Genomic DNA, 115343 nt, shown 5'->3' on the forward strand with positions numbered 1-115343 from the left:
ATCTTTTTATAAATGGTATTGGAGATTTTTATACAGAAAACTTTCATTATGGTATGCAAACTAATATAAATAACGGGCAACCACTTCCTGGAGGTGGAATCATTGAAGATTAAACAATTATGAAACTACTTAAGGTCTTAATTTTTATTACGCTACTATGCATAGTATGTATGAGCTGTAAAGTGATTAACTATAATAATCATAGCATTAAAAGAGCAGTTGCCTTAGATAATATTAAAGGAAATTTAGATTTAAATCCATTAGAAATTAATCTGCTAAAACCTAAGGACACCATTGTAGCAGAATTGTATCTAGCACTAAAAGATTCGGTGAAGGTTAACAACTTAAAACAGCACTTAGATTCTTTTTATTCTAAAAAATACAATGCAAAAAAGCTAAAAGTTTCTATACAAATGGAAAGATATGTAAAGAAAAGTGGCGGCAGTTTCAGATTATCTGACACCTTAGACCCTAACAATGCTTTTCATGTTAAAAACATGAAAGAATTCGACTCTATTGTTAAGTTAATGAGAAAAAGATTCGGAAAATCTAAGTTAAAAGTAACTACTAGTACTCGCAAAAAAGACTCATTAAAAAATTGACAATGGAAACAAATAGTTATTTTGAAAAACCCGGAATCGAAGTATTTATATTACAAATAATATTGTTTTTAATATTTCTGGCAATAATATTTTTTGCAGGAAAACACTTATATAAAGTCATTAGAAAAAAAAAGTAATATAAAGTTAATAGAGAAAATTTAATGAAATAGAAAAAACAATCAAATCTCTATGGATAAACAACATAATACAGCTTCTTATAGTATGATAAAGTTTTCAGTTGCAAGTATATTATTTCTATTCTTTTTGAATATCAATGCACAAGAAAAGTATACAAAGTTACCAGAAACGCATGGTATTTGCCCTACAATAATTGTTAATGACAATATTATTTCTAACTACGATATTATCAAAAATAATAAACAGTTTGTTGCTAAAATCAGCGTAATGAAAGACAAACCCAACCGTAAAGATCATAGGTTCTATAATCTAAGTGAAAATGGAATCATCTTAGTAGATTTAGATCAAAAAGTAAAAAGCAAATCTCAATGTGATTTAAATCGCTTTTTTGGATTAGATAAAAAAAATGAAGTTTATGTAAATGGATATTTAGTTGAAGATACTAAGTATAAAATTGCAACCGAGAGTATTATTGAAATTGAGTTAATTATACCAAACTCAATAAACAAATTAAAAAGCAAATCTATTAACGTGTGGACGTTAACCAAACAAGAACGTATAGAGGGTTGTAAACAATAACAATCATAATATTCTTTATAATCCTAATTATAAAACTTTATAGAAAAAATCATCAAATATATTGACTTAAAATATGAGTATTACAAAAACAAAATATGAGTAAAATAACGTTCAGCATCAAAAAATAGATGCTATCCTAAACAATTATGAAACTACTTAAGGTCTTAATTTTTATGACGCTACTATGCATAGTATGTATGAGCTGTAAAGTGATTAACTATAATACTCATAGTATTAAAAGAGCAGTTGCCTTAGATAATATTAAAGGAAATTTAGATTTAAATCCATTAGAAATTAATCTGCTAAAACCTAAAGACACCATTGTAGCAGAATTGTATCTAGCACTAAAAGATTCGGTGAAGGCTAACAACTTAAAACAGCACTTAGATTCTTTTTATTCTAAAAAATACAATGCAAAAAAGCTAAAAGTTTCTATACAAATGGAAAGATATGTAAAGAAAAGTGGCGGCAGTTTTAGATTATCTGACACCTTAGACCCTAACAATGCTTTTCATGTTAAAAACATGAAAGAGTTCGACTCTATTGTTAAGTTAATGAGAAAAAGATTCGGAAAATCTAAATTAAAAGTAACTACCAGTACTCGCAAAAAAGACTCATTAAAAAATTGACAATGGAAACAAAAATCAAAGAATTATATAGTTTCGAACCTTTATTAGTTTTATGGACCATTCTCGTATTAATGCTATTATGCCTTATCATTAAGTTTTTATATCGTCTTTTTAAAAAGTAATAAACAAAATATGAGTGAAATAACGTTTAACATCAAAAAATAGATGCTATCCTAAATATTTATAAATAACAAAAAATGCTTCAATCTATATTGAAGCATTTTTTATACAATCAAATTCATAATTCCTCGTTACATTTGTAAAAAATATAATGCTTTGAAGAGTTTAAAGAATCTATTTGTTTTATTGGTACTTTGTAGCTCCGTATTTGGCTTTTCGCAAGGAAAAGAAAGAATAACGGTGCAGTACTCTGGCAATACCTCATCGAATCCCGATATTGAGGAAGGTGCATTAGTATTTTTAAGAGACGAATCGCAACAGGTACACTTTGTACACAATGGCGTTAACCTATTCTGTGATAAAGCCATTTACTATCAGGATCAGGAGTTTATTGAAGCCTTTAGTAATGTGGTAATGAAGCAGGGAGATTCCATTAATATGGTCGCTAAATATGTGGAATACAGTGGTAAAACAGAATTGGCTTTTGCACAAGGAGATGTGGTTTTAACCGAACCACAATCCACACTAACCACAGATAAGCTTTATTTAGACCGAACACGTCAGCTCGCCTACTACAATACCAAAGGTAAAGTGGTGCGCGACTCTTCGGGTACAATTACAAGCCAAATCGGTAGGTATTATATGAATGCCAGAAAGTATCAATTTACAAAAGATGTGGTTTTGGTCAATCCAGATTACACTTTAAATACTGAGCGACTTGACTTCTTTCCAGATAATGGTCATGCTTACCTGTTTGGACCTTCTACTATTGTAGGCGAAACCAGTGAAGTCTATTGCGAACGTGGTTTTTATGATACCAATAACGATACGGGCTATTTTCAGCGCAATGCAAAAATTAATTATGAAAACAGAGTCGTAGAAGGTGACAGTCTCTTTTTTGACAGAAACCGAAGTTTTGCTTCAGCCACTAACAATATTACCGTTACAGACACCATTAATAATAGTATTGTTAAAGGGCATTATGCCGAAGTTTGGCGCGATAAAGACTCCTTATTTATCACCAAACGTGCTTTAGCCATTACGGTACAAGAAAAAGATTCGGTCTATTTACATGCAGATACCTTAATGGTTACAGGTAAAGCAGATAATCGTATTACAAGAGCGTTTTACAATGCACGGCTTTACAAGAGTGATTTAGCAGGTAAATCAGACTCTATTCATGTTAATCACCAAACAGGAGTAACACAATTTATTAACTTAGATCGTTTTAGTTCTACAGATGCCTTTGCCATTGCCCGAAAACCTGTGCTATGGAATTTAGGTAATCAAATGACAGGAGATACTATTCATTTAATTTCTAATGTTGAGACCGAAAAACTAGATTCACTAAAAGTATTTAACAATGCATTTTTAGTGAGCAAAGATACCATTAGCGAGGATGCTTTTAACCAAGTTAAGGGGCAACGGCTCATTGGCTTATTTAAAGACAATGAGTTGTACAATGTCGATATTATAAAAAATGCTGAAACGATTCGCTATATGCGAAACGATAAAAACGAACTCATCGGTATACAAAAATCTAAATCGGGAAGTATCAATATTCAAATTGTTGAAAAAGCCATTGACGAAGTGCGATTTATTAACCAAATTGATGGAAATATTTTCCCTGAGTCCGATTTCCCAAAAAGCGGAAGAAAACTTAGGGGCTTTGATTGGCGAGGTGAAGAACGACCAAACTCTGTAGACGATTTATTTAAAGACGATCCTCCTTTAGTATTACCAGTTATTAAAGGCTTAGAAGAATACGTACCTCCAGAAGAATTTACTAATGAAGATGTAGAAAAACGTATTGAAGAAGCGGGAAAAGCAACACCCAAAAAGACCAATAAAGCGGCTAGAAATGTACCCAAAAAGCGTGCTGCTACGCCCAAAAAAGGGAAACCTAAACCTTTTGATCCTTCACAAACCAAACAACAGTAATACTTGCGGCACGACTTTATAAGATATCAGGCGCAGACGACACCTCATCCTTTAGCGATGGAGGTTAGCCATGCTAAAGGTTCTTATATCTATGATAAAAATGGCAAAGCTTATCTCGATTTTGTTGCTGGTGTGTCTGCATGCAGTTTAGGACATTCGCACCCTAAAGTGGTCAATGCCATTAAAACGCAATTAGATAAATATCTCCATGTAATGGTCTATGGAGAATACATACAAGAACCTGCGCTTGAGTTATCTAAACTTTTAGCAAAACATTTACCCGCACCTTTAGAAAGTACCTATTTGGTAAATTCGGGTACCGAAGCTATTGAAGGGAGCCTTAAATTAGCCAGACGATATACAGGTAGAAGCGAAATTATTGCTGCTAAAAATGCGTATCACGGTAACACCATGGGTTCATTAAGCTTAATGGATTTTGAAGAACGTAAAACACCTTTTTTTCCGCTAATTCCAGATATAAAACATATAACGTTTAATTCTGAAGCTGATTTAAATCAGATTACAGAACATACAGCAGCAGTCATTTTAGAAACCATACAAGGAGGTGCCGGTTTTATTGAACCCAACCAAAATTATTTAAAGAACGTACAAGAACGTTGCCGTGAAGTTGGAGCTGTTTTTATATTAGATGAGATACAACCTGGAATGGGCAGAACCGGAAAACTTTTTGGTTTTGAACATTACAATTGCCAACCCGATATTCTCGTAACTGGTAAAGGGTTAGGTGGAGGCTTACCCATAGGTGCATTTACAGCCTCAAAAGAAATGATGCATGTGCTAAGCGAAAATCCAAAATTAGGACACATTACGACTTTTGGTGGCAACCCAGTTATAGCAGCAGCAGCTCTAACTACTTTAAAAGAAATCACTGAAACTGACCTTATGCTAAAAGCGCTGGAAAAAGAGCAGTTAATACGTCAACACCTGCAACATAAGCATATTAAGACTATAAGAGGTCGTGGTTTAATGCTCGCAGCAATTCTCGAAAATTCAGAGTTGGTAAATGATGTTATCCTTAAAGCACAAGAGCAAGGCTTGATTTTATTTTGGTTGCTTTTTGAACCCAAAGCCATCAGAATTACTCCTCCACTAACCATTTCTAACGAAGACATCATTAAAGGTTGTAAGCTGATCACTTCAATTTTAGATTCTCAGTAACCTAATGCTTTTAATTTCAATTAATTGGCTTTTAATTTAAAACAATCTTTAAGTTAAGTTTTATTTCAATGTTAATTAATTTGTTAAAAACATTAGCTCTATAATCGACGAAGAGCAAATGATAACTGTACTTTTATTCTAGTGAATCATTAAACCGCTATATGAATTACAGTCACAACGACGAAAATTTTCCGCTTACCCGATTTGAATCCATGTTAAAAACAAATGATATTTTGTTTTTTGATTCAAGTGAATTCGAAAACATTATCCACCACTACCTCGAAAACGGTAAAATTGCATTAGCAAAACGTGCCATTAAGCTTGGTCTTGAACAACATCCAACATCTATTAACTTAAGATTATTTCAGGTAGAAATTTTAGTCATAGAAAATAAATTTCATGAAGCCAATGATATTTTGGATTTGCTTCACAATTTAGAACCTAATAATGAAGAAATTTTTATTCAAAAAGCGAATGTACTATCTAAACAAGATCAACATCAAAAAGCTATAGATACTTTATTGATTGCTATAGAGATGTCGAGTACCCCAAGTGATGATGCCGATTTATATGCTTTAGTTGGAATGGAATATCTGTTTTTAGATCAGTTTGAAAATGCTATAATCTACTTTAAAAAATGTTTGGAAACTGACACTTCCGATTATTCTGCCTTACATAACGTGGTCTATTGCTATGACTTTTTAGACCAAAATGAAGAAGCCATAACATATTTAAACGCATTTTTAGATAACCATCCCTATTGTGAAGTTGCATGGCATCAATTAGGACGTCAATATTTTACTATAAAAGACTATGCAAAAGCCAATGCTGCTTTTGATTTTGCTATTATTTCTGATGACACCTTTGTTGGCGCTTATATAGAAAAAGGAAAAGTACTGGAGAAATTAAAGCATTACAAAGATGCTATAGAAAACTATAAAATTACTTTAGCACTAGATGAACCTACATCTTTTGCGCTCTTAAGAATTGGGCATTGCTATGAAAAACTTGGGCAAGAAGATATGGCTTTACAATTTTTCAAAAAAACAGTAGAAGAAGATGCTTTACTAGATAAAGGATGGATTGCTATCACCAAGTTTTATATGAAGCGCCTTAACTATCCTAAAGCATTACATTACATTAACAAAGCCGTAAATATTGATGGTGAAAACGTTTTATACTGGAAACTTTTCGCTACTATTAACAAACGCTTAAATTTCCTTGAAGAAGCAGAAATTGGTTATAAGCGTACTTTAGAACTAGGCAATTACGAACTAGAAACATGGTTAGACAGAAGTGATATCTTAACAACCTTAGGTGAGTATGAAGCGGCTATATATAATTTAATTCAGGCTGCAGAATTTTATCCAGAAAATGCAGAAATAGAATATAGACTTGGCGGTTTGCACTTTACGATTCACCAAACCGAAGAAGGACGTTTTCATCTAAAAAATGCAATTTCACTGAATTCTGATTATAGCTTTATCATCTCGGAGCTATTTCCAAAACTTAATGAAAACCTTATGGTAAAAGCCATAATTTCAGAAGCTAAAAAGACTTCCAATTAATACAACTTCTGTTTTTATTAGAATAAATTTAAAGCAGAACTCGTATAAAAAAATCATACCTTAGCAGTTCTTATTTATTTTAGGAATGCAAAGACGATTTTTTGATTACTTAATTATATCCTTCAAAGGTATTGCCATGGGAGCGGCTGATGTTGTCCCTGGTGTTTCTGGAGGAACTATTGCCTTTATTTCTGGTATCTACGAAGAACTCATAGAAAGTATTGACAAAGTTAATCTTGGCGTTTTTAAGGTGTGGAAACGCGAAGGGTTTAAAACGGCTTGGAAATCTATAAACGGTACATTTTTATTGGTATTATTCTCCGGAATTGCCATTAGTATTTTGTCGCTTGCCAAACTCATAAAATGGTTATTACACAACGAGCCTGTTTTATTGTGGTCCTTCTTTTTTGGCTTGGTTTTAGCTAGTATTATTTATATTGCGAAACAAATAAAAGCTTGGTCTGTAAAGATCATCGTTGCTATTATAGTGACTTCTATCCTATCCTACTACATCACACTAGCAGAACCTTTTGCATCACCAGACAGTCCATTTTATTTGTTATTCTGTGGTTTTATTGCCATTATCGCTATGATTTTACCAGGTGTTTCCGGTGCATTTATACTATTAATTCTAGGAGCTTATCAAACCGCCATAGATACTATAAATAATCTCAGAGATGGCTTATTTAATGGCGATATGGAACTTTTTAAGGATGCACTTTTAAAATTTGTATTACTTGCAATTGGAGCTGTAATTGGTCTCAAAGTTTTTTCTAAAGCCTTAAACTGGATGTTTAAGCACCAAAAACATCTCACCTTAGCCATTTTAACTGGTTTTATGATTGGGTCTCTCAATAAAATATGGCCTTGGAAAGAAATTATAAAAACCCGGATTAATTCTGAAGGCGAAGAAGTAACGCTACTCGACAAAAGTATTTTACCTTCATCATATAATGGAGACAATCAAATGGTATTGGCTATAGTATTTATTATTATAGGTTTTGGCACGATCTTAATATTAGAACGTTTAGGAAATCAAAAAAACAAGGCTTAATGCAAAGTACCAGAACCCTTAAGGATCGTATTTTCTTGGTCATTAAAGGTCTGGCTATGGGAGCTGCTAATAAGGTACCTGGTGTTTCTGGTGGTGTAGTAGCTTTTGTTGCAGGTTTTTATGAAGAGTTTATTTATTCGCTTCAACGTGTTAATAGAACTGCATTCAAACTACTTTTTAATGGCCGCTTTAAGAGTTTTTATCGCTATATAAATGGTAAATTTTTAGGACTGCTATTCTTAGGAATGATTGTCAGTTATTTTAGTGTTTCTAAAATCCTCGATTACCTTATTGTTAATTACGAGCTCTATGTATGGAGCACATTCTTCGGAATGATCTTAGGCTCTATCTATTATATCAGTAAAGATTTTAATGCCTGGAATATAAAAACAATTACTGCCCTCATTTTGGGTGCCATAGTAGGTATTAGTATAAGTTTTCTAGACCCTGCGATGGAGAATGATAACCTATGGTTTGTTTTTTTCTGTGGTATCATTAGTGTCTCTGGCATGACACTTCCAGGTTTTTCGGGCTCATTCATTCTTATTTTATTAGGCAATTATGTTTTGCTCCTTGTGGATTCTGTTAATGCTTTGTATGATACAATAGCAGATCTATTAACTGGTAATTTTGAATTTATAAAAAATGAAGCCAGAGTACGTATGTTAAAAGTTCTTGGCGTATTTACTTTAGGTTCTGTTACCGGTTTGGTAACCTTTTCTCATATCTTAAATTACATCTTAAAACACTACAAAAATATTACCCTATCTACTATTGCAGGTTTTATAATTGGGTCGCTTGGAGTCGTTTGGCCTTGGAAAGAAACAATATATAAAACTCATGCTAACGGCAATTTTATTTTGGATTCTACTGGAAAACAAATCATTGCAAATTATAAGCGGTATTTACCAGAATTCAACAATGAAACTTATACTGCAATTGCTTATATTGCTTTGGGAATCCTCATTGTATTAGGATTAGAATGGTATGGACAACACACAAGAAAACTCAAAACTTAAGTTTGGATTAGTAGGTAGAAATATCTCCTATTCATTTTCGAAAGATTATTTTTTAAAAAAATTTAAGCACGAAGATTTGCCTCACAATTATGTGAATTTTGACATAAAATCTATAGACGAACTCGATGATATTATCAGAAACACACCAAATCTTAAAGGCCTTAACGTTACCATTCCTTATAAAGAAGACGTCATCCCAATGTTGGATGATTTAAATAAACGTGCAAAAAAAATTGGTGCTGTTAATACAATAAGAATTACACGCTATCAAAAATTAATAGGATACAATACCGATTACTACGGTTTTAAAAAGTCGCTCAAACCCTATCTTAAAAAGCATCATAAACGTGCTTTAATTTTAGGTACAGGAGGCGCTTCAAAAGCTGTAGCATATGCCCTTAAAAAACTGAAAATCCAATACGATTACGTATCGCGATCAGAAAAGGAAGGTGTAAAATTTTTGTATTCAGATTTAACAGAAGATATTATTTCTACCTATACTATTATAATCAACTGTACACCAATTGGCACTTATCCAAACGTAAATAACTGTCCCAATATTCCGTACGAAGCCATAACTGAAAATCATATTCTTTACGATCTTATCTACAATCCTGAACAAACTAAATTTTTGAGTTGTGGAGACATTAAAGGAGCCACAACTATTAATGGGTTAGAAATGTTAAAACTACAGGCTGAAAAAGCTTGGAGTATCTGGATGAAGTCTTAACACACAGCAAACCCTCTATTTCCTTTGTAGTTCAAGGAGTTGTTAGTATCTTTAACCTCCTATAATAAATTTATGACTTATGTCTGAGACTGATAACCTGCAAGAAGCAGATGGAAAAAAAGAAGTAGAGGCACACAATTCTACTCCTAAACAAGATGCGACCAATACGGTTGAGATTGAAGCTAAAACTGATATTGAGGCTAAAACTGAAACTAGCGTTGAGACGGCATCTAATGAGACAATAACCGATACAGAAACTACTACTTTAGATTCTAATGAAGAGCATGTAGACGAAATTGAAGCATCCAATGCCGAAGATGCTGAGGACGAATCCAATTCTGAGCGTCATGAAGTTGAAGAAAAAGACTACCACGCCATGTCTATGCAAGACTTGGCCACAGAGCTCAATCGACTTTTAAAGCACCATAAAATTCAAACAATTTCTAAACACGTTAATCAAATTAAGGCAGAATTTAATGCCAAATATAACGAGTTGCTTGAACAGAAAAAGGAAGAGTTTGTAGAAGATGGAGGCAATGAAATTGACTTTTACTATACCAACGATACCAAAAGACTTTTCAATCAACTTTATAAAGATTATAAGCAATCTATAAGTAGTTACTACAAAGAACGCGAACAAAATCTTAAGCAAAATCTAGAAAACAGATTAGCTATTATTGAAGAGATAAAGGGGTTGCTTACTGTTGAAGAAAATATGGGTACAACCTACAAAACCTTCAAGGAATTGCAAGAAAAATGGCGTAATGCCGGTCCGATCCCAAGAGATAAGTACAATAATGCCTGGAATACTTATCATCATCATGTGGAGCGCTTTTATGACTTTTTGCATCTCAATAACGATTTGCGAGACATGGATTTTAAGCATAACTACGATCAAAAAATTAAAATCATAGAACGCGCCGAAGAACTCGCCAAAGACAACAATATAAATAGAGTTTTTAGAGAGTTACAAGTACTTCATAAACTATGGAAAGAAGAACTAGGTCCAGTTGCCAAAGCCCATAGAGAGGAAATTTGGGAGCGTTTTAGTAATGCTACAAAAGCCATCCATGAAAAACGCCAAGAGTATTATGCAGATCTAGATAAAGCCTACGAAAAGAATCTTGAAAAAAAGGAAGAACTTATTGCTAAAATTCAAAATATAGCAGACGATAAGGCTAGTTCCCATAGTGCATGGCAGAAAAAAATAAAAGCGGTTGAATCTTTAAGAGAAGATTTCTTTAACGCAGGTAAAGTACCACAAAAGGTAAACGAGGCCACTTGGGCTAAATTTAAAGGTGCTGTTAGAACATTTAATCGTGGGAAAAATAAATTCTATAAAGAATTAAAGAAAGACCAATACGAAAATCTTCAGAAGAAAAAAGAACTCATTAAGATTGCTGAAGATAATAAGGACAGTGATGATTTTAAAACGGTTACTCCTTTGATGAAGAAGATACAGAGCGATTGGAAAAAAATTGGTCATGTACCACGACGCGACAGCGATAAAATCTGGAAACAATTTAAAGCAGCATGCAACCATTATTTTGATAGAATGCACGCTGAGCGCAAAGCAGAAAATCAGCACCTCTATGATGCTTTTGATAAAAAGGTAAAACTATTAGAAGAAATTAAAACCATAGAGCTCGGCGGTGATAATAAGGCTAACATTGAGGCTTTAAAAGCAAAAATCGCTGATTGGAAAGCTATAGGTCATGTGCCACAAAATAAACGCTATATTGATGGCAAATTCTACAAAGCTATTGACGAGGCCTTTGATAAACTAAAAATGGATAAGGCCAAATTAGACATGGTAAAGTTTGAAAGTAAGCTCGAAAATTTTGCCACTAATGATAATGACACCAGGCTGCTTGATAATGAACAAAACTTTATTCGTAAAAAAATTGGTGAAGTACAGTCAGAAATTACTCAACTAGAAAATAACCTACAGTTTTTCTCTAATGTAGATTCTGACAACCCATTGGTAAAAGATGTACATAAAAATATTGCCAACCATAAAAAAGAATTAGATACATGGAAAGCGAAATTAGCTAAGATTCGCGGAATGTATTCTTAAAAATCAAAACCCATCTGTGTTCTACAGATGGGTTTTGTCCTAACTAAACTAAATTAACCTTAATTATAACCGCTTAAAAATAATTAAGATCTCCTACTAAGATTATAAAAACGTTTTGCTTCTATATACTGTAATTACGTACAGAAATTAATATTAGATGTTTCATTTTAAAATTTTTGAGAATTTTAACAAATAAGCCTCTGTTTCATTTGTGATGACATTTTTAACATATTTCGATTTATAGTTATAACTATAAATCTAAAAACAATGAAATTCTTAAAATACTTACCACTATTACTATTTGTATTTATGTATTCGTGCTCTAACAGTGACGATTCGGAAGAGGGACAGCAGCAAGAAAATGGTTCTGTTAGTATAACTTTCTCTGATGGTAGAAGTTATATTTTAGATCAGATAAACGCCACCTATAATGATTATTACGAACTTGGTGGCCAACAGCAACTCAAAATAACTGCAACTTCTTCTGACCCTTCAGTTACAGGAACACTTAATATTGAACTATATGACAATACATCTGATAACCAAAATTTTGTAGATGGAGCTTCTGTGCCTTTTCAGATTACTCCCGCTGACACTTTTGGAACCTTAAATTTTATAGATAACAACTCTACTTTCATTGCAAGTACAGGAGCCCTTGAGATTACCCATTTGGTTTTTAATACTGGTGTAAATCCTGAAAATATAATTTTTTCAGCAAGTATAGACACCTCTAATGGAAGTGGACTTATACTTCTTGGAAATATCTTGAACATAAAAATGTTTTGCGCTGCAGATGCAGAATGTGGAGGCTAAAGTGATTTCGCCTCTTCCCAAAAGATATCCATTTCAGATAATGTCATATCTTCCAGAGATTTATTTAATTCTTTAGCCTTAGCTTCTAGATACTGAAAACGTTTTATGAATTTTTTATTGGTACGCTCTAAAGCGTTTTCAGGATTTACCTTTAGAAAACGTGCATAATTAATCATAGAAAATAGTACATCACCAAACTCACTTTCTATAGTATCTTTGTTTCCTTTGTCAATCTCAGATTTTAATTCTGTAAGCTCCTCTTCTACCTTTTCAAATACCTGCTTTGGTTCTTCCCAATCAAAACCTACCCCAGCGACTTTATCTTGTATTCGATTGGCCTTTACCATGGCTGGTAAACTCTTTGGCACTCCTTCTAAAACACTTTTTTTACCTTCTTTAAGCTTTAATTGCTCCCAATTACGCTTTACATCGTCCTCATTCTCAACCTTTACATCTCCGTAAATGTGCGGATGGCGTTCCACTAGTTTATCACAAATGCTATGACAAACATCTGCTATATCAAAAGCATTGGTTTCACTACCTATTTTAGAATAAAACACAATATGCAGTAAAATATCACCTAACTCCTTCTTTATTTCGTCTAAATCTTTATCTAAAATAGCATCACCTAATTCGTAAACTTCTTCAATGGTTAAATGACGTAACGATTCCATGGTTTGCTTTTTATCCCATGGACATTGCTCGCGCAATTCGTCCATAATAACTAACAAGCGCTCAAAAGCTTTTAATTGGTTTGCTTTATTAGACATTATTTACTCTTCTTCTGAAATGTCTTTATCTTCATCAGATGTTTCAAGTGCATCTAATAAGCTGTTCTTTTGAAGTAAGTTGTACCATTGTACTACTTTTTTAATGTCCGAAGCATAAACACGATCTTCATCATAATCTGGCAGTACCTCAAAAAAGTATTCTTCTAAAGTATCTTTTCCATCCTTATGACTGATAGACGTCGGAGCACCATTTTCTTTGTCTTTAACTTTTTTAAGAACATCTTTTAAAGGCACTTCTTCAGTTAATGTATAAATAGCGATTTCGCTCAAAATACTAATGTTGCTATGTGCGCCAACTGTAATGCGTTTTTTGTCTATTAAAGATTGAACAACAGCACCTGTTCTAGTCTGTGTTACAATTTCGTATAATCCTGGTTTTCCGGAAATAGCTAAAATTTTATCTAAGCTCATATTGGTGTCTTTTTCTAAGACTAAGTTCATCGAAGTTTTCTTTTCTTATTCTAAGGTTTCGATAAGCTCAGTACAATAATCAATTTATCGTTTATTTAGTTTAACGCTTTCTGCTCATGGCAGGAAAACGCATTTTATAATCTATTCTAATTTTTCCTTTAGAAATGTTTGTCAACTTTCCTTTTATCAAACGTTTTTTAAACGATGATAGTTTGTCCGTAAATAAAATGCCTTCGATATGGTCGTACTCATGCTGAATAACCCTGGCTATTAAACCGTCGTATTCTTCAATATGTGTTTCAAAATTTTCATCTTGATACTGAATCTTAATCTTAGGTTGTCTAAAAACATCTTCTCTAACATCAGGAATGCTTAAACACCCTTCATTAAAAGCCCATTCATCACCTTCTTCTTCTAAAATTTTAGCATTGATAAATGTTTTCTTAAAATTCTTCATCTGCTCTCTATTGTTTTCAGACAGATTTTCATCTTCAGAAAATGGCTCTGTATCTACCAAAAACAAACGAATAGGTACGCCAATCTGTGGTGCTGCCAGACCAACGCCATAAGCACCATACATGGTTTCATACATGTTTTCAATTAGCGCATCTAATTTAGGATAATCCTTATCAATTTCCTTAGCTTTTTTTCTAAGTACAGCGTCACCATAAGCAACTATTGGTAATATCATAATTTGTTTATTTTCGGATGCAAAAGTACAATACTTATTTAAGAATTTGAAGAAAGGTAACTCTGTAATATCAACGTGGCACTAATTTCATCAATCAATGCTTTATTTTGTCTTTGTTTTTTCTTTAATCCACTATCTATCATAGTCTGAAATGCCATCTTAGAAGTAAAACGCTCATCAATACGCTCAATAGGAATCTCAGGAATGGCAACAGCCAATTGCCTTAAAAACTTTTGAATATGCACTTCACTTTCTGAAGCCGTATTGTCCATCTGTTTTGGTTCACCAACCACAAACATTTTTACCTTTTCAGAGGCTACATAATCCTTTAAAAACACAAGTAAATCTTTAGTCTCAACTGTTGTTAAACCAGAAGCTATAATTTGCATCTCGTCTGTTACAGCTAATCCTGTACGCTTTATCCCGTAGTCTATGGCTAAAATTCGTCCCATGTTTTGCAAAGATACGTATTAAGAATTCTTTTTTAAGTATTGTGGTTCATATAGATTTTTAAGCACTTATTAATATCTTAATAAAAAATAAAATTATAAAGATGTTTTACAGACCCATTAATTATGGGTGTACTAATAAAAAACGCTTCTTAGCAAAAAGAAGCGTTTTAATTAGCTATTAATTAAGTTATGATTTTATTCCCTCTAAAAATAAATCATGTTAATTATTCTTTAGACACAATAGATTAAAATTGGTCACATATTTCTCACAAAAGAGAAAACTCCTCAAAATTTACGGGGAGAGGAGTTTTCATAATTAGCTATTAATTAAATTCTCAGATAAACTTATTTAATAATAGATTATCATCGCACTTAACACTATTTAGACACCTCTTTTTTTTATAAGTCACTTTTTTTTACAAAAAGAATTTTAGCCTATGTTATTATAAAAGTATCTTTGAAAAATTAATTACATTTTTTGCATGCAACAATTACAATCTATTATAGAAAACGCCTGGAAAGATCGTTCCCAATTAACTAATAGTGGGACCATAGAAGCCATTAGAAGTGTTATTAACCTAATTGACGAAGGTAAATTGCGTGTTGCCGAGCCTATAGATAATGGCTGGCAAGTAAACGAATGGGTAAAAAAAGCAGTAGTTCTATATTTCCCAATTCAAAAAATGGAAACTTTTGAAGTGGGCATTTTTGAATATCATGATAAGATTCCATTAAAACGTAACTATAAAGAAAAAGGAATTAGAGTTGTTCCACATGCTGTAGCCAGACATGGAGCTTATATTTCTAAAGGTGTTATTATGATGCCTAGTTACGTCAATATAGGTGCCTATGTAGATGAAGGTACTATGGTAGATACCTGGGCAACTGTTGGTAGTTGTGCTCAAATTGGTAAAAATGTGCACCTGTCTGGTGGTGTTGGTATTGGAGGAGTACTAGAGCCTTTACAAGCAGCACCTGTAATTATTGAAGATGGTGCCTTTATTGGTAGCCGTTGTATTGTCGTTGAGGGTGTAAAAGTAGAAAAAGAAGCTGTGCTTGGGGCTAATGTAGTTTTAACTATGAGTACAAAAATCATTGATGTTACTGGAGATAAACCTATTGAAATGAAAGGTATTGTACCAGCACGATCGGTTGTAATACCAGGTAGTTATACTAAAAAATTTAAAGCTGGTGAATTTCAAGTTCCTTGTGCATTAATTATTGGAAAACGAAAAGAAAGCACAGATAAAAAAACATCGCTAAATGATGCTTTACGTGAATATGATGTGGCTGTATAATTATGAAAAAAGTTATGTATTTTCTATGGACTGGAGGTTGGGATTCTACATTTAGAGTTATTCAACTTTATAAACGCGGTATTACCATACAACCCATTTATGTTATAGATCATAACAGACCTGCAGCCCAAAAGGAGATTGAAACTATTACTTTACTGACTAAGCAAATAGAACAAAAATTCGAAAACTCTAACGGCAAGATTCTTCCTGTTAAGCTTATAAAAAGAAAGGACATAGAATCTAGTGTTTATCTAAAAACTATCTTTAAGTTAATTAAACGTCGTCGTCCCATTGGTAAACAATACTATTGGTTATCTTGTTTAGCACAAAAATATGATTCATTAGAACAGTGTTTTCATAAGGAAGATAGAGATCAACTAATTAGCATAGATGAACTCATTGAAATTAAAGACGAGACTGGTGGGAGAAACTGGGTTGTAAACCCCAAAAAAATAGGCTTTTTAAGAAGTCAATTATTTAAGAACATAAGATTTCCATTAATTTACTTATCCAAATTAGAAATGAAGCATTATGCTGAAGATCATGACTTTATTGATATAATGGACAATACCTGGTTTTGTCATAGGTCTGGTGAAAAGCCTTGTGGTAAATGTGCTCCTTGCAAACAATATGTTATTGATGGCTTTGGCTATAGGCTTTCTCAACTGTCATAACCACGTACTAGTAATATTAAACTTAATCAATTATCTTTACTAACAAACATTCTTTTGCATGCTAAAAAAAATTAGACGTTTTTTTCTAAGACATCTTCGCAAAATGCGTTTTTTACCGCCAAAATTTTATGCTAAGATTCATTACGAATATTTTTCGGGAAAAAAATTAGACCTGGATAACCCAGAAGATTTCAATGCAAAAATAGAATGGTATAAGGTTTTTTTTAGACCAAAAATATTAACCACTCTAGTTGACAAACATAAAGTTAGATCTTATGTAAAGGATAAAATTGGTGAGCAATACCTCAATGAAATTTATGCCGTTTATGATAATCCTGAAGATATTGACTTTGAGAACTTACCAAATAAATTTATTATAAAAGCAAACCATACCAACGGTCATAATTTTATTGTAAAAAACAAGGAGGATCTAAATAAGGAAAAAGTTATTAAACTATTTAAAAAATGGTTAGGTAAAAACCAGTACTATAGAAGAGGCCAAGAATGGGCTTATAAAGATGTTGACCCAAAAATAATCATCGAAAAATTCTTAAAGGAAGATGATAAAAACACCTTGGTAGATTATAAATTCTATTGTTTTAACGGAAATCCTAAGTTTATTGATGTTCATTTAGATAGAGAGGAAGATCATAAACAAGGGTGCTTTGATTTAGAGTTTAATCTTCTCCCCTTTGGAAAAAGCAAAAGTTATAAAAGTATTTCTTCTGAATTAGAAAAACCATCAAACCTCAAAGAAATGGTAAATTTATCTAAAACCTTAGCTGAAAAATTACCTTTTGTTAGAGTGGATTTCTATTCTGTAAATGGAAAAACCATTTTTGGCGAAATGACATTTTATCCTTCAGATGCCAGAAAGAAATTTTATCCTGAAGCATACAATAAAATTATTGGTGATTATTTTAAACTACCAAAACTTAACGCTAACCAAGATGTGATTGAACACATAGAAGATATAACTTACTAAACTTGTTGTTTTATAATGATTACTAAAACTCTTGACACCATAAAAATAGATGCTGTGATATCTTGGGTAGATGGTAATGGGGAAATCTACAAAGCTAAAATAGCTCCTTATCTAAAGGAACAAGCCAATGCTGAAAGAAGTTTTAACTCCAGATACGCTCAGGTCGATGAAATTGAGTATACTGTAAATTCAATTCTAAAATATGCAGCTTTTGTCGATACTATATATATTGTTACAGATAACCAAATACCAAAATTTCTTAATAAGTCTAAGTCTGAGTGTAAATACGATAAGGTGAAAATTATTGACCATAATAGTATTTTCAAAGGCTTAGAACATAACTTACCAACTTTTAATAGTAGAACTATAGAAACATGCATACATAGAATCCCTGAGTTATCAGAGTATTTTATATATCTTAATGACGATTTTTTTATTATAAACCCAACAACTAAGTCAGACTTTTTTACTGAAAACGGTTTCCCAATTCTAAGAGGGTTTTGGCAGAAATATGAATCTGATAAACTTTTTAAGAAAGACAAAAAAGAGAAGGCAGGTCATAAAAAAGCACAGGAAAAGGCTGCACAACTTCTAGGCTTTAAAAAGTTATACCGATTTAAGCATACACCACATCCTATACGCAAATCCACATTAGCGAATTATTTTAATGATAACCCTGGGGTTTTCACTAAAAACATAAAGTATAAGTTTAGAAATAAAGAACAATTTTTACCTGTGGCGCTAGCCAATCATTTAGAAATAAAGAATGGATCTTGTAAAATTCAAAACAACTTGCAGTTACTATATTTTAGATCCTACAAAAAGGCTTTAATATGGTATAAGTTGAAACTAAACATAAGCTCAAAAAACAAGTTGTTCTTAGGTTTGCAAAGCTTAAATAAAAGCCCAGATAATATATTAGAGTACATATTAGGTTGGCTCGAAAAACGTACAACATAACAACTCTTAGTGCTATTAAATATAGAAGTCACCTCATAAATGAACAAAACTATATTTGAAATTACCAAAATGGACTGTCCGTCTGAGGAAAATCTCATCCGAATGAAATTAGATGGTATTTCAAGTATTGTGAATTTAGAATTTGATATTCCAAACCGACAACTAGCTATTTTTCATACAGGAGAACCAGAACAAATTAAAGCATCAATCCTAGATCTCAATCTTGGCGGAAAATGGATTTCAACCGAACAAACTAACAAAATAAATTTTGAAGAAAATACAAACCAAAAGAAACTACTTTGGGCTGTACTTGCCATAAACTTTGCTTTTTTCATTATCGAAATGACCACAGGTATTATTTCTAAATCTATGGGACTTGTAGCAGATAGTATAGATATGCTTGCAGATAGTTTTGTTTATGGTATTAGTTTATTTGCGGTTGGAGGAACATTAATTAGAAAAAAGCGGATTGCCAAACTAGCAGGTTATTTTCAAATCGTACTTGCAATTATTGGATTTACAGAAATCTTGAGACGTTTTTTTGGATTAGAGAAGCTACCCAGCTTTTCAACAATGATTATTGTTTCGGTTTTTGCCCTTATTGCTAATGGGATTTGTCTTTATATTTTACAACAATCAAAGAGTAAAGAAGAGGCTCATATGAAAGCCAGTATGATCTTTACCTCCAATGATGTGATTATCAATTTGGGAGTTATCATAGCTGGTGTTTTTGTCAATTGGTTAAATTCTGGCACACCCGATTTAATCATAGGCACTATTGTTTTCGTATTGGTTATTCAAGGTGCGTTTAGAATATTAAAATTGAGTAAGTGAAAAAGTGTTATAAAGGATTTAATAAAGTTTTATTTCTTCGCATCTTTTATTAAAAACTGCCGCTGGTCTTCTAAACTATCAAAATGCCATTTGGTAAAGGTTCTATCGACTTTCTTTTTAGAAAAATAATGAAACCAATCCGCAAAAGGAAAAAAGTCTCTATGACCAATTCCATCGATAATGATAAGTTCAATAGAATCGTCTTTATTTAGCTTACAACAGATATTCCTGGCTCGTAAATCTCTTGTAAATACTTTATGCTTGGCCATTTGTTGTTTTAAAACGTCTAGAGCTTGTTTTAATCTTTTATCTTCAATAATATTATTCTCAGTGAGATAATATTCTAAAGTTTTTGAAATTTCACCTGTTGTTTCATCGCGTACCAAATCAAAAATTTGCCCTAGACCTAAATTAGTAGCTTCCTCATGATGAAAATCAGAATAAAATGGATAGCTATATTTAGATTTGTTACGTTTAGATAGCTTCTTAAAATACAATAATTCTTTATTGGTATACTCTCGCGTTGTTTCTGGGCGCGGAATTTTTATACATAATTGCTTATTATGAGGATGCTCATAACAAAATCGTATTTCGCCTTCACCTATATAAAATTCATCATTTAATTGAATCATAAAGCGAATTTAATGGTAATTATTAATTGAGCAAAGCTATGACAATTCATATTAATGGAAGAAGCTATTTTGTTACTTCATTATTAGCTTTATCTTTGGATGCACTTAAGATTTAATCCATATGAAAATTATAATACTTGCCGCTGGTATAGGTTCTCGACTGGGAAACCCATTTCCAAAACCTTTAACTCCATTAAAAAACGGTAAGAGCATTATGAAAATGCAAACAGATAATATTGCTTCACGTTACGATATAGATGACATCAATGTTGTTGTTGGTTTTAAAAAGAATTTAATCATGGAACGCTTCCCAGAGTTGACCTATGTATACAATCCTTTTTTCGATAGAACTAATACTTCAAAGAGCTTATTGCAAGCATTAAAAAAACATAAAGATAAATCTGTAATGTGGTTTAATGGCGATGTGGTTTTTGATGTTAACTTACTAGACATTTTAGACCCTTATGTACAAGCTAATGAGTCTTTCGTTGCTGTTAATACGAGTAAAGTAGCTGAAGAAGAAGTAAAATACACATTAAAGGATGGTTACATCAACGAACTATCTAAAACAGTGAAAAATGGTCTTGGAGAAGCTGTTGGCATTAATTTTATTTCTTCAAATGATATTAAAACTTTTATTTCTCGTTTAGAAGAATGTGATGATAATGACTATTTTGAACGCGGTATGGAAATAGCTATAGAAAAAGATAACCTTAAAGTACAAGCGGTTGATATTTCTCAATACAATTGCATGGAAATAGATTTTGTTGAAGATCTAAATGAAGTAAACAAGACCTTGTAATGAAGTTTGTGCTTTTCTGTCTAAATAATTATGCATTCGCTATCTTAAACCCAATTAAAGAAGTTTTAGTAGAAAAGAATCATGATTTTATTTGGTATGTAGCACCAAAAATCATTACTAGTTTTCCTTACCAATCAGACCCCAATACATCGTCTGTCAAAGCTATAAAAGCTTTTAAAAGCGATGTTATTTTTGCGCCAGGAAATGAAGTTCCATACTTTCTAAGAGGCTTAAAAACACAAATATTTCATGGTTTAGCTGGTGAAAAAAAAGGGCACTTTAGAATCCGACAATATTTTGACCTCTACCTAACTCAAGGCCCATATTTTACCAATCGGTTTAATGAATTAAAGGAAGAACACAAAGATTTTGATGTTATTGAAACAGGTTGGCCAAAGCTTGATGTATATTATAAAAATGATAACGAATTAACAAAAGAAAAGAAGAGCCTACTTAAAAAGTACAATACAAAAACTATAATTCTTTATGCTCCAACCTTTTCACCCAAGTTAACTTCTGCTCCTCACCTACTGGAAGAAATTAAATCACTCGCTGAGAATAAAGACTACCTTATTTTGTTTAAGTTCCATCCGCTAATGGCAGAAGAATGGATTACTAAATACAAAGAACTCGCTGAAGTTACAGACAACATTGTGTATCAGAATGAGAAGGACATTACAAAATTCTTGATTATCTCAGACATTATTTTAAGTGATACCTCTTCTGTAGTTTACGAATTTTTATTGCTAGATAAACCTGCGATAACGTTTAATAGTATTTCGAGCAACATTGTTTGGAAAGATTTAAAAACCTATGAGAATTTAAGCAACGAAGTTTCTGAAACTCTAAATAGTGATAGTAATGCTGAGTTACGAAAAAGCATTATAAAAAATTATCATCCCTACAATGATGGTATGTCTGCAAAGCGCATGGTTGAAGCTGTAGAGAGTTACCTAACAACACACCAAGTCCCTGAAAAACGAAAAATATCTACGTTTAGGAAGTTGAAAACACATTATAAACTTTTATCAAATAAAACCTATTAGTTACCTATAATTGTAAAATGATAAAATTTTCTGGAGTCATCATCACATATAACGAGGAACGCTACATTGAAGAGTGCCTAAAATCTCTTATCAATGTCGCTGACGAAATCATTGTTGTTGATTCCTACTCAACAGACAATACAAAAGCAATTTGCGAAAAATTTAATGTCGTCTTTATAGAGCAGGAATTTCTTGGTTATATCGAACAGAAAAACTTTGCACTGAGCAAAGCTTCAAACAATTATATTGTTTCATTAGATGGAGATGAGTCGCTATCAGAAACACTTCAACAGTCCATAATTGCTTTAAAAAACAATTGGCAACACGATGGTTATTATTGTAACCGCTTTAATAATTTTTGTGGTCAATGGATAAAACATTCTGACTGGTATCCTAATAAAAAACTGCGTGTATTTGACAGACGTAAAGCAACATGGAAAGGTATTAATCCACACGACCATATTGTAGTTGATTCTTCTAAAAAAGTAGGGCAATTAAAAGGAGATATTTTACACCTTACGTATCAAACTTATTCTGAATTTAATTTAAAAATGGAACGTTTTTCTTCTATCTCAGCCGAAGCCTATCATAAGCTTGGCAAAACTGCACCTTTATGGAAACTTATATGGAATCCCACTTGGGCATTCTTTAAAGCTTATGTTTTAAGACTCGGGTTTTTAGATGGGTTTAATGGTTTTATGATTTGCTACCAAACTGGTCATCTTACCTTTTTAAAGTATGCTAAACTTAGAGAATTATATAGAAAATCGAAGCGCTCTTAACTTATTTCTTTAGGCGTTTTTTCAGTTTCTTCTTTCTATCAACTACTGCTCTAAAAGCTTTTACGTCTTTCCACATTACTTCAAATACTTCGTTATAAGGTTTATTAATACATTTTGCATACTCATCACTCATTATTTCAACCATATGTTTATACTTTGATAGTCTTGCAAAATTCTTCATACGCTTATCAAAATCCATTACACCAAATTTCATACGGTTTAGGTCCACTAATGCAAAACTATAACCTTTGTCCGTTTTTGTAATCAGTGTATTACCAGGAGAATGATCTAAAAACTCGATACCTTTTTCGTGCAACCTAAAAGTAAACCTCGTAAACTGACGCAGAATGTTTTCATAATCTTCATAGTTAAAATCATTTATTAACTCTCGATAGGTTAAATCACATTTTAATTGCTCACTGATGTAAAAGCTTTTCTTAAATAAAAATGTAGTTCTAAACTCGTAATAAGCGATTGGATCTGGTGTACCCACTCCCAGTTCTTTTAATTTCAAAGCATATTCAAACGAGCGCTGTGCTTTACTTTTTCTAAAAAACTTATAGGCAATCTGGTTAAAAATATTTGGAATCTTAAATGACTTAATGTTTATAGTTAAGTCTCCTTTAGAAAATAACTTAAGTGAATTACGTTTTTGATTCCCAAATGACTCTCCTTTAGAATCAAAATTAATTATACAATCATCTAGGAAATCCTTGTATTCGATATATTCTGAATTAATCTCGTAGCGCATGGTGCAAAACTACAATTAGTTTTTTTCTTTTAATACGAATTGATTTTAAAAGATTATAGTTGTGTCGTATCTTTGCGAAACCATTTACAATGGGAAAAAATGAACTACAAACAAGCTTTACAACATCCTATTTTCCAAATCATTTCACAATCTGCTGAAGAGCTACAGTTAGACTGTTTTGTTATTGGCGGTTTTGTACGCGATTATTTTCTAGAGCGCGGTAGCGCTAAGGATATTGACATTGTTGCTATTGGAAGTGGTATTGAATTGGCACAACAGGTTTCTAAAAACTTACCTCACCAACCAAAAGTCCAAGTATTTAAGACATACGGAACTGCGATGTTACGTTACGATGACGTTGAAATAGAATTTGTAGGTGCACGTAAAGAAAGCTACAATGAAAACAGTAGAAACCCTATTGTTGAAAATGGAACTTTAGAAGATGACCAAAATCGCCGCGATTTCACCATTAATGCTCTGGCGCTTAGTTTAACTAAAGCTAGTTATGGTGAATTACTAGATTCATTTAATGGTATTAGCGACTTAGATAAGGGCATCATCCGCACCCCTTTAAACCCCAACATTACCTATAGTGATGATCCATTACGAATGATGCGAGCTATTCGTTTTGCGACACAATTGAATTTTAAAATTGAGAGCTTATCTCTTAAGGCAATTACAACTAATAAGGATAGAATAAAAATCATTACTAAAGAACGTATTGTTGTAGAACTCAATAAAATTCTTGAAAGCAATCAACCATCAATCGGTTTTATACTTTTAGAAAAAACAGGGCTTTTAGATTATATATTACCAGAATTAACGGCATTAAAAGGTATTGATGAAATTGAAGGCCAACGTCATAAAGATAATTTTTATCACACTTTAGAAGTCGTTGATAATATTAGTAAAACTACAGATAATTTATGGTTACGATGGTCAGCTTTATTGCATGATATTGGTAAAGCTCCAACAAAAAAATTCCATAAAAAAAACGGATGGACCTTTCATGCCCATGAATTTGTAGGTTCAAAAATGGTGTACAAATTATTTAAGCGACTTAAAATGCCATTAAATGACAAAATGAAATTCGTTCAGAAAATGGTATTGATGAGTTCTCGACCAATTGTATTGGCAACAGATGTAACCGATTCTGCTGTAAGGCGGTTAGTTTTTGATGCTGGTGAGCACGTCGATGACTTAATGACATTATGTGAAGCAGATATCACAACCAAGAACCCAAAAAAGTTTAAGAGGTATCACAATAATTTTAAGAAGGTACGAGAAAAAATTGTAGAAGTTGAAGAACGTGATCGTGTTCGTGACTTTCAACCACCAGTATCCGGAGAAGAGATTATGAAAGCTTTTGATCTAAAGCCTTCAAAAGAAATAGGTATTATCAAAGAAGCAATAAAAGAAGCTATTCTAGAAGGTGAGATACCAAATGAACATGATGCGGCATTTAAATTAATGCTCGAAAAAGGAAAAGCACTTGGATTAACTGCTATCGGAATATGACTAAACTGGTGAGAACAGATTCAAAGAATTCAGATTTTATCGTATTAGTGAAGCAACTAGATGCTTACCTAAAAATCACTGATGGAGACGAACACGATTTTTACAATCAGTTTAATACTATTAAAAATCTTAAATATGTTGTCCTAGCTTACTTAGACAAAGAACCTATTGGTTGTGGAGCTTTTAAAATTTTTGACAACTCTAAAGTTGAGATAAAGCGCATGTTCACTTCAGCTAAAGAGAGAGAAAAAGGTATTGCCACACAAATACTAAATGAATTAGAAACCTGGGCTTATGAATTAGGTTATACATCTACTGTTTTAGAAACCGGAATACGTCAGGCTGAAGCTGTTGAGTTTTATAAAAAAAACAACTATCAAATAATATCAAATTACGGACAATACGTTGGTGTTGAAAACAGTCTTTGTTTTGAAAAATCACTAAAAAAATGAAAAAGTATAATAAAGCAGTTATTTATTGGCTACTTACTGGTTGTGTTTTAATTTTTATTATGGTTATTGTTGGTGGTATAACAAGATTAACCCATTCAGGACTATCTATTTCTAATTACAAACTCATCTCAGGAACCATTCCTCCTATGAGCGAAGTTGAATGGAACGAAGCCTTTGATCTTTATAAGCAATACCCAGAATACCAAAAACTAAACTATGGTATGTCTATAGAAGAATTTAAAGACATTTACTTTTGGGAGTGGATTCATCGTGTAATAGGTCGTTTTATTGGTTTGGTTTTCATTATTCCTTTTCTCTATTTTCTTATTAGAAAACAGCTCACTAAATCCACCATAAAAAAATCAATCACACTACTCATTATGGGAGGTTTTCAGGGGTTTTTAGGATGGTATATGGTAAAAAGTGGATTAGTGGATAGACCAGATGTTAGCCATTATAGGTTAGCAGCACATCTAACTACTGCCTTTCTAACTTTTGCCTATACTTTTTGGGTCGCTCTAGACCTAATGTTCCCAAACAAAAAAAAGATTGATAAAAAATTAAGAAATTTTATTCGCATTGGATTACTTGTGCTTATTGTTCAAATTGTCTATGGAGCCTTTGTTGCTGGTTTAGATGCAGGTTGGATTCACAATCACTGGCCATTTATGAATGAAGGTAAATTAATTCACGAAACCGTTTATATAGAACAAAGTCCAACTTATCTCAATTTTATCGAAGGAAAAAGTGGCGTGCAATTTATACATAGAACCTTAGCTTATGTTGTCGTTATTTTTATTCTAACGATATGGTATAAAGCCACACGACATCATTTAACCAGCTGGCAAAATAAAGGAGTAAACAGTTTACTAATTATGGTTGGATTACAGTTCCTTCTTGGGGTTTTAACACTTTTACTCGCGGTCCCTGTTTGGCTAGGTGTATTACATCAGGTCGGTGCTTTTATTTTGCTAAGTAGCATGGTATTTACACTTCATAGATTTAGCAAATAAATCAAGTTGCTTAAGATTAAAATTATAGCGCTTAATTTTTGAAAATTAGTTTTTGGATATTGAAATCTAGAAGCCTTATCTTTGCAGCATGATTTATAGATTTAGAGTTATACTAGATAATGACACTGAAGATGATGTTTTTCGCGATTTAGAAATTCGTGAAACTGACACTATGGAAGACTTACATAACATTATCACCCAATCTTTTGGGTTTGATGGTATGGAAATGGCATCATTTTATATTAGTGATGAGGAATGGAACCAAGGGGAGGAAATCGCCATGTTTGATATGAGCGAAGCTGGCAATCAGGTGAGGATGATGAGCACAACTATAATAAAAGATGTGGTACACGAAGCATCGCCAAAACTTATTTATGTTTATGATTTTATGACCATGTGGACTTTTTATGTAGAATTAGGTGAAATTGTAGAAGAAGCCCAAGGTACAGACTACCCAAACTTAATGTTTGTACATGGTCAAATCCCAGATGAAGCACCAGAAAAAACATTCGAAGCCGGCGACGATGAAGATGATTATACAGAATTTGAAGATGGTATAGACGTAGATGATTACGGCGATTTAGATTTTGATGAAAATTGGAATTAATACATGGAGTGTTTAAATTGTAAAACCCTTTTTGAAGGTAAATTTTGCCCTGAATGTGGTCAAAAAAGTGAAACTAAACGTTTTACATTTCAAAAAATCACAAACGACACATTTACTACAATTACAAATGCAGATAAGGGATTCTTCTTTAATCTAAAAAATCTCACTCTTAATCCTGGTGATAATATTAATAACTATTTAGATGGAAAACGAAAACATGTTTTTAATCCATTTAGTTATGCATTCATTGCTATCGGTTTATATCTCATAGTAGATCATTACTACGATTATTCCTTATATAGTAGTGTATCTAATACTGACAATAAAATTAAAGATATAGTACCTGAAACCTACAATTTAGGTCAAAAAATAGGGCAATTTACACGTAAATATCTTAAGTTTTTTTACTTATTAAATATAATTTATTTAAGTCTGATGACATGGTCAATACTGAGAAAACGAAATTTTGTTGAGCATTTGGTAAGTAATGCATTTATAATTGGTCATGCTATAATAATAACCGTTGTTTTTATCCCTTTAATAAAGGTTCCTATATTCTTTAATCCTGTAACTTTAATAAGTATTGGTATATTAATGTACTTTACCTACAGAGCGTATGAAGAAAAATTCATTATTTTACTTACTATAATGTTTGGAATAGTTATATCATTTTTACTTCAGCTAATTGTTCCAACAATAATTATCTGGCTAAAAGGAATGTTATTTTAAATAAAATCAACATAATGCGCTCATTTAAAGATCATTATAACCTAAATAACACAACATTGTAACAAATATAAAAGAGAATCGTCTTACCTACATAACCAATCTGTACTGAAATTATTTTCAGTATTAAAATCAATCATATTTTGGAGCCAATCCTTACAATCAACAATCTTACTAAAAAATTTGGGTATTTAACTGCGGTTAAAGACTTAAGTTTTACAATAAACAAAGGTAATGTCTATGGTATTTTGGGACCCAATGGAAGTGGGAAATCCACCACACTAGGTATAGTATTAAACGTAGTTAATAAAACTCAAGGTAATTTTCATTGGTTTGATGGAAAAACTACTACACATAATGCCTTAAAACAAGTTGGTGCAATTATAGAACGCCCTAACTTTTACCCATATATGACTGCAGAACAAAACTTAAAGCTAGTATGCAGAATTAAAGGTGTAGAGTATAGTAAGGTTGCCGAAAAGTTAGAGGTCGTTGGGCTTTTAGACAGAAAAGACCATAAGTTTAAAACGTATTCTTTAGGAATGAAACAACGTTTAGCAATCGCTTCTGCGCTTCTAAATGACCCCGAAATATTAATTTTAGATGAACCTACCAACGGACTAGACCCACAGGGTATTCATCAAATACGTAAGATTATAAAAGAGATTGCTGCAAACGGCACTACTATTCTTTTGGCTTCACATCTACTGGATGAAGTTGAAAAAGTTTGCACACATGTTGTCGTTTTGCGTAAAGGAGAAAAGTTATACTCTGGTCGTGTAGATGAGATGATAAATAGCCATGGCTTCTTTGAGTTAAAAACAGAGCAGCATCAAGATTTATTAAACCTATTAGAAGCAGATAATAATTTTGGTAAAATAAACGTCGAAGATGAACTTATAACAGCCTTTTTAAATGAGCCTATGTTATCATCAGACTTTAACAAATTAATGTTTAGCAAAGGTATTCTGCTTTCGCATTTAGTTAAGCGAAAAGAAAGTTTAGAAGAGCAGTTTTTGCAATTAACTGATAATTCATAAATCAATCAAAAAACAGCATAGTTCTATCAGAATTAAGCACAACCAATCCGTAGTATGTTAAGATTATTAAAAATAGAATTTGATAAATTAAGGTATAATAAAGCCAGTAGAATACTAATATTAACCTATTTTATTTTGCTTGTATTAATTGCCCTTTTTGCAGTAATTAAATTTGATATAGGACCCGTAAAGTTCCATTTAGCTGAAATGGGTATTTTTAATTTCCCATATATATGGCACTTTAATACTTTTATTGCTGGTTTACTTAAATTTTTCCTGTTACTAGTAATCGTTTCCATGGTCTCCAACGAGTATAGTAACAAAACCTTAAAACAAAATCTTATCGACGGGTTAAGCAAAAAAGAGTTTATTCTATCAAAATTTTATACCGTTTTAGCCTTTTCTTTGATATCAACGCTATTTGTTTTTTTGGTATCATTGGTCTTAGGTTTAATCTATTCTAGTTTTATAGAACCATCCATAATCTTTACTGATTTAGAGTATCTAATTGCATTCTTTGTGAAATTGGTGGGCTTTTTCGCTTTTGGTTTATTTCTTGGTGTACTCATTAAACGTTCTGCATTTGCTGTAGCTACAATGATTGTTTTATTCTTAATAGAGTTTATTAGTTATAGTGTTGTATCTGCTTATAACAGAGGTACAGATTTGGCAGATAATATTTACCAATTTTCACCTTTTAAATCCTTATGGAATCTTATAGATGAACCTTTTTCGAGATTATCTGCCGTCAAAGCTGTTGCAAATCAGGTTGGTGAAGACCTGTCTTACGATTATGCTGTACACTGGTACGAAATAACAATTGTGTTATGTTGGGCTGCACTTTTTATCTTTTTATCCTATCGATTATTAAAAATGAGAGATTTGTAATAGCTTTGTAGTAATTGCTATGTAGTTTTCAATACTAATCTGGGAGTTTTTAAGTTCTAGTTGTTATATTGTATTGAAACGTGTAGTCTGTACACCAAAGTTATTATGAAAAAGAATTGTCTTTCTATATTTTTATTGCTTTTGAGTGCAATAGTTTTTGCACAAAACGAAGCATCATATTGGTACTTTGGGCAAAATGCTGGTTTACGTTTTGATACAACCACCGGATCAGTTAGTGCTATTACAAATGGACAGATCAATACTTTAGAAGGCTGTACATCCATTTCAGATGAAAACGGTGTGTTACAATTCTACACTGATGGTAGAACGGTATGGAATCGTAATCATCAAATCATGGCTAACGGAAATTACTTTGGTAATACAGGATTATTAGGTGATCCTTCGAGTACATCGTCAGGTCTTATTGTTCCTAAACCAGAGAATCCAAATCAATATTATATTTTTACGGTAGATGAGCCTCATCATAACAACGCAAGTGCCTTTCCTAATCAATTTACTGGTGCTTACGATAGTGGTGGCTCTGTACCTACTGCCGATGATGGCTTTAATAATGGTTTTAATTATTCTTTAGTAGACATGACCTTAAATGGTGGTTTAGGTGATGTAGTAAATACAGAAAAAAACATACCGCTTATAACTTATGATGTTACTAACAATTTAGAAGAAAGTTATAAATGCTCTGAAAAAATAACCGCAGTGAGAGCAGAAGATTGTGCTGCTTTTTGGGTTATCACCCATTTTGGAGGTTCATTTTATAGTTTTAAAATAGATGCTACAGGTGTAGATACCAATCCTGTTATTTCAACCGTTGGACCTTATATACCTATTGAAGGTTATAGACGTAATTCATTAGGTTATCTTAAAGCATCACCTGATGCTTCAAAATTATTGGTGGCACATTTTGGTGAGGCAAACGTAACAGCTGGTGACGCTGGTGGTGGTATTTACTTATATGATTTTGATAATGACACAGGTATTGTGTCGAATAACGTAGAACTTTACAGTGCTCAAAATAATAACAGTCCATATGGTGTAGAATTTTCTGCCGAAAATAGAAAAGCTTATGCTACAATAGGTATTGGTCCATCAGGCAATGGTGCAAGTCAGGTTTTACAATGGGATTTGGAAAGTACAGATATACCGAATTCTATTCAGATTATACATTCTTCGAGTACTATAAGTGCTGGTGCTTTACAATTAGGTGTGGACAGACGCATTTATAGAGCCCAATTTAGTTTTAATGGTAATAATGCAATTTCAAGATATATAGGAGTTGTCAATAATCCTGAAGCCGATGGAAATGCAGCCAATTATGACGAGCAAGGAGTACTATTAGATGTTAATGGCTTTAATCAAAATACAGGTAGAATAGGTTTACCACCATTTATACAATCACTTTTCAACTCACAAACTGATATTATAAGAAATGGAATCAGCACCACCGAACTAGCATTGTGCGTTGGTGATAATTACACATTACAAGCTGATGAAATTACAGGTGCTGATTATGTATGGTCGTTTAATGGAACTCCACTTACAGAGACATCTTCTCAATTATTAATAGACACACCTGGTTTTTATGAAGTTTATATTGAACCTAATAATGGTGACTGTCCTATTGAAGGTAGTGCTGTAGTGGGTGTTTTTGATATCCCTGTAGCTAATCCAATGACAGATGTTAGTGTCTGTGATAATAGTGGTAATGACGGTATCTTTGAAGGGTTTGACTTTTCAGACAAAAATGGCGAAGCATTATTAGCTCAAGCTCCTTCTCAATATAATGTCCGCTATTTTGAAACACCTGAAGACGCCAATAATCTAGAAAACGAAATCGTATTTCCTTTTACTAATAGTAGTAATCCACAAACCATATATGCTAGGGTAGATAATATAGATAACACAAATTGTTTTGACATTACCACATTTCAGGCTCAAGTCTATAAAACACCACGGATTGCTCAGTTAAACAATATTGAGTTTTGTGATAATGAAGGCGATTTAATGGATGGCTTTGCAACTATAGAACTTGGAGATTTAATTCCTGTTATTCGTGGTACTCAAGAGGAAACTGAGACTGCTATTACATTTCACCCATCACAATCTGATGCAGACAATAACACCTCGCTATTACCACTAACCTACACAAATACTACTGCATTTAATGATACTATTTTTGTTAGAATAGAAAATACGCTCAATACGACATGTTACAGCACTGGTAGTTTTCAAATAACCATAAACGATTTACCTGTAGCCAATGACATTTCTATTGTGCAATGTGATGAAGATGGTATTCCTGAAGGGTTTACAGTATTCAACATAAATCCATTTACCGAAGAGATAACTGATAATACTACAGATAGAAGTGTTACATTTTATTTATCACAAATAGATGCAGAAAACGATGAGAATGCTATTGATGCTGATGCCTTTGAGAATTTCTTTAACCCACAGATTATTTATACAAGAGTCACCAATACCAATACAGGTTGTGTTAGTTTTAGTACGGTTTCATTAGAGGTAAGCACTACAACATCTAACAACGCCAGTATTTCGGTATGCGATGACGATGGTACCGAAGATGGCTTTGCTACATTTAACCTCAGCGATACCAATGCCATTGTATTGGCTGGTGCTCCTGCAGGACTAGATCTTCAATACTACGAAACCTATCTCGATGCTTTATTAGAAAACAATCCCTTGGGAACATCTTATACCAATACAATACCCTACAACCAAACTATTTATGCCCGTGTTGAAAACTCTAATGCTTGCTATGGTATCAGTGAAATTGAGCTCACCGTTTTTGAACTTCCTGATATAGAAACTGAATCTGAAACGCTTTACTGTCTCAACTTCTCGCCCGAAACCATTGTTCTTGATGCTGGAATTATTAATGATTCCCCAAGTAATTATCTCTTTGAGTGGTCTACTGGCGAAGATACTGCTACTATTGAAGTCAATGCACCAGGAACCTATAATGTTAGAGTTACCAATACCAATGGTTGCTTTAAAGACAGAACTATAAACGTTCTACCTTCTAATATCGCTACAATAACCAATATTGAAATTATTGATGCTTCGCAGAATAACTCTATTACTGTTATTGTTTCTGGCGAAGGTGATTATGAATATGCCCTGGACGATAGTAATGGACCATACCAAGATTCTAACGTATTTAATAATATACAGCCTGGTTTGTACACGGTTTATGTTCGTGATAGAAATAACTGTGGCATTACCGAAGAATTGGTCTCTGTAATTGGTTTCCCTAAATTTTTCACTCCTAACAATGACGATGATAATGATTTTTGGCAAGTTAATGGCATTAGCAATCAATTTCAGGCAAATTCTTTAATTTATATCTTTGACCGTTACGGAAAGCTTTTAGCTAAACTCGATCCGCTTGGCCCTGGTTGGGATGGCACTTATAATGGGGCAAAAATGCCTTCGAGCGATTACTGGTTTAGAGTGAAATTACAAGATGGGAGAACATTCACTAGTCATTTTGCATTAAAACGATGAATTTAAAATCTAACATTTCTTCAAAATATATAGCTTTACTATGCTTTTTATGTTTTTGCATACAACAAAGCTATTGCCAGCAACCCAATGACTGTGTCAATGCTGTGACCGTTTGTGGAAATTCTAGCTTTAGTTTGGATGTAAGCGGAATAGGTTCTCAAGAATTAACAGGTTCAAATACATGTTCAAGTCAAGAAAATAATAGTATTTGGCTTGAGGTAACTATAGCTACATCTGGTACTTTGGCATTTACTCTAACACCTGGAAGCTCTAGCATCAATGAAGATTACGATTTTTTTCTGTTTGGCCCTAATGTTACCTGTGGTAATATTGGTCAAGCTATTCGTTGCTCTACCACAAATCCTGCAGCTGCAAATCAAGGTAATAATTTAACAGGTATGAATTCTATTGATCCAGATCCAGATGAAGGTCCTGGAGCCGATGGAGATAGCTTTGTAAGTGATTTAGATGTGCTTGCCGGTGAAACCTATTTTTTGGTTATAGATAGGCCCATTGGCAATAGTCCGTTTTTTTTAGAATGGACAGGTACGGCAACATTCCCGGATAATCCAACCAATCCGCTTTTACCCAGCCCTAGCCTTACCAGATTACCTAGTATCGATATTTGTGACGGATTAGCCCCTTTTGACGATAATATAACTGAAGTTAACCTCACAAGTTTAACTCAAAATATTATTAATGGGGAAAGTGATATTGCTGTAACCTATCATAACTCCGAAAGTGATGCCAATATCAACGTAAATTCTATAGGTAGTGTGTTTAATACCATAAGTAATAGTCAAAACATTTTTATTAGAATTGAAAATACCACAACAGGTTGTTTTATAATTAACGATGTTAATATTAATGTCTCTGCGTTGACAAATTTCAATACACCAACAACTTATGAGCTGTGTGATGATGACACTGATGGTGATGACCAAAATGGCATAACCACTTTTGATTTTGACATAAAAACACAAGAAATTATAAATGGAATTACTGGAGCTAACTACAATATTAGCTATCACTTAGATCAAGCTAATGCAGAAAGTGATACTGCTTCATTACCAGCAAATTACACCAATACAGCTCCAACTCCAACTGAGATTTTTGTTCGTATTGAAGATTTCGATAACGGCTGTGTTGGTTTTACTGCTTTTGATATTGTGGTTGCCGCCAAACCTATTGCCAATAATGTTTCATTAATACAATGTGATGAAGACGGTATCCCTGAAGGGTTTACAACATTTAATATTACTGAATCAGCTGATGCTGTTACCGATAGTGATTCTAATGCTATGGTAAACTATTATTTATCACAAATAGATGCAGAAAACGATGAGAATGCTATTGATGCTGATGCCTTTGAGAATTTCTTTAACCCACAGATTATTTATACAAGAGTCACCAATACCAATACAGGTTGTGTTAGTTTTAGTACGGTTTCATTAGAGGTAAGCACTACAACATCTAACAACGCCAGTATTTCGGTATGCGATGACGATGGTACCGAAGATGGCTTTGCTACATTTAACCTCAGCGATACCAATGCCATTGTATTGGCTGGTGCTCCTGCAGGACTAGATCTTCAATACTACGAAACCTATCTCGATGCTTTATTAGAAAACAATCCCTTGGGAACATCTTATACCAATACAATACCCTACAACCAAACTATTTATGCCCGTGTTGAAAACTCTAATGCTTGCTATGGTATCAGTGAAATTGAGCTCACCGTTTTTGAACTTCCTGATATAGAAACTGAATCTGAAACGCTTTACTGTCTCAACTTCTCGCCCGAAACCATTGTTCTTGATGCTGGAATTATTAATGATTCCCCAAGTAATTATCTCTTTGAGTGGTCTACTGGCGAAGATACTGCTACTATTGAAGTCAATGCACCAGGAACCTATAATGTTAGAGTTACCAATACCAATGGTTGCTTTAAAGACAGAACTATAAACGTTCTACCTTCTAATATCGCTACAATAACCAATATTGAAATTATTGATGCTTCGCAGAATAACTCTATTACTGTTATTGTTTCTGGCGAAGGTGATTATGAATATGCCCTGGACGATAGTAATGGACCATACCAAGATTCTAACGTATTTAATAATATACAGCCTGGTTTGTACACGGTTTATGTTCGTGATAGAAATAACTGTGGCATTACCGAAGAATTGGTCTCTGTAATTGGTTTCCCTAAATTTTTCACTCCTAACAATGACGATGATAATGATTTTTGGCAAGTTAATGGCATTAGCAATCAATTTCAGGCAAATTCTTTAATTTATATCTTTGACCGTTACGGAAAGCTTTTAGCTAAACTCGATCCGCTTGGCCCTGGTTGGGATGGCACTTATAATGGGGCAAAAATGCCTTCGAGCGATTACTGGTTTAGAGTGAAATTACAAGATGGGAGAACTTTTACCAGTCATTTTAGTTTGAAACGCTAGATTAAATACCGTAACTTTAATCCTGCCAAACCAAAACTTTTGAAAAGCGCAAAATACATAGTATGCATTCTTTTTTTTGGTGTATTTATTCCTCTACATGCACAAGACATTTCCTTGTTTCAACAATTCAACGGTAGATATGATTATTTAGCCATTGGTAATACGCTTAATCCTGCTGAAAATAACGTATCTGATTTTTGTAATATCCTGGAATCTTCTGAAGCTACATTAACTCTCGATTCTGATTATCAGATTATAAAAGCATATCTTTATTGGGCAGGCTCTGGATCTGGAGATTCAGAAGTTGCTTTAAATGGTGTTCCTATAATAAGTGAAACTACTTATAATGTGTTTTTTAACGACCCTATTTATGGTCAATTAGAGTACTTTTCTAATTACACAGATATCACACAATTTGTAATCGACCAAGGTAATGGTACTTACGAATTTTCTAATATGGATATAACATCAGATTTATCATCTTTTCCTGGTTTTTGTGCCAGAAGTACAAACTTTGGCGGATGGTGCATATATGTTATATATGAAGATAACAACCTCCCATTAAACCAGATTAATTTATATCAAGGTCTGGAAATTATAAATAGAAACGTACAAGAATTAGAAATAACGCTAGATAATGTAAATGTTTTAGATAATGATAATGCCAAAATTGGGTTCCTAGCCTGGGAAGGAGATGATAACCTTAACTATGGTGAATCACTATCTATTAACGGTAATATAGTTTCTAACCCACCTCTAAATTTACCAGACAATGCTTTTAATGGCACAAATACTTTTACAAATTCTGATACTTTCTACAATGCTGACTTAGATGTTTATAATATTGAAAATAATATTAATATAGGTGACTCTAGTGTCTCTATTAAATTAACCACAGGTGGTATCAATGAAAATGGTACTTTTAGTGCTGATCTTATTATTATAAACAATATTATCACTGTTTTAAACAGTCAATTGCCTGATGCTACTATAGGCATTGATGATTACAATGTTAACTGTGGAGATAATAGTGTAGAATTGTTTTACACCGTCAATAACTTTAACAGCACAGCTTCATTACCAGCAAATACTCCGATTGCATTTTATTTAGATGGTCTTTTAATAGGGCAAAGCCAAACCCTAAATGACATTGCTATAGGCGAAAGTGAAAGTAATTCTTCAATCATTGTTGTACCCGAAGTTTCTGATTCTACTTTAATCATTGTAGCTGTTGTAGATGATGATGGTATTTCGGGAGGAATTATTACTGAAACAAACGAAGAGAATAATGTAACGCTTACAGATATTGAATTGCTTTTAATACCAGATATTGTTACACTCCAATTTCTAATAGATTGTAATGAAGGTTTTGAAACCTCAACATTTAATCTATTTGAGGCTTTAATCAATATAGATTATGCCGAAGAAAATGTTGCTTTCTATCTTTCTATAGAAGATTTAGAAACGTCATCCAACGCTATTTTAATTCCTAGTGCTTATAACAACATTACTAATCCACAAACCATCTATGTAAGGTTAGAAAGTCAACCTTGTTACGAAATACTTCAGTTCGATTTAACTATAGAAAATTGCCCACCGTATATCCCAGATGGTTTTTCACCAAATGACGATACTTACAACGATTGGTTTAATATTCAAGGGTTGTATAATATTTTCACAGAGCACAAACTTCATATTTATAATCGTTATGGTGATATTGTTTTCGAAGGTAACAACAACAAGCCTTGGTATGGTAAGATAAACAGAGGTATAAATAACCATGGTAATACAGTTCCTGTGGGCACCTATTATTACATTCTTAACCTTAATGATCCTCAATATCGACCAATGGTAGGTTGGGTGTACGTAAATTATTGAAAATGTTAATATTTTTGTGCGTTCATCTTAATCTTTTGCACATATCAATTACTAAACTTAATTTTAAGAGTCAAGTTTATTTTTTTATACATTTCCCTCAAAGCGTCGCACTTTTATAATTAGTAACAAAACACCTCTAGCATATAATATTACAATATTGAGTTTTCGGTTATGTTGCATTATGTATTGAGGCACTAATGCTTCGAAATTTCAATTTGGGAAAAAGACCTCTTTTTGAGGTCTTTTTTAGTGCTTTATAAGATTAAAGGTTGTGAAATGTTAACGTTTTATGTATTTCATCGGGTTTTTTTGTATTTAATCTTTATTAAACTTACATTTCACCGCACAACACATACAACATAGCTTTAGCCCCAAATCTAATCTTATTTGTATCTTTAAAACTTAACCGCAGCACATGGAGTGTATTAAACGTTCCCTCTTTATAATTCTATGCATTATTTGCAGTTTGTCTTTTGGGCAACAGATAACGGTCAATAATACAATTTCACCTCAAGATTTAATTGAGAATACCTTAATTCAAGGTTGTGTAGAAGTTTCTGGTATTAATTCTCCATCTAATGGTGGTTCAATTGGTTTAGGAAGTTTTGGTTATTTTGAACGTGGTGCTTCAAATTTCCCTTTTGAAAACGGGATTGTTTTAACAACTGGTAATGCTAATTCTGCAGGTAATGGACAAATTGATACTACTTTAAATGATGGTAACGATAGTTGGACCACTGATATAGATTTAGAAGCTGCATTAGGTATCACTGGTACCCTCAACGCTACATCTATTGAATTTAATTTTACTTCTATTTCTAACCAAATTCAATTTAATTACATATTAGCTTCAGAAGAGTACTTTGGTAATTTTCCTTGTCAGTACTCAGACGGTTTTGCCTTTTTGATAAGAGAAGCTGGTTCTGGCAATCCGTATACCAATATTGCCTTGGTGCCTGGAACAACCACTCCAGTAAATACCAATACAGTTCACGAAGAAATTGTAGGATTCTGTAACGCTTCAAACGAAGAATACTTTGAAGGTTATAGCATAGGAGATACAAATTATAATGGTAGAACTACTGTGCTTTCTGCTACGGCTTCCATTCAGCCAAATGTACAATATCAAATAAAGCTAATCATTGCTGACCAAACTGATGAAAACTATGATTCTGCTGTTTTTATTGAAGGTAATAGTTTTAATGCTTCTGTAGATTTAGGTGAAGATTTTTCAACCTGTGCCAGTGAAATTACATTAAATGGAGATATAGGAAATCCTCAAGCCACATATGCTTGGTTTTTTAATAATACTTTAATTCCTACAGAGACACAGTCTACTCTAGATGTTACTGAGACTGGTAATTATCGTATTGAAGTTTCAATTCCACTATCAGACATTACATGTATTATTGAAGACGATATAAATATTACCATTAGTTCTACACAATCTTCTGATCCTATTTCGGATTTTGAATTATGTGATGACACAAGTAATAACGGTATTGAGACTTTTGATTTATCAACCAAAGATGCTGAAACTTTAGCTTCTGTACCAGCTTCTAACTATAACATATCTTATCATTATATCAATGCTGATGCACAAGCTGGGCTCAATGCTATTTCGAGTCCGATTCAAAACACTTCAAACCCACAATTAATCCATGTAAGAATCGAAGATGTCGATAATGGGTGCTTGGCTTTTTCAGCTTTTAACATAAGAGTCAATCCTTTGCCAACAATTACAGATCCTACACCTTTGGATGTATGTGATGATCAAACTGCAGATGGTTTTACTACCATTGACTTAAGTATAAAAGATGATGAAATTACTAATGGGCAAACCAACTTAGCTGTAACATACCACAGTACAGCTTTAGATGCTGCAGTTGGTGCCAACCCATTGCCAATGCCTTATGTTAACATTAATACTAATGAGCAAGTATTTGTTAGCGTACAAAATCCGCAAACAGGTTGTATTAGTACTACAACTTTAGATATTACGGTTTTAGACAACCCAATTATTAATACAGAAGATCTTTACATTGATGCTTGCGATCAGGATCATGATGGTTTTGCTAATTTTGATTTGACTACTATAATACCTGAAGTCCTTCAAGGCTTAACAGGTGTTACAATAACATTCTACGAAACTAATGAAGATGCGCTTCAGGGTACAAACCCCATTGCAAATGATACCAATTATGCTAACATCATCATAGAGGAACAGGTTGTTTACATCAGAGTTGAAGACAACAGTACGGGTTGTGCATCTGTAGCACCATTTGAAATCCATACCAACCTGTTACTCACAGCAACAAATATTAGAGATTTTTCACGGTGCGATATTGGCAATGATGGAGTTGAAGAATTTAGCTTTTTAGCAATAGCAGAAACTATTATTAATGATGTCCCAGACATTTCTATCGACTTTTATTTAAATGAAAATGATAGAGATAATCAAATAAATCCAATAGATATAACAGTTCCTTTTATTCCTACAAGCAATCCACAGATTATTTATTTAAATTTATCTAGCCCTACATGTAACGATATTGAAGTTATTGAATTATCACTTACTCCAGTTTTTGAATTTGAAAATATTATTAATCAATCCGTTTGTGACGAAGATCAGGACGGAATTACCACAACAGATTTATCTCAATTTGATATTTTAGTTACTGATGCCTTAGATGGCTTTAGTGTTACATATTTTCTAACAGAAGAAGATGCCATCAATAATACTAACGAATTACCAAATCTTTATACCAATACCTCAAATCCTTTTAGAGTCTATCCAAGAATTTTATCAGACACTACAGGGTGCTCAGATGTAACTTCATTTGAAATTACAGTTCTCGAGGCGCCTATTACTTCTACACCTGCAGATATAGTTATTTGTGATAATGATCAAGATGGTTTTTTTGTCATAAACTTATTAGACGTAATACCAGAAATAGTAATTAGCACTGATCAAAGGGCTATTAGTTTTCATACAAGTCAAGCAGATGCAAACAGTTCTGTAAATGCTATTACTGATAACAACTTTAATACAGAGACTCAATCTTTATTTATACGAGTAGAAAATACAACAACAGGTTGTTTTTCTACCGAAATATTGAACGTCATAGTAAATACAACTCCTGTTTTTTCTACAATTAGTAATTATAAAAATTGTGAAGATAATAGTGACGGTTTCAGTGATTTTATATTCAATACTAAAGATGCTGAAATTTTAAATGGGCAAACAGATAAGCAGGTTTTATATTATTTAGATCAAGATGATGCTGATAATCGTACAAATACCATTAATAAAGATGTTGCTTTCCAAAATACAAGCAACCCACAAACCATTTTTGTAAGGGTCGAAAATTTATCAGATGAAGATTGCTATGGCACATCAAACTTTACAATAGAAGTTGGTACCAACCCTCTTTTTAATCAACCAGCCGACTGGTTTGTATGCGATGATGTAAGTAATGATGGTTCTGAAACTTTTGATTTATCTACTAAAATCGATGAGATTTCAGATGGTATTGCAGATAATTTAACGGTTACATTTTACTTATCACTTTCTAATGCAGAAAATAGCATTGGAGCCTTACCGCTTCAATATACAAATACTACAAATCCACAAACAATATTTGCTCAGATAGACAATGGCACTATATGTAATTCTATAGTTACTTTTGAGTTAAATGTAATACAAGTCCCAGAAGTAAATGAAGCACTTCCTGTTACTATCTGTGATGATGATTATGACGGTTTAACCGAATTTGATTTAACACAGACAGAACTTGATATCCTAGACGTTAGACAAGATGATATAGAAATTACTTATTTTGAAAATTTTGAAGATGCTGAAGCAGACATAAATGCTATTTCTAATCCCGAAGCTTATACTAATACAAGCAATCCTCAAACAGTATATATTAAAATCAACAATACCATTTCTAACTGTTTTGCACTATTACCTATAGATTTATTGGTATACACACCACCAGTAATTAACGATTTTCAGTCCTATGATATTTGTGAGAATGAAAACAATAGCTTTAATCTAAATGAAATTAATAGTGTATTAATGGATGAAAGCTTTAATATACTGTTTAGTTACCATACCAGCCAAGCAGATGCTATAGCCAATACAAATCCTCTTGATGAAAGTTATACCTACTTAAGCAATAACGATACTTTATTTGCACGTGTAGAGCTTAGTACAACGCATTGCTACACCATACATGAATTTAACTTAAATGTAAACCCTTTACCAATAGCTAATCAACCTGATGATCTAATGGCTTGCGATGATGATTTTGATGGTCTTTTAGGGTTTGACCTTACACAGCAAGACGCAAGTATTATAGGCGGACAAAACGCTTCTAATTATACTATTACTTATCATAACACACAATTACAAGCTAACGAAAATGATTCAGCAGTAGATACAGATTATATTGCTTTTGATAGTGAAGTTATTTTTGCAAGAATTGAGAACAACAGTACAGGATGTTATGCTATAACGCAATTCTCGGTGGTTATAAACCCATTACCAATAATAGATATAGAAGATCAGGTAATTTGCTTAGATAATCTACCATTAATAGTATCTGCCAATACTAATAATCCATCAGATCAGTATTTATGGTCAACTGGAGCAACGACTTCAGAAATAGAGATTACAGAAACAGGTACGTACTGGGTAAGCATCACTTCTGAGTTTGGTTGTGAAAACACACGTGTTTTTGTAGTTTCAGAATCTGAAGCTGCAATAATTGAGTCCACTGAAGTTGTTGATTTTTCAGATCCAAATAACATTACTATTACGGTGAGTGGTATAGGCAATTATCTTTATCAATTAGACGATGGAGACCCTCAAGAATCTAATGTATTTGAAAATGTGGCTATGGGTTATCATACCATTACTATTATAGATTTGAATGGTTGCTCTCAAGTAACGAGAGAGGTATTAGTCATTGATATACCAAAACACATGACACCTAATAATGATGGTCAGTTTGATAGTTGGCATATTATTGGTGTTGAAACTTTACCAGGAACCATTATCCATATCTTTGATCGTTATGGTAAACACTTAACAACATTGAGACACAATACTCCCGGTTGGGATGGTACTTTAAACGGCAGTAAGCTACCAGCTAGTGACTATTGGTTTGTAGCAGAAGTACGACGAGGTAACCAATCGTTTGAAGTTAAAGGTCATTTTGCTTTGAGGAGATAATCTGTATATCTTAAATTTCATTTAACATCTTATTCAAAATTTAGTCTATTTAGTATGCTTATCTTTGCATTCCTTAAAAGGCACGATGAAATATAAAATCTCATTTTTTATAATGTTATTATCGCTACTAAATTATTCTCAGAATATAACAGTAGACAGTCAAACCTTCACTCCACAACAACTTATAGAGGATATACTTATAGATAGTGATTGTATTACTAATGTCGTTGTCACTAGTGTCTTAGGAGGTGATTTTGGAGGCGCTGATCAAAGCTATGGTTTTTTTGATGCAACAGGCACCAATTTTCCCTTTCAAAGTGGTATCGTAATGAGTACAGGTCGTTTGGCAAATGTACCTGGTCCAAATGATAACTTAAGTGATGATGATGCCCCAAATTGGCAAGGTGATAATGAATTAGAAGTAGTACTAAATGAAACTAATACATTTAATGCTACCATATTAGAGTTCGATTTCACATCTGTAGCGTCACAAGTAAGCTTTAGATATCTTTTTGCTTCAGAAGAATACCAAGAGAACAACCCTAATAGTTGCCAGTTTTCTGATTTATTTGGCTTTTTAATTAGACCAACGGCGAGTCAAGATCAGTATGAAAATATTGCATTAGTTCCCGGCACTAATACTCCCGTAAAAGCAACTACAGTAACACCTGGTGTACCTGGCACTTGTCCCCCACAAAACGAAACGTACTTTGGCAATTATAATGGTGTTAATTCTCCCATAAATTTTAATGGGCAAACAGCAGTATTAACAGCTACTGCTAATGTAATCCCAAACCAATCATATCATGTTAAACTAGTTATAGCAGACGAGCAAAACTTTCGTTTTGACTCTGCTGTATTCCTCGAAGCTGGTAGTTTTCAATTATCTACAGATCTAGGTCCTAATCGACTTTTAGCAACTGGTAACGCCTTATGCGAAGGGGAAACTTTAGAACTCAATGCCAATCAAGCTGGCTCACCTTCTTTTGATTGGTTTAGAGATGGTGTGTTAGTGCAATCTTCCCCAAGTAATTGTATAAGTTGTGGTATTTATGAAGTGACGCAACCTGGAACTTACACTGTAGAAGTAGGACTTTACAACGCCTGTATTTCTTATGGTGAAGTAATTATTGAATATGCACCTGTACCAGTAGCCCAAAATGCTACTTTAATTGAATGTGATGTGGATACCGATGGTTTAACTACCTATAATCTTTTTGATGCTGAAAGTAATTTAACTAATAATGATAATACTTTAACTATTTCAGATTTCTTTCTTACTGAGGATGAAGCCAGAGATAACAACAACCCTATTACTAATCCAGCTAGTTTTCAAAATTCAGTACCTTTTCAAGTTGTGTATGCGCGTGTTATTAATGCCGCTAATTGTTTTGATATTGCTGCATTAGAGCTACAATCTTCAAACGTCAGTATTACCATTCCAGATTTAGGAGCTTGTGATGGAGAAATTATAGATGGTTTTGCTGAGTTTTCCCTAAATGGTATCGAAGCTTCAATCATCAATCAAATACCAATAGGTGCGCAAGTCAGCTATTACGAAACCGAAGCAGATGCATTTAGTGAAACAAACCCATTACCAAATAATTATAGTAATATAAGTATAGATACTCAAGTTATATTTGTGAAAATCGAAAGCAATAATCAATGTTTTAGCATTTCTACAGCGAACTTAGTAGTACTTTACACTCCTGTATTAGAAGCCGATGAATCACTTATCTATTGTCTAAATACATCTCCTGAAACCATTACACTTACTGGAGGTGTGCTAGATGATTTACCAAATAATTATTACTACGAATGGTACTTTAATGGTACACTAACTGATATAAACACTTCTTTTAATGATATTAATGAAGCCGGAACTTATACAGTTATTGTTACGGATCCTAATGGTTGTTCCTCTAGTAGAACAATTACGGTAAACCCATCTGAAATTGCAACAATAGAAAGTATAACTGTAGAAGGTATTGCCCCAAATAATACGGTTACTGTAGATGTTTCTGGTGGAGGTTTTTACGATTATGCCATCGACGATATAGACGGGTTATATCAAGAGGGTAATGTGTTTATCAACGTCTCAGAAGGGGAACATCGTATCTATGTAAGAGATAGAAATGGTTGTGGTATTGCAGAAGCAACAATTTCAGTAATTGGCATCCCTAAATTCTTTACACCAAATGGTGATGATGTCAACGATTTTTGGACCATAATAGGTACCGACAATCAATTTAATCAAATAGAAAGTATTCAGATTTTCAACCGTTACGGAAAATTAATGTCGCAGCAAACCATCCTTATTTCTGGTTGGGATGGCACCTATAATGGTGAGAGCTTACCAAGTGATGATTATTGGTACATCATTAAATTTTTAAATGGTGAAACCTATAAAGGACATTTTGCGCTTAGACGCTAATTGATTTCTGGTAATCTTTATCGTAACTTTGAGCTATGCGTTTTAAAATAGAATCAGAATTTCAACCCACAGGAGATCAACCCGAAGCTATAAAGCAATTAGCTAATGGCATTACTCAAAATGAACGCTACCAGACCTTACTTGGGGTAACAGGTTCTGGTAAGACCTTCACGGTCGCTAATGTGATACAAGAAGTGCAGCGACCAACATTAGTTTTAGCACATAACAAAACTCTTGCAGCTCAGTTATACTCTGAGTTTAAACAGTTTTTCCCTAACAATGCTGTAGAATATTTTGTATCCTATTACGATTACTACCAGCCAGAAGCCTACATTCCTGTTTCTGGCGTTTATATTGAAAAAGATTTATCCATAAATGAAGAAATTGAGAAGATGCGTTTAAGTACAACATCTTCCCTACTCTCTGGTCGTCGTGATGTTATCGTTGTGGCTTCGGTATCGTGTTTGTATGGTATAGGTAATCCTGTTGAATTTCAAAAAAACGTGATTACTATAGAACGTGATCAAGTCATTTCGCGTACCAAATTACTTCATCAACTCGTGCAAGGCTTGTATTCTCGTACTGAAGCTGAATTTAAAAATGGAAATTTTAGAATAAAAGGAGACACAGTCGATGTATTTCCAGGCTATTCCGATAATGCTTTTAGAATTCACTTTTTTGGTGATGAAATTGAAGAAATTGAAGCCTTTGATGCACACACCAACGAAATTATAGAACGTTATGACCGTTTGAATATCTATCCCGCAAATATGTTTGTAACCTCACCAGATGTTCTAAATAATGCAATCAAGGATATTCAGGATGATCTGGTAAAACAACACGATTATTTTAAAGATATAGGCAAACATCTTGAAGCAAAACGATTAAAAGAACGTACCGAATTTGATTTAGAAATGATTAGAGAATTGGGTTATTGTTCTGGTATTGAAAATTATTCACGTTACTTAGATGGTAGAGCACCTGGTACGCGACCTTTTTGTTTGCTCGATTATTTCCCGGATGATTATTTAATGGTCGTTGACGAGAGTCACGTAACGATTTCTCAGGTTCATGCGATGTATGGTGGAGATCGAAGTCGAAAAGAGAACTTAGTAGAATATGGTTTCCGTTTGCCTGCAGCCATGGATAACAGACCTCTAAAGTTTGAAGAGTTTGAAGCTCTACAAAACCAGGTGATTTATGTGAGTGCTACACCTGCAGATTACGAAATGCAGAAAACCGATGGTGTATATGTTGAACAGGTGATTCGCCCAACAGGATTATTAGATCCGATTATTGAAGTACGACCAAGTTTAAACCAAATTGATGATCTAATTGAGGAGATCCAAGAACGTGTAGAAAAAGATGAACGTACTTTAGTTACCACACTCACTAAAAGAATGGCTGAAGAGTTGGTAAAGTATCTCACGCGAATCTCAATACGTTGCCGTTATATCCATAGTGATGTTGACACGCTAGAGCGTGTAGAAATAATGCAAGACTTACGTAAAGGTATTTTTGATGTTTTGGTTGGTGTTAATTTACTTCGAGAAGGCTTAGACTTACCTGAGGTTTCTTTAGTCGCTATTTTAGATGCAGATAAGGAGGGTTTCCTTCGTTCTAATCGCTCATTAACACAAACTGTTGGTAGAGCAGCAAGAAACCTTAACGGAAAGGCGATTATGTATGCGGATAAAATTACCAAAAGCATGCAAAAAACTATTGATGAAACCGAGTACCGACGCGAAAAGCAAATTGCCTATAATACCAAACATAATATCACACCTAAGGCTTTAAATAAAAGCTTAGACAGTGCACTGGCAAAAAACTCTGTGAGTACATATAGAACAGAATTGGAAGCCAAACTTGCTGCTGAACCTGAGAGTGAATACTTAACAAAGTCTCAACTCGAAAAGAAAATACGCGAAAAACGCAAACAAATGGAACAAGCAGCCAAAGCCTTAGATTTTATGGAAGCGGCGCGTTTTAGAGATGAAATAACGGCATACCAGATTAAATTAGAACAATTGAAGGTGAAGTGATGTTTCAATGATGTACACTCAATGGGACTTTAAGACTCTTTTCAGTAATTAATGAAGTACCTCTTTTCAACGGAATAAATTCAACTTAATTATACTGAACCTTAAAGATATCAATTAAAAAATCGGGTGGTACAATTTTATTAGGAAAACTATCCATTAAATCCAGAACCCGATTAATAGACTCATGGCTTAACCCCATTCTTAGTCCAAAGTTGTGGATTTTTACTAATTGCTTGTGCGATACTTTATGATCCAGGTTCATTAAAAGCACAAGTCTATGAAATTGAACAATACGTTCACTATGTGACTTTAAGTGTACATAGGTCACAGGATGATTAAAAAGGTATTCAAAATCCTCCTTAGATATATCTAGTTGCTTAGCGATACTAAATAAGAAGTTATATTCAATGGATTTTATATTTTCATCTGTTTGTGCAAAAGCAATCATTTCTGATAGCAAGCTCAATTTTTCAGCACGGTTAATCATGTTATAGAGGGAATTATTTTATAGTGTAAAGTTAATGAGGTACATTATTTTATTGTCGTTGATATAATGTATCTTGTCGAAAACTTAAACGTATTTAATCGACATTATTCAACGTTTGTCAACCAAAAACACTACTAATAACATGAGATTGAAGGGTTTTTATATCATATTTTTTGTGTTTCTTGCGAATACAATTGAATCGCAAAGCACTGCTTCTAAACAGGTTACAAAATTTACCATAGCTGCTCCACAGTTAGATACTATAAAGACGATTTGGGTGTATTTGCCCAAAGATTATCAAAATTCTAAAAAATCGTATCCTGTTATTTACATGCATGATGCCCAAAATTTGTTTGATAATGAAACTTCTTATATTGGGGAATGGGAGATTGATGAATATATGAATCAACTTACAGAACACAAAAGCATTATTATTGGTATTGAACATGGTAATGAAAAGCGTATCGATGAATTAACACCTTATACCAATGAAGAGTATGGCGGTGGAAAAGGAGATGCTTATCTCAATTTTATAAAAAACACCTTAAAACCTCATGTGGATATTACTTACAGAACAAAATCCAAAGCCGAGTACACCACTATTATGGGCGCATCATTAGGAGGTTTGATTTCATTTTATGCTACAGTAAAATATCCTAACACTTTTGGTAAAGCAGGAGTATTCTCTGCATCTTTTTGGTTTAGTGAAAATATATACGATTTGGTGAAAATTACAGATATACCAGAGTCTTCAAGGTTTTATTTTTTAATTGGAAGTGAAGAAGGAGAATCCATGGTGCCTGATCAAAAACGCATGGTAGAATTATTACTATCTAAAGGTGTAAAAACAAAACAGATAGAAAACCATATTATAGAAGGAGGAAAGCATAATGAAACTTTATGGAAGTCTCATTTTCCTAATGCTTATCAATGGCTAACATCTAAAGAAACACGACAGACATATAATGACTAACTATTAATAGATGACAAATAACGATATATTTAAAAAGCTAAGAGTAGCACACAAATTAAGAGATGAGGATATTGTAAAAATATTAGAGCTTGTAGACTTTAGAATTTCTAAAAGTGAACTCAATGCATTTTTTAGAAGAGAAGACCATCCAAAATATATGGAATGTGGAGATCAGATTCTAAGAAATTTCCTTAATGGACTTATCATTCATTTACGAGGACCAATGCCAAAAAAGCAAAAAAAGACATCTTAAATTATCAACTTCGCAAAAATAAAGCTGCAATTTTTTTGTTATCATTTAAGCATATAACTTGCAATCCTTAACTATTATTAAATAGATGTTTGAAACTACCTCAAATCTTTCGCCTTTATTAGATATATCTACAAAGGACATAGTAGACCTCAATAAAAAATATAAACCCTTAACGGCCAGAGAACGCATTAAGCAACTGTATATTGATTTTAACATTACAGATATAATGTTAACCAGTTCTTTTGCAGCGACTTCAGCTTTTTTATTAAAATTAGTTTCAGATATCAATACACAGCAAGAGGTATTTTTTATTGATACTGGCTATCATTTTGATGACACACTTGCTTACAAATCCAAACTAGAGAAAAGATACAAACTCAATGTTACTTCAGTTTCCGCTATAAAAGAAGAACATGAGTTTACAACTAAAGACGAAACCTGGGGAAAAAACCCTGATTTTTGCTGTTCGATTAATAAAGTAAAGCCCTTAGATCTTATAAAGCAAAACTATAAAATTTGGATGTCTGGACTTATGGAGTGGCAAAGTGATCATAGATCGACCTTAGATATTTTTGAACGCCGTGGAGACATTGTAAAATTTTATCCACTTTTAGATATTACAAAAATGCAACGCGATAATTACATTGAAGCGCATAACTTACCGTTTCATCCACTCGTAGCTAAAGGCTATCACTCTATTGGGTGTACGCATTGTACTGTTCCTGGAGAAGATCGCAGTGGGCGTTGGAATAACAACCCTAAAACAGAATGTGGGTTGCATTTATAAAAAAATGCGTCTAACATAAGACGCATTTTTAAAAGTATATCTAATATATTATTACTAAGAAAGTACAGTTTGTACTTTATCAGCAGCTTCTTGAAATTCTGTTGCACTTAATACATCTAAACCAGAATTATCAATCAATTCTTTTGCAATATCTGCATTGGTACCTTGCAAACGTACAATAATAGGGACATTAATATTACCCATGTTTTTATAGGCATCAATAACACCTTGCGCTACACGGTCACAACGTACAATTCCTCCAAAAATATTTATAAGAATAGCTTTTACAGCTGGGTCTTTTAAGATAATCTTAAAGGCTGCCTCTACTCTCGCAGCATCAGCTGTACCTCCAACATCTAAAAAGTTTGCTGGCTCACCACCTGCTTGCTTAATTAGATCCATTGTTGCCATCGCTAAACCAGCACCATTTACCATACAGCCAACATTTCCGTCTAAATCTACGTAATTAAGTCCTAATTCTCCTGCTTCTACTTCAATAGGGTTTTCTTCGCGCTTATCTCTTAAAGCTGCTAAATCTTTATGTCTAAATAAGGCATTACCATCTAAAGTGACTTTAGAGTCTACTGCCATTATTTTATCATCACTAGTTTTTAAAACCGGATTAATTTCAAATAAAGACGCATCAGACTTTACATAAGCTGTATATAATGCAGATACAAATTTTGTCATTTCTTTAAAAGCTGCACCAGATAAGCCTAAGTTAAATGCCACACGACGTGCTTGGAAACCAAGAAGCCCTAAAGCAGGATCAATTTCTTCAGTAAAAATTAAATGTGGTGTTTCTTCAGCTACGGTTTCAATATCCATTCCACCTTCAGTAGAATACATAATCATATTCTTGCCGTTAGCTCTATTTAAAAGCACAGACATATAATATTCTTCTGGCTCGTTATCACCAGGATAGTATACATCTTCAGCGATTAATACCTGATGTACTTTTTTACCTTCGGCAGATGTTTGAGGTGTTATCAAATTCATACCTATGATTTGTCCTGCTATATCCTTAACCTCATCTAAGTTTTTTGCTAACTTAACACCACCACCTTTTCCACGTCCACCTGCATGAACCTGAGCTTTGATAACATGCCAACCTGTGCCTGTTTCTTCGGTTAATTTTTTAGCCGCAGCTACAGCTTCATCAGCGGTTTGAGCTACGATGCCACGTTGTATACGCACTCCAAAACTACTTAATAATTCTTTTCCTTGATATTCGTGTAAATTCATAATAAATATTCTATTTATAGTTTCCTTGACCAAGGAAATCTCTCAAATTTATTTCGTGGCACAAAAATAATCAACCATAATCGTATTACCAATATTTTAAAAACTATTATTAGAGATATTATAGTTTTAAACGTTTAATCACAGAAAATGCTTTATCAACAAGATTATCCTCTACTAAAACCGTAAATTCATTAGTCGTAGAAATGACTTCATAAAGCGTAACACCTTCCCAGGCTAACTTTTTAAATATATGATAATAAAGACCAACAACTTTAGAGTTCTCTTTTGGAAGTGATATCGTGATGGCAGATAAATTTTCTTGTAAACCTATTTGCTCTTCATCTTTAAATTCACTGAGAACTGTGTTTTTTTCAGAACTAGATATTACAATATTGCTTTCGTAAATTCCACGGGTAAAAGCATAAAAAATATGATCCTTTAAATTTAAGCTATCTAAGACTCCTGTATTACAATTAATTATGGTCTTTGAATTTTTAAATGTAAAATCACTTAAGCCAGAGCGTACTGTAATGTCTCCTAAATTATTAAATACATGCTTTAATTTTATTGAAGTGCTGGTATTTAAAGGTTGGTTATAGCGTCGTAAAGCCATCATTATTGCTCCTGTCTTCACATCCTTATGAAGCATTTTAGATACTGATATCTGTAAATTAGAGGCAAGTGCTGAGAAATTAATTATTTGCTCATTAAGAGCTTCTTCTATAAATGGTTTCGAGGCAATTATTTCTTCTACACAAGAGGATATAGTTTTCATAATTGTTTATTATTTAACAATTTGTGTAAAATTAGTAAAATTTTAATGATTTCATCTTTTAAACCTTAAGAAGTTATAGTTTTGATTTCTAAAAATGGAAATAGAACATGAAAAATAAAACACTTTTACAAATCGCTAAGGATTATGGCAGTCCTGTTTATGTCTATGATGCCGAAACTATTACTTCTCAATACAAACGTTTAATTAATGCCTTTAGTAAGGTAAAACAATTAAGACTCAACTATGCGGTTAAAGCACTTTCAAATATTTCTGTATTGAAATTATTTAATGTTCTTGGAGCTGGCTTAGATACTGTATCTATCCAAGAAGTGCAATTAGGACTAAAAGCAGGCTTTAAACCAGAAAACATAATTTATACGCCTAATGGTGTATCTCTGGAAGAAATAGAAACCGCAGCAAAGTTTGGAGTACAAATAAACATTGATAATCTTTCAATACTAGAACAGTTTGGCACAAAATACCCAAACATCCCAGTTTGTATTCGTATTAATCCACATGTTATGGCAGGTGGAAACACTAATATTTCTGTTGGGCACATAGATAGTAAATTTGGTATTTCTATTCATCAGATTCCCTTGTTACTTCGTATTGTAAAAAATACAAATATGAATATCAATGGCATTCATATGCATACCGGAAGTGATATTTTAGATATAGATGTATTTTTATACGCCAGTGAAATTCTGTTTGAAACGGCTAAACATTTTAAAAATTTAGATTTCATAGATTTTGGCTCGGGTTTTAAAGTACCCTATAAAACTGGTGATATAGAAACTAATATAGAAGAGCTAGGAGAAAAACTATCAAAACGTTTTAACGAATTCTGTAAAGACTATGGAAAAGAATTAACCTTAGCTTTTGAGCCTGGAAAATTCTTAGTTAGCGAAGCTGGAGTATTTTTAGCCAAAGTAAATGCAGTAAAACAAACCACATCAACCGTTTTTGCTCAGATTGATTCTGGTTTTAACCATTTAATACGACCAATGCTCTACGGTTCTCAACACGAGATTATTAATATTTCTAATCCTAAAGGAAGAGAACGTTTTTATTCAATAGTAGGATACATTTGCGAAACAGATACGTTTGCCAATAACAGAAGGATTAATGAAATTAACGAGGGAGATATCCTTAGTTTTAAAAATGCTGGCGCATATTGCTTTAGCATGGCAAGTAATTACAATTCTAGATACAGACCTGCTGAAGTATTAATCTACAATGGAAAAGCACGTCTTATTAGAAAACGAGAAACTTTTGATGACATATTAAATAATCAAATTGAAATTGCCTTATAAAAGTTTTAGACACTACTTTTTTTATACCTTTATCTAATATATTCCAAACGGGAAGATCGATGACTGGATTTGACATAGTTATGGTAATAGCCATAATTCTTTTTGCTAGATTAGGTATACGTTTAGTATCCAGATATATTAAAATGAAACGAGAAAATGAAGAAGAAAAATAAGAGGAAACTATGATTAGTATTTTTAGAAAAATTAGAAGAAAGTTCTTTTCTAATAAAGTAAGTAACTATCTGCTTTATGCTATAGGCGAAATTATTCTGGTAATGATAGGTATTTTGTTAGCCTTGCAAGTAAATAACTGGAATGAAGAACGGAAACAAAATAAAGAGCTAATAGGTGTACTAAAAACTATCCACAATGATATGGTTGTTGATACAACTTCTGCATCTGGAATCATAAAGTTTTACCAAGAAAACTCAAAGAATAGTATTAAGATTATCAATAGAGAAGTAACCATGGATAATTATAAAGATAATGTACAATGTTTTGGTTTGGTTACAACCTACCAGCCTTTTAATATTCAACGTAATGGATTTGAGCGCTTAAAGATGATTTCTGAAACGAATAGTATTAAAAAAGATTCTTTAATTAATGATATTATAACCGTTTATTCTCAATTTTTACCATTAATAGATAAGAGTAATGAACGTATGGAAAATGAAATTATGTCCAATTTTAATGCGTATAAAAACAATGAATGGTTTGTTGATTTATTTCAAAATAATTTGAATGATAAAATTGTTGAATATTTTGTTTTAAGTGAAGATTACAGAAAAAGAGTTGTGTCTCACAATATTTTAGCTGCCAGAAACCATTTGGCATTAACTAAAAGTTACGTTAACAATGTTGAAAAAATTTTAGAAAGTATTAACCACCGTTTAACATTAAATGAAAGTCTTCTGGATTAAAGAATAAAAAAGTAATTATATTTTAATTGGATCTTTAGTTTTCTTTAATGGTGAGTTTACCCAATAAGTATTAATATCAAAATTAGGTGGATTAGTGTAAGTTGCTGACAATGGTAAGTTTTTATTGACATAAATAAGGTTGGGCACAGGTTCTTTATTCTCAAAAATCTCTTGTGTAAAAAACTCTCTAAATTGAAACCCTTTCAATTTAGTGTCCTTATTGAGTTTAACTCCAGATACATCTTTAATATTTTTGAGTTCACAAGAAAAATCTTCTGATTTTATCTTCTTCTTATTTACATTCTCTCCAAGAGTCCAATCAACAACCTCAACTTTTACTATTTTATCATCGACTAATTCAATTTTTTTTACTGTTAATTTCTTAGTCTTATATTTTAGTTTAAATCTACTTTTTTTACTTAATGAAGATTCGTCTACAGGTTTATTAAATGTAATATAAAAAACTTCATCTTTAACATTAAACTCTAACTCTACAACTCTAAACGGGTTAGGTTCTTTAATAATGAATCTATTATTAAAAGTCATATAGTTTAAGTACATCTTATTATTTACTTGTTTGTATTCTACATTGATTTCGTAAAGTGTTCTTAAACGCTCTTCAGATTGAAAATTTGTTCCATTATTCCCTAATGATTTGTTCTGCTCAAATTGTTCATTCTCTAGAATCTTATAAGTTATTTTGTAAATGGAATAATCATCTTTAGCTATATAAATTTCACCTTTAGCTTTAAACTTTTTATCATCAGAGTTTTCTGATAAAAATGAGATTTCATAAAGTGGGGTATCATTAATATATTTAATCTTTTCAAATTTAAAGACATGATTATTGATAAAATCATCCTTAAATTTATCTACAAATGAAAAACTGAGCTTATTATAGTTACGAATTGGATTGTGAACATTCAATATCTCTAATTCATTACTTAAAGTATTAATAAATATGGCACTATTATCCTTATTTATAATTTTAGAATCACCATAAACGCTTTTCTGCAGTAGAGAATCTTGGTAATAGTTTTTATTTCTATTATAAGAATACATTGCAGTAACATTATTTTTAAACCAAAATTTACTGGTTTGAAAACCTGCATCAAATGTCTCTAAAATAAATTCATTTAGGTTATAATAGTTATTATTAACCAATTGATAATCTCGGTAATAAGCCATATAAGAATGTGGTGCCTTTGGGTAATTTACTGGAATTTTTTTAATAGCCTCTTTAATAATACTCTCTGGCGTAATATGCGTTAATGCTTTAGAATTTTTAGTGTTTTTCTTAGTTTGTGCTATAATTAAGACTTCATTTAAAGCTTCAGTTTTTGGTTTTAAGTATATTGTATTTAATACACTGACATCAAGTGTTCTTATATCTACTGTCAGTGTTTCAAAACCTATAGAAGAAATCGTTACGAATACATTTGAAGTAACATATTCAATTGGCAATCTAAATCCACCATCTTCATCTGCTATTACGCCTTTTTGTTCTCCTTTAAATTGAATTGTCGCATATGAAACTGGATATTTACTTTCGACATCTAGTACTTTACATAATATCTCATTTGAATTTTGAGCAATAGATATTGCACAAACACTGATTAAACATAAAAAAGTAAATACGTATTTAACTTTCATAAAAGCTTGATTTGGTTTAATTATATAACGTTAAAATTATACCTATATATTATTAAACATCTTTATAAAAAATCAGTCCATTACTATATAAATCATAAAAAGCAAACTCCTTAGTTCCCCAAGGTGTCGCTTTTAAAGCTGTATTATTATGAAATACATTTTGAGGTTTATACTCCTCAAATAATGCGTCAATGTTATCGACATAAATTCTAAGCATAGGTCTATCTAAACCAGCAATCCATTCGCTTTCATCATGCCATTGTAAGTGAATCTCAATTCCGTCTCTTTGTACACCTGCATAACCTTGAGCACTAGTTGTATCTGTAAATGCCAATTCAAAACCTAATTTTTTCACATAATAAGCTACAGCTTTGGTCGTATCTTTTACTGGTAATACTGGATGAATTTGTTTTAAATAACCCGATTTCATTTCTTTTTTAATATTTATCTTTATAAATGTAACAATTTAATTAAACGGTTCTCTTTAATACATGAAAAGAATTCTCCTTTTAGTTATTTGGTTTTGTTTTAGCCAAAATACAGTAGCACAAACTATAAAAGTTTCTAAACGGGTAAGCGAGGACTCCATATATCTAGATTTTATTAACCCGTTTTACGCACCAATGGAAATGAATCTATATCCATTAGATTCGACAAAATCAATTATAAAAGTTAACTCCTACGGTATCTTAAAATATAACGACACTCTAAAAAATGCTTTAGTTATTCCTATAAACAAGATTAAAGATACCACTAAAATAAGTGTCAAACCATTTATAAGTTTTAAAGCAAATTTTGGTGACCCAAATAATATTATTGATGAGAACTACCGCTATAGCTTGCCTTATCCAATAGGTGAAAAATACAAAATTGTTCAGTCTTTTGGCGGCAAGTTTTCGCATAACAAACCGCACTCAAAATATGCCATTGACTTTGGAACTAAAGTCGGAGATACAATTACAGCAGTTAGAGATGGTATTGTGTTTTTTGTAAAAGAAGACTCAAAGGAACATTGTAGAACCCGAAAGTGCGTGGATAAGGGCAATAAGGTTTTAATTCTACATAATGATGGTACTATGGCACATTATGTACATCTAGATTTTGAAGGTGCCATAGTAGAGGTTGGTGATACAGTTGAAGTTGGACAACCCATTGCAATATCTGGTATGACAGGATTCACCACTACACCTCATCTACATTTAGTGATATACAAATCTGGAGGTATATCTATTCCATTTTATTTTAAAGGTCAAAAAAGAAAAAAACTAAGACAAGGAAAATATTATAGAAGATTACATTGATTATTCGCTGACTTTCCCCGAAAAATGATTCACTTTTGGGTTAATAGGATTCCCTGATGTACGTCTATAAATTACAATTTGTCCACAGTGCCATATGGCATCTGCTATTGGTCCATTAACTTGGTTCCAAAATGGGATTTCGCGTTCACCGAAAATAATTTTGTATTCAGAAATATCATTACTATTTCTTAAAATATCAGCTGCAGTTTTAAGATTATTAAGTGTGTTTATTCTCATGTCTTCGTAAGATAGCGATTCGTTAACCCGAGTATTAGCTTTTTTGAGCGTTGAATTAACAATAATCTTAGACAAATCATAAATATGCTTTATAGTTTCTTCAGTAGAGCGACCATCTTCATTGGCTTTATATGCTAAATCAGTTTTCGTTAAACTATCAGTAGCCCAATAAAACCGAAACCCAAGGGCATCCACCATACGGGCAGCCATTGTACCAGCTGTAAATTCTTCTGGATAGTCTGGAACTTCGTAATAAGGAAGTACTTTGTTTTCTTGAGCAGTCAAAGTGCTAACCATAACTAAAACTATTATAACAATAAGTCTCTTCATATTTTATCGTTTTCTAAATTAAGTGTATCCTTAATAATCTTTTCTTTATTTCTAAATCTGTAAATAGAACAGACTAGTAGTATAAAACCTGCTATGCATTCAATACCACCATTATCAACTACTGGCTGTAAGTATCTAGCATTTACTGCTACTTCGGGCTTAAAAAACATAAATTTAATTATACCTGCAATAAATAATACTAGACCAAAACAAAGAATAAACCAATTTAAAAATTGATTTTCTTTACGAGCTTGTTTTAATCTATGCTTATTACCTCTCTTTTTCAACAGTAAACTAATCCTTTATTTCTTCTTTATTGCTTATGGTCTCGGTACCATATTTATCCACCAAAAATACTAAAGCGGTCATGGTCGCTGCACCTAATTCTAACTCACGTTTGTTTACATGTTCGAAGGTATCGTTAGCTGCATGGTGATGATCAAAATAACGTTGCGAATCAGGCCGTAAACCAGCTAAAACTATACCATCGTTCTTTAATGGTCTAATATCGGCACCACTGTAGCCTTTTTCGAAATAGTGAATTAAGTAAGGTTTAAATAAAGGTTTCCAAGCCTGAATTTTAGACAACATAAGTTCGTTGCAATCAAAGCTAAAACCTCTGGGAGTAAAACCACCAGAATCACTTTCCAGAGCAAAAACATGTTTTTCATTGTTTTCATTGGCGACTTCCGCATACTTGCGCCCACCTCTTAATCCATTTTCTTCATTCATAAATAATACCACACGAATACTGCGTTTAGGTTTTATACCACTTTCTTTCAATAAACGTAATACATCCATAGATTGGACCACTCCAGCACCATCATCGTGTGCACCATCACCTAAATCCCAAGAATCTAAATGTCCTCCTACTATGATATACTCGTTAGGAAACTCACTTCCTGTTATTTCACCTATTACATTATATGATTGTACGTCATCGAATTGCTGACAACTCATCTCTAAGAAAAACTCTAAATTTTTATCTTTTTTTAAAGCTTCACTGAGTTTTACTGCATCATTAGTACTAATAGCCGCAGATGGAATACGTCGCACAACAGGCAAACCGCCATAACTCATGCTACCTGTATGAGGATAATCATCTTGACGAGAACTCAATGAACGTACAATAGTACCAACAGCTCCATACTTCGCTGCTTCAGCTGCGCCTCTGTAACGCTCTGAAGAGCAGCCGCCATAAGCTTCAAACGTATTGATTAACTCTGGCTGCAGGGCTTTATTTATAAACACTATTTTACCTTGTATCTTTTCCGCTCCAAGTTTTTCTAAATCCTTATAAGTCGCAACTTCAATAACCTGTGCTTTAACACCATTTTCTGGTGTTGCAACAGAACCACCCAATGCACAAATATTAACTTTATTTATTAATCCTGAAGTTTCAAAATATGCCATTTCCTTTTCCCCTCTTACCCATTTGGGTACCATTACAGGTTGCAACCACACTTTATCTAAGCCTAATTTTTCAAGCTCTTTTTTAGTGTATTGCACAGCAAGCTCAGCATTAGTAGAACCAGAAAGTCGTCCTCCTATAGTATTAGATAAATAATCTAGCCACTCATAGCTTTTACCATTAGTAAGTGATGTTTTATATACTGTTTTTAGAATAGCCTTATCTGTTTGGCTATAGTTAAAAGTAAAAAAACATAATAGGACTATTGTAAATAATTTAGTTTTCATTTTCCAATTCTTGTTTGTATAAATCTATATTGGCTTTTTCTTTGGTTGGTAATTCTGGTTCTTTAATATCTGTATACATTTTTAATGTGTCATAAAGAATCTTTGCCACAATATAACGCGCTGCAGGCTTATCATCTGCAGGAATATTAAACCAAGGTGCATTTGGCTTAGAACTTCTATTTAAAACATCTTCGTAACAGTCTTGATATTTATCCCAAAGCTTACGTTCTTTTAGATCATCTGAAGAAAATTTCCATTGCTTATCAGATCTACTCAACCGTCTTAGCAATCTATTTTTTTGTTCATCTTTAGACAGGTTTAAAAAGAATTTGAATATAATAGTTCCGTTATCCGCTATATGCTTTTCAAAATTATTAATTTCATCAAAGCGTCTGGTCCAAAAGGCTTCGTTAACATCATCTACACTGTTTATGTCTGGCATATTTTCGTACATCAAATAATTAGGATGTACGCGAGTTACCAAAACATTTTCGTAATGTGTTCTATTAAAAATACCAAATTTACCTCTTGCTGGTAAAGCTATATAATGTCGCCAGAGGTAATCGTGCTTTAGCTCAAGTTCTGTGGGTTTTTTAAAACTGTGTGCAACAATACCTCTTACATTGAATTCTTTGAATATCTCACGAATTAAGCTATCCTTCCCTGCAGTATCCATACCTTGAATACAAAATAAAACCGAATATTTACCATGGGCATACATAGCATTTTGAATATCCGCTAGGTCTCTGCTAACAGCTCTTAAGGCCTCTTTTAGTTCTTTTTTGTCGGCTTCTAAATCTACACGCGTTGGTAAATCTTTAATGTTGATTTGAGATGTGATTCTAAAATCTTCTATATTGATGTTTCTCATAATAAACTAGAGTTATTTTGATGCAAAAGCCTTGACATCTGCTTCACTAACTTCTTTTCCTCCTAAAATAATTAAGCGTTCTACCACATTTCGCAATTCTCTAATATTACCTGTCCAGTCATAATTTTGAAGCAACTTTATAGCTTTATCTGAAAAGTTTTTCTTAGCATTTCCTTGTTCCTTAGAGATTTTTTCAGCAAAATAATTTATTAATAGCGGAATATCTTCTCGCCTATCGTTTAATGCTGGTACTTCAATTAAAATTACAGCTAATCTGTGATATAAATCTTCACGAAACTTTCCATCTTCAATTTCCTTTTTAAGATCTTTATTCGTTGCAGCAACAACTCTCACATTTACTTTTATGTCTTTGTCACTACCTACACGTTGAATTCTACTTTCTTGTAAAGCACGTAACACTTTTGCCTGAGCTGATAAACTCATGTCACCTATTTCATCCAGAAAGATAGTACCTCCATTAGCAGCTTCAAACTTACCTGCTCTATCTTTATTAGCTGATGTAAACGCTCCTTTTACATGACCAAAAAGTTCACTTTCAATTAATTCACTTGGTATTGCAGCACAATTAACTTCAATCATTGGACCTTTTGAGCGTTCACTTTTTTGATGCAACCAATGTGCAACTAATTCTTTACCTGTACCGTTAGGACCAGTAACTAATACACGAGCATCAGTTGGTGCCACCTTGTCAATCATATCTTTAATACGAGCAATAGCATCACTCTCGCCTATCATTTCATAGTTTTTACTTACTTTTTTCTTAAGCATTTTGTTTTCAACTACGAGCTCTTTACGGTCTAATGCAATACGTACTGTATTTAATAGTCTGTTTAAGTCTGGTGGCTTAGATATATAATCAAAAGCACCTAAACGCATGGTATTTACTGCTGTATCCAAGTCTCCATGACCAGAAATCATTACCATTGGTGTTTCTGGTTTTATCTTTCTAACTGCTTCAAGTACTTCAACACCATCCATCTTTGGCATCTTAATATCGCAGAGTACTAAATCGTAATCTTCTTTTTTAATTTTTTCGACACCTACTAAACCATCTTCAGCTTCTTCAACCTGATAGGTGTCATTCTCTTCAGAAAGTATTTTTACCAATACTCTGCGAATAGCAGCTTCATCTTCTATTATTAATATTTTTGGCATATCTATATTTTAAATTTTAATCCTGTTCTTAAATAAAAAGCATTTAAATCGTCTAGTTTAAACACCTCTTCTCTGTCTTCATTACGTAATACATTATTCAATCTAAAGGTGTAACCAATATAAGAATAAGCTATTAAATGCTTTGTAATACAATATTCGTACCCAAGTCCTCCTATAGCAACTGAAAGGGATATACTATTTACAACTTTATTATTAACTATCATTGGCTGTTGTATATTTACAAAATAACCATCTAAACCTGCAAAAACCTGTAACATACTCTTTTCACTAAAAAAGTACTTTAAATTAGATTTAGGTACACCTGCACTAAAAGACCATTTTGCATTAACGCGCCTGTAATAACTCACAAACGGGAGCGGGTAAGGAACACCTGCTGTGGTATTGTATGTAAGACCTAACACTAAACGGTATGGTCTTTTAATATCCGTAGCATCTGTTCTGTCTTTTATTGCAAATACACCTCCGTTTAAAAACATATCATCCATAGTTAACTCCTGTGTTAAAGTGGATGCAATTCTTGGGTTTATTTTTAACCCTAATCTCCAATCATTTTTACATTTAAAGGTGTAACCCAAACTAAGATCTATAACATGTAAACGATTTATCTCATTGGTATTAAATGGATAATCTTCCTCAAGGTTAAGTATAATTCTGTTATACTCACCACCTACAATTAGATAATCCTTATCCTTTATCTTAATAGGGTAATTTAAAATGGCTCGTATCCTTGTGTATTGGTCCTCGGAACGCGTACTTGGTATAAATGAATATTCTAAACGTGCTAAATCAGTAAGTTGAGCTTCAGCAGAAGTAATACAAAACATTGTAATAAAGGCAAGCATTATGTAGCATTTTGAGAAGTGTATGGTCATGCGTTGCTTATTTTTCTATAATATGAAGATCTCGCTGAGGGAATGGTATATTTATATTATTTTTTCTAAATAGCTTATCAATTTCAAAACGTATATCGCTTTTTGGAAATGTTGCCTTAAAACTGTCATTGAGTGTAAATACCAATTTAAAATCTAAAGCGCTATCACCAAAATCTGTAAATAAAACAACTGGTTCTGGAATAGGAATCACATCTGGATGTGTACTTGCTGCTTGTATGAGTAGTTTTCTTACCAGTTCTACATCACTTCCGTATGCTACACCGACAGAAACACTTTCTCTCGTCAGTGTTCCATTCTGTGTCCAATTATATAATGAATTGGTTAAATACAAATGGTTAGGAATTACCAATACTTTATTATCTATTGTTACAGCTCTTGTAGTTCTTAGCTTAATCTCTTCGACTCTACCGACCTTTCCTTCGATTTCGATAATATCATCAACGTGTACAGATTGGTCAATAAGAATAAATATCCCAGAAATAATGTCTTGAAATAAGGTTTGTAATGCCAAGCCCACTCCGATAAGTAAAGCTGCTGATGCTGCGAAAATGGCCGTAACATTAACACCAACAGAATGTAGTGTAACAAGCAGTATTATTAGATAGATCAACCATCTAAAATAATTATAAACCACATTGAATTTGTCTTTGTTTTCTATCGGCAAATTCCTGGTTAAGATCTTTAATACTAACCTTAACAGCAGTGTTGTTATAAAAATAGCCGTAATAACGATTAGTACATCTAGTATAGAAATACTTATTTTATCACCAAAATCTACATGTTTATTAAGAAAATCTAGTGTTTTCTCCCAAACACTGTTTTCAGTTATTTTTTCTTCTATTTTATTTTTTAAATCCTGAATCACAAATTAATATTTCAACCATTTAAAGAGCTCTTTATAGGTTGGTTTTTTACCATACATCAAAATACCAACGCGATAAATTTTAGCAGCAAACCAAACTGCAAACATGAATGTACCAATCAATAAAATTAGTGATAAACCTTGTTGCCATAACGGTACACCAAATGGAATTCGCATTAACATCACCACTGGAGATGTAAATGGAATAAATGAAAACACTGTTGAAACTGTACCATGTGGATCTTCTATTACTGTAAACACCCCAACATAAACCGCCAGAATCAGTGGCATTAAAATTGGTAACATAAACTGTTGTGTATCTGTTTCGTTATCTACTGCTGCACCGATAGCAGCATAAAGTGAACTGTACAGCAAATAACCGCCAATAAAGAAGAAAATAAAAGCGATAATAAGATTAGCAATTGGCAAATTATTAATAGCAGTTAGCATATTTTCTGCTATGGCTTGTGCTCCTTCAGCCTGTATAGCCTGATTTACCATCTCTTGCTGAGGAGTTTGCATTTGTGCCATATCTATACCAAAGATTGCAGAAACTACAATCATTAGTACTCCACCCAGCACTACCCATATGGCAAATTGTGTAACACCTGCTAAAGATGTTCCTATAATTTTACCCATCATAAGCTGAATGGGTTTTACAGAAGAAATAATCACTTCTATTATTCGGCTTGTTTTTTCTTCGATAACACTTCGCATTATCATATTACCATAAATGATAATGAACATAAATAACAAATAGCCTGCGATGCCACCAAAAGCCAATTTTACAATATTATCTATTTTAGAACTCTTCTCGCCTTCAAAACTTTCCTGAGCTATATCAATATCAGTTTTTGAAGCTTCTATTTGCGCTAGTGTTACACCATCTTTTTGAAGTTTCATTTCCCGTAGCCGTTTTTCAATCCTACGTTCTAAACCTGATATAATGGTTAATGATGGTGACTCTTCTGAATAAAACTTTACATTCTTAGCAATATCCTCTAATGAATCAACCTTAGCAATATACAATAAGCCATAGTCTTCTTTTTCTTTAACCAAAGTCTTGGCTGTCTCTAAATCTAAGTCATTTAAATTCGTATAAGTTGTATTTTCCGTGTTTTGAAATACATCCTTTAAATACCCTGTTTCGTCCAATACAGATATAGTACGTTGTTTATCGTTATTTAATTGCGATAAATAAGCAACTACTGCAATAAGAGCAATCATTATCAGTGGACTTAAAAATGTCATTACTATAAATGATTTGTTCTTAACCTTTGTAAGATATTCGCGTTTTATAATGAGGGGTAAATGATTCATTTTTAGTTATTTTTTACAGTTTGAATAAAAATATCATTAGCTGTTGGAATCACTTCCATAAAGTGGTGCACTTCGGCTTTTGAGGTTAAAAAAGACAACAAATCGTTAGAAGAAATGTTTTCATTTATTTTAATATTCAATTTTATATCATCATTCAAATTTCTGAAAGTCGCCGGAAGCACCTCAAACTTATTTTTTATTTCTGTAAGTACCGCATCACTTCTATCAGATTGCAAACCAACTTCGAAGGTATTGGTTTTGTATTGACGTTTAATATCATTAAGTTTTCCGTCTAATATCTTATTTGATTTATGGATTAATGCAATATGATCGCATAATTCTTCGACAGATTCCATACGATGAGTCGAAAAAATAACCGTCGCACCTTCATCTCTCAATTGTAAAATCTCATCTTTAATGATATTAGCATTTATCGGGTCAAAACCTGAAAAAGGTTCATCAAAAATGAGAAGCTTAGGTTTGTGTAAAACAGTCACTATAAACTGAATTTTTTGGGCTTGCCCTTTACTTAATTCTTGAATTTTCTTATTCCACCAATCCCCTATTTCTAGTTTATCAAACCAATATTTTAATCTACTTTTTGCCTCGGCTTTGGTTAAGCCTTTGAGTTGTGCTAAGTATAGACATTGCTCACCAACCTTCATGGATTTGTACAAACCACGTTCTTCTGGTAAATACCCAATATCTTTAATGTGCTCTGGTTTTAAAGGCTGTCCGTCTAATAGAACATTGCCCTGATCTGGCATAGTAATTTGATTGATGATACGAATCAGTGTTGTTTTGCCAGCTCCGTTTGGTCCAAGCAGTCCAAAGATGCTACCTTGAGGCACAGCAATAGATACCTGATTTAGTGCTTTAAAATTCCCAAAGTTTTTAGACACGGAATCAGCAACTAATAAGTCATTCATATAGAACTTAGTTTTTTTATAGGGTTAGTCCGTAAATATATTAAATGTTGAAGAGTTTTGCATTATTTAAAGATTACTAATTGTCTATTACTGAATAAAAAAGGACTAATCCTTAGGAGTCACCCAAAACACGTTTAGAGTAAAAAAACAAAACCCACCCTTATGGTTAGATAAGGATGGGAAAAAATTGCTATGAAAAAGAAAAATTACCGCTAATTAGCATTAGCGATAATTCAAAGATAGTATTTTTTCTTAAACAGAGGCTCTTTTATGAAAACATATCTTTAACCTTTTCGAAAAAAGATTTGTCTGAGCTCTCGGGTTTAGGCTCAAAATGTTCGTCTTCTCGCATGCTTTCAAAAAATTCTTTCTGCTTTTTACTCAAAGTCTTTGGTGTCCAAACATTTACATGTACCAATAAATCTCCTTTACCATAACCATTAATACTTGGAATACCTTTTCCACGAAGTCTTAAAATTTTTCCAGATTGTACACCTGCTTCAACTTTTATCCTAACTTTTCCTGTAACAGTATCAATTTCTTTAGATGTTCCTAATACTGCATCCGGTAAACTGACATACATATCATAATGCAGGTTATCACCTTCACGCTTAAGAGTCGGATGATCTTCTTCTGATATAACTACTAATAAATCACCTGCAATACCATTACCTGGTGCATCATTTCCTTTACCAGTTACTTTAAGTTGCATACCATCAACAACTCCTGCAGGAATTTTAACAGATACTGTTTCTTCGGTTACTTTTAAGCCCTGTGCATCTGCATCAGATGGTTTTTTATCAATAATTTGACCAGATCCACCACAGGTTTGACAAGGTGAAGCCGTCTGCATTCTCCCTAAAATAGTATTGGTAACTCTAGTAACCTGACCAGAACCGTTACAAGTTCCACAAGTTTTATAAGTTGTACCTTCTGCTTGCTTTTTGCGTTTTACTTTGATTTTCTTTTCTACTCCATTAGCCACTTCCTCTAGAGAAAGTTTTACTCTAATACGTAGATTGCTTCCTTTTACGACACGCTGTCTACCACCTCCGCCGAAACCGCTGAATCCGCCACCTCCAAAAGCTCCACCAAAAATATCACCGAATTGGCTAAAAATATCATCCATATTCATACCGCCTCCACCGAAGCCACCTCCGCCCTCAAAGGCCTGATGACCAAATTGATCGTAACGTGCCTTCTTATCTGGATTACTCAATACTTCGTATGCCTCAGCTGCTTTCTTAAACTTTTCTTCTGCTTCTTTATCATCAGGGTTTTTATCTGGATGATATTTCAACGCCATCTTACGATAGGCCTTTTTAATCTCAGAGTCCGAAGCACCTTTGCTTACTCCTAATATGTCGTAAAAATCTTCTTTCATCAATTCACTTATTATTTATTCCCACGAAAGTAGAAAACTCATGTTTATTGCCCTATGACCACTTTAGGAAAACGAATCACCTTATCTCCCAGCTTATAACCACGCTCTACCACATCAATGATTTTTCCTTTTAAATCATCGCTTGGTGCAGGAATCTGTGTTACTGCTTCATGATCGTCCGCATTAAAGGCATCTCCTTTGTTAACTTCAATTTTAGATAAGCCTTTTTGCTCTAAAGTTGTTAAAAGCTTATTGTAGATCAGCAACACTCCTTTACGTAATTCTTCAGCTTCCTTATCTTCTTCGATATGCGTTAAGGCACGTTCAAAATCGTCTAAAACAGGCAACATAGCCAACATTACACCTTCGCTCGCTGTTTTAAACAATTCTATACGTTCTTTATTTGTACGCTTTTTATAGTTTTCAAACTCAGCAAACAAACGCATAAACTTATCTTTCTCTGCAACTAACTGATCTTGTAATTGTTCTTCTGCAGATTTTTGCTCTTTTTGGTCTTCAACTTCTGCTGTAGCCGTTGCTGTATTTTCTACTTGCGGTTCTTCAACCTCTTTATTTTTATTCTTTTTACTCATTTTGAGCTGTGTTTTTTAAAACTTAAATTTAAATCTTCGATTTAGGTCTGCAAAAGTACTGCCATTATTATTAAAATGTCAAAATGTCATTAACAATTTTTCATTATCAAATTGAGATTTCTAATTCATAACTTTGCACTTTAAACAAAAAATAAAAACACTGACATGAAAACATCATTTTTAAAAATTTTTACTGTAGTAGCTTTAGTGGCTTTTTCTAGCTGTAAAGACAAGGCTAATGAAGCAGAAACCACCAAAGCTGAAGAAACTGCAGTGGCAAAAGAAACGGCTGTAACCTATAAAGCTAATGTAGATAAATCCATGATTGAATGGAAAGGATTTAAACCTACAGGCTCTCATACAGGAACAATAGCTCTGACCGATGGCGTTGTAAGTGTAAACAATGGTATGATTGAAAGTGGAAATTTCACTATAGATATGAGCAGTATTGTTGTAACAGATATTCCATTAGAAGAAGAAGGTAATGCCAAATTAAAAGGACATTTAACAAGTGCTGACTTTTTTGATGTAGAAAAATATCCGAATGCTAAATTTGAAGTTACTGGTATAGAAACTGTAGAAGGAAAAACTATGCTATCTGGTAACTTGACGATGAAAGACAAAACCAACAACATTAGTATTACGGTAACAACTTCTATGGATGGTGACACCATGACTTTAACTAGTGAAACCTTTACTATAGATCGTTCTAAATGGAATGTAGAGTATGGTTCCAAGTCTTTCTTTGATAATTTAGGTGATAAATTTATCAATGACAATATTGAATTAAAAATCACTTTAGTGGCTGAGAAGGCTTAAGAGCTTTGCCAGTTCGAGTTAATTTTAGACTTGACAAAGGATAAAATTTGTATCGAGAACCTTATCGACTCCAATTACTTCTCAATACAATTTCAATAAGTTGAAAATCACTCGAAGTGACATTTATTATAAATCAAAAAGCACTTACGTACTGTAAGTGCTTTTCTTCTCCACAGCAATTCTATCTCTAAAATTGCCTTGCTATCCACCAATCACCATCAACCAAATATTGATGTATAGCTTTTGTAATAATGCCTAATACACTATTAACACTAAACTTTACTTAGGCATTACTACAGTATCAATAACATGAATCACACCATTACTACCTTCTACATCAGTAGCAGTGATTTCGCTGTAATTACCAGCTTGGTCTTTCAACCAGATTTTTCCATCTTTTTGCTTTACAGTAAGGGTTTCGCCAGCTAGAGTTTTCACTTCAACCATACCTTTACCTTTCTTTAAAGCAGCAACCACATCACTAGCCATTAATTTTCCTGGCACAACATGATAGGTTAAAACTTTAGCCAAAGTCGCTTTATTTTCTGGATTTAATAAGTTCCCTAAAGTTGCTTTGTCGATTTTTGCAAAGGCATCGTTTGTAGGCGCAAATACTGTAAATGGCCCATCCCCTTGTAAAGCACTAACTAAATCTGCTGCTTTTAATGCTGTTACCAAAGTTGAGAAGTTCTCATTACTAACGGCTACATCTACAATGGTTTTTTGAGCGGTAGCCATTTGTGAGAATGCTAAGGCTACTAAAGTTGTTAATACAAATACTAACTTTTTCATAATTGTTTTAAATTTTTGGTTAAACTAAATGGTGCACTTATTTCGTTTTTGAAGTGCTTTCGTTTATATTTACACAAGCTTGTATGTGCTGGATGAGTATGCACTTACTTTTGGGAAATCTTTAACATTAATGCAAAACGATACCACACTTATTCAACACCTAAAAAACAAGGATGAGCGTGCGTTATCATTACTCTACGATAAATATTCTGGTGCCATCTACAGTGTTATTTTAAAAATGATACGCGACGAAGGCAAAGCTCAAAACATATTGCAAGACACTTTTATGACGGTTTGGGATAAAGCTGAAAACTACGATGCCGATAAAGGTCGTTTTTACACCTGGTTGTATCGTATAGCCAAGAATAAAACGTTAAATGTGCTCAGAAAGACAGATCCGCTCATCCAAACCGATGATTTTAGTGTACATACTAATAAAGAAGATGCTATTCCTATAGACACTGAGTACTTAGAGCTTAAGGGAGCCATAACAACATTAGAGACACATCATAAGGAAGCTATTGAATTGGTTTACTTTAAAGGCTTAACCCATAGAGAGGCACATAAGGAAATGGATGTTCCTCTGGGAACCTTTAAATCTTATGTACGACAGGCTCTAAAACAACTCAAAGAAACTTATGCCAAAACGCTAAGTTTTATTCTACTAATACTAAATGCGCTGTGATGATGGATAAGAAAACGCTATTAGAAAACGGACTATTAGAGCAATACCTGCTCGGAGAACTCAACGCCAAAGAGCGCGAACAGATTGAGCAACTCTTAGCGTCTGATGCTGAGCTTAAAACCCATTTTGACCAGCTGGAACAGAATTTTGAAACCCTTGGTTTAGAGAATACCGTAACTCCACCTGTTAAAGTAAAAACTCAACTTTTAGAAGGCATAAAATCATCTTCTAATGCCACTAAAGTGGTAGATTTAAAATCTAACAACAACTCTAAATGGTATTTAGGCATAGCTGCAAGTATTGCTGGGTTGTTAATGATTGGTAGCTTTTGGATGTACAACCAACTTAATCAGGTAAAACAGCAACTACAAACCGTTGAAACCAATAACACCGAATTAAATACGACCATTGAAGTCCTTAATAAAGAATTACGAGACACCAATACCTTTTACACCGCCATTGTAAATCCAGACACTGAACAATACATTTTAAAAGGCAATGACCTACTACCTGAAGCTAAAGTGGTTAGTTATGTGAACCATAAGACCAAATCTGTGGTAATTAATACAGAACGCCTACCTAAATTAGACGACAACCACGACTACCAAATGTGGGCAGACGTTGAGGGCGAAATGATAAATATGGGAGTCATTGCTAAAGATAAAACTTTAATGACCATGGCTTATATAGACCATGCCGAATCCCTTAATATTACCATAGAACCTGCAGGTGGTAATGATCATCCAACTGTTGAGAAATTAGTTACTAATGTGTATCTTAATTAGCTTGAAAAATAAGTAGGTATTCGTTATCAATGGAACAAACTATTAAGCAAAATACCGTATTTGGAAATATAGATTTGATAGAAAAAGATTTTATAATTGAAATGTTATAAAACAGTATCTATAAATTAATTATAGTCCAGTTATTACAGAAAACAGCCACTTATTACATTTTCTTTTCCTTAAAATGGAATTAATGATACTTTCACTTACAAAAATAATAACGAACAAACGCTTTTGCATAATCCTATAAAAAACGCTCATGACATTAATAAGTCGATTTGTCTTCTCCACAAAAGAGAAGACGGAAAAGAAATCGCCAGAACGAATTAAAACTAACGATATATCGATAGTAATTCCTGTAAAAAATAACCAAATCGGAATTAATAATTACCTAAAAAATTTCTTTAAAACTCATACTGAACAAGACTATCCGAGAGAAATAATAATTGTAGATAATAACTCAAGTCCAGAAATATTGGTTAACTCTAAGTTTTTAAAATTTAGTTTACCAATAAACGTAATTAAGTGCAAAAAAATAGGCCCAGCTTCTGCAAGAAACAAAGGAGTAAAAATTGCCAAAGGCAAATGGATTCTATTTAATGATAGTGATTGCATACCAACCCAATCACTCTTAAAAGGCTACTTAAAATCAGATAATAAATCGGTCGCTTATGCAGGTAATATAAAACCTTTAAAAAATAATAGCCTTTCAAAATATTATGAGAGTCAAGAAATATTAATTCCTTTAAAAACCTACAATGCAAATGGAGATTTTGTTCCACAATATTTAATTACTGCTAATGCATTAATATGGAAACAAGCTTTCCAAGACATTGGTGGATTTAATGAAAAAATTACTATTGCAGGCGGTGAAGATGTCGATTTGGGATTACGGCTCTCAGAAATCGGAAACTTATCTTATGCGTTTGAGAGCATTGCAATCCACGATTTTTCGGACGGAATTATTGGTTTTTATAAAAGGTTTAAAAGATATGGTATTGGGAATAGGCTTGTGCAAGAGCTTTGGCAAACTGATTTAAAACCAACACTTTTTAGACCAAATGAAAGAACACTTGCAAATGAATTTTTTGCTAAATTTCAATATTTTAGTTTGATAAAAGGCTATAAAAAAGAAGATAAGCGCATAAAGAAATACGGTTTTCAGCTATAGTTGTAAATAATAATTTTTTCTCTCTAAATTAAAAAATTACCCCAGCAAATCCTCCAAAGCAGGTCTTAAATTGGCATATTTAAAATTAAAGCCTTTGTTTTCAATTTTTTGTGAGCTGACACGCTGGCTTTCAAATAAGAGGATATGCATTTTGCCCAATACTAATTTCATCGCCAACTTTGGAATGTTGGGCAAGATCAGAGGCCGTTTCAAAATGCTTGCCGCCAGTTTGGTGAGTTCTTGATTAGATACCGCATTTGGTGCTACACCGTTGTAAATGCCTTCTAATTGGTATTGCAAGGCATACATAAACAAGCTCGCTAAATCGGTAATATGGATCCAGCTTTGCCATTGCTTACCAGAACCAAAAGCAGCTCCTGCACCAAACTTAATGGGTTTTACGATTTCTGGTAAGGCACCACCATCTTTGGCTAAAACCAATCCAATTCTAATCTTTGCAACTTTACAACCTAAGGCTTTAAAATTCTCTACAACAGCTTCCCACTGCTCAACCACCTCACCTAAAAAAGAGCTTGAAATCTCAGTATGGTTTTCTTCGTAATAGTTGGTTAGACTTGTTGGGTAAATTCCAATAGCGCTCGCTGAGACTACATAATCAATTTTATAATCATGAGTTTTTATAGTGTCTTGTAATAACTGTGCGGTTTGGGTTCGGCTTTCGAGGATTTCTTTTTTGTAGTTATCTGTCCAGCGTTTAGAAATAGAAGCACCAACCAAGTTTATAATTGCAGAGACACCTTCAAAACAGGTGTGATCTATCTCGCTGGTATTGGGATTCCAGTAAAAACCTTTGTAGTGGTCTGTTGTGCTTAATTTGCTTTTGGATGTCGTTAAATAATGTACATTAATCCCTTGAGCATGACATTGTTTTACAATCTCTTGCCCTATTAATCCTGTCGCTCCAGTTATTAAAACGGTCATTCCCTCTTCTTTATGTAAAGATACGAAAGGTGTAAAGTGTTGCTACGAACTTTAGTTTGGATTTAACGTTTTGAAAAATAAAGCATTTAACTCACTGCGTTCACTAAATGCTAAGAGTTCTTTTTCCGAGCTCTTAGCATTTCACGTTTTCCAGGTGGTCCAGTAAGGCGCTCTACTGTAAAACCCACTGCTTGCATAGCGCGTCTTACACTACCTTTAGCAGAATATGTTACTAAAATACCGTTGGACTTAAGTGCTTTAAACATAATAGTGAAAATGTCCTCGGTCCAAAGTTCAGGTTGTACACGTGCTCCAAAAGCATCAAAATAAATAATATGAAATGCATCTTCTGCTTCAATAGCTTTGAAGAATTTTTCTTGTTTTTCTAATTGGAAGTTTGGTGTGATTTGATGTGATACTTCCCACGAGACTTGGTGCATGTTTTCAAACTCGGTTTTATGCGCTTTAGAAATCAATTCAACATAATTTAACTGATTAATATCAGTGGATGCTACAGGATAAGCTTCTACTCCTACATAGTTGATATGCAGTTTTAGTTTTTCTGCTTCTATCAAGGTTAAAAATGCATTGAGTCCTGTGCCAAAACCTATTTCGAGAATATAGATGCTTTCATTCTCATTAGTACTTCTAATGTACTCAGTGTGACTTTCACTTTTATGAGATTCATCGCTTGTACTTTGATTTGGCTTAGTATGGTACTTTGAATGGTATTCGTTTTGATATTCTGAATCAAACTCAGCACAATAAAAAAGCAAACCATGCTTTAAAAATACATGGTTTGCTTCTTGCAGAGCACCATGAATGGAATGGTATTGTTCATTCCAATCTTCTATCTGGATGGTTTTAGAACCATCTGCTGTGGTGATAATTTTTCGATTCATGTCATATCCTTAATATACCAAAAGACTTATGACTCATGAGCATAGGATGTTTCAACTATTGAATCAGTAATTTTTTAATCTTTGGTATTGGTCCGACACATTCGGTTTTATGACAGGCCAAACAATTATTTATTGCACTATTATGACGTACTTTTAAATCAGTATTAGATAGCGTGTCTGCCACAGCTTGTTGCGATTCAATAAAAACATTGACAAAACTATTCCAAACTGCAGTTCGTTCCTTTCCCTTTGTCATTTCCGCCGAATGTAGTCGCAATAAATCTAAAGGAATCTGAACCGGAGTTTCACCAGCAATAATCTGATTTTTAGCCTGCAGGTTAAACGCATATAGTGCATTCATTAATGCCGCCATTTCAGAGGGCTCATGCATTATGAGTTCTGGCTTTTCTTTGTCTGTTTTCTCTGTAGTTTCAGTCTTATCATTACAACTAAAGCCAAGTAGTAAGACTAAGATTACACTAAATAAATGTTCTCTATTGCTCCAATAATACACCATCGGCTTCAAAACGATATTCAAATTTTGATTCAGTGATAGCTGCAATTTCTTCTTTAGATTTACCTGCGTCTTCAGCATAATGTCTTAATTCTTCAACAGAAGTTTCTGTAACAAAGGCTTTACCATTAACTACAACATTACCTTCGGCATTAAGTGGCATAAAAAAGCCATAATCTTTAAATTTTACCATCACTTGATTTTCTCCATCCATGTCTAATTTCATCCAACAACCTTTCTTGGAGCAAACCTCAACAATTTTAGCTTTCATTTTTGCAGGTACAGTATCACCAGCTTTAAGTCCTTTGTAATGTTCCATCATACGCTCTGATGATAAAGCATCTGTATCGTTGATTTCCATTCCAAAAGATGCATAGGCAAGTTCCTTTTTTACGTCTTCCACATTCTCTTCAGTAGTTTTTGTCTCATTTTTGCATGAAAACAGTACCACTCCAAATGCTAATAAAAAAACTATTTTTTTCATATCTAATATTTTCTAACGATTTATTTTGAGCCTCAAATTTACGCATTTTAAGATAATATTACCTTTTTTTAACGCTAATGATTTCGTAGTTTTGCAGAAAATTAAACCAGCCTTTTAATGATAGAAACAAACCCTAACGAAATCGTTATCGTAAAATCAGAAAACTCAAAAATTAATACTGTTGATTTTAGTAATTTAATATTTGGTCGTGTTTTTACAGATCACATGTTTGTTTGCGATTTTAAAGATGGTAAATGGCAAACTCCACAAATTATGCCTTATCAAGCAATGACGATTGAACCTTCTGCAAGAGTGTTTCATTATGGGCAAGCTGTTTTTGAAGGCATGAAAGCCTACAAAGATGATGATGGTAAAATATTTTTGTTTAGACCTAATGAGAATTGCGCCAGAATTAACAAGTCAGCTGCGCGTTTGGCAATGCCAGAATTTCCTGAAGATTATTTTTTTAAAGGTTTAGAAACACTTTTAAAATTAGATAGCGAATGGATTAAACCAGGTGTTGGAAACTCGCTTTATATACGTCCGTTTGTGATTGCTACTGAGCCTGCAATCTCTGCTTCACCTGCAGCTACATATCGTTTTATCATTATTTGTTCACCAGCTAAAGCTTATTATAATGAGCCCGTTCGTGTCTTATTTGCAGAAAAATATAGCCGTTCTGCTGATGGTGGTGTAGGTTTTGCAAAAGCAGCTGGTAACTACGCCGCTCAATTTTATCCTACGAGTTTAGCTCAAAAGAAAGGGTTTGACCAAATCATATGGACTGATGCTTCTTCTCACGAATACCTGGAAGAGGCTGGCACAATGAATATTTTCTTTAGAATACATAATAAATTAATTACTGCTCCTAATAATGACAGAATCTTAGATGGTGTAACACGAAAGAGTGTAATTCAATTAGCTGAAGATTTAGGAATTGAATGTGAAGTGAGACGTGTTAGTGTAAAAGAAATTAAAGCCGCTGCTAAAGATGGTAGTCTAAAGGAAATTTTTGGAGCTGGTACGGCTGCAGTTATAAGTCCTGTTTCTGCTTTTGAACATGCTGATGATGTTTTTGAAATTGACCAGATCGAGAATTCTTATGCTTCACTTTTTAAGAAGACCTTACTTAATATACAGCACAATCTATCTGAAGATAAGCATAACTGGAGACACGAAGTTAATTAGTTAAAATACAACTTAACACATAAAATATATATTTGAGGATTTTAAGATTCTAAAATCTCCTTAATATTAGGCTTAAAATAGTTCGGGCCTTTAAGCACCTTACCATCCTCTCTATAAATAGGCTCACCATTTTCACCAAGTTTACTCATATTACTTCGCTGAATTTCTTCGAAAACTTCTTCAATTTTGTGCTGCATCCCATGTTCTATAATAGTTCCACATAGGATATAGAGCATATCACCAAGTGCATCAGCTACTTCAACCAAGTCATTATGGTTTGCAGCTTCAAGATATTCTTCATTTTCCTCACGCATAAGTTTGTAGCGTAGCATATTTTTATCTATACCCAAATCTGCTTTTGGTGTTTCTCTGTGCCCTATTTTAAAAGCGGTATGAAATGCCTTTACAGCATTAATTTTATCTTGCATTGAAAGTGAAATTTTCATTTCCGTGAAAACGGGAATCTTAGTATTTATAATTAAATTTGCATAAAAATAAGCTAATGTTCACAACTGGTCAATTGATTTTCGGAATTTTATTCTTCATTGCTTTTATTATAGCGATTACCTTACAATACCGAAAAGATATTAAGATTCGCAAAACCCACTATAAAGGTGCCATATGGATACTCATAGCCTTTATTGGTTTTATAGGTATGATTGCTGCTGTGAAGTTTATTTTTATGTAGTTGATTCTGCTCAACATATTTTAACATATTATTTTTAGGAGATAGAGATTGTAGGTTGTTATATTATAAAAAATACTATGACTCTACTTTATGTTGTTTTGGGCTTGGTTATAATTAATGGTCTTCTTCTTATAATAAGTTCAAATAAGTCTGATGATTTTCAAGAATAAAAATCTTAGATAGATTAACCCCAATCTGCTTTTTCTACTATTTGTCCTAATTTTCCTGTTAATTCATTTTTATTTTATAAATTAATAACTCAAATATACCTGTTAGTGGGTATGTTTTGAAACATTTTTATAACGCACTTTTGTAATATTAACTAATTAAACCGACCCTTATGAGAAAAGATATTATCCCTCCTATCTTATTATTCATTGTATCATTTGTAATTATATTATGGCTGTCAAGTAGCGACAACGAATTTAACCCTTGGCTATACAGAATTCTTGGTGCTTTCGCAGCAAGTGGATTAAGTGTTGTTATACCAGGTAGTTTAAACGTTGGAGCAAATAATTTTAAGAGTTTAGCCCAAGAATCACCAAAGCTAACTGCTACAGGTGCTATGGCTGTATTTGTTTTGGTTTATTTGTTTAATCCAAATTGGTAGTAAGATGGCTAAGGAGCGAGTTGGCAAACATGATGACAATCATCTACATCTTAGTGAAGAATTAGCTAATGCTATTGTTGATAATTTCGGATATTGTTGGTTAAGCAATTGTAAAGAATTACAATATTTAGCAGTTGTACGAGATGAAGATTGTGATAAAAAAGATAATTTCCTTATCGAAAAAGGGTTAAGAAAAATAAGTGATGATGATTTTACACTAGAACAAAAACCTATACAATCTCTTTACGAAATCCCAGTACACTGCTTAGTAGGTAACAAAAATCCCAATTATAATGTTGTATCAGTTGACTTTATAAATAATATAAAGCCTGAGGCAAAAATTCCCGTTAAATATCTAAATGATGTAGGTGATATTGAGCCTCTTGGCCTAAAAGAGTTAAAAATAAGACCTCTAATTGCGGGTAGTTCAATTAATAGTATAAATTCAAACGATAAGATTGGAACACTTGGAGCATTTCTGAGTTTAAGAGAAAGGAATCATAAAGATGATATCTTTTTTATCACTAATTATCACAATTTATTTAGTTCAACTGTAATTAAACATGGAAACGACATGATAAAAGACTGGGATAAAGAAGGATTCGTTTTCCAACCTAATAATGCTTCATATGATTTTAAAAACATCATTGGAAATTATTTTAAAGGTCAATATCACAATGATAATGATAAACAGATAAACACATTGGATTATGCTATTGTTAGACTTAATATTGATGCAATTGAAAAAAAAATAGTTCCTCATCCATTTGGATCTGAAATATCAAGCTACAATCCCAAAGGTAAAAGTCTTTACACACTTAAAACATATAGTAGTGGCTTTATTAACAATGAAAGACATAGACCAAGAAACCCAATCATTAAAGGGATAAAACAGGCACAAATAGGAATGAAAATAAGGTTTCATGGTACTTCTACTGTGATAAGTAGAAAAACAAAAATTAGATCTGTAAATGCAATGGTTAAAGTTAAAAATCAATATAAAAAAGACGATAAATTAATATTTAAAAATCAAGTACTTTTTGATAGTATTGGTATTCAAGGCGATTCAGGTTCTGTACTAATTAATGAAGAAAACTATATAGTGGGTCTTTTACATGCTGGTGATTCTAAAAAGGTAAGCATTGCCAATAATATTACTGATATATTTTGCAATCACGAAAAAAACAAACAATGCAAAGACTCATGTAAACATAAAATTAAACTAAAAAGAATATTAACCTAAAATCAAAAAAATGAGTAGAAAATATGACGTAAGCAAAAAAGACGGAAATAAAGACAGTGAAAATCTTGATGGATATACAGGTGCTAGTGGATATTATTCGGGGCTTGAATTCATGGGAGAAGCTGTAATCCTTGGAGAAAATGCTGGCGCTAAAAGTCACATTAAAGAATATAGTGGATCTGATTATTTAGATTACATTAAAGTTTTAATAATTCCTCAGAATACTAAATCTAAAAAAGCTAATCTATTTCAAATTAATTCTTGTGACAATGGAAAAACAATAGAAGTACACATAGCCACAGGTGACCAACTAAAAAGTAACAATTATTCTTTAGATAAAGGATGGTCAAAAGAATTAATTCTCCATGGTAATAGTAAAAATGACCGTAAAGAAATACAGATTAGGTTTGTTGTATATAATTACACAAAAGGAAATGAAAAGGATTTAGAAATCTATCAGTGTAGTAGTGGAACTGGTAAATCTATTAGCGTTTACGATATACTTAAGAGTCAAAAAAAATCTGTTGACTTAATGGCAGAAGATCCAGGTGATATCGGTGGTACTCCTGACTCTCAAAATGGCTCTATATTAGTTGGAAAAAGACCTTAAATTTGACTTTTACAGAAATAAGATATCAAATTTTACCAGTAATAATCTTTATTACTGGTTTTTGCTTTGGCCAAAATGACCTCTTAAAACAAGCAGAACTGTTAATTAAAAACAAACAGTCAGACTCAGCTTTATTTACTTTAAACAAAATAAATTTGAAAGATCTGAGCATTTTTCAACAAGGAAAATACCATGAAATTAATGGTCTTTCTTTACTACAAAAAGACAAACATCATCTAGCTTTTGAAGCGCTACAAAATTCAAAAGAAAATTACACCTCAATTGATAGTATATCTAATATTAATAGAATTAACTTATATATAATTGATCTTTTAGCACATCAAAATGATATAAAAGTCTCATCGCAACCTTATATTAACGAATTCCTCAATTATGCTAATAAATCAAATAATATAAAAGACAAGACTGAAGCGGCTTCTACTTTAGCTGTAATATATCTTAAGGCCAATGATGGGCAAAAATCTATCAAATATTTTAATAAGGCAATTGATTTAGCACTTAAAGCAAAAGACTCTATACTAGCTACCGACTACCTTTTTAATAAAGGTGTTGTATACAGTGAAGTTTTAAAAGATTATGAAAAAGCATTAAAAATTTTCAAGGAAGTTGTCCCTATTTACGAAAAAAATAAAGACTATACGTACATAGCTTACAGCTATAATAATCAGGCGGAAGTGTATAAAAAAAAGAAAGAATATAAAATAGCTTTAGAATATTACAATAAGGCATTTTCAATCAGATTAGACAAAAACAATCTTAAATCCAAAGAAATATTCTATGAAAATATTATCCCCTTATTAGATAGTCTGGGTAAATATAAAGAAGCCTATCAGCATTCTAATGAGCTTATAACTTTAAAAGATAGCATTGACGATTCAGAACAAAACACTGCAATTATAGATGCAGAAAAAAAATATAGAACTTCTGAAAAAGAAAAGGAAAATCTAATTTTAGAAAAACAAAAAACGAAAAACAAAAATGTAGCTATAGGACTGGGAGGCAGTTTGGCTTTAGGAAGCATTATTGCATTCTTATTATTTAAAAATACCAAACGTAAACAAAAACTAGCTGAACAGGAGAAAGAAATAGAATCTCAAAAACTAGCAACCGTTCTAAAAGAACAAGAACTCACAGCTATAGATGCTATGATTGAGGGTCAGGAAAAAGAGCGGCAGCGTATTGCTAATGATTTACATGATGATCTAGGAGGTCTTATGGCTACCGTAAAATTGCATTTCAATGCGTTAAAGGACAAGCACTCTCCAGAGCTTTTCGATAAAACCAATAGCCTAATTGAGGAAGCTTACCAAAAGATACGCAGCGTTGCACATGCCAAAAACTCTGGTGTGATTGCCAAGCAAGGTTTACTTAAAGCTGTGCAGAATATGGCCGATAATATATCTGCTTCCAATAAAATACAAATCGATGTTATAGACCATGGCTTAGACAACCGCTTAGAGAACAGCTTAGAACTTACCATTTTTAGAGTCATACAAGAGTTAATTACTAACGTTATAAAACATGCCAGAGCCTCTGAAGTCACAATACATTTAACCAATCATGACGATAGTATTAATATTATGGTTGAGGATAATGGCAAAGGGTTTAATCCTAGCCAAATCACAAAAACCAATAAAGGTATGGGCATTAGTAGTATTGATAAGCGTATAGAGCATTTAGATGGTAAACTGACCATAGAATCAGAAAAGAATCAAGGAACAACTGTAATAATAGACATACCTGTATGATACGACTAGCCATTGCTGAAGATCATCAATCTCTTATTGATGGTATAAAACTACTATTAGAATACGAGGAAGATATAGAAATTATTGGCACCGCTAATGATGGTGAAGCCCTTATGCATTTAGTTCGTTTAAAGCAACCTAATGTAGTTATTACAGATATTAGAATGCCAAAAATGGATGGTATCACCGCAACAAGACAAATTAAAAAAGAACTACCACATACTAAAGTATTAGGTTTTACAATGTTTGATCAAACTGAAGCTATACAACAAATGTTAGATGCAGGTGCTTCGGGTTATTTATTAAAAAACTCTCCTTTAGAAGAAGTATTGAAAGCTGTACGCTCAGTATACAAAGGCAATACTTATTTCGATTCTAACATTAAAGTAGAAGCTGAAAATAATAGCAACAAAAAAGGTAAAGGTATTTTAACCAAACGTCAGGTTGAAATTTTAGGCTTAATTGCTCAAGGCAAAACCTCTAGGGAAATTGCAGATAACTTGTTTATAGGTGTGCATACTGTGGATACCCACCGCAAAAACATGGCTCGTATACTCGGTTTAAAAGGTAAAGGAGAACTGATGCGCTATGCCTTAGAAAAGAAGTATAAATTTTAAACGATATTACTCAAACAAATAATTAAACTAATATGTAACCCATGAAAAAAATTCTTATATTTATTATAACCGCTACTTTATTCTATAACTGCAAAACACCTGATAGTTTAAGAAGCTCTGATGATGACCTAAGACGTATAAGTTTTCATACTACAGACTTAATCTCTATCGCTGTGCCAACTATTTATGAAGGAAATATAAAATACCTTGATACTAATAAAAGGAAAACCTGGGTAGATGTAGATGATGTGGCACACGATAACACTTTACTTCATTCATTATCAGATATTCTATCGTCAGTAACCGTTTATAAAACTAACAGAGAAGGCTCTTTAACATTGATTGGCAATTCAATATCCGCAAAAGACGAAACCTATAAAGTAATATATGATTTTTCTCAAACTCAAACTATAGAAGGTGATAGCATTAAAAAATCCATTGGTGTTGCCGTTAGGATGATTGCTGAAATCACAACTTCTAAAAGAGGTCTGGATTTAACTAATTTATTTAAACTAAGCGTAGATGCAGAAAAAGAGAATATTAGTGGCTCATTAACTGTAAGATCAATTGGTATCTCTTCCCAAAAAGTAAATCAAAGTATACCTACAACAACAGATTTATCACCAGCTTCAATTGCTACTGCATTACAAACGGTTGCTACAATTAAATCTAGTATCTATGACAACGAAACGAGAATAACACCTTACTTAATAGGCTTTAGTGTTCATGGCAACACTAAAAAGCAAGAGGTAGAAAGTATAATTAATAATACAAGCCTTTGATATACATAATTAATTGTTACCTCAAAAATCCCCATTACTGGGGATTTTTTGGCTTTACTGTGTTTTGTAGGTTTACAAAGACTATTAATTCTTGTTATTATGAAACAACTTTTACTCTTATGTGCAATTTGCACTTCAATCAATCTATCTTTTTCGCAAGCTCCAGAAACAAGCCCAGATTATAATGCATTAATAGCATTATATAATGCTACTAATGGAGATTCGTGGTCCAATAATACTAATTGGCTAAGTAATCAGCCTATAAGCACTTGGTATGGTATAACAGCAGAGAATAATCGCGTAATAGGTATTAATTTGCAAAATAATTTGCTCGTTGGTAATTTACCTATTGAAATAGGCGATTTTACAGAACTACTTTCAATCAACTTACAAACCAACTATCTGTCTGGTGAAATACCATCTTCTATTGGAAATTTATCTGCTTTAACAACTTTAGGATTAAACAACAATTCACTAAGTGGCACTATTCCTAATGAAATAGGCAACTTAACTAACTTATTTAATTTGTATCTAAATGCTAATCAAATCACAGGGAGTATTCCTTCCAGTCTGGTAAATCTGGCACTCAACCATAACCTCCAAGCCTTAAATTTAGGCATCAACAAATTATCTGGGATTGTACCAGACTTTTCTGCCACAAGTATTGTACTACTATGGATTCAGGATAATAATTTTCAGTTTGGCGATTTCGAAAATCAGCATTCTGCATATGTTAACAATCCCAGTTTAAGCTATCTGTTTTCACCTCAAGGTTTTGTATCTGCACCAGAAAGTCAAGCGGTAAGCATAGGACAAAGCACAAACATAAATGCCAATATTTCGGGTAGTCAAAACATGTTTTCTTGGTATAGAGATAATGGTGACGGTACATCTACTTTAGTAGATTCTGATACATTATTTGATCTCACTATTAATTCTGCTTTAGATTATGGTAGCTATTATTTAATCGCTACATCGGCTCTAATTCCAGGTTTAAATCTAAGAACCTATAATCTTACAATTGCAGATTTGCCAAGTAATCATCCAGATTATAATGCTCTTGTAGCACTATATAATAGTACCAACGGCAACAATTGGACTAACAATACTAATTGGCTAGACAATACTAAACCTATTAATACATGGTTTGGTATTTCATTAGAATTCAATGGTAATAGAGTAGAGCGATTAAATTTAAGTAATAACAATATCTCCGGAACTATACCTCCAGAAATCAATGGATTAACAGAACTCGAAGAAATTATCATTAAAAATCATTCGCTATCGGGTGAAATACCTGAAACATTTTGGAGTCTAAATTTGCAAAACCTTTTTTTAGATAACAGTGAAGACTTTGAAGATCATAGTTTAGAATTTACAAACACCACTAATCTAACTATCGGAAATATGCCAAATTTATTTTGGTTAGAATTAAGTGACATGGATATACCTAACCAAGCATACAATGAAATTAAAAATTCTTCAATAAATATTTTGACTTTAGACAATTGTAATTTAGGTTCAGATATACCTGTTGAGTTTGCAAACTTTGCACAAGTTATTGTACCAAACAATAATTTTAGCGGAATAATACCCAATGAATTCTCAACCACCACCAGCTTGGTGACTTTTAATATTTCAAACAACCTATATGATTTCTCCGATTTGGAATCTTTAGCCAATAACAATAATATCAATAACTTCCTGTATTCACCACAACGAACAACAGACACAGAAGATTCTGTAACAAATGCTGTTGGAAGTAATATAATGCTTAGTGTAAATGATACTGATATTGGTAGAAGTTCTAATACAAATTCGGCTATGAATAATCAATATCAGTGGTTCAAGGATAATTTAGAAATTATTGGTGCAGTTAATTCTAGTTATACCATAACAAATGCTCAAGAAAGTGATAGTGGTGTTTATTTTTGCCGTATTACTAATACAATATTACCAGAACTAGTGATTGATAGAGCTCCAATAACGTTGACTATCGATAGTAGTTTAAATTTAAATAATAACGACGAAAACGTAATTTCCATTTTCCCAAATCCCGTAAAAAATTGGTTAACAATAAAGACTTACAACTTAAATCAAGCAAGTCTAATGATATATGATATTAGTGGTCGTGTAGTAAAACAAAAAACCATAATAGGTTCGCAAAACATTCTAAATATAGAAGACTTAAAAACGGGTATGTACCTTTTAAATGTAAAAGACAAAAACAAAGTACTAACCTTACGATTTATAAAACAATAATTAGCTGTTAATTGCGATAGTTGGGTTGCTATTAATCTAAAACCAACCTATACCAACTATCATTAAAATCCCCTTTAAAGGGGATTTTTTCAACTAACACCATGTCTTAACTTCACTTTATGAAAAACTTAAAAAAAAGTGCTAAAACAGAGTTATTGCAATTAACAAGTCAGCTAAAAGCGAATAAAAAAACGTTAAATCATAATGAATTTATTTCAGTTTTAAATGAAATGAAGTCTATAGTTATCAATAAACAATTTGTAGAAATCGCTATTCAGTCATTAAAAGTTTTAAATCAAACCAAGGTAAAACACAAAGGCAAACTGACAAATAGAGAAGAAGAAATATTAGAACTTATTGGAAAAGGCCTTCAAAACAGTAGTATAGCAAAACAGTTAAATCTAAGTAAATCGACAATTGAAACTCATAGAAAGAATATTAGAAAAAAACTTAAACTAAATGGGACAGATAATTTATTTGTTTATGCCCTATTATTCAACTTACAAAATCATAATCTTATTACATATGATAATTCTTAATTAAAAACATGGATATATGATGCTTCTAACTATTTTACTTATTATCAATTTTCTTTTATTAAAATTTAGCGCAAACAAAAAGCAGCCTAATTAGGCTGCTTTTTAATTTAAAATATGAATTATCTTAATTTACCTCAGGCAAATAGTTATACTTTTTACTGTACTCTAACATTTGTTCTGGGAAACCTACTGGCTGAGTCACTTTAATCACAGTTATTTCACCAGCGTCATTCATCTCTGGTACTAATACCGGGTTTACAAATCCACTATAAGGTGCAGATGTAAACTGCTTGTTACGTTCTAAAACCTCAGCGTGAATCACCTGGTCTACTTTTACACCATAGCCTTCTACCAAAGCCTCAACTGCTGTATAATCACCTTCAGATTTAATACGTTGGGTTTCTCTTAATAACTGTCCAAATAAATCGTGTAACTTGTCATAATCATTAATATTAAAATATGTCTTACCATCTTTAGTTACCTTTTCAATTACATTATCTGCTTTTCCTTTTTCATATACCCATGCACTTACCCATTGTCGGTTTCTCATGTGAGCTTCTTCAACATCATCACCAAGATTTAAGCGAATTAATTGTGTCATTAAACCATTTCTTATATAGCCATCGTAAGCAGCCATACCTACCTTTTTCCAATCCTCTACCAAACCTAATTCTTGTAATTTAGAATCGTATAAATAGTAGAGTCCTACTAAATCGGCTCTCCCTTCTTCTAAGGTTGACGCATAGTTCTTTAAAGTTTCTTTGGTCTCACCTACTCCAGGGTTTAACTGACCCGAAGCATGGCCTATTACTTCATGTAAAGCAGTATGTAATTTATCGGCTAGCTTTCCATATTTTTCTTCTAATTCAAACTCTTCTTCATCGTGTACAAATTCCTTTAAACGTCCACTTCCACCTGCGTTATTATAGGCGTTGATAATATTTCCAAGTGAAACAGATTTACTTCCCACTTCTGCTCTAATCCAGTTGGCATTGGGTAAATTTACACCTATTGGTGTACTTGGGGATGCATCACCAGCCTCACCAGCAACATTTACTACTTTATATGTTACACCAACAACATTTTTCTTTTTATGCTCATCCATCAATGGAGAATTATCTTCAAACCATTGTGCGTTATCAGATAAAACCTTCATCTTTTTAGACATATCAAAATCATTGATTTGTACAATAGTTTCGTAAGAACCTCTATAACCTAAAGGGTCATTATACACTTCGATAAAGCTATTAATGTAATCTACATTGCCAGCAGTAGCAGCTGTCCAAGCGACATTATAATCGTCCCAGGTTTGTAAATCTCCTGTCTTGTAATATTGAATTAATAGTTTAATAGCATCACCCTGAGCTTTGTTTTCTGCAACACCTTGCGCTTTTTCTAACCATTCTACCACTTTGTCTATAGCTGATCCATATAAACCACCAGACTTGTATACACGCTCTTTTAAAACGCCATTCTCTTTAACCAACTGAGAGTTTAGACCATAAGATAGTGGACGTTTTGAGTCAGGAGACTTTTTAGCAGCATAGAATTTTTCAACATCTGCATTAGTAACATTTGGCCCATAAAAATTTACTGCAGATAAGGCTACATTATCAACACCTTTGGCCTGATTTACTTTTTTAGAGTCTTCATCATTAAAAATAACATTAAAAGCCTCACCGTCTAATTTTGTATTGCTCGCCAATAGCAATTCATTAAGGTAATCTTTATTAAAATCTGGTTTTAACTTATCATTTGAATAATGATGATGAATACCATTACTAAACCAAACACGTTTTAAATAGGTTTCAAAAGCTTTCCAGCTATCAGTGGTTTTGTCTCCGTTATAATTTTTGTAAATAGTTTCTAAAGCTTTTCTAATCTTTAGATTGTGTCTGTAGTTTTGATCCCACATAATATCTCGACCGGCCAGACCAGCTTCTGTTAGATAATACACAAGTTTTTGTTCTTTTAAACTAAGATTTTCCCATCCAGGAATTTGGTAACGAAGAATTTTAATGTCAGCAAATTGCTCAACATTATAGTTAAATTTCGCTTCTGCTTTTTCCTTTACATCTTCTATTACAGGTTCTTTTGCATCATCTTTACAAGACAAAGCAAATAGAGCGATAAGGCAGATTGTAAATATTGATTTTAGTTTCATAAATATGTTAGTTTTTTTAATGTAAGCAAATGTAACATATATATCACATATGATAAAATTACTATCTTTGGGTAACTACTAAATCAAATGCAATGAAAATACTTAAATACATCTTGTTACTGCTATTGGTTTTAATCATAGGTTTTTCAATATACATTGCGGTACAACCCAATTCTTTTGAGGTGACAAGGACAAGGACTGTAAATGCTCCTCAGGCTGTTGTTTATAACAACATCATCGATTTTAAAAATTGGGAATCGTGGAATTCATGGGTAGAAGCAAAACCTGAAACAAAAATTACCTTGTCTGAGCAGACCAAAGGTGTTGGTGGTTCATACTCATGGGAGGATGAAGATGGCATTGGCACAATGAAAACTACTGATACAAAACCAAACAGTTCCATCACACAAGAAATGCAATTCGCTGATTTTCCTGTTAATGAAGTTACATGGGATTTAAAATCTAATACAAATGGTACAACCGATGTTACCTGGTCCATTTCTGGTAAAGATTTACCTTTTGGTTTTAAGGCTTTTGCTACAATAATGGGCGGCATGGAAAAACAAATTGGACCACACTATGAAAGAGGTTTAGAAATGTTAGATAGTGTTGTGCAAAAAGAAATGAAAGTGTATAGTATTAATACCGAAGGCGTAAAACAACATAGTGGTGGTTTTTACCTCTACAACACCACTTCTTGTAAGTTTGGTGAGTTTGAAACAAAAATGAAAGAAATGCTTCCAAAAGTTGGTGCTTATGCTATGACAAATAATGTTACTATGGCAGGACCTCCTTATATCTTATATCATAAATGGGATGAAGAGAACGATGCTGTAATTTTTTCTTGTTGCGTACCAACCAATTCTAAAGTGGTTTCTAATGAAGAAGGTATATTAACTGGTCAGTTAGAATCATTTAAAGCTGTAAAAACGGTTTTAAAAGGAGATTATAATAATCTAAAAGAAGCTTGGGAAGCCACCATGAAATACATTACTGACAACAATCTAGAAATGATTGAAGTTGGACCAATGCTAGAAACCTATTTAACAGATCCCATAGGTACTCCTAACCCGGCAGATTGGGTTACCGAAATTTATGTTGCTGTGAAATAGTTAATATTCTTATAGCATATACATGAAACAACTCTTACTTGTATTTATTGGAGGTGGCTTTGGAAGTGCGCTTCGTTTTGTTATTGGAAAATGGCTTAACAGTTCTGGAGATGGTATTCCTTATGGCACTTTTACAGCTAACATTCTTGGTAGTTTATTAATTGGTATTATTTTAGGATTAGCTGCAAAAAATGATAGTCTTTCTGAAAGCCAAACACTTTTATTAGCCACAGGCTTTTGTGGAGGGTTTACAACATTCTCAACCTTTGCTTACGAAAATCATGTGCTTTTAAAATCTGGTGATTTCACAAGTTTTGCAATTTATACTATTGCTAGTTTTGTTATTGGATTTCTAGCTGTATTTTTCGGAATGTATTTAGTAAAACCCTAATACTTTTTAAAAGCTTTAACTCCAGCTTTTACTTCTGTAGCGATATAATTTTCCCTTGGTACAATTGGGCATGAGTACTTTTCATTATAAGCACAATATGGGTTATATGCTGTGTTAAAATCAATCATTAAGGTATCCCCTTCAGGAATTCGCAAATCGATATAACGACCACCACCATAGCTTTCATTTCCATTAGTATCGTCTAAAAATGGTAAAAACAAATAATCACGATATCCTTCTGTCTGCATCTGCTCTTTTCCTTGATACACATTAAGTTGACACCTAATTCCTTTCAACTCAAAAGTAACTACCCCAAAAATACGTTCTTTAGATACACGATCTGTAGTGGTCTTCATGTCAAACCATTTAGAATCTGGCGTTCTTTTAAGATTTGCTTTAACCACATAGGTTGAATCAAATCTGAAGAAATCCAATCCTTTAAAGGTCTTTAAATCTTTCTTTTTTAAAGGTGATTTACTTGCGTCTTTATACTCTGCATTAAGTTCTTTTTGCCATTGAGTTTCTTCGTTTAACATTTGTTTGTCTTGTGCGCAACTCAAAGAAAAAATCATTAAAAAAAGTAAAAAGAAATGCTTCATATCTAAATCATTTTAAAACTCAAAAATACAACATATCAATTTTTATTGTAGCTTTGAGCTATTAAACAAACAAAAATAATGTTACAAGTTAATAGATATGTAAGGCTAACCTGTGTGATTTCTACGGAAAACATTCGGACGCATTATCTATTGTAGCTATACTTATATACTATTAAACAATATTTAAAAGTCCGACGATACCGTCGGACTTTTTATTTTTATAACAATGACCAACATGAAAACACTATTTAAAAACTATCTCAATACTTTCAATGGGCTTTCTAGAGAAGTTTGGTGGCTCGCGCTGATAACTTTTATAAACAGATCAGGCACAATGGTAATTCCATTCTTGACTCTATATCTAAATGAAGACTTATCATTTTCGTTTCCACAAGTTGGCTGGATAATGAGTTGTTTTGGTCTAGGTTCTGTTGTTGGAACATGGCTAGGTGGAAAACTGACCGATCAAATAGGGTATTATAAAGTAATGGTAAGAAGTTTATTGAGTACAGGCATTGTATTCATTGCGCTTCAATTTTTAACATCATTTACTCAAGTTTGTATTGGTATATTTTTAGTAATGGTAGTTGCTGACACTTTTAGACCAGCTATGTTTGTTGCAATGAGCGTTTACAGTAAACCAGAAAATAAAACACGTTCGGTAACACTTATAAGACTAGCTATTAATTTAGGATTTTCAGCAGGACCAGCTATTGGTGGCCTCATAATATCAAAATTAGATTATGGAGGTCTATTTTGGGTTGATGGTATTACATGTATTCTAGCAACATTGCTTTTAATTAAAGTATTAAACCCTAGAGTAGCTAAGCCTTTAGATGATGAAAAAACTGAAAACCCAAAATCGGCTTATAAAGATGGCCCATATTGGATATTCTTTTTAGCTATGTTTTTATTTGCGGTAATCTTTATGCAGTATTTTTCTACAATGCCTTTGTACTATAGAAATATTCATAAACTCACTGAGTTAGAAATAGGTTTACTTCTGGGCTTAAATGGCTTCTTAATTTTTATACTAGAAATGCCATTAATTCATTGGTTAGATAAAAGAAAATATAATAAAATACTCTTAACTTCGATAGGAATATTACTTACTGTATTAAGCTTTGTGGTTATAAACCTTACATCATGGACTGGTATTTTAATAATGAGTATTTTACTTATGACAGTTGGCGAAATGATAGGTTTTCCCTATTCTAATGCTTTTGCTATGGATCGTTCTAAAAGAGGAAAAAAAGGACAGTATCTTGCCATGTATTTAATGGCATTTTCTCTTGCTAATGTTTTTGGACATAATGGTGGCATTCAACTTATTGATAAAATAGGCTATGACATGACTTGGAATATTATGATTAGCTCGGGTCTATTAGGCGTATTGTTCTTAATCTACCTAAAATATAGATTAAAAAAGGAAATAACATGAATTTAAACCAAATAACGATTCCGTCGTTGGATTTATCAACAGCGACGGAATTCTATAAAAAACTAGGGCTAATTTTAATAGTAGATGCTCTACCACGTTATGTTAGGTTTGAATGTCCCGAAGGAGATAGTACATTTTCTATTCATAAAGTTGAAAAACTACCCATTGGAGATGGTACTACTATTTATTTTGAGGTTAATAACCTATCAAAAACAGTTTCTCAACTTAAAGAAAAAGGTATTATTTTTAAAACTGAAATTACAGAGCAACCTTGGCTTTGGTCTGATGTAAATTTAGAAGACCCAGATGGAAATCATCTCATTATATTTAATGCTGGTGAGAATAGAAAGAATCCGCCTTGGAGGGTTAGTTAGAGTAAAATGGTTTTATTCTAAAGAAACCCAAATGTTAAAGAATTAATAATCCTAAACAGTTGGGTTTATTATATAAACAATAGTTTACTTTCTACTTGATCTCATCTAATTTTCTCTCTAGATACTCAATTAATAGTTTTAGAGCCCAAATAATTAACTTTATTACCCATCTTGGCATAGCAAGTTGTATAATTTCATCTGGCTTATCATTTGGCTTAGTGCCCTTCTCTTCATTAATTACTTCTGTAATCTTTTTTAATAATTCAATATTCTCCATTTTATTTAATTTTAAATGCGCCTACTCTGTTCACTTTTCGGCTTCCGTGTTTTTACCCCACAAATCTCTTAACGCAGGCATTTAAAATCTTGGAGTCATTAACCTAAATGGACATGTTTAATCAACTAAAATCATTTGGGTGGTTTAACCTTAAAGGATTAGGTTTTAACACTTGCTGTAGAATTAGTATATGGTTATTCCTTTGTAAGAGAAATTAAAATGTAATTTTAAATAACTTAAAATCAGAATTATGAAAACAAAATTTTTAACTTTAGTAATATTTGCAGGAGCAGTAACTTTAATGACAAGTAGTTGTTCTTTTTTTGAGGGTAAAGGAAGCATTACAACAGATAACAATTCTATATGTTCAAATTATAAAAACTCAGAAAAAAGTGAACTAGAAGTAGGTCTAGTACATGAAATGACAGAGCTTTATCAAAACCAATCAAGATTAAATAATGATAGTATAATGGCAATAAGATTTGATCTTATAGCTTTAAAAAAATTCATTTATCACATAGAAAATGAGGCAAAAAAACAAAATGTATCTAGCCAAGATCTTGGAGTGAGAATATATTATGCTCGCTATCCGAAAAAAGTTACATGGAGTCCTGGAGCTTCATATGCAAATGATTTATCAGGTTTTTTAGGCAATTCCATTACAGAGCAATACGAAATGGAACATACTTTAGTGATGATTCCAACTCGAAAGATTGGATCAACTCAATATGATTACAATCCTTTTGACACAACAACTTATAATTTGGGTTTGACTACTTCATATAATCAATTATCAGATGGACATAATCCAAGGAAGATATTAGCCTTAATGCCTTCTTCAGAATCAAGGAATCTAAGAAAAAATCATGGTGAAATGTACCCGCCATATTCTATTGGAGGAATGAAATTTAGCCACTAATGATAGAAGAACACCATATTATTCTAAAAAACTGCCTAAGAATAAGCATATTTTCATCCGCATTCATAGGTGTTTTTTATTTTAAAAAACTTAAAAAAAGCTACTGGAAATGGTTTTCTGTTTACCTGATAATCATTTTTATACAAGAAGGTTTTTGGGCATTTAATACTAATATTGACAGAGAATATAGGTTTACCTATTACACACTTTTAGGAATTCCATTACAATATTTATTTTTCTTTTGGCTATATGCTTTCAAATCACTCAAAAAAAAGAAAATTTTCTTAATATCATCTGTATCTTACTTATTCATTTTAATACTTGCAGTTTTATTTAAAAATATACACGAGGCTAACGCCATAGGAATCAATATTGGTACTATTATACTAATTGGGTTAATAATTTTAGAATTTGTAAAACAGGTGAAAACAGATAATATTCTTAAGTTTAAAGTAAATAAGATGTTTTATATTAACATAGGAGTAGTTTTATTTTACATTGGAAATTATCCTTATCATGTATTAGGTCCAGAATTACATAAGAATTACTACGATATTTGGAGTATTTATCGCACTTATTTCTTGACAACTAACTGCATTATGTATCTATTATTTTCAGCTTCATTTATATGGGGAAAGACACATTAATATTAACATTAATTCTATTCAATATTTTCTTTATGGCTTTCATTGGTGGTATTATTATTTTCGTAAGAGAATATCAAAAAAAGAAAAAGCAACATACTGAAGAACTTGAAACAATGAACTTACTTCACAAAAAAGAACTATTAGAGACACAGGTAGAAATACAAACTCAAACAATGAAATATATAGGTAAAGAAATACATGATAATGTTGGGCAAAAACTCACCTTATCTAGTATCTATTTACAACAGATTGTTTTTGAAAATAATTCTCCTCAACTAAATAAAAACATTAACAATGTAAATAATATCATTAATGAATCACTTAGCCAACTAAGATACCTTTCTAAATCTCTAACTTGTGATACAATAGAAGAAAATTCAATGATTAATCTGATTGATTTAGAATGTCAAAAAATAAACCAGTTGAAAAAATATAATATCAACTATGATAGTTCACTAACAGTTAATGTTAATTCTTATCAAACTAAAAGTATATTACTAAGAATTGTGCAAGAATTTATACAAAATAGCCTAAAACATTCTAATTGTAAAAATATCAATATTAACCTTTCAAATACCAGTACAGAATTAGAGCTACAATTAAGTGATGATGGGCAAGGTTTTGATATTAAAAATCTAAAATCAAATGGTATTGGACTTAATAATATCGATAAGAGAATTAAGATACTTAATGGCTCTTCTTCAATATTTAGTAATAAGACAGGTACGTTTTTAACTTTAAAGATTCCTATTTAGATGAAATACAATATATCAATAGTAGACGATCATGTTTTAATTGCAAATGCCCTAAAAGCTATTATATTAAATTTTCAACAGTTTGAAGTTATTCATATAAGTGAAAATGGAATGGATTTTCAAGAAAAATTAAAAACAAAACCCATCTTACCCGATGTCGTATTGTTAGACATAAGCATGCCAATTATGAATGGGTTTGAGACTGCATTATGGATCAAAGAGCATCATCCAAATATTAAAGTAATGGTATTAAGTATGCAAGATGATGAACAAAGTTTAATTAAGATGATTAAAAATGGAGCTAGAGGTTATATGTTAAAAAACACCCACCCAATTGACCTAGAAAAAGGGTTAAATACACTTATAGAGAAAGGTCATTTTTTTCCAGATTGGGCTTCTAGTAAAATACTAACTTCTATCAGTGAAAATACAATAAATGCAGATTTAAAAAATAATTTATCTGAAAGAGAGATAGAATTCTTAACTTATACAACTACTGAAATGACCTATAAAGAGATTTCTGAAAAAATGTTTTGTAGCCCAAGAACAGTAGAAAATTATAGAGATAGCTTATTTGAAAAGTTAGAATTAAAATCGCGAGTTGGGTTAGCTGTATACGCTCTTAAAAATGGATATTCAAAATAATCTTTCCCTAAATTAACAAAATGAAGAACATACTACCAATAGTAATGCTTATAATGTATTATGGCTGTAATAATTTAAAAGAAAACACTAAATTATCAGATGAAATTCAAAATCATACTCCAACAACGTTCAGTACCGAAGTTCTTAATGAGAAACAATTCCCAGAATTAGAACCTAATCGCTATAATGTGGCTTTTTTAATTATGGATGGTGTTTATAATACAGAGCTTACAGCACCTTACGATATTTTTCAGCATACTATTTTTAGAGAGAATATTAAGGCTATGAATGTCTTTACGGTTGCCAATACCGATGCGCCTATTACAACTTTTGAAGGGATGCGACTATTGCCAGATTTTAATTATGTAAAAGATTCATTACCAAAAATTGACATCTTAGTAGTTCCGAGTGCCGAACATCATCTAGATACTGATTTAGAAGATACAACTATGCTCAATTTTGTTAGAAAGGTAGATAAAGAAGCAGAGTTTATCACCTCGCATTGCGATGGTGCTTTTGTCTTAGCCAAAGCTGGTTTACTAGATAATGTGGTATCCACAACCTTCCCAAATGATATAGACAAAATGCGTAAGATGTTTCCTGATTTAGATATTCGAAAAGATGTACTTTTTATACATGATGGCAAGTATATTACCTCAGCTGGTGGAGCAAAATCTTTTGAAGCTGCGTTATATTTAAGCGAACATCTTTACGGAAAAGATATAGCCAAATCTTTAGCCAAAGGTTTAGTCATAGATTGGAATCTGGAAAAAGTACCACATTTGGTAATTGAAAAGTAAGCTATTTCAAAGGTTTAATCTCACTATGTTTTACCACATGAGATAATACAATTTGGGTTTTGGTTTCACCATAACTAATCAACTGATCAATAAAAGATTCTAAATGCTTTTGATTTTTTAAAACGACCTCCATCACTATATTTTCATTACCAGTTATTCTATAGCAATTTACAACCTCATCATAAGTTTTAACCTTTTCTAAAAACGGTTTTAACATTCCCATAAAAGCTCTTAGTGTTATAATAGCTTTCAACTGATAACCTGCTTCAAAAGGAGATACCAACGTAGTGTAACCTTCTATTATTTCTGCATCTTCCATTTTTTTAATACGTTCACTTACAGCTGGAGAGCTTACACCAACACGTCTGCCAATCTCGGCATTAGACATACGTGCGCTCTGCTGTAGACATTTTAGAATCTTCCAATTTAAGCTATCTATACTCATTTAAAGAAATCACGTGTTAATTATATAAATATTAAAGTAAATATACAATTTTACTTTAAATATTAAAGTAAAATATCACACCTACTCCGTAATTTCGTTGTAATTGCTATTGAAAATGAATTATAACCTACCATCACACTTATCAGATTTGCCTGTATACAGAAAGGCAATGGATATTATTATGCTTTCTCGAAGTATATCTAAGTATTTAAATCATGATCTTTCATATTTAAACCATGATGGTTCTGAAGATAATGACATTTATTTCTCAGGAGATATTGTACAGCAGTCTACAAATTTGGCACCAGAAATTATTAATGCAGAGCGCGAACGCTACTCCGAAAAAAAACATCAGCATTTAGAAAGCCTAGAACGTTTAACAAGCAAATTATATAGTAATTGTAGACGGTTAGAACGTTCTAAAAGTAATGGAAAAGATTATTTACCAATTCTAAAAGACGAGCTAAAAAAGTTTAAAAAGCTTCAACGTAGTTGGATGATGACGCTTTAATTACAAATCTTACAATTTTCTTTTTCTTGTATTTCACCTACTAAATAGCCTTTTTTGTTCATTTTATAACCACAACAATCCATAAATCCTTGTGCAATTTGCTTTCGCCCACGTTGAATTTGGGATTTTATGGTTGGCAATGGTAAATGGAGACGTTTTGCAACATCCTTTTGTTTTAGTCCCATAATATCAGACAGAAATATAGGATCTCTGTACTTTTTAGGAAGGTTAACTAATATACCCCTCAAACAATCTTTTTCGGTATGTGTTGTCGATTGTGCATCCATTTCATCCTTAAAATCATTTAACTCAACCACTTTTTTTGAAGTTTTAAAGTAATCTAGAATCGTATATCGAGCTACAGAAAACAACCATGGTTTTAGCTTTGTATCATCATTTAATGTATGAAGTTTGGTATGCACTTTAATAAAAGTATCTTGCAGTATATCATCTGATATTGTTTCATCCTTAACCTTGCTCAAAATGAAACGCCTAATATCTGCTGAATATTTATCCCAAACTGTTTTTGTTGTCATACTTTAATATAAAAAAATCAGCTCAGATTTAAAAGCAATCAAAGCTGATTAATGGTTAACAATTACAATTGCTACACGTGCAATTATCGCATGTACAATCTGTGCATTTTCCGTTATTACATGGTTCGCAATTGCAAGTACATTCATTTATAGTTTTCATAATATCAATTTTAAATTCATCTAATAGACGATGAGATTATGAAAAAGATGCAAGTAAACTTAAAAAAAATTAAGAGCTACATATTCCTTCTATACTGTCCCCCTACTTCGAACAATGCTGAAGTAATCTGTCCAAGAGAACACACTTTACAAACTTCCATTAGAGCTTCAAAAATGTTCTTATTATTAATAGCTTTCAACTGTAAGTCTTTTAATAAATCTGAAGTATCATGAGCTGTATGTAAGTGTTCTAGAGTTTTTATTTGAAACTCTTTTTCTTCTTCCGTGGCTCTAATGACCTCAGCTGGTTGTACTGTTGGTGATCCTTTACTACTTAAGAAGGTATTTACACCAATAATTGGAAACTCACCATTATGTTTCAAGGTTTCGTAATACAAACTCTCTTCCTGAATTTTAGAACGTTGATACATAGTTTCCATTGCACCAAGTACCCCTCCTCGCTCAGTAATTCTATCAAACTCTGTTAAAACCGCTTCTTCAACTAAATCTGTTAGTTCTTCGATTATAAATGAGCCTTGTATTGGGTTTTCATTCTTAGCTAAGCCTAATTCTTTATTAATAATCAACTGAATTGCCATAGCACGGCGAACCGACTCTTCGGTTGGTGTGGTAATGGCTTCGTCATAAGCATTGGTATGCAATGAATTACAATTATCGTAAATTGCATAAAGCGCCTGAAGTGTCGTTCTTATATCATTAAAATCTATTTCCTGAGCATGTAAACTACGTCCAGAGGTTTGTATATGATATTTCAACATCTGTGCTCTTGGGTTTGCTCCATACTTATGCTTTAAAGCTTTTGCCCAAATTTTACGTGCTACACGGCCAATAACCGCATATTCCGGATCAATACCATTTGAGAAGAAAAACGATAAATTTGGTCCAAACTTATTAATATCCATACCTCTACTTAAGTAATACTCTACATAAGTAAAGCCATTAGCTAAAGTAAAAGCCAATTGTGAAATTGGATTGGCACCAGCTTCTGCAATATGATAACCCGAAATAGATACTGAATAAAAGTTTCGAACTCCATTTTCAATAAAATACTCTTGTACATCACCCATTAATCGCAATGCAAACTCTGTTGAAAAAATACAGGTATTTTGCGCCTGATCTTCTTTTAAGATATCAGCTTGTACGGTTCCTCTTACCTGAGCGATCGTTTTTGCTTTTATGTTTTCATAAACATCCTTTGGTAAAACCTGGTCACCAGTAACACCTAAAAGCATTAGTCCTAAACCATCATTCCCTTCAGGAATATCGCCATTATAACTTGGTCTAGTTTTACCTTTATAAAGAGCAACTATTTTCTTTTCAACTTCCTTTTCAAGACCATTTTCTTTGATGTAAATCTCACATTGTTGATCGATAGCTGCATTCATAAAGAAACCTAATAACATTGGTGCAGGTCCATTAATGGTCATACTCACAGATGTCATAGCATCAGCTAAATTAAAGCCAGAATACAATTTCTTTGCATCATCTAAGCAACAAATACTTACACCTGCATTACCAATTTTCCCATAAATATCTGGTCTGTAGTCCGGATCATTTCCATAAAGCGTTACTGAATCAAAAGCTGTGGATAAACGTTTAGCTGGCATACCTAAACTCACGTAATGAAAACGCCTATTGGTACGCTCAGGTCCACCTTCACCAGCAAACATACGTGTAGGATCTTCACCAGTTCTTTTAAAAGGATACAATCCTGAAGCATAAGGAAATTCACCTGGTACATTTTCTTGTAAACACCACCTCAAGATATCTCCCCAAGCTTCATATTTTGGTAACGCTACCTTTGGAATATCTGAATGCGAAAGTGACTTCGTATGTGTTTCAATCTTAATCTCTTTATCTCTTACTTTAAAGGAATATATCGGCGCTTTATAACGATTCACTTTATCATCCCATCCTGTAATAATTTCCCAGTTATAAGGATCTAGATTTAGTTTAACACGATCGAATTCAGCAATAAGCAGTTTTATAAAATCTTTTTTGTCATCCTGAACTTGCTTCAGAATCTCATCTGAATTTAATCCATGCTTATCTAGATGAGATTGCTTCGCTTCACTCGCAATGACATCCAGCACTGATTCTATAGTTTTATATATTCCATAAAGCTTTTGAGCAACATCTACCTGAGCATCAGCAGTCTTATCGTAAGCTCTGTTATTCTCGGCTATTTCTGATAGGTAGCGTGTACGTGATGGTGGAATGACAAAAATCTTTTCACTCATTTCTTTAGAAATCTCAAAAGTAGATTTTAAATCTGCTTCTGTCTTCTCAACCACTTTATCCATAATAGCTTTATAGAGCGTGTTCATTCCTGGGTCATTAAACTGAGAAGCTATAGTACCAAAAACTGGCATAGTATCTGGATCCGCGTGCCATAAATTATGGTTACGCATGTATTGTTTTTTCACATCACGTAGCGCATCTAAAGCACCTCTTTTATCAAATTTATTAATAGCCACTAAGTCAGCAAAATCCAGCATATCAATTTTCTCGAGTTGAGTCGCAGCACCAAATTCTGGTGTCATCACATAAAGCGATACATCACTATGCTCAAGAATTTCGGTATCTGATTGGCCAATACCAGATGTTTCAAGTATAATTAAATCATATTCAGCTGCCTTTAAAACCTCAACAGCTTCATTAACATATTTAGATAATGCCAAGTTAGATTGACGTGTCGCCAAACTACGCATATATACTCTAGGTGAGTTAATGGCATTCATACGAATTCTATCTCCTAATAAAGCACCACCAGTTTTACGTTTAGATGGGTCAACTGAAACTAAGCCTACGGTTTTCTCTGGAAAATCAATTAGAAAACGTCTTACTAATTCATCGACTAATGAAGATTTACCTGCACCACCTGTTCCTGTAATTCCCAAAACCGGTGTTTTAGAATTCTTATTTTTAGTATGAATGGTTTCTAGAGCCTCTTTTGCGACATCTGGAAAATTTTCAGCGGCAGATATTACTCTAGCTATAGATTTAGGATTCTTTTCTTGAAGAATATTCACTTCTCCGTTAAGTTGATCTCCAATGGCATAATCAGACTGCATTACTAAATCGTTAATCATACCTTGAAGTCCCATTTCTCTTCCATCATCTGGAGAATAGATTCTGGTAATACCATAATCCATTAAGTCCTTAATTTCTTGAGGAAGAATAACTCCGCCTCCACCTCCGAAGATTTTTATATGACCAGCACCTTTTTCATTTAGTAAGTCATACATATATTTAAAATACTCATTATGACCACCTTGATATGAGGTCATCGCAATAGCATTAGCATCCTCTTGAATAGCTGTATTTACGACTTCCTCTACACTTCTATCATGCCCTAAATGAATAACTTCTACTCCTGTAGATTGTATTATTCGACGCATTATATTGATGGCTGCATCATGCCCATCAAACAGTGATGCTGCAGTTACAATTCGTACTTTATGTTTTGGTTTATATGGCGCAACTTGTTCCATTCGTAAAAATCTTGCTTAATTGAGAGACAAATTTACGGAATATTCAAAAAAATACGGCTATAATCGTCAATTATCTAAAATTTATAAAACGTTAAAATAGCATCATATTTTAATTTATTTTGGTAATTCATTTAAACTCATTTTTATGAATAAGATTACATTATTGATTCATTGTACAGACCAACCAAATATTATTGCCTCAGTAACCAATTTTATGGCTAATAATGATGGTAATATCGTATATATAGACCAACATGTAGATCGCGAACAAAATATCTTTTTTATGCGCTTAGAATGTGAGTTTAACTCTAATTCTTTTTCAATTGAAAATTTTAAAGATTCATTTAATACTGCTTTGGCTGATAAATTTCAACTAAAATGGAGAATGTATGCTGCAGAAAAGAAACCAAGAATGGCATTATTTGTCTCTAAATATGATCACTGCCTTTATGATATATTGGGTAGATATAATTCGGGAGAACTGTTTCTGGAAATCCCTTTTATATTGAGTAATCATAATGATTTAAAACCTATAGCCAATAGTTTCAACATACCTTTTTACCATGTACCAGTTTCAAAAACTACTAAGCATGAAGCTGAATTAAAACAATTAGAGTTATTAGAATCTTATACTATAGATTTTATTGTTCTGGCAAGATATATGCAAATAGTTTCTGGTCTTCTTATTGATAAATATCCAAATAAGATTATCAATATTCATCATTCTTTTTTACCAGCTTTTGTTGGTGCTAAGCCTTATCATTCAGCCTATAAAAGAGGTGTGAAAATTATAGGAGCAACGAGTCATTACATCACAGAAGAATTAGATGCGGGTCCAATTATAGAACAAGATGTATCTCATGTATCCCATTCTTATTCTATTAAAGACTTAATTGCCAAAGGGCGTGATTTAGAGAAAATTGTTCTCTCTAATGCCATAAAACTTCATGCCAATAGAAAAGTTATGGTGTTCAACAATAAAACTGTAATTTTTTCTTAGGTAAGTAAAGATATTCTATTACTTACTTTCTGATTGAATTATACTTATTGATTAATGTTGAAGTGACTTTTTTCAATCTTTTGTTTCTTACAAAATAGACACAAGGTTATTTCTTGTGATACTATAACCATTAACTATTTATTATTTTTTATGAAACAAAAACTATTATTATTAGTCTGCTTTGTTGCTGGGATAGGATTCTCTCAAGCACAAGGCCTGCCAACAAATCCTGAACCAGGAAAGTGTTATGTAAAATGTATTACAAAAGATGAGTTTAAAGATGTAGAAGAAACTATTCAGACTTATCCTGCGTATACCACTTTAAAAATAATTCCTGCAACATATAGAACTGTTGAAGAACGTGTATTAGTAAAGGAAGCCTCTAAAAAGTTTGTGTACGTACCTGCAACATATGAAACTGTTGAAGTACCTTATGTTAAGCAAGAAGGACGTACTGATCTTAAAGCAGTACCTGCAACTTTTGGTAGTGATTCTAGAACTTTTGAAGTCTATCCTAAAACATCTGGATGGGAATACAAAGTATTAGAAGATTGCCCATCTGTAAACAAAGAAGATTGTGTTGCTGCATGTTTTGTTGAGTACCCTGCGCAATCTAGAGATGTACAGTTTACTACACTAGCTTCTGATGCAAGTACAAACTCTATACCTGTACCTGAGCAAAATGCAAAATATAAAAAACGTGTCATTAAGACTCCTGCCAGAATGGACGAAATTGAAATTCCTGCAGAGTACAAAACCATTAAAAGAAGAGTAGTTGATACTCCTGCTTCAACAACAACTAACACCATACCAGCACAATACCAAACAGTAACAAGAACTGTTTTAGACAAAAAAGGTGGTATTACAACCTGGGAGGAAGTTGATTGTGAATTATTAGATCCAAATGTATTACCAGTATTCTACGAATTAGGTAGCGCAAGATTAACTCCTGCATCTAAGAAAACCATTGACGATACTTTATTACCAATATTAACTGGCAGCAATGTGAGTATTGAAATTATGTCTCATACCGACTCTAGAGGTAATGATGATTTTAACCAATCATTGTCGCAACAAAGAGCCAATTCTGTTGTTAATTATTTAGTATCTAAAGGAGTTTCGAGAAGCAGGTTAACTGCGAGAGGCTTTGGTGAAACCAGATTAACAAACAGATGTTCTAATGGAGTTGAATGTTCTGAAGCACAACATCAAAGAAATAGACGTACTGAGTTTAGAGTTATCAATAACTAAGAAATATCATTTAAGATAAAAAAAGCTCCTTTAAGGAGCTTTTTTTTGTATGTGATACACAGGATAAGTGACAACTTTCTTTTCGGCTATAACCCCATAATTATCTTCGAGATCTAACTGCATGAGTTGAAAGAATTTATAATGAAAATCCCAATCGTGAAGCGTAAGGGTAATCTCAGAGTTATCTGGAATGATTACTGGCATATCTAAAACATAAGCTAATTGGTACGAAATATCTTTTAAAGACACATTATCTCCTTTTATCTGTGAATCTCCAATCAAATATTTAGCATTACCTTTTCCCCAATCGATTTGATTTATATCCCAAAATTTCGGTTCTCTTATTGTAAAACTTATACCCTCTCCTTTGTCAGACTTTCGTTCTACACCTAAATTCATTTCAGAAATCAGCTTATAGGCTAAATTTTCATTAGTATTAAATGGTTTTTTAAAATAAATCTCAAAATTAGTATCCAAGTCTTGTTCTAAAATAATTTGATTTTTATAGATTTTAGCTAAATAGCCAATAATAGATTTTAGAGACCCAGATAATTTTAAATACTTATCATTATCCACTATAGATAACTCACTATAGTTATCATTTAAAGGTTTTATTTCTAAAGCTTCTGTTGGCACATATTCAATATTTAACTCTTCTGTTATATCTATAACTTTGAAAAACGATCTTAATGATGTTTTTGCCTTTTCCTGCTTCAAAAATTTAGTTATTATGCCTGTCTTTAAATCTGGAGCACCACCTTGCCATAGGATTTTTCCTTTAGCATTAAATAACACCCCATCTGGTAGTGCCTTAACATTATAGGCTTTAAATGTTTCTTTATTATAATCTATTGCTACTGCCAAATCATTGGGTTTTTTCTTTAAAAATTTTTCAACTATTAAAGGGTTCTCACTAGACAATGACACGACATAAAAATCGTTGGGAAATTGCTTCTGCAAAACACCCAGATGCTCTTTCGCAGTGATACAAGGGCCACACCAAGTAGCCCAAAAATCTACAAAGAATAATTTGTTACTGTCCGCTGAAGCAATCTTAGATTCCTGAATAAACTCAGAAACATTAACCTGACTATAAGAATAACTTGTAGATATTACACAGATTATTGCTGCTGAGAGAAACTTTTTGAAAAAACAATTCATCATGAATTATGTAATTTTCTAATAGATAAACAAATACTGTGCTAAAAATAACAATTTGAAAATTTATAAATACGTTTACAAATAATAGTATAAACAATTATCAGTTAATAATTATAACCTACTTCAATCAGTATTATTATATCTTTGAAAAAAAATTACCATGAAACGACTATTTTTATTTTTTCTATCTTTTTCAATATTAACATCATGTGCTGAACTACAGCAAGTTGTAGAATCACTTCCTCAAGGCGGAGGGCTTAGCAATGCAGATATGGCTGCAGGTTTAAGACAAGCACTAGATTTAGGCATAGACAAGCAGGTAACTAAACTTACCAAAAAAGATGGCTTTTATAAGAACGAACTCGTTAAGATCTTACTGCCAAAAGATTTACAAAAAGTAGATAATGCTTTACGAAAAATTGGTTTGAGCAGTTTAGCCGATAGTGGTATAAAAGCCCTAAATAGAGCTGCAGAAGATGCTGTTAAGGAGGCAACTCCAATTTTTATCAACGCTGTTAAGGATATTACATTTAATGATGCTAAGAATATTCTTTTGGGTGAAGATGATGCTGCTACTAGTTATTTAACGACTAAGACCCAAACAGAATTGTATAACAAGTTTAAACCTGTAATCGATGATTCGTTTGGCAAAGTTGGTGCAGACCAAATCTGGAATAACCTTATTACTAAATACAACAGCCTTCCGCTCACAAACAATGTAAATCCAGACTTAACTGATTATGTGACTACTGAGGCTCTAAAAGGTGTTTATACCATGATTGGTATTGAAGAAAAGGAAATTAGAAATAAAGTATCTTCCCGAACTACAGATTTATTGAAAAAAGTATTTGCTTTACAGGACTAAATTCCTGTTTTTTAAATGATAAGAGAGTTTGTATTGATTTATTTAGTAATTTAATGTCGTAATTACTAAACCAAATGCAATGGCTCACTTAGACCGATTGCTCCAAAAAAAGACAAAACTTAAAAAGGAATATAGGCGGCTAATAGAGGATGCCTATAATTTTAGACAAACCGACCATGCGCTGAGTGACTTTTCAGAGTACAAAGCGACTAAAATTTTGCATAAAATCAATAAGTTGAGATTTATTATCGGAGATACAAAATTACAAGCTAATTAATCGTTTCGTTAGCTTCAAGGTTGTATGGATTTACAACTTCCTAAGCATCTGCAAAAAAGTTAAACTTTTACATGTCTTCTAAATATACCACTGTATTTTGTAAGTAAACATTTCTAAGATTTTTAAGGAAAGATATTTTTCTCAAATTACATTTCTACTCTGAGCTATTAAACTACATTTAATTATATGCTAATATTAAGGTAACATATAAACCACTTAAATATGATTTCTTTGTAATGCAAAAGAAAGTCTTAAAAGTTAAGATCGTTAGTTAGTAGTAAGTCGGTATTTCAGTTAGGTACCGACTTTTTTATACTAAATAATGAAGGGATTGAAAATACGTATAAGACGCTAGTAATCGGCTTCCATACCAAGAAAATAATTCTCCATCTACTATTCTAACAGGCACCTTTGGAAAGTTCGATCTTAATTCTAAAATATGTGCCTCTTTAAAAGGGTATGGCTCACTAGATAAAAAAATAATATCAGCTTCTTGCAATTTTGAATTGTTTAGTTCTATTTCAGGGTAACGTTTTTCTTCTTTAAACACATTAACAAAGCCAGCTTCGTTAATCATATAATCGATAAAGGTATGAGAAGCCGCAACCATCCATGGTGCTTTCCAAATAAAATAAGCCACTTTATATTTATTATTACCCTTTAAGTTATTTTGAAATTGCTCGCGCTGCTTTTTAATCTTAGAAACTATGTGCAACGCTTTGTCTTTGACTTGAAATAATTCACCATACATATTAATAAGCGCATAGCAGTCGTCTATATTATAAATATCGCTGATATGTATAGGAGCAATACTTTCTAACTCTTCAATTATTGATTGTGTATTCTCCTCCTTATTACAAAGAATAATATCGGGTTGGAGAGCTTTAATTTTTTCAACATGAATTTGTTTGGTCCCACCAACAACCGTCTTCTTTTTTCTTAAATGCTTTGGATGAGCACAAAATTTTGTAACACCAACTATTGAAGTTTCTAAACCCAAATCAACTAATAATTCTGTTTGGGATGGTACTAATGAAACGATACGCTTTGCCCTTTCGCTTATTTGAAGTTTACGATTGAGTTGGTCTGTAAATATCATAATAAAGATGCTAAAGCAGGTTGAGCATAACAATTAATGAGATAGTTCCTCTTTCATTTGCAACTGTAATATTTCAGCTTGTTTTGCAGCTGCTTTTGCAAAATCTTTGTCTTGAGAGGCATATATAATTCCTCTTGAAGAATTTATCAATAAGCCTACAGAATTATTCATGCCATATTTGCAAACCTCATGCAAATTTCCACCTTGAGCGCCAACACCAGGAACTAACAAGAAACTATCAGGAATGATTTTACGAATATCAGCCAAAAACTCTGCTTTTGTTGCTCCAACCACATACATCAAATTCTCTGAATTCTCCCAAGTTTTTGAGGTCTCTAATACCTGTTTATATAATTCAACACCATCTGTGGTCTTAGTTTGAAAGTCAAACGCACCTAGATTAGACGTCAACGCCAAAAGAATAGTATGTTTATCTTTAAAAGTCAGAAAAGGTTCTACCGAATCTTTTCCCATATATGGAGCTACAGTAACACTATCGAACCCTAAATCTTCAAAAAATGCTTTAGCATACATGGTACTTGTATTACCAATATCACCACGTTTTGCATCAGCAATGGTATAAATTTCAGGATGATTTTTGTTAAGGTAGTTTATAGTTTTTTCTAAAGCTTGCCAACCTTTAATTCCGTAAGCTTCGTAAAATGCCGTATTTGGCTTGTATGCCACACACAAATGATGTGTGTCATCAATAATAGCTTTATTAAAAGCAAAGATGGGATCTTCCTCTTTCAATAAGTACTTAGGAATCTTATTTAAATCCACATCTAAACCTATACAGAGAAAAGATTGCTTTTTATGGATTTGGTTTATGAGTTGGGTTGTTGTCATAGTATAAAAAAAGCCTCAATGAGAGGCTTCAATTTAAATCACATCATCATTAGCTTTCAACAACTCTGTGTTTTCAGCTAGCATTAATTCGTCTATTATTTTTTGAATATCACCATTAATGATATTTGATAAATCGTAAAGTGTTAAACCAATTCTGTGGTCAGTTACTCGTCCTTGAGGATAGTTATAGGTTCTGATCTTAGCACTTCTATCACCAGAGCTTACCATACTCTTTCGTTTTTCAGAATCCGCAGCTTGCTTCTTAGCCAACTCTAGTTCGTATAAACGAGAACGTAATACTTTTAAAGCCTTTTCTAAGTTCTTATGTGACGATTTTTGGTCCTGACAGCTCACTATCATTCCTGTTGGCTCATGGTGCAACTTAATTGCTGAATAGGTTGTATTCACTGACTGTCCACCAGGACCTGTTGACGTTGTACGCTCAATACGTACTTCAGTCATATCTAACTCTACATCAAACTCTTCGGCTTCAGGTAAAACCATGACTGTAGCAGCACTTGTATGTACGCGGCCTTGGGTTTCGGTTTGAGGTACACGTTGTACACGATGTACACCAGCTTCAAACTTCATAGTACCATAAACATCTTCCCCGGAAACTTCGAAAATAATTTCTTTAAATCCGCCTGATGTACCATCACTTTGACTTACCACATCTACTCTCCAACCTTTATCACTACAATACTTAGAATACATTCTAAATAAATCACCTGCAAAGATACTAGCCTCGTCACCACCAGTACCAGCTCTTACTTCTACAACGACATTCTTAGCATCGTCTGGGTCTTTTGGTATTAACAAAAAGCGTATATCCTCTTCAAGCTTAGGAAGCTGTTCTTTAGCCTCATCGAGCTGCATTTTAGCCATTTCTACCATTTCAGCATCAGAGCCATCAGCAATGATTTCTTCTGCTTCAGAAATGTTATCTAAAAGTTCTTTATATACCAGACCTTTATCAACAATCTGCTTTAGGTCTTTGTATTCTTTATTGAGTTGTATATAACGCTTTTGGTCTGATATAATATCGGGTTGAATGATAAGGTCATTAACCTCATCAAAACGTTGTTTTACAATCTGTATTTTCTCTAACATCGCGCTTCAAAAAATTGAGTTTCAAAAGTACAATTTTTTATGGATTTTTATCAGAAAGTATTTTTGTATCGATTGAGAAAATAATTTTAATTGTTTTTGCGTTGTAAGTTATATGGTAAGGCAGTTCACCTCTATACTCAATTACTATAAACCGCTTGCCTTATGGTCATTTTTAGTGACTATTGCAATTACGTTTATAAATCCAGAATTGATTTTGGCATTATGCACAAAATTGTTCTTGGTATTTTTACTATGGATAATGATTAGTGATAGAAAACTAAGACAGCGTTTAAAATTCTATAAAATTAGAGGTGTCTCTCACTTAAAATTTTTCAGCACCATTTTTATACTAGATAGTTTAATTACCTGTACGTTTTTATTGCTTATAAAAGGATTTATTTAAATTAGTATTCAAAAGTACCATATGTACTTTTAATAGTTAACCTTTTTGAAGCAGAAGCCTCTACTCTACCAATAATTTTGGCATCAACATTAAACGATTTTGAAATCGCAATGATATCTTCTGCTACTTCTGGTGTAACATACATTTCCATACGATGACCACAGTTAAATACTTGATACATTTCTTTCCAATCTGTTTTAGATTGCTCTTGTATCAATTTAAATAATGGCGGAATCTCAAACATATTATCTTTTACAATATGGAGATTATCCACAAAATGAAGAATCTTAGTTTGTGCTCCTCCACTACAATGTATCATTCCATGAACAGAATCACTGTTGTACTTATTTAAAACAGCCTTTATAATTGGAGCATAAGTTCTCGTGGGAGACAACACCAATTTACCTGCATCAATTGGTGAGTTTTCAACTGAATCTGTTAGTTGCGTTTGTCCGGAATAGACTAAGTCTTCTGGCACTGCAGCATCATAACTTTCTGGATATTTTTTTGCTAAATATTTAGAAAACACATCGTGCCTTGCAGAAGTTAAGCCATTACTTCCCATACCTCCATTGTATTCATTTTCGTAGGTAGATTGACCAAAAGATTCTAAACCTAGAATAACGTCTCCTTCACTTATATTAGCATTATCTATAACCTTAGAACGCTTCATTCTTGCAGTAACTGTAGAATCTACAATAATAGTTCTCACTAAATCTCCTACATCAGCAGTTTCACCTCCAGTGGAGTGAATTGTAACACCAAAAGATCTTAAATCTTCAATCAATTCTTCTGTTCCGTTGATAATTGCAGAAATGACTTCGCCTGGAATTAGGTTTTTATTACGACCTATGGTTGAGGATAACATAATATTATCTGTGGCACCAACGCAAAGCAAGTCATCAATATTCATAATTAAGGCGTCTTGTGCAATGCCTTTCCAAACAGAGAGGTCGCCTGTTTCTTTCCAATACATATAGGCTAAAGATGATTTTGTACCTGCACCATCTGCATGCATTATAAGGCAGTAATTATCATCATTAGTTAAATAGTCTGGAACTATTTTACAAAAAGCCTTAGGAAATAAGCCTTTATCTATATTTTTTATGGCATTGTGCACATCTTCCTTAGACGCAGAAACGCCTCGCTGTGCATACCTTTTGCTAACCGAATTACCCATTGAAGAATTTTATAATTGGTACTGCAAAAGTAAGAATTGATATCTATCTATTTAATAATATTTGATTGAATTACTGTTTCTACTTCTTCTAATAATCTTTCTCTTTTCTTTTTACCCCCAAAATAAAAATGAATACCCACTCCCGCTCTAAAGAAGTTTATATTATTTTCTTCTTGTATAATAGGGTTAGTCTCATTAGAAAAAACAAAATTATATTCGCCAAATAATTTTACCCCTACCTTTTCTATAACAATAAACTCTATACCTGCACCTCCTTGAATTTTTGCTCCTGTATTTTCAAAATAATTAGCCGCATTATAGCCATAGCCCCCATAAACATAAGGACTTATACTATTAAATGGTGTTATTAAATATTCTAAGTTTAAATCAAAAGACATAAATCCCTCATTATACTCATCATTAAAAGCCAGATTGTATTTGTTATAAGTAAAACTAATAGCTAAATGCTCTGTAACAAATCGTTTATAACCTAGTCTTGAGTATATTTCAAATTCGGGTTTAGTAAAATCACCACTAAGAAGTGATGAGCCAATTGCGGCATCTATTGTATTTGTGCCTCTTAAATTATAAAATTCTAATTTTCTATATTTTAATTTATTGTCATTACTACTTTCTTCTTCTTGTGCATTTACAAAGCTTAGCCCAAAAATAGTGAATACAACTAATAGAAAAACGCACTTATATTTGATAATCATATAACCTTAATTAGCAAATAAGTTGACGTCATTTAAGATAATGGAGCTGCACAATATAGAAAAATATTCTTCAAATCATAAAAAAATCTAAGATTAACGGTAATAAAAAAAGGATAAAACACAAAACTGTTTTATCCTATAAACTCTTAAATGGCAATAATGCCTTATTTTATAATCTTATAAATTTTTAAGATTCTGTCTGTAGCTCTGGTTGAACATTTACAACATTGTCCTTAACAACATCTTTTATGTCTTCGGAATTATCCTGAGATAGAATTAAAGTCGCACCCACAAGAATAGCTACGCTTAGTAGTAACTTCTTCATTTTAACAAATATTGATTAATAGCATTACAAACATACTAAATTAACCCTATGGAAAAACGATAGTTACCTGTTTTTTGCTAACAATTAACAGGCTTTTCGACAATAAGACAATTGTAATCGACGAACGACACAGATACACAATTTAAAACTAATCCTTCTACGTGTAGTTACTTATATATTTAGATAAAAAACTTTATATAAATCCGTCTTTATCCCTAAAAAAGAGTCTATTATTTTAGATCTAACCATCACTTAGTAAACAAAAGTTCTCTATACTTAGTCAATGGCCAAAGCTCATCATCAATCATTAGTTCTAGTTTATCGCAATGATATCTAATCGCTTCAAATAGAGATTTTACTTCATTACAATAACCAGCTGCTTTTTTCTCAACATCATCAATCTTATTTAAATTTCTGCGTTGATCAGTCATTTTCGTTACCAGTGAATTTATGGCTTCTATATGACTAGATATTTGTTCTATGAGCGCGAGTTGCTCCTTTGCAAAATCTTTAAATTTATTGCCGTAAATTGTCTTTAAACCTGTTACATTCTCAATCAGTATATTTTGATATCGTACTGCTGTCGGTACAATATGATTGCGAGCAATATCACCTAAAACCCTACTCTCTATTTGAGTATGAAGAATGTACTCTTCCATCTCAATCTCGTAACGTGCTTGAGCTTCAACCTTATTCATAACACCTAAATTTTCAAAAAGCTCTAAAGAAGATTTTGAGACTTTTACCTTTAAGGCTTCTGGTGTAGTTTTATTATTACTTAAACCACGTTTCTTAGCTTCTTTTTCCCATTCCTCACTATAACCATTACCTTCAAAAAGAATAGCTTTTGAAGTTTTAATATATTCTCTTAATACATTAAAAATGGCATCATCTTTTTTCATGGTTTTTTTATCTATCAACGCATCAACTTCCACTTTGAAATCCATCAATTGCTTTGCAACTATGGTATTTAAAACCGTCATAGGATTAGCGCAATTAGCCGTAGAACCTACAGCTCTGAATTCGAACTTATTACCTGTAAAGGCAAATGGTGAAGTTCTATTTCTATCGGTATTATCTAAGAGTATTTCAGGAATTTTACCAACAACATTAAGTTTTAAATCCGTTTTTTCTTGCGGAGACAACTTTCCTTTGGTGACGGTCTTTAATTCTTCAAGGACTTTGGTGAGTTGCGCTCCTATAAACACAGAAATGATAGCTGGTGGTGCCTCATTTGCTCCTAATCTATGATCATTACTTGCTGATGCGATTGCGGCTCTCAATAACTCTTCATGGGTTTGAACTGCTTTAATAGTATTAATGAAAAAGGTTAGAAACTGTAAATTGCTCATAGGTGTTTTACCTGGCGATAAAAGATTGACTCCTGTATCTGTGCTTAAGCTCCAATTATTGTGTTTTCCAGATCCATTGACACCTGCAAATGGTTTCTCGTGCAAAAGCACCATAAAACTATGACGCTCGGCAACTTTTTGCATTACATCCATTAATAAGGAGTTATGATCAACTGCTAAATTGGCTTCCTCGTATATAGGAGCTAATTCAAACTGGTTTGGAGCTACCTCATTATGCCTTGTTTTTACCGGAATACCTAAAAGCATACATTCGTTTTCCAAATCCCTCATATATGCCATCGCTCTATTTGGTATTGTACCAAAATAATGATCATCGAGCTGTTGTCCTTTTGCGGGTGAATGCCCTAAAAGTGTACGACCAGTTAGCACAATATCTGGTCTTGATGTAGCAAGATCATTGTCAATTAAAAAGTATTCTTGTTCCCAACCTAAAGAAGCGTTTACTTTTTTTACGTTTTTGTCAAAATATTTACAGACATCAACTGCAGCATTATCAACCGCTTGAAGTGCGCGTAAAAGAGGTGTTTTATAATCTAATGCTTCTCCCGTATAGGCTACAAAAACTGTTGGAATACATAATGTTGTCCCATAAATAAATGCTGGAGAAGTTGGGTCCCATGCAGTATAACCTCTAGCCTCAAAAGTATTTCTAATACCACCATGTGGAAAACTTGAAGCATCTGGCTCTTGTTGTACCAATTGACTACCACCAAATTTTTCAATAGCTAAGCCATCACCTATGGTTTCAAAAAAAGCATCATGCTTTTCTGCTGTTGCACCAGTTAAAGGCTGAAACCAATGTGTATAGTGTGTTGCTCCTTTAGAAATAGCCCATTCTTTCATTCCTGTAGAGATATGGTCAGCTATAATACGATTTATCTTTTCTCCTTTTTCAATAGCTTCAACAATACTATCTAAAGCATCTTTGGTGAGATATTGTCGCATTGCTGTTGCATTAAATACATTGTATCCAAAAACTTCAGAACGACGTTTATATTCTTCAACTTTTAACGGTTCTCTTTTCAAAGATTCCTTTATAGCATTAAATCTTAATGTTGACATAACTGTATGATTTTTAGAATTACAAATCTAAAACAAATATTGAATACCCATAAATTTTAAGGGTATTAACAACTGTTAATAAGATTTTTTAGCATTTAACCCTATTTTTTTTGGGGTATAATTAATTTTTAATCAAATTTGCCTATCAAAAATTCATAATTCTATTATAATGAGCAAATCAAAATTAGAGTACATTTGGTTAGATGGCTACAAGCCCACTCAAAACATGAGAAGTAAAACTAAAGTTGAAGACAACTTTAGTGGTAAGTTAGAAGATTGTCCTATCTGGTCTTTTGACGGAAGTTCTACCCGACAAGCTGAAGGAGGTTCTTCGGATTGTCTATTAAAACCCGTAGCAATTTACCCAGATCCAGCAAGAAAGGATGGTTATTTAGTAATGACAGAAGTTTTAAATGCTGACGGAACAGCTCACGAGTCTAATGGAAGAGCAACTATTGAAGATGAAGATAACGACTTCTGGTTTGGCTTTGAACAAGAATACTTTATCATGGATAGAAAAACACAACTACCTTTAGGATTTCCTGTAGGTGGCTATCCTGCACCTCAAGGATTGTATTATTGCTCTGTTGGAGGACGAAACACTCATGGAAGGGATTTAGTTGAAGAACATGCAGATCTATGTATTGCTGCAGGTTTAAATTTTGAAGGTATCAACCAAGAAGTAGCTTCCGGACAATGGGAGTTTCAATTATTTGCTAAAGGCGCTAAAAAAGCTGGAGATGAAATTTGGGTGGCGCGTTATTTATTAGATCGTCTTACTGAAAAATACGGATACTATATAGAATACCACCCTAAACCTCTTGGAAAAGATATGGATTGGAATGGTTCTGGTATGCATGCTAACTTTTCTAACACGACTTTAAGAACTTGTGGTAGTCAAGAAGTTTATGAAAAAATATGTGAAGCATTTAGACCTGTTGTAAAAGAACATATTGCTGTATATGGTGAGTTTAACGACCAACGTTTAACTGGTGATCACGAAACAGCATCGATTGACGACTTTAGCTATGGTATATCAGACAGAGGAGCTTCTATTCGAATTCCTATTATTACAGTAGAAAAAGGCTGGAAAGGCTGGTTAGAAGATAGACGACCAGCATCTAACGGTGATCCTTATAAAATTGCCGGTAGAATTATAAAGACTGTAAAAAGTGCTGATATTACAGCATAATATTACTAGAATTATATATTATTTTAATAGCCTTGAGAATAATCTTGAGGCTATTTTTATTTTAAAGCTAAGTATATAAATACAATGTATGCGCCAAACAAAAGCATCCCCTTATATCTCCCTACAACAAACTGTTTAGGGATTAGCATCAAAGGGACTAAAATAGCCGCAAAGGCAATCATCCAAAAAATATTAGTAGATAATATTTCTGGTGTTTCCGGATTAACCACAATAGGTTTTACAATAGCTGTTAACCCCAATACTGATGCAATGTTAAATATATTAGACCCTATTAAATTTCCTAAAGAAATCGCCTTTTCCTTTTTAAGCGCAGCAATAACAGAAGCCGCAAGTTCTGGCACACTAGTTCCTATGGCAATTACTGTTACAGATATAGCATAATCACTTATACCTACCGCTTTTGCTAATTGTTTCGCTCCTTCAACTAACCATTCCGAACCATAATATAGGCCTGCAACTCCTATTAACAACCAAATCACAATTTTAAAGTTAGAAACTTGAGCCAAAGCATCGTCGACCTCTTCAAGGTTAGCTTTTGTTGATTTTCTTGAGCCGCGAATTAATATAAAAAGAAAAATGATTAGTCCAACGAATAATATCACACCTTCAATAGCTGTTAATACTTTGTCATTCTTTAAAAAGTAATACAACACAAAAGATGCTAACATCATCATTGGCCAGTTAAACTTATAGAAATCTTTATCTACAGCCAAAGGGGTAATTATTGCAGTAATACCCAAAACCAAACCAATATTAGCTATGTTAGAACCAATTACATTACCTAATGCTATATCCGAAATTCCATCAAAAGCCGCTTGTAAACTCACCAACAGTTCTGGTGCAGAAGTCGCAAAAGACACTACTGTCATACCTATAACCAGTTTAGAAATCTTTAGCTTAAAAGACAAACCAACTGATGCTCTTACCAAAAAATCACCGCCAACTACCAACAACGCTAAGCCAGATATAACAAGGAATACACTCATTTGTTTAACAGGTATCTAATCTACTCTTTACATTAAATCGCGAAGATAGCATTTCATTTTTAAAGCAAAGAAAAACTAAAAATTTCGTTAAATAACTATTATTTTAGTTTCATAACTATAAAAATAGTTATATTTGAAATCAAGATCATTTAATTCACAACTCCTATGCAAAAATTAACAAATAAAGAAGAGGAAATTATGCACATTTTATGGAAGCTCGAAAAAGGGTTTGTAAAAGATGTATTGGCAGAAATAAAAACTGACAAACCACATTATAACACATTATCTACAATAATTAGAAATTTAGAAGAAAAGGGTTATGTAGATTACAATGCATACGGAAAAACGCATCAATAC

112 protein-coding genes (2 of these 112 only partly in view) are annotated in these 115343 nt (G+C 32.7%); 69 read left to right on the forward strand and 43 right to left on the reverse strand.

The window, feature by feature from the left end; genetic code table 11:
• From Q0912_RS05675 to Q0912_RS05730, 12 genes are all read left to right on the forward strand, one after another.
• Positions 1–113 carry the 3' end of a hypothetical protein gene (locus Q0912_RS05675; protein ID WP_299112899.1) on the forward strand. 1240 nt of this gene lie to the left of the window's left edge, so the window shows 113 of its 1353 coding nt (coding positions 1241–1353); its start codon lies off the left edge, out of view; the stop codon is at positions 111–113.
• 57 nt (positions 114–170) lie between these two features.
• Positions 171–602, forward strand: a complete 432-nt coding sequence (locus tag Q0912_RS05680) for a hypothetical protein (RefSeq protein WP_299112901.1) — start codon at positions 171–173, stop codon at positions 600–602.
• Positions 603–791: 189 nt separating this feature from the next.
• Positions 792–1319 carry a hypothetical protein gene (locus Q0912_RS05685; RefSeq protein WP_299112903.1) on the forward strand — a complete coding sequence of 176 codons (528 nt, stop codon included), beginning with the start codon at positions 792–794 and terminating at the stop codon, positions 1317–1319.
• A gap of 197 nt (positions 1320–1516) precedes the next feature.
• Positions 1517–1948, forward strand: a complete 432-nt coding sequence (locus Q0912_RS05690; protein WP_299112905.1) for a hypothetical protein — start codon at positions 1517–1519, stop codon at positions 1946–1948.
• Positions 1949–2224: 276 nt separating this feature from the next.
• Positions 2225–4009, forward strand: a complete 1785-nt coding sequence (locus tag Q0912_RS05695) for an OstA-like protein (RefSeq protein ID WP_299112909.1) — start codon at positions 2225–2227, stop codon at positions 4007–4009.
• A gap of 3 nt (positions 4010–4012) precedes the next feature.
• Positions 4013–5188 (forward strand): aminotransferase class III-fold pyridoxal phosphate-dependent enzyme, encoded by a 1176-nt coding sequence (locus Q0912_RS05700; protein WP_299112911.1) that lies wholly within the window; start codon positions 4013–4015, stop codon positions 5186–5188.
• A gap of 161 nt (positions 5189–5349) precedes the next feature.
• Positions 5350–6756, forward strand: coding sequence for a tetratricopeptide repeat protein (locus Q0912_RS05705; RefSeq protein ID WP_299112913.1), 1407 nt, complete (start codon positions 5350–5352; stop codon positions 6754–6756).
• An 85-nt stretch (positions 6757–6841) separates the two neighbouring features.
• Positions 6842–7810, forward strand: coding sequence for a DUF368 domain-containing protein (locus Q0912_RS05710; protein WP_299112915.1), 969 nt, complete (start codon positions 6842–6844; stop codon positions 7808–7810).
• Positions 7810–8829, forward strand: a complete 1020-nt coding sequence (locus Q0912_RS05715; protein WP_299112917.1) for a DUF368 domain-containing protein — start codon at positions 7810–7812, stop codon at positions 8827–8829. The genes Q0912_RS05710 and Q0912_RS05715 overlap by 1 nt, the downstream gene beginning before the upstream one ends.
• A complete protein-coding gene (locus tag Q0912_RS05720) occupies positions 8798–9559 on the forward strand; it encodes a shikimate dehydrogenase (RefSeq protein WP_299112919.1) in 762 nt (253 codons plus the stop codon). The genes Q0912_RS05715 and Q0912_RS05720 overlap by 32 nt, the downstream gene beginning before the upstream one ends.
• A 79-nt stretch (positions 9560–9638) precedes the next feature.
• Complete coding sequence (locus Q0912_RS05725; protein WP_299112920.1) at positions 9639–11636, forward strand: DUF349 domain-containing protein; 1998 nt, start codon at positions 9639–9641, stop codon at positions 11634–11636.
• Positions 11637–11903: 267 nt separating this feature from the next.
• Positions 11904–12449, forward strand: coding sequence for a hypothetical protein (locus Q0912_RS05730; protein WP_299112922.1), 546 nt, complete (start codon positions 11904–11906; stop codon positions 12447–12449).
• Here Q0912_RS05730 and mazG read toward each other — a convergent pair.
• The 4 genes from mazG to ruvX all read right to left on the reverse strand — a co-directional run bounded on the left by mazG (position 12446) and on the right by ruvX (position 14794).
• On the reverse strand, positions 12446–13219 hold the full coding sequence (mazG, locus tag Q0912_RS05735; RefSeq protein WP_299112924.1) for a nucleoside triphosphate pyrophosphohydrolase: 774 nt from the start codon (positions 13217–13219) through the stop codon (positions 12446–12448). The genes Q0912_RS05730 and mazG overlap by 4 nt on opposite strands.
• 3 nt (positions 13220–13222) lie before the next feature.
• On the reverse strand, positions 13223–13651 hold the full coding sequence (locus Q0912_RS05740; RefSeq protein ID WP_299113181.1) for a DUF5606 domain-containing protein: 429 nt from the start codon (positions 13649–13651) through the stop codon (positions 13223–13225).
• 100 nt (positions 13652–13751) lie between these two features.
• Positions 13752–14342 (reverse strand): peptide deformylase, encoded by a 591-nt coding sequence (gene def, locus Q0912_RS05745; RefSeq protein ID WP_299112925.1) that lies wholly within the window; start codon positions 14340–14342, stop codon positions 13752–13754.
• A 38-nt stretch (positions 14343–14380) separates the two neighbouring features.
• On the reverse strand, positions 14381–14794 hold the full coding sequence (gene ruvX, locus Q0912_RS05750) for a Holliday junction resolvase RuvX (RefSeq protein ID WP_299112927.1): 414 nt from the start codon (positions 14792–14794) through the stop codon (positions 14381–14383).
• 482 nt (positions 14795–15276) lie between these two features.
• Here ruvX and Q0912_RS05755 point away from each other — a divergent pair, with 482 nt between their 5' ends.
• Genes Q0912_RS05755 through Q0912_RS05775 form a run of 5 tightly spaced genes read left to right on the forward strand, consistent with a single transcriptional unit; the run spans position 15277 to position 19545 of the window.
• Entirely contained in the window at positions 15277–16092 is an 816-nt protein-coding gene (locus Q0912_RS05755; protein WP_299112928.1) for a 2,3,4,5-tetrahydropyridine-2,6-dicarboxylate N-succinyltransferase, read from the forward strand.
• A 2-nt stretch (positions 16093–16094) separates the two neighbouring features.
• Positions 16095–16766, forward strand: a complete 672-nt coding sequence (locus tag Q0912_RS05760) for a hypothetical protein (RefSeq protein ID WP_299112930.1) — start codon at positions 16095–16097, stop codon at positions 16764–16766.
• Between the two features lie 58 nt (positions 16767–16824).
• Entirely contained in the window at positions 16825–17751 is a 927-nt protein-coding gene (locus Q0912_RS05765; RefSeq protein ID WP_299112932.1) for an ATP-grasp fold amidoligase family protein, read from the forward strand.
• Between the two features lie 15 nt (positions 17752–17766).
• On the forward strand, positions 17767–18711 hold the full coding sequence (locus Q0912_RS05770; protein WP_299112936.1) for a hypothetical protein: 945 nt from the start codon (positions 17767–17769) through the stop codon (positions 18709–18711).
• A gap of 39 nt (positions 18712–18750) precedes the next feature.
• Positions 18751–19545: a cation transporter gene (locus Q0912_RS05775; protein WP_299112938.1), complete on the forward strand. Its 795-nt coding sequence runs from the start codon at positions 18751–18753 to the stop codon at positions 19543–19545.
• A gap of 29 nt (positions 19546–19574) precedes the next feature.
• Here Q0912_RS05775 and Q0912_RS05780 read toward each other — a convergent pair whose 3' ends face one another.
• A complete protein-coding gene (locus tag Q0912_RS05780) occupies positions 19575–20177 on the reverse strand; it encodes a YrbL family protein (RefSeq protein WP_299112940.1) in 603 nt (200 codons plus the stop codon).
• Between the two features lie 121 nt (positions 20178–20298).
• Here Q0912_RS05780 and Q0912_RS05785 point away from each other — a divergent pair, with 121 nt between their 5' ends.
• The 3 genes from Q0912_RS05785 to Q0912_RS05795 are packed head-to-tail and all read left to right on the forward strand — an operon-like array spanning position 20299 to position 22807.
• Positions 20299–20979, forward strand: a complete 681-nt coding sequence (locus Q0912_RS05785; RefSeq protein ID WP_299112942.1) for a phosphocholine cytidylyltransferase family protein — start codon at positions 20299–20301, stop codon at positions 20977–20979.
• A complete protein-coding gene (locus Q0912_RS05790) occupies positions 20979–22025 on the forward strand; it encodes a CDP-glycerol glycerophosphotransferase family protein (RefSeq protein ID WP_299112944.1) in 1047 nt (348 codons plus the stop codon). The genes Q0912_RS05785 and Q0912_RS05790 overlap by 1 nt, the downstream gene beginning before the upstream one ends.
• A 17-nt stretch (positions 22026–22042) precedes the next feature.
• A complete protein-coding gene (locus Q0912_RS05795; RefSeq protein ID WP_299112946.1) occupies positions 22043–22807 on the forward strand; it encodes a glycosyltransferase family 2 protein in 765 nt (254 codons plus the stop codon).
• Position 22808: 1 nt separating this feature from the next.
• On the opposite strand, the gene Q0912_RS05800 is transcribed toward Q0912_RS05795, so the two are convergent.
• Positions 22809–23558 carry a lipopolysaccharide kinase InaA family protein gene (locus tag Q0912_RS05800; protein WP_299112947.1) on the reverse strand — a complete coding sequence of 250 codons (750 nt, stop codon included), beginning with the start codon at positions 23556–23558 and terminating at the stop codon, positions 22809–22811.
• A 99-nt stretch (positions 23559–23657) separates the two neighbouring features.
• On the opposite strand from Q0912_RS05800, the gene Q0912_RS05805 reads away from it, so the two are divergent.
• The 13 genes from Q0912_RS05805 (at position 23658) to uvrB (ending at position 47403) form a co-directional block, all read left to right on the forward strand.
• Complete coding sequence (locus Q0912_RS05805) at positions 23658–25076, forward strand: HD domain-containing protein (RefSeq protein ID WP_299112948.1); 1419 nt, start codon at positions 23658–23660, stop codon at positions 25074–25076.
• The gene (locus Q0912_RS05810) at positions 25073–25528 is read left to right on the forward strand and encodes a GNAT family N-acetyltransferase (protein ID WP_299112950.1); all 456 of its coding nucleotides are present in this window, start codon (positions 25073–25075) and stop codon (positions 25526–25528) included. The genes Q0912_RS05805 and Q0912_RS05810 overlap by 4 nt, the downstream gene beginning before the upstream one ends.
• Positions 25525–26541: a COX15/CtaA family protein gene (locus Q0912_RS05815; protein ID WP_299112952.1), complete on the forward strand. Its 1017-nt coding sequence runs from the start codon at positions 25525–25527 to the stop codon at positions 26539–26541. The genes Q0912_RS05810 and Q0912_RS05815 overlap by 4 nt, the downstream gene beginning before the upstream one ends.
• 88 nt (positions 26542–26629) lie before the next feature.
• Positions 26630–27148, forward strand: coding sequence for a hypothetical protein (locus tag Q0912_RS05820; protein ID WP_299112954.1), 519 nt, complete (start codon positions 26630–26632; stop codon positions 27146–27148).
• A gap of 3 nt (positions 27149–27151) precedes the next feature.
• Positions 27152–27877: a DUF3667 domain-containing protein gene (locus Q0912_RS05825; protein WP_299112956.1), complete on the forward strand. Its 726-nt coding sequence runs from the start codon at positions 27152–27154 to the stop codon at positions 27875–27877.
• 140 nt (positions 27878–28017) lie between these two features.
• Positions 28018–28914: an ATP-binding cassette domain-containing protein gene (locus tag Q0912_RS05830; RefSeq protein ID WP_299112958.1), complete on the forward strand. Its 897-nt coding sequence runs from the start codon at positions 28018–28020 to the stop codon at positions 28912–28914.
• A gap of 54 nt (positions 28915–28968) precedes the next feature.
• A complete protein-coding gene (locus Q0912_RS05835; protein WP_299112960.1) occupies positions 28969–29802 on the forward strand; it encodes an ABC transporter permease in 834 nt (277 codons plus the stop codon).
• 105 nt (positions 29803–29907) lie between these two features.
• The gene (locus Q0912_RS05840) at positions 29908–33348 is read left to right on the forward strand and encodes a T9SS type B sorting domain-containing protein (protein WP_299112962.1); all 3441 of its coding nucleotides are present in this window, start codon (positions 29908–29910) and stop codon (positions 33346–33348) included.
• Entirely contained in the window at positions 33345–35810 is a 2466-nt protein-coding gene (locus tag Q0912_RS05845; RefSeq protein WP_299112964.1) for a T9SS type B sorting domain-containing protein, read from the forward strand. Before Q0912_RS05840 ends, Q0912_RS05845 begins: the two co-directional genes overlap by 4 nt.
• A 39-nt stretch (positions 35811–35849) precedes the next feature.
• Positions 35850–37688, forward strand: a complete 1839-nt coding sequence (locus Q0912_RS05850) for a gliding motility-associated C-terminal domain-containing protein (protein WP_299112965.1) — start codon at positions 35850–35852, stop codon at positions 37686–37688.
• Positions 37689–38103: 415 nt separating this feature from the next.
• Positions 38104–42927, forward strand: coding sequence for a T9SS type B sorting domain-containing protein (locus Q0912_RS05855; RefSeq protein ID WP_299112967.1), 4824 nt, complete (start codon positions 38104–38106; stop codon positions 42925–42927).
• An 85-nt stretch (positions 42928–43012) separates the two neighbouring features.
• Complete coding sequence (locus Q0912_RS05860) at positions 43013–45361, forward strand: choice-of-anchor L domain-containing protein (protein ID WP_299112969.1); 2349 nt, start codon at positions 43013–43015, stop codon at positions 45359–45361.
• Between the two features lie 35 nt (positions 45362–45396).
• Positions 45397–47403 carry an excinuclease ABC subunit UvrB gene (uvrB, locus tag Q0912_RS05865; protein ID WP_299112971.1) on the forward strand — a complete coding sequence of 669 codons (2007 nt, stop codon included), beginning with the start codon at positions 45397–45399 and terminating at the stop codon, positions 47401–47403.
• An 85-nt stretch (positions 47404–47488) separates the two neighbouring features.
• Here the strand turns inward: uvrB and Q0912_RS05870 are convergent, their stop codons facing one another.
• A complete protein-coding gene (locus tag Q0912_RS05870) occupies positions 47489–47890 on the reverse strand; it encodes a TerB family tellurite resistance protein (protein ID WP_218545054.1) in 402 nt (133 codons plus the stop codon).
• Positions 47891–48032: 142 nt separating this feature from the next.
• Between Q0912_RS05870 and Q0912_RS05875 the strand changes: the two genes are divergently transcribed.
• The 3 genes from Q0912_RS05875 to Q0912_RS05885 all read left to right on the forward strand — a co-directional run bounded on the left by Q0912_RS05875 (position 48033) and on the right by Q0912_RS05885 (position 49903).
• On the forward strand, positions 48033–48863 hold the full coding sequence (locus tag Q0912_RS05875; RefSeq protein WP_299112976.1) for an alpha/beta hydrolase-fold protein: 831 nt from the start codon (positions 48033–48035) through the stop codon (positions 48861–48863).
• Between the two features lie 10 nt (positions 48864–48873).
• Complete coding sequence (locus Q0912_RS05880; protein ID WP_218545052.1) at positions 48874–49116, forward strand: DUF1456 family protein; 243 nt, start codon at positions 48874–48876, stop codon at positions 49114–49116.
• Positions 49117–49201: 85 nt separating this feature from the next.
• Complete coding sequence (locus Q0912_RS05885) at positions 49202–49903, forward strand: phosphoadenylyl-sulfate reductase (protein ID WP_299112977.1); 702 nt, start codon at positions 49202–49204, stop codon at positions 49901–49903.
• 54 nt (positions 49904–49957) lie between these two features.
• Here the strand turns inward: Q0912_RS05885 and sucC are convergent, their stop codons facing one another.
• Both sucC and Q0912_RS05895 read right to left on the reverse strand, forming a co-directional pair.
• Positions 49958–51148 carry an ADP-forming succinate--CoA ligase subunit beta gene (gene sucC, locus Q0912_RS05890; protein WP_299112978.1) on the reverse strand — a complete coding sequence of 397 codons (1191 nt, stop codon included), beginning with the start codon at positions 51146–51148 and terminating at the stop codon, positions 49958–49960.
• Positions 51149–51266: 118 nt separating this feature from the next.
• The gene (locus Q0912_RS05895) at positions 51267–51923 is read right to left on the reverse strand and encodes a hypothetical protein (protein ID WP_299112979.1); all 657 of its coding nucleotides are present in this window, start codon (positions 51921–51923) and stop codon (positions 51267–51269) included.
• Positions 51924–52030: 107 nt separating this feature from the next.
• Between Q0912_RS05895 and lysA the strand changes: the two genes are divergently transcribed.
• Entirely contained in the window at positions 52031–53236 is a 1206-nt protein-coding gene (gene lysA, locus Q0912_RS05900; protein WP_299112980.1) for a diaminopimelate decarboxylase, read from the forward strand.
• A 182-nt stretch (positions 53237–53418) separates the two neighbouring features.
• The gene (locus tag Q0912_RS05905; protein WP_299112981.1) at positions 53419–54156 is read left to right on the forward strand and encodes a DUF6090 family protein; all 738 of its coding nucleotides are present in this window, start codon (positions 53419–53421) and stop codon (positions 54154–54156) included.
• A 15-nt stretch (positions 54157–54171) separates the two neighbouring features.
• Here Q0912_RS05905 and Q0912_RS05910 read toward each other — a convergent pair whose 3' ends face one another.
• Together Q0912_RS05910 and Q0912_RS05915 are read right to left on the reverse strand one after the other, a co-directional pair.
• The gene (locus Q0912_RS05910; protein WP_299112983.1) at positions 54172–55809 is read right to left on the reverse strand and encodes a carboxypeptidase-like regulatory domain-containing protein; all 1638 of its coding nucleotides are present in this window, start codon (positions 55807–55809) and stop codon (positions 54172–54174) included.
• 52 nt (positions 55810–55861) lie between these two features.
• Positions 55862–56239 (reverse strand): glyoxalase superfamily protein, encoded by a 378-nt coding sequence (locus Q0912_RS05915; RefSeq protein ID WP_299112984.1) that lies wholly within the window; start codon positions 56237–56239, stop codon positions 55862–55864.
• A 61-nt stretch (positions 56240–56300) separates the two neighbouring features.
• Between Q0912_RS05915 and Q0912_RS05920 the strand changes: the two genes are divergently transcribed.
• Positions 56301–57110: a M23 family metallopeptidase gene (locus tag Q0912_RS05920; protein ID WP_299112986.1), complete on the forward strand. Its 810-nt coding sequence runs from the start codon at positions 56301–56303 to the stop codon at positions 57108–57110.
• On the opposite strand, the gene Q0912_RS05925 is transcribed toward Q0912_RS05920, so the two are convergent.
• The 11 genes from Q0912_RS05925 to Q0912_RS05975 all read right to left on the reverse strand — a co-directional run bounded on the left by Q0912_RS05925 (position 57111) and on the right by Q0912_RS05975 (position 67424).
• On the reverse strand, positions 57111–57677 hold the full coding sequence (locus Q0912_RS05925) for a hypothetical protein (protein ID WP_299112988.1): 567 nt from the start codon (positions 57675–57677) through the stop codon (positions 57111–57113).
• The gene (locus tag Q0912_RS05930; RefSeq protein WP_299112990.1) at positions 57674–57964 is read right to left on the reverse strand and encodes a hypothetical protein; all 291 of its coding nucleotides are present in this window, start codon (positions 57962–57964) and stop codon (positions 57674–57676) included. Before Q0912_RS05930 ends, Q0912_RS05925 begins: the two co-directional genes overlap by 4 nt.
• Before the next feature lie 7 nt (positions 57965–57971).
• On the reverse strand, positions 57972–59375 hold the full coding sequence (locus Q0912_RS05935) for a M20/M25/M40 family metallo-hydrolase (protein ID WP_299112992.1): 1404 nt from the start codon (positions 59373–59375) through the stop codon (positions 57972–57974).
• A complete protein-coding gene (locus tag Q0912_RS05940) occupies positions 59365–60246 on the reverse strand; it encodes a PPK2 family polyphosphate kinase (RefSeq protein ID WP_299112994.1) in 882 nt (293 codons plus the stop codon). Before Q0912_RS05940 ends, Q0912_RS05935 begins: the two co-directional genes overlap by 11 nt.
• 12 nt (positions 60247–60258) lie before the next feature.
• Positions 60259–61422, reverse strand: coding sequence for a sigma-54 dependent transcriptional regulator (locus tag Q0912_RS05945; protein ID WP_299112997.1), 1164 nt, complete (start codon positions 61420–61422; stop codon positions 60259–60261).
• A 2-nt stretch (positions 61423–61424) separates the two neighbouring features.
• Complete coding sequence (locus Q0912_RS05950; RefSeq protein ID WP_299112999.1) at positions 61425–62285, reverse strand: DUF6268 family outer membrane beta-barrel protein; 861 nt, start codon at positions 62283–62285, stop codon at positions 61425–61427.
• Positions 62286–62322: 37 nt separating this feature from the next.
• Positions 62323–63198 carry a mechanosensitive ion channel domain-containing protein gene (locus Q0912_RS05955; RefSeq protein ID WP_299113183.1) on the reverse strand — a complete coding sequence of 292 codons (876 nt, stop codon included), beginning with the start codon at positions 63196–63198 and terminating at the stop codon, positions 62323–62325.
• Positions 63199–63204: 6 nt separating this feature from the next.
• Positions 63205–64518 carry an ABC transporter permease gene (locus Q0912_RS05960; RefSeq protein WP_299113001.1) on the reverse strand — a complete coding sequence of 438 codons (1314 nt, stop codon included), beginning with the start codon at positions 64516–64518 and terminating at the stop codon, positions 63205–63207.
• Between the two features lie 2 nt (positions 64519–64520).
• On the reverse strand, positions 64521–65447 hold the full coding sequence (locus Q0912_RS05965; protein ID WP_299113003.1) for an ATP-binding cassette domain-containing protein: 927 nt from the start codon (positions 65445–65447) through the stop codon (positions 64521–64523).
• Positions 65448–65715: 268 nt separating this feature from the next.
• Positions 65716–66831 (reverse strand): molecular chaperone DnaJ, encoded by a 1116-nt coding sequence (dnaJ, locus tag Q0912_RS05970; RefSeq protein WP_299113005.1) that lies wholly within the window; start codon positions 66829–66831, stop codon positions 65716–65718.
• A 44-nt stretch (positions 66832–66875) separates the two neighbouring features.
• Positions 66876–67424, reverse strand: a complete 549-nt coding sequence (locus Q0912_RS05975; RefSeq protein ID WP_299113008.1) for a nucleotide exchange factor GrpE — start codon at positions 67422–67424, stop codon at positions 66876–66878.
• Positions 67425–67589: 165 nt separating this feature from the next.
• On the opposite strand from Q0912_RS05975, the gene Q0912_RS05980 reads away from it, so the two are divergent.
• Positions 67590–68243 carry a YceI family protein gene (locus tag Q0912_RS05980; RefSeq protein WP_299113010.1) on the forward strand — a complete coding sequence of 218 codons (654 nt, stop codon included), beginning with the start codon at positions 67590–67592 and terminating at the stop codon, positions 68241–68243.
• A 279-nt stretch (positions 68244–68522) separates the two neighbouring features.
• Here the strand turns inward: Q0912_RS05980 and Q0912_RS05985 are convergent, their stop codons facing one another.
• Positions 68523–69035 carry a fasciclin domain-containing protein gene (locus tag Q0912_RS05985; RefSeq protein WP_299113012.1) on the reverse strand — a complete coding sequence of 171 codons (513 nt, stop codon included), beginning with the start codon at positions 69033–69035 and terminating at the stop codon, positions 68523–68525.
• 130 nt (positions 69036–69165) lie between these two features.
• Here Q0912_RS05985 and Q0912_RS05990 point away from each other — a divergent pair, with 130 nt between their 5' ends.
• The 3 genes from Q0912_RS05990 to Q0912_RS06000 all read left to right on the forward strand — a co-directional run bounded on the left by Q0912_RS05990 (position 69166) and on the right by Q0912_RS06000 (position 71676).
• A complete protein-coding gene (locus tag Q0912_RS05990; RefSeq protein WP_299113014.1) occupies positions 69166–69720 on the forward strand; it encodes a sigma-70 family RNA polymerase sigma factor in 555 nt (184 codons plus the stop codon).
• Entirely contained in the window at positions 69720–70505 is a 786-nt protein-coding gene (locus Q0912_RS05995; protein WP_299113016.1) for an anti-sigma factor, read from the forward strand. Before Q0912_RS05990 ends, Q0912_RS05995 begins: the two co-directional genes overlap by 1 nt.
• Positions 70506–70764: 259 nt before the next feature.
• Entirely contained in the window at positions 70765–71676 is a 912-nt protein-coding gene (locus Q0912_RS06000; RefSeq protein WP_299113019.1) for a glycosyltransferase, read from the forward strand.
• 36 nt (positions 71677–71712) lie between these two features.
• Here the strand turns inward: Q0912_RS06000 and Q0912_RS06005 are convergent, their stop codons facing one another.
• The 4 genes from Q0912_RS06005 to Q0912_RS06020 all read right to left on the reverse strand — a co-directional run bounded on the left by Q0912_RS06005 (position 71713) and on the right by Q0912_RS06020 (position 74518).
• On the reverse strand, positions 71713–72618 hold the full coding sequence (locus Q0912_RS06005) for a TIGR01777 family oxidoreductase (RefSeq protein ID WP_299113021.1): 906 nt from the start codon (positions 72616–72618) through the stop codon (positions 71713–71715).
• A gap of 110 nt (positions 72619–72728) precedes the next feature.
• On the reverse strand, positions 72729–73520 hold the full coding sequence (gene mnmD / locus Q0912_RS06010) for a tRNA (5-methylaminomethyl-2-thiouridine)(34)-methyltransferase MnmD (RefSeq protein WP_299113023.1): 792 nt from the start codon (positions 73518–73520) through the stop codon (positions 72729–72731).
• 55 nt (positions 73521–73575) lie between these two features.
• Entirely contained in the window at positions 73576–74037 is a 462-nt protein-coding gene (locus Q0912_RS06015; RefSeq protein WP_299113025.1) for a hypothetical protein, read from the reverse strand.
• Positions 74015–74518 carry a DUF4920 domain-containing protein gene (locus tag Q0912_RS06020; protein WP_299113027.1) on the reverse strand — a complete coding sequence of 168 codons (504 nt, stop codon included), beginning with the start codon at positions 74516–74518 and terminating at the stop codon, positions 74015–74017. The genes Q0912_RS06015 and Q0912_RS06020 overlap by 23 nt, the downstream gene beginning before the upstream one ends.
• A 117-nt stretch (positions 74519–74635) precedes the next feature.
• Here Q0912_RS06020 and Q0912_RS06025 point away from each other — a divergent pair, with 117 nt between their 5' ends.
• Entirely contained in the window at positions 74636–75706 is a 1071-nt protein-coding gene (locus Q0912_RS06025) for a branched-chain amino acid aminotransferase (RefSeq protein WP_299113029.1), read from the forward strand.
• 41 nt (positions 75707–75747) lie between these two features.
• Here Q0912_RS06025 and Q0912_RS06030 read toward each other — a convergent pair whose 3' ends face one another.
• Positions 75748–76134, reverse strand: coding sequence for a nucleoside triphosphate pyrophosphohydrolase family protein (locus Q0912_RS06030; protein ID WP_299113031.1), 387 nt, complete (start codon positions 76132–76134; stop codon positions 75748–75750).
• A gap of 74 nt (positions 76135–76208) precedes the next feature.
• Between Q0912_RS06030 and Q0912_RS06035 the strand changes: the two genes are divergently transcribed.
• The 9 genes from Q0912_RS06035 to Q0912_RS06075 all read left to right on the forward strand — a co-directional run bounded on the left by Q0912_RS06035 (position 76209) and on the right by Q0912_RS06075 (position 84826).
• The gene (locus Q0912_RS06035; RefSeq protein WP_299113033.1) at positions 76209–76394 is read left to right on the forward strand and encodes a hypothetical protein; all 186 of its coding nucleotides are present in this window, start codon (positions 76209–76211) and stop codon (positions 76392–76394) included.
• A 340-nt stretch (positions 76395–76734) separates the two neighbouring features.
• On the forward strand, positions 76735–77004 hold the full coding sequence (locus Q0912_RS06040) for a hypothetical protein (RefSeq protein WP_299113035.1): 270 nt from the start codon (positions 76735–76737) through the stop codon (positions 77002–77004).
• Positions 77005–77008: 4 nt separating this feature from the next.
• The gene (locus tag Q0912_RS06045; protein WP_299113037.1) at positions 77009–78247 is read left to right on the forward strand and encodes a hypothetical protein; all 1239 of its coding nucleotides are present in this window, start codon (positions 77009–77011) and stop codon (positions 78245–78247) included.
• A 10-nt stretch (positions 78248–78257) separates the two neighbouring features.
• Complete coding sequence (locus Q0912_RS06050) at positions 78258–78857, forward strand: hypothetical protein (RefSeq protein WP_299113039.1); 600 nt, start codon at positions 78258–78260, stop codon at positions 78855–78857.
• Positions 78858–79012: 155 nt separating this feature from the next.
• The gene (locus tag Q0912_RS06055; protein ID WP_299113040.1) at positions 79013–80626 is read left to right on the forward strand and encodes a sensor histidine kinase; all 1614 of its coding nucleotides are present in this window, start codon (positions 79013–79015) and stop codon (positions 80624–80626) included.
• Positions 80623–81243, forward strand: a complete 621-nt coding sequence (locus Q0912_RS06060; RefSeq protein WP_299113041.1) for a response regulator transcription factor — start codon at positions 80623–80625, stop codon at positions 81241–81243. The genes Q0912_RS06055 and Q0912_RS06060 overlap by 4 nt, the downstream gene beginning before the upstream one ends.
• A gap of 41 nt (positions 81244–81284) precedes the next feature.
• On the forward strand, positions 81285–82025 hold the full coding sequence (locus tag Q0912_RS06065) for a hypothetical protein (RefSeq protein ID WP_299113043.1): 741 nt from the start codon (positions 81285–81287) through the stop codon (positions 82023–82025).
• Between the two features lie 99 nt (positions 82026–82124).
• Positions 82125–84287: a T9SS type A sorting domain-containing protein gene (locus Q0912_RS06070; protein WP_299113045.1), complete on the forward strand. Its 2163-nt coding sequence runs from the start codon at positions 82125–82127 to the stop codon at positions 84285–84287.
• A 119-nt stretch (positions 84288–84406) separates the two neighbouring features.
• Complete coding sequence (locus tag Q0912_RS06075) at positions 84407–84826, forward strand: LuxR C-terminal-related transcriptional regulator (RefSeq protein WP_299113047.1); 420 nt, start codon at positions 84407–84409, stop codon at positions 84824–84826.
• A gap of 124 nt (positions 84827–84950) precedes the next feature.
• Here Q0912_RS06075 and Q0912_RS06080 read toward each other — a convergent pair whose 3' ends face one another.
• Positions 84951–86990, reverse strand: coding sequence for a dihydrofolate reductase (locus tag Q0912_RS06080; protein WP_299113048.1), 2040 nt, complete (start codon positions 86988–86990; stop codon positions 84951–84953).
• A gap of 92 nt (positions 86991–87082) precedes the next feature.
• Between Q0912_RS06080 and Q0912_RS06085 the strand changes: the two genes are divergently transcribed.
• Both Q0912_RS06085 and crcB read left to right on the forward strand, forming a co-directional pair.
• Positions 87083–88102 carry an SRPBCC family protein gene (locus Q0912_RS06085; RefSeq protein ID WP_299113050.1) on the forward strand — a complete coding sequence of 340 codons (1020 nt, stop codon included), beginning with the start codon at positions 87083–87085 and terminating at the stop codon, positions 88100–88102.
• 22 nt (positions 88103–88124) lie between these two features.
• Positions 88125–88493: a fluoride efflux transporter CrcB gene (gene crcB, locus Q0912_RS06090; protein ID WP_299113052.1), complete on the forward strand. Its 369-nt coding sequence runs from the start codon at positions 88125–88127 to the stop codon at positions 88491–88493.
• On the opposite strand, the gene Q0912_RS06095 is transcribed toward crcB, so the two are convergent.
• Positions 88490–89092 carry a DUF1684 domain-containing protein gene (locus Q0912_RS06095; protein WP_299113055.1) on the reverse strand — a complete coding sequence of 201 codons (603 nt, stop codon included), beginning with the start codon at positions 89090–89092 and terminating at the stop codon, positions 88490–88492. The two genes, crcB and Q0912_RS06095, sit on opposite strands and share 4 nt — an antisense overlap.
• Positions 89093–89327: 235 nt before the next feature.
• On the opposite strand from Q0912_RS06095, the gene Q0912_RS06100 reads away from it, so the two are divergent.
• On the forward strand, positions 89328–90533 hold the full coding sequence (locus Q0912_RS06100) for an MFS transporter (protein ID WP_299113057.1): 1206 nt from the start codon (positions 89328–89330) through the stop codon (positions 90531–90533).
• Entirely contained in the window at positions 90530–90907 is a 378-nt protein-coding gene (locus tag Q0912_RS06105; protein WP_299113060.1) for a VOC family protein, read from the forward strand. The genes Q0912_RS06100 and Q0912_RS06105 overlap by 4 nt, the downstream gene beginning before the upstream one ends.
• A gap of 91 nt (positions 90908–90998) precedes the next feature.
• Here the strand turns inward: Q0912_RS06105 and Q0912_RS06110 are convergent, their stop codons facing one another.
• A complete protein-coding gene (locus Q0912_RS06110) occupies positions 90999–91184 on the reverse strand; it encodes a hypothetical protein (RefSeq protein ID WP_299113062.1) in 186 nt (61 codons plus the stop codon).
• A 250-nt stretch (positions 91185–91434) separates the two neighbouring features.
• Between Q0912_RS06110 and Q0912_RS06115 the strand changes: the two genes are divergently transcribed.
• The 5 genes from Q0912_RS06115 to Q0912_RS06135 are packed head-to-tail and all read left to right on the forward strand — an operon-like array spanning position 91435 to position 94950.
• Positions 91435–92103, forward strand: coding sequence for a hypothetical protein (locus tag Q0912_RS06115; RefSeq protein WP_299113064.1), 669 nt, complete (start codon positions 91435–91437; stop codon positions 92101–92103).
• Positions 92103–92750 carry a hypothetical protein gene (locus tag Q0912_RS06120; RefSeq protein ID WP_299113066.1) on the forward strand — a complete coding sequence of 216 codons (648 nt, stop codon included), beginning with the start codon at positions 92103–92105 and terminating at the stop codon, positions 92748–92750. The genes Q0912_RS06115 and Q0912_RS06120 overlap by 1 nt, the downstream gene beginning before the upstream one ends.
• A gap of 32 nt (positions 92751–92782) precedes the next feature.
• Positions 92783–93505, forward strand: coding sequence for an ATP-binding protein (locus tag Q0912_RS06125; RefSeq protein WP_299113068.1), 723 nt, complete (start codon positions 92783–92785; stop codon positions 93503–93505).
• Positions 93506–94150, forward strand: a complete 645-nt coding sequence (locus Q0912_RS06130; RefSeq protein ID WP_299113070.1) for a response regulator transcription factor — start codon at positions 93506–93508, stop codon at positions 94148–94150.
• Positions 94151–94170: 20 nt separating this feature from the next.
• Entirely contained in the window at positions 94171–94950 is a 780-nt protein-coding gene (locus tag Q0912_RS06135; protein ID WP_299113072.1) for a DJ-1/PfpI family protein, read from the forward strand.
• A gap of 1 nt (position 94951) precedes the next feature.
• Here Q0912_RS06135 and Q0912_RS06140 read toward each other — a convergent pair whose 3' ends face one another.
• Entirely contained in the window at positions 94952–95395 is a 444-nt protein-coding gene (locus tag Q0912_RS06140; protein WP_299113074.1) for an Lrp/AsnC family transcriptional regulator, read from the reverse strand.
• A gap of 115 nt (positions 95396–95510) precedes the next feature.
• Between Q0912_RS06140 and Q0912_RS06145 the strand changes: the two genes are divergently transcribed.
• Positions 95511–95906 carry a hypothetical protein gene (locus Q0912_RS06145; protein WP_299113076.1) on the forward strand — a complete coding sequence of 132 codons (396 nt, stop codon included), beginning with the start codon at positions 95511–95513 and terminating at the stop codon, positions 95904–95906.
• Here the strand turns inward: Q0912_RS06145 and Q0912_RS06150 are convergent.
• Complete coding sequence (locus tag Q0912_RS06150) at positions 95903–96442, reverse strand: sigma-70 family RNA polymerase sigma factor (protein WP_299113078.1); 540 nt, start codon at positions 96440–96442, stop codon at positions 95903–95905. The genes Q0912_RS06145 and Q0912_RS06150 overlap by 4 nt on opposite strands.
• A 236-nt stretch (positions 96443–96678) precedes the next feature.
• Entirely contained in the window at positions 96679–100116 is a 3438-nt protein-coding gene (locus Q0912_RS06155; protein WP_299113080.1) for a methylmalonyl-CoA mutase family protein, read from the reverse strand.
• A gap of 145 nt (positions 100117–100261) precedes the next feature.
• Between Q0912_RS06155 and purU the strand changes: the two genes are divergently transcribed.
• Both purU and Q0912_RS06165 read left to right on the forward strand, forming a co-directional pair.
• A complete protein-coding gene (purU, locus tag Q0912_RS06160; protein WP_299113082.1) occupies positions 100262–101116 on the forward strand; it encodes a formyltetrahydrofolate deformylase in 855 nt (284 codons plus the stop codon).
• Between the two features lie 150 nt (positions 101117–101266).
• Complete coding sequence (locus tag Q0912_RS06165) at positions 101267–102367, forward strand: OmpA family protein (protein WP_299113084.1); 1101 nt, start codon at positions 101267–101269, stop codon at positions 102365–102367.
• A gap of 30 nt (positions 102368–102397) precedes the next feature.
• Here the strand turns inward: Q0912_RS06165 and Q0912_RS06170 are convergent, their stop codons facing one another.
• Positions 102398–103531: a TlpA disulfide reductase family protein gene (locus Q0912_RS06170; protein ID WP_299113086.1), complete on the reverse strand. Its 1134-nt coding sequence runs from the start codon at positions 103529–103531 to the stop codon at positions 102398–102400.
• Between the two features lie 157 nt (positions 103532–103688).
• Here Q0912_RS06170 and Q0912_RS06175 point away from each other — a divergent pair, with 157 nt between their 5' ends.
• Positions 103689–104393 (forward strand): DUF4197 domain-containing protein, encoded by a 705-nt coding sequence (locus Q0912_RS06175; protein ID WP_299113088.1) that lies wholly within the window; start codon positions 103689–103691, stop codon positions 104391–104393.
• Between the two features lie 79 nt (positions 104394–104472).
• Positions 104473–104670, forward strand: coding sequence for a Lacal_2735 family protein (locus Q0912_RS06180; RefSeq protein WP_299113090.1), 198 nt, complete (start codon positions 104473–104475; stop codon positions 104668–104670).
• 310 nt (positions 104671–104980) lie between these two features.
• Here Q0912_RS06180 and Q0912_RS06185 read toward each other — a convergent pair whose 3' ends face one another.
• The 7 genes from Q0912_RS06185 to Q0912_RS06215 all read right to left on the reverse strand — a co-directional run bounded on the left by Q0912_RS06185 (position 104981) and on the right by Q0912_RS06215 (position 112787).
• Positions 104981–105769, reverse strand: coding sequence for a helical backbone metal receptor (locus tag Q0912_RS06185; RefSeq protein ID WP_299113092.1), 789 nt, complete (start codon positions 105767–105769; stop codon positions 104981–104983).
• 33 nt (positions 105770–105802) lie between these two features.
• Positions 105803–106618 carry an orotidine-5'-phosphate decarboxylase gene (gene pyrF, locus Q0912_RS06190; protein ID WP_299113094.1) on the reverse strand — a complete coding sequence of 272 codons (816 nt, stop codon included), beginning with the start codon at positions 106616–106618 and terminating at the stop codon, positions 105803–105805.
• 33 nt (positions 106619–106651) lie between these two features.
• Positions 106652–107728, reverse strand: a complete 1077-nt coding sequence (gene prfA, locus Q0912_RS06195; protein WP_299113096.1) for a peptide chain release factor 1 — start codon at positions 107726–107728, stop codon at positions 106652–106654.
• A 404-nt stretch (positions 107729–108132) separates the two neighbouring features.
• A complete protein-coding gene (locus Q0912_RS06200) occupies positions 108133–109311 on the reverse strand; it encodes an AIR synthase related protein (protein WP_299113098.1) in 1179 nt (392 codons plus the stop codon).
• 47 nt (positions 109312–109358) lie between these two features.
• Entirely contained in the window at positions 109359–110027 is a 669-nt protein-coding gene (locus Q0912_RS06205; protein ID WP_299113100.1) for an outer membrane beta-barrel protein, read from the reverse strand.
• Between the two features lie 187 nt (positions 110028–110214).
• On the reverse strand, positions 110215–110352 hold the full coding sequence (locus tag Q0912_RS06210; RefSeq protein WP_299113102.1) for a hypothetical protein: 138 nt from the start codon (positions 110350–110352) through the stop codon (positions 110215–110217).
• 248 nt (positions 110353–110600) lie between these two features.
• Entirely contained in the window at positions 110601–112787 is a 2187-nt protein-coding gene (locus Q0912_RS06215) for a glutamine synthetase III (RefSeq protein WP_299113103.1), read from the reverse strand.
• 169 nt (positions 112788–112956) lie between these two features.
• Here Q0912_RS06215 and Q0912_RS06220 point away from each other — a divergent pair, with 169 nt between their 5' ends.
• On the forward strand, positions 112957–113979 hold the full coding sequence (locus Q0912_RS06220; protein ID WP_299113104.1) for a glutamine synthetase beta-grasp domain-containing protein: 1023 nt from the start codon (positions 112957–112959) through the stop codon (positions 113977–113979).
• A 56-nt stretch (positions 113980–114035) separates the two neighbouring features.
• On the opposite strand, the gene Q0912_RS06225 is transcribed toward Q0912_RS06220, so the two are convergent.
• A complete protein-coding gene (locus Q0912_RS06225) occupies positions 114036–114986 on the reverse strand; it encodes a calcium/sodium antiporter (protein ID WP_299113105.1) in 951 nt (316 codons plus the stop codon).
• 165 nt (positions 114987–115151) lie between these two features.
• On the opposite strand from Q0912_RS06225, the gene Q0912_RS06230 reads away from it, so the two are divergent.
• A protein-coding gene (locus tag Q0912_RS06230; protein WP_299113106.1) for a BlaI/MecI/CopY family transcriptional regulator crosses the window boundary here: on the forward strand, positions 115152–115343 show its 5' portion. Its footprint extends 168 nt past the window's final position; the window shows 192 of its 360 coding nt (coding positions 1–192); the start codon lies at positions 115152–115154; the stop codon falls past the right edge of the window.

Source organism: uncultured Winogradskyella sp., assembly GCF_947498345.1.
GTDB lineage: Bacteria > Bacteroidota > Bacteroidia > Flavobacteriales > Flavobacteriaceae > Winogradskyella.

Bases quoted from the DNA above. Each gene is read 5' to 3' on its own strand.
- Q0912_RS05705 (WP_299112913.1), top strand. From the start codon at position 5,350: ATGAATTACAGTCACAACGACGAAAATTTTCCGCTTACCCGATTTGAA.
- Q0912_RS05805 (WP_299112948.1), top strand. From the start codon at position 23,658: ATGAACTACAAACAAGCTTTACAACATCCTATTTTCCAAATCATTTCA.
- Q0912_RS05995 (WP_299113016.1), top strand. From the start codon at position 69,720: ATGATGGATAAGAAAACGCTATTAGAAAACGGACTATTAGAGCAATAC.
- Q0912_RS06075 (WP_299113047.1), top strand. From the start codon at position 84,407: ATGAAAAACTTAAAAAAAAGTGCTAAAACAGAGTTATTGCAATTAACA.
- Q0912_RS06165 (WP_299113084.1), top strand. From the start codon at position 101,267: ATGAAACAAAAACTATTATTATTAGTCTGCTTTGTTGCTGGGATAGGA.
- Q0912_RS05680 (WP_299112901.1), top strand. From the start codon at position 171: ATGAGCTGTAAAGTGATTAACTATAATAATCATAGCATTAAAAGAGCA.
- Q0912_RS06220 (WP_299113104.1), top strand. From the start codon at position 112,957: ATGAGCAAATCAAAATTAGAGTACATTTGGTTAGATGGCTACAAGCCC.
- Q0912_RS06130 (WP_299113070.1), top strand. From the start codon at position 93,506: ATGAAATACAATATATCAATAGTAGACGATCATGTTTTAATTGCAAAT.
- Q0912_RS05920 (WP_299112986.1), top strand. From the start codon at position 56,301: ATGAAAAGAATTCTCCTTTTAGTTATTTGGTTTTGTTTTAGCCAAAAT.
- Q0912_RS05815 (WP_299112952.1), top strand. From the start codon at position 25,525: ATGAAAAAGTATAATAAAGCAGTTATTTATTGGCTACTTACTGGTTGT.
- Q0912_RS06150 (WP_299113078.1), bottom strand. From the start codon at position 96,442: ATGACAACAAAAACAGTTTGGGATAAATATTCAGCAGATATTAGGCGT.
- Q0912_RS06185 (WP_299113092.1), bottom strand. From the start codon at position 105,769: ATGATATTTACAGACCAACTCAATCGTAAACTTCAAATAAGCGAAAGG.
- Q0912_RS05770 (WP_299112936.1), top strand. From the start codon at position 17,767: ATGATTACTAAAACTCTTGACACCATAAAAATAGATGCTGTGATATCT.
- Q0912_RS05905 (WP_299112981.1), top strand. From the start codon at position 53,419: ATGATTAGTATTTTTAGAAAAATTAGAAGAAAGTTCTTTTCTAATAAA.
- Q0912_RS05990 (WP_299113014.1), top strand. From the start codon at position 69,166: ATGCAAAACGATACCACACTTATTCAACACCTAAAAAACAAGGATGAG.
- Q0912_RS05975 (WP_299113008.1), bottom strand. From the start codon at position 67,424: ATGAGTAAAAAGAATAAAAATAAAGAGGTTGAAGAACCGCAAGTAGAA.
- Q0912_RS05895 (WP_299112979.1), bottom strand. From the start codon at position 51,923: ATGAAAACTATATCCTCTTGTGTAGAAGAAATAATTGCCTCGAAACCA.
- Q0912_RS06215 (WP_299113103.1), bottom strand. From the start codon at position 112,787: ATGTCAACATTAAGATTTAATGCTATAAAGGAATCTTTGAAAAGAGAA.
- Q0912_RS06060 (WP_299113041.1), top strand. From the start codon at position 80,623: ATGATACGACTAGCCATTGCTGAAGATCATCAATCTCTTATTGATGGT.
- Q0912_RS05840 (WP_299112962.1), top strand. From the start codon at position 29,908: ATGAAAAAGAATTGTCTTTCTATATTTTTATTGCTTTTGAGTGCAATA.
- Q0912_RS05780 (WP_299112940.1), bottom strand. From the start codon at position 20,177: ATGATTCAATTAAATGATGAATTTTATATAGGTGAAGGCGAAATACGA.
- Q0912_RS06225 (WP_299113105.1), bottom strand. From the start codon at position 114,986: ATGAGTGTATTCCTTGTTATATCTGGCTTAGCGTTGTTGGTAGTTGGC.
- Q0912_RS06120 (WP_299113066.1), top strand. From the start codon at position 92,103: ATGATAGAAGAACACCATATTATTCTAAAAAACTGCCTAAGAATAAGC.
- Q0912_RS05985 (WP_299113012.1), bottom strand. From the start codon at position 69,035: ATGAAAAAGTTAGTATTTGTATTAACAACTTTAGTAGCCTTAGCATTC.
- Q0912_RS05860 (WP_299112969.1), top strand. From the start codon at position 43,013: ATGAAATATAAAATCTCATTTTTTATAATGTTATTATCGCTACTAAAT.
- def (WP_299112925.1), bottom strand. From the start codon at position 14,342: ATGATATTACCAATAGTTGCTTATGGTGACGCTGTACTTAGAAAAAAA.
- Q0912_RS06145 (WP_299113076.1), top strand. From the start codon at position 95,511: ATGAATTATAACCTACCATCACACTTATCAGATTTGCCTGTATACAGA.
- Q0912_RS05940 (WP_299112994.1), bottom strand. From the start codon at position 60,246: ATGAGAAACATCAATATAGAAGATTTTAGAATCACATCTCAAATCAAC.
- Q0912_RS05765 (WP_299112932.1), top strand. From the start codon at position 16,825: ATGCTAAAAAAAATTAGACGTTTTTTTCTAAGACATCTTCGCAAAATG.
- Q0912_RS05935 (WP_299112992.1), bottom strand. From the start codon at position 59,375: ATGAAAACTAAATTATTTACAATAGTCCTATTATGTTTTTTTACTTTT.
- Q0912_RS05945 (WP_299112997.1), bottom strand. From the start codon at position 61,422: ATGCCAAAAATATTAATAATAGAAGATGAAGCTGCTATTCGCAGAGTA.
- uvrB (WP_299112971.1), top strand. From the start codon at position 45,397: ATGCGTTTTAAAATAGAATCAGAATTTCAACCCACAGGAGATCAACCC.
- Q0912_RS05845 (WP_299112964.1), top strand. From the start codon at position 33,345: ATGAATTTAAAATCTAACATTTCTTCAAAATATATAGCTTTACTATGC.
- lysA (WP_299112980.1), top strand. From the start codon at position 52,031: ATGAAAAATAAAACACTTTTACAAATCGCTAAGGATTATGGCAGTCCT.
- Q0912_RS06210 (WP_299113102.1), bottom strand. From the start codon at position 110,352: ATGAAGAAGTTACTACTAAGCGTAGCTATTCTTGTGGGTGCGACTTTA.
- Q0912_RS05875 (WP_299112976.1), top strand. From the start codon at position 48,033: ATGAGATTGAAGGGTTTTTATATCATATTTTTTGTGTTTCTTGCGAAT.
- Q0912_RS05725 (WP_299112920.1), top strand. From the start codon at position 9,639: ATGTCTGAGACTGATAACCTGCAAGAAGCAGATGGAAAAAAAGAAGTA.
- pyrF (WP_299113094.1), bottom strand. From the start codon at position 106,618: ATGACAACAACCCAACTCATAAACCAAATCCATAAAAAGCAATCTTTT.
- Q0912_RS05795 (WP_299112946.1), top strand. From the start codon at position 22,043: ATGATAAAATTTTCTGGAGTCATCATCACATATAACGAGGAACGCTAC.
- Q0912_RS06035 (WP_299113033.1), top strand. From the start codon at position 76,209: ATGTTCACAACTGGTCAATTGATTTTCGGAATTTTATTCTTCATTGCT.
- Q0912_RS05730 (WP_299112922.1), top strand. From the start codon at position 11,904: ATGAAATTCTTAAAATACTTACCACTATTACTATTTGTATTTATGTAT.
- Q0912_RS06085 (WP_299113050.1), top strand. From the start codon at position 87,083: ATGAAAATACTTAAATACATCTTGTTACTGCTATTGGTTTTAATCATA.
- prfA (WP_299113096.1), bottom strand. From the start codon at position 107,728: ATGTTAGAGAAAATACAGATTGTAAAACAACGTTTTGATGAGGTTAAT.
- Q0912_RS05825 (WP_299112956.1), top strand. From the start codon at position 27,152: ATGGAGTGTTTAAATTGTAAAACCCTTTTTGAAGGTAAATTTTGCCCT.
- Q0912_RS05710 (WP_299112915.1), top strand. From the start codon at position 6,842: ATGCAAAGACGATTTTTTGATTACTTAATTATATCCTTCAAAGGTATT.
- Q0912_RS05870 (WP_218545054.1), bottom strand. From the start codon at position 47,890: ATGATTAACCGTGCTGAAAAATTGAGCTTGCTATCAGAAATGATTGCT.
- Q0912_RS06005 (WP_299113021.1), bottom strand. From the start codon at position 72,618: ATGACCGTTTTAATAACTGGAGCGACAGGATTAATAGGGCAAGAGATT.
- sucC (WP_299112978.1), bottom strand. From the start codon at position 51,148: ATGAATTTACACGAATATCAAGGAAAAGAATTATTAAGTAGTTTTGGA.
- Q0912_RS05760 (WP_299112930.1), top strand. From the start codon at position 16,095: ATGAAAAAAGTTATGTATTTTCTATGGACTGGAGGTTGGGATTCTACA.
- Q0912_RS06100 (WP_299113057.1), top strand. From the start codon at position 89,328: ATGAAAACACTATTTAAAAACTATCTCAATACTTTCAATGGGCTTTCT.
- mazG (WP_299112924.1), bottom strand. From the start codon at position 13,219: ATGTCTAATAAAGCAAACCAATTAAAAGCTTTTGAGCGCTTGTTAGTT.
- mnmD (WP_299113023.1), bottom strand. From the start codon at position 73,520: ATGAATCGAAAAATTATCACCACAGCAGATGGTTCTAAAACCATCCAG.
- Q0912_RS05925 (WP_299112988.1), bottom strand. From the start codon at position 57,677: ATGAAGAGACTTATTGTTATAATAGTTTTAGTTATGGTTAGCACTTTG.
- Q0912_RS06045 (WP_299113037.1), top strand. From the start codon at position 77,009: ATGGCTAAGGAGCGAGTTGGCAAACATGATGACAATCATCTACATCTT.
- Q0912_RS05755 (WP_299112928.1), top strand. From the start codon at position 15,277: ATGCAACAATTACAATCTATTATAGAAAACGCCTGGAAAGATCGTTCC.
- Q0912_RS06170 (WP_299113086.1), bottom strand. From the start codon at position 103,531: ATGATGAATTGTTTTTTCAAAAAGTTTCTCTCAGCAGCAATAATCTGT.
- Q0912_RS05835 (WP_299112960.1), top strand. From the start codon at position 28,969: ATGTTAAGATTATTAAAAATAGAATTTGATAAATTAAGGTATAATAAA.
- Q0912_RS06025 (WP_299113029.1), top strand. From the start codon at position 74,636: ATGATAGAAACAAACCCTAACGAAATCGTTATCGTAAAATCAGAAAAC.
- Q0912_RS06105 (WP_299113060.1), top strand. From the start codon at position 90,530: ATGAATTTAAACCAAATAACGATTCCGTCGTTGGATTTATCAACAGCG.
- Q0912_RS06000 (WP_299113019.1), top strand. From the start codon at position 70,765: ATGACATTAATAAGTCGATTTGTCTTCTCCACAAAAGAGAAGACGGAA.
- Q0912_RS06030 (WP_299113031.1), bottom strand. From the start codon at position 76,134: ATGCAAGATAAAATTAATGCTGTAAAGGCATTTCATACCGCTTTTAAA.
- Q0912_RS06040 (WP_299113035.1), top strand. From the start codon at position 76,735: ATGAGAAAAGATATTATCCCTCCTATCTTATTATTCATTGTATCATTT.
- crcB (WP_299113052.1), top strand. From the start codon at position 88,125: ATGAAACAACTCTTACTTGTATTTATTGGAGGTGGCTTTGGAAGTGCG.
- Q0912_RS06110 (WP_299113062.1), bottom strand. From the start codon at position 91,184: ATGGAGAATATTGAATTATTAAAAAAGATTACAGAAGTAATTAATGAA.
- Q0912_RS05950 (WP_299112999.1), bottom strand. From the start codon at position 62,285: ATGCTTGCCTTTATTACAATGTTTTGTATTACTTCTGCTGAAGCTCAA.
- Q0912_RS06125 (WP_299113068.1), top strand. From the start codon at position 92,783: ATGGCTTTCATTGGTGGTATTATTATTTTCGTAAGAGAATATCAAAAA.
- Q0912_RS06020 (WP_299113027.1), bottom strand. From the start codon at position 74,518: ATGAAAAAAATAGTTTTTTTATTAGCATTTGGAGTGGTACTGTTTTCA.
- Q0912_RS06135 (WP_299113072.1), top strand. From the start codon at position 94,171: ATGAAGAACATACTACCAATAGTAATGCTTATAATGTATTATGGCTGT.
- Q0912_RS05810 (WP_299112950.1), top strand. From the start codon at position 25,073: ATGACTAAACTGGTGAGAACAGATTCAAAGAATTCAGATTTTATCGTA.
- Q0912_RS06200 (WP_299113098.1), bottom strand. From the start codon at position 109,311: ATGGGTAATTCGGTTAGCAAAAGGTATGCACAGCGAGGCGTTTCTGCG.
- Q0912_RS06070 (WP_299113045.1), top strand. From the start codon at position 82,125: ATGAAACAACTTTTACTCTTATGTGCAATTTGCACTTCAATCAATCTA.
- Q0912_RS06155 (WP_299113080.1), bottom strand. From the start codon at position 100,116: ATGGAACAAGTTGCGCCATATAAACCAAAACATAAAGTACGAATTGTA.
- ruvX (WP_299112927.1), bottom strand. From the start codon at position 14,794: ATGGGACGAATTTTAGCCATAGACTACGGGATAAAGCGTACAGGATTA.
- Q0912_RS06050 (WP_299113039.1), top strand. From the start codon at position 78,258: ATGAGTAGAAAATATGACGTAAGCAAAAAAGACGGAAATAAAGACAGT.
- Q0912_RS05880 (WP_218545052.1), top strand. From the start codon at position 48,874: ATGACAAATAACGATATATTTAAAAAGCTAAGAGTAGCACACAAATTA.
- Q0912_RS05775 (WP_299112938.1), top strand. From the start codon at position 18,751: ATGAACAAAACTATATTTGAAATTACCAAAATGGACTGTCCGTCTGAG.
- Q0912_RS05915 (WP_299112984.1), bottom strand. From the start codon at position 56,239: ATGAAATCGGGTTATTTAAAACAAATTCATCCAGTATTACCAGTAAAA.
- Q0912_RS05820 (WP_299112954.1), top strand. From the start codon at position 26,630: ATGATTTATAGATTTAGAGTTATACTAGATAATGACACTGAAGATGAT.
- Q0912_RS05715 (WP_299112917.1), top strand. From the start codon at position 7,810: ATGCAAAGTACCAGAACCCTTAAGGATCGTATTTTCTTGGTCATTAAA.
- Q0912_RS06140 (WP_299113074.1), bottom strand. From the start codon at position 95,395: ATGAGTATAGATAGCTTAAATTGGAAGATTCTAAAATGTCTACAGCAG.
- Q0912_RS06115 (WP_299113064.1), top strand. From the start codon at position 91,435: ATGAAAACAAAATTTTTAACTTTAGTAATATTTGCAGGAGCAGTAACT.
- Q0912_RS05690 (WP_299112905.1), top strand. From the start codon at position 1,517: ATGAGCTGTAAAGTGATTAACTATAATACTCATAGTATTAAAAGAGCA.
- Q0912_RS06180 (WP_299113090.1), top strand. From the start codon at position 104,473: ATGGCTCACTTAGACCGATTGCTCCAAAAAAAGACAAAACTTAAAAAG.
- Q0912_RS05885 (WP_299112977.1), top strand. From the start codon at position 49,202: ATGTTTGAAACTACCTCAAATCTTTCGCCTTTATTAGATATATCTACA.
- Q0912_RS06175 (WP_299113088.1), top strand. From the start codon at position 103,689: ATGAAACGACTATTTTTATTTTTTCTATCTTTTTCAATATTAACATCA.
- Q0912_RS05785 (WP_299112942.1), top strand. From the start codon at position 20,299: ATGAAAATTATAATACTTGCCGCTGGTATAGGTTCTCGACTGGGAAAC.
- dnaJ (WP_299113005.1), bottom strand. From the start codon at position 66,831: ATGAAAGAAGATTTTTACGACATATTAGGAGTAAGCAAAGGTGCTTCG.
- Q0912_RS05965 (WP_299113003.1), bottom strand. From the start codon at position 65,447: ATGAATGACTTATTAGTTGCTGATTCCGTGTCTAAAAACTTTGGGAAT.
- Q0912_RS05740 (WP_299113181.1), bottom strand. From the start codon at position 13,651: ATGAGCTTAGATAAAATTTTAGCTATTTCCGGAAAACCAGGATTATAC.
- Q0912_RS06095 (WP_299113055.1), bottom strand. From the start codon at position 89,092: ATGAAGCATTTCTTTTTACTTTTTTTAATGATTTTTTCTTTGAGTTGC.
- Q0912_RS05800 (WP_299112947.1), bottom strand. From the start codon at position 23,558: ATGCGCTACGAGATTAATTCAGAATATATCGAATACAAGGATTTCCTA.
- Q0912_RS05910 (WP_299112983.1), bottom strand. From the start codon at position 55,809: ATGAAAGTTAAATACGTATTTACTTTTTTATGTTTAATCAGTGTTTGT.
- Q0912_RS05980 (WP_299113010.1), top strand. From the start codon at position 67,590: ATGAAAACATCATTTTTAAAAATTTTTACTGTAGTAGCTTTAGTGGCT.
- Q0912_RS05960 (WP_299113001.1), bottom strand. From the start codon at position 64,518: ATGAATCATTTACCCCTCATTATAAAACGCGAATATCTTACAAAGGTT.
- Q0912_RS06065 (WP_299113043.1), top strand. From the start codon at position 81,285: ATGAAAAAAATTCTTATATTTATTATAACCGCTACTTTATTCTATAAC.
- Q0912_RS05685 (WP_299112903.1), top strand. From the start codon at position 792: ATGGATAAACAACATAATACAGCTTCTTATAGTATGATAAAGTTTTCA.
- Q0912_RS05790 (WP_299112944.1), top strand. From the start codon at position 20,979: ATGAAGTTTGTGCTTTTCTGTCTAAATAATTATGCATTCGCTATCTTA.
- Q0912_RS06205 (WP_299113100.1), bottom strand. From the start codon at position 110,027: ATGATTATCAAATATAAGTGCGTTTTTCTATTAGTTGTATTCACTATT.
- Q0912_RS06015 (WP_299113025.1), bottom strand. From the start codon at position 74,037: ATGGTGTATTATTGGAGCAATAGAGAACATTTATTTAGTGTAATCTTA.
- Q0912_RS05720 (WP_299112919.1), top strand. From the start codon at position 8,798: ATGGACAACACACAAGAAAACTCAAAACTTAAGTTTGGATTAGTAGGT.
- Q0912_RS06080 (WP_299113048.1), bottom strand. From the start codon at position 86,990: ATGAAACTAAAATCAATATTTACAATCTGCCTTATCGCTCTATTTGCT.
- purU (WP_299113082.1), top strand. From the start codon at position 100,262: ATGAATAAGATTACATTATTGATTCATTGTACAGACCAACCAAATATT.
- Q0912_RS05855 (WP_299112967.1), top strand. From the start codon at position 38,104: ATGGAGTGTATTAAACGTTCCCTCTTTATAATTCTATGCATTATTTGC.